General features: G+C 47.8%; 113 protein-coding genes, 1 tRNA gene, 1 pseudogene and 1 riboswitch (1 of these 116 running past the window's edge). Of the genes and pseudogenes, 58 read left to right on the forward strand and 57 right to left on the reverse strand.

Annotated features, from left to right (window positions below; all coding sequences use genetic code 11):
- The 3 genes from ACTHSX_RS04410 to rnc all read right to left on the reverse strand — a co-directional run.
- A partial coding sequence (locus tag ACTHSX_RS04410; RefSeq protein ID WP_143824106.1) for a transposase occupies nt 1-329 on the reverse strand: 329 nt, incomplete at its 3' end.
- An 88-nt stretch (nt 330-417) separates the two neighbouring features.
- The gene (era, locus tag ACTHSX_RS04415; protein WP_036493257.1) at nt 418-1347 is read right to left on the reverse strand and encodes a GTPase Era; all 930 of its coding nucleotides are present in this window, start codon (nt 1345-1347) and stop codon (nt 418-420) included.
- A 64-nt stretch (nt 1348-1411) separates the two neighbouring features.
- Entirely contained in the window at nt 1412-2131 is a 720-nt protein-coding gene (gene rnc, locus ACTHSX_RS04420) for a ribonuclease III (protein ID WP_440377033.1), read from the reverse strand.
- Nucleotides 2132-2384: 253 nt separating this feature from the next.
- Between rnc and ACTHSX_RS04425 the strand changes: the two genes are divergently transcribed.
- From ACTHSX_RS04425 to nusB, 3 genes are all read left to right on the forward strand, one after another.
- Entirely contained in the window at nt 2385-2708 is a 324-nt protein-coding gene (locus ACTHSX_RS04425; RefSeq protein WP_003748560.1) for a DUF2185 domain-containing protein, read from the forward strand.
- A 91-nt stretch (nt 2709-2799) separates the two neighbouring features.
- Complete coding sequence (gene ribH, locus ACTHSX_RS04430) at nt 2800-3279, forward strand: 6,7-dimethyl-8-ribityllumazine synthase (RefSeq protein WP_440377032.1); 480 nt, start codon at nt 2800-2802, stop codon at nt 3277-3279.
- A gap of 121 nt (nt 3280-3400) precedes the next feature.
- Nucleotides 3401-3835: a transcription antitermination factor NusB gene (gene nusB, locus ACTHSX_RS04435; RefSeq protein WP_440377031.1), complete on the forward strand. Its 435-nt coding sequence runs from the start codon at nt 3401-3403 to the stop codon at nt 3833-3835.
- A 111-nt stretch (nt 3836-3946) separates the two neighbouring features.
- Here the strand turns inward: nusB and ACTHSX_RS04440 are convergent, their stop codons facing one another.
- Nucleotides 3947-4369, reverse strand: a complete 423-nt coding sequence (locus tag ACTHSX_RS04440) for a type IV pilin protein (RefSeq protein ID WP_063075363.1) — start codon at nt 4367-4369, stop codon at nt 3947-3949.
- A gap of 289 nt (nt 4370-4658) precedes the next feature.
- Here ACTHSX_RS04440 and ACTHSX_RS04445 point away from each other — a divergent pair, with 289 nt between their 5' ends.
- The 10 genes from ACTHSX_RS04445 (at nt 4659) to nagZ (ending at nt 19011) form a co-directional block, all read left to right on the forward strand.
- Nucleotides 4659-5840 (forward strand): efflux RND transporter periplasmic adaptor subunit, encoded by a 1182-nt coding sequence (locus tag ACTHSX_RS04445; RefSeq protein ID WP_295864299.1) that lies wholly within the window; start codon nt 4659-4661, stop codon nt 5838-5840.
- Between the two features lie 81 nt (nt 5841-5921).
- The gene (locus tag ACTHSX_RS04450; RefSeq protein WP_440377030.1) at nt 5922-7859 is read left to right on the forward strand and encodes a MacB family efflux pump subunit; all 1938 of its coding nucleotides are present in this window, start codon (nt 5922-5924) and stop codon (nt 7857-7859) included.
- 63 nt (nt 7860-7922) lie between these two features.
- Nucleotides 7923-9305, forward strand: coding sequence for a TolC family protein (locus tag ACTHSX_RS04455; RefSeq protein ID WP_440377029.1), 1383 nt, complete (start codon nt 7923-7925; stop codon nt 9303-9305).
- Between the two features lie 111 nt (nt 9306-9416).
- Nucleotides 9417-10283, forward strand: coding sequence for a DUF808 domain-containing protein (locus ACTHSX_RS04460; protein ID WP_049344865.1), 867 nt, complete (start codon nt 9417-9419; stop codon nt 10281-10283).
- Nucleotides 10284-10338: 55 nt separating this feature from the next.
- Nucleotides 10339-11886 (forward strand): apolipoprotein N-acyltransferase, encoded by a 1548-nt coding sequence (lnt, locus tag ACTHSX_RS04465; RefSeq protein ID WP_004519692.1) that lies wholly within the window; start codon nt 10339-10341, stop codon nt 11884-11886.
- 279 nt (nt 11887-12165) lie between these two features.
- Nucleotides 12166-13029, forward strand: coding sequence for an RNA polymerase sigma factor RpoH (gene rpoH, locus ACTHSX_RS04470; protein WP_004519690.1), 864 nt, complete (start codon nt 12166-12168; stop codon nt 13027-13029).
- A gap of 147 nt (nt 13030-13176) precedes the next feature.
- Entirely contained in the window at nt 13177-14430 is a 1254-nt protein-coding gene (gene hemA / locus ACTHSX_RS04475) for a glutamyl-tRNA reductase (RefSeq protein ID WP_003684306.1), read from the forward strand.
- A gap of 245 nt (nt 14431-14675) precedes the next feature.
- Nucleotides 14676-16175, forward strand: coding sequence for a DegQ family serine endoprotease (locus ACTHSX_RS04480; RefSeq protein WP_004519688.1), 1500 nt, complete (start codon nt 14676-14678; stop codon nt 16173-16175).
- Between the two features lie 132 nt (nt 16176-16307).
- Nucleotides 16308-17828 (forward strand): Na+/H+ antiporter NhaC family protein, encoded by a 1521-nt coding sequence (locus ACTHSX_RS04485; protein ID WP_440377028.1) that lies wholly within the window; start codon nt 16308-16310, stop codon nt 17826-17828.
- A 97-nt stretch (nt 17829-17925) separates the two neighbouring features.
- Entirely contained in the window at nt 17926-19011 is a 1086-nt protein-coding gene (nagZ, locus tag ACTHSX_RS04490) for a beta-N-acetylhexosaminidase (protein WP_440377027.1), read from the forward strand.
- A gap of 77 nt (nt 19012-19088) precedes the next feature.
- Here nagZ and ACTHSX_RS04495 read toward each other — a convergent pair whose 3' ends face one another.
- Complete coding sequence (locus ACTHSX_RS04495; RefSeq protein ID WP_003684370.1) at nt 19089-19835, reverse strand: amino acid ABC transporter permease; 747 nt, start codon at nt 19833-19835, stop codon at nt 19089-19091.
- Between the two features lie 327 nt (nt 19836-20162).
- Between ACTHSX_RS04495 and trhP the strand changes: the two genes are divergently transcribed.
- Nucleotides 20163-21518, forward strand: a complete 1356-nt coding sequence (gene trhP / locus ACTHSX_RS04500; RefSeq protein WP_440377026.1) for a prephenate-dependent tRNA uridine(34) hydroxylase TrhP — start codon at nt 20163-20165, stop codon at nt 21516-21518.
- Nucleotides 21519-21580: 62 nt separating this feature from the next.
- Here the strand turns inward: trhP and hemC are convergent, their stop codons facing one another.
- The gene (gene hemC / locus ACTHSX_RS04505) at nt 21581-22516 is read right to left on the reverse strand and encodes a hydroxymethylbilane synthase (RefSeq protein WP_152332590.1); all 936 of its coding nucleotides are present in this window, start codon (nt 22514-22516) and stop codon (nt 21581-21583) included.
- A gap of 118 nt (nt 22517-22634) precedes the next feature.
- Between hemC and ybeY the strand changes: the two genes are divergently transcribed.
- The 5 genes from ybeY to ACTHSX_RS04530 all read left to right on the forward strand — a co-directional run bounded on the left by ybeY (nt 22635) and on the right by ACTHSX_RS04530 (nt 26517).
- Nucleotides 22635-23150 (forward strand): rRNA maturation RNase YbeY, encoded by a 516-nt coding sequence (ybeY, locus tag ACTHSX_RS04510; protein WP_440377025.1) that lies wholly within the window; start codon nt 22635-22637, stop codon nt 23148-23150.
- 1 nt (nt 23151) lies between these two features.
- Entirely contained in the window at nt 23152-23994 is an 843-nt protein-coding gene (locus ACTHSX_RS04515; protein ID WP_070589562.1) for an HlyC/CorC family transporter, read from the forward strand.
- Nucleotides 23991-24728 carry a methionine ABC transporter ATP-binding protein gene (locus ACTHSX_RS04520; RefSeq protein WP_003679393.1) on the forward strand — a complete coding sequence of 246 codons (738 nt, stop codon included), beginning with the start codon at nt 23991-23993 and terminating at the stop codon, nt 24726-24728. The genes ACTHSX_RS04515 and ACTHSX_RS04520 overlap by 4 nt, the downstream gene beginning before the upstream one ends.
- Nucleotide 24729: 1 nt before the next feature.
- Nucleotides 24730-25416: a methionine ABC transporter permease gene (locus ACTHSX_RS04525; RefSeq protein WP_070587440.1), complete on the forward strand. Its 687-nt coding sequence runs from the start codon at nt 24730-24732 to the stop codon at nt 25414-25416.
- Nucleotides 25417-25605: 189 nt separating this feature from the next.
- On the forward strand, nt 25606-26517 hold the full coding sequence (locus ACTHSX_RS04530) for a MetQ/NlpA family ABC transporter substrate-binding protein (protein WP_440377024.1): 912 nt from the start codon (nt 25606-25608) through the stop codon (nt 26515-26517).
- Nucleotides 26518-27117: 600 nt separating this feature from the next.
- Here ACTHSX_RS04530 and ACTHSX_RS04535 read toward each other — a convergent pair.
- The 10 genes from ACTHSX_RS04535 to ACTHSX_RS04580 all read right to left on the reverse strand — a co-directional run bounded on the left by ACTHSX_RS04535 (nt 27118) and on the right by ACTHSX_RS04580 (nt 41288).
- Nucleotides 27118-28143: an FAD:protein FMN transferase gene (locus tag ACTHSX_RS04535; RefSeq protein WP_440377023.1), complete on the reverse strand. Its 1026-nt coding sequence runs from the start codon at nt 28141-28143 to the stop codon at nt 27118-27120.
- Between the two features lie 119 nt (nt 28144-28262).
- Nucleotides 28263-28757, reverse strand: coding sequence for a nitrous oxide reductase accessory protein NosL (locus ACTHSX_RS04540; RefSeq protein WP_137040219.1), 495 nt, complete (start codon nt 28755-28757; stop codon nt 28263-28265).
- Nucleotides 28754-29584, reverse strand: a complete 831-nt coding sequence (locus tag ACTHSX_RS04545; RefSeq protein ID WP_308112215.1) for an ABC transporter permease — start codon at nt 29582-29584, stop codon at nt 28754-28756. The genes ACTHSX_RS04540 and ACTHSX_RS04545 overlap by 4 nt, the downstream gene beginning before the upstream one ends.
- Nucleotides 29581-30474, reverse strand: a complete 894-nt coding sequence (locus ACTHSX_RS04550; RefSeq protein WP_440377022.1) for an ABC transporter ATP-binding protein — start codon at nt 30472-30474, stop codon at nt 29581-29583. The genes ACTHSX_RS04545 and ACTHSX_RS04550 overlap by 4 nt, the downstream gene beginning before the upstream one ends.
- Before the next feature lie 59 nt (nt 30475-30533).
- A complete protein-coding gene (locus tag ACTHSX_RS04555) occupies nt 30534-31895 on the reverse strand; it encodes a nitrous oxide reductase family maturation protein NosD (RefSeq protein ID WP_432761065.1) in 1362 nt (453 codons plus the stop codon).
- A gap of 198 nt (nt 31896-32093) precedes the next feature.
- A complete protein-coding gene (gene nosZ, locus ACTHSX_RS04560; RefSeq protein WP_036493194.1) occupies nt 32094-34061 on the reverse strand; it encodes a TAT-dependent nitrous-oxide reductase in 1968 nt (655 codons plus the stop codon).
- A 105-nt stretch (nt 34062-34166) separates the two neighbouring features.
- Nucleotides 34167-36443, reverse strand: coding sequence for a 4Fe-4S binding protein (locus tag ACTHSX_RS04565; protein ID WP_440377021.1), 2277 nt, complete (start codon nt 36441-36443; stop codon nt 34167-34169).
- 485 nt (nt 36444-36928) lie between these two features.
- Nucleotides 36929-37990, reverse strand: coding sequence for a trimeric porin PorB (gene porB, locus ACTHSX_RS04570; RefSeq protein WP_101755923.1), 1062 nt, complete (start codon nt 37988-37990; stop codon nt 36929-36931).
- Between the two features lie 313 nt (nt 37991-38303).
- Nucleotides 38304-39149 (reverse strand): tRNA pseudouridine(38-40) synthase TruA, encoded by an 846-nt coding sequence (gene truA / locus ACTHSX_RS04575; protein ID WP_440377020.1) that lies wholly within the window; start codon nt 39147-39149, stop codon nt 38304-38306.
- 231 nt (nt 39150-39380) lie between these two features.
- Nucleotides 39381-41288, reverse strand: coding sequence for a FimV/HubP family polar landmark protein (locus ACTHSX_RS04580; RefSeq protein WP_440377019.1), 1908 nt, complete (start codon nt 41286-41288; stop codon nt 39381-39383).
- Between the two features lie 353 nt (nt 41289-41641).
- Here ACTHSX_RS04580 and ACTHSX_RS04585 point away from each other — a divergent pair, with 353 nt between their 5' ends.
- From ACTHSX_RS04585 to dtd, 6 genes are all read left to right on the forward strand, one after another.
- A complete protein-coding gene (locus ACTHSX_RS04585) occupies nt 41642-42175 on the forward strand; it encodes a septation protein A (protein ID WP_003679419.1) in 534 nt (177 codons plus the stop codon).
- The gene (locus ACTHSX_RS04590) at nt 42175-42465 is read left to right on the forward strand and encodes a YciI family protein (RefSeq protein ID WP_004519663.1); all 291 of its coding nucleotides are present in this window, start codon (nt 42175-42177) and stop codon (nt 42463-42465) included. The genes ACTHSX_RS04585 and ACTHSX_RS04590 overlap by 1 nt, the downstream gene beginning before the upstream one ends.
- Nucleotides 42462-42734, forward strand: a complete 273-nt coding sequence (locus tag ACTHSX_RS04595; RefSeq protein ID WP_250580680.1) for a BolA family protein — start codon at nt 42462-42464, stop codon at nt 42732-42734. The genes ACTHSX_RS04590 and ACTHSX_RS04595 overlap by 4 nt, the downstream gene beginning before the upstream one ends.
- 51 nt (nt 42735-42785) lie before the next feature.
- Nucleotides 42786-43658 (forward strand): peptidylprolyl isomerase, encoded by an 873-nt coding sequence (locus ACTHSX_RS04600; protein ID WP_250580681.1) that lies wholly within the window; start codon nt 42786-42788, stop codon nt 43656-43658.
- A 44-nt stretch (nt 43659-43702) separates the two neighbouring features.
- The gene (locus tag ACTHSX_RS04605; protein ID WP_440377018.1) at nt 43703-44467 is read left to right on the forward strand and encodes a peptidyl-prolyl cis-trans isomerase; all 765 of its coding nucleotides are present in this window, start codon (nt 43703-43705) and stop codon (nt 44465-44467) included.
- A 96-nt stretch (nt 44468-44563) separates the two neighbouring features.
- Nucleotides 44564-45025 (forward strand): D-aminoacyl-tRNA deacylase, encoded by a 462-nt coding sequence (gene dtd, locus ACTHSX_RS04610; protein ID WP_188209892.1) that lies wholly within the window; start codon nt 44564-44566, stop codon nt 45023-45025.
- Nucleotides 45026-45084: 59 nt separating this feature from the next.
- Here the strand turns inward: dtd and ACTHSX_RS04615 are convergent.
- The 13 genes and pseudogenes from ACTHSX_RS04615 to hisC all read right to left on the reverse strand — a co-directional run.
- A pseudogene (locus ACTHSX_RS04615) lies at nt 45085-45426 on the reverse strand (gluconokinase, GntK/IdnK-type); the annotation flags it as partial.
- A 195-nt stretch (nt 45427-45621) separates the two neighbouring features.
- Nucleotides 45622-46398 (reverse strand): twin-arginine translocase subunit TatC, encoded by a 777-nt coding sequence (gene tatC, locus ACTHSX_RS04620; protein ID WP_314590231.1) that lies wholly within the window; start codon nt 46396-46398, stop codon nt 45622-45624.
- 15 nt (nt 46399-46413) lie between these two features.
- A complete protein-coding gene (gene tatB, locus ACTHSX_RS04625) occupies nt 46414-47076 on the reverse strand; it encodes a Sec-independent protein translocase protein TatB (protein WP_440377017.1) in 663 nt (220 codons plus the stop codon).
- Nucleotides 47077-47079: 3 nt separating this feature from the next.
- Nucleotides 47080-47283: a Sec-independent protein translocase subunit TatA gene (gene tatA / locus ACTHSX_RS04630; RefSeq protein WP_003679438.1), complete on the reverse strand. Its 204-nt coding sequence runs from the start codon at nt 47281-47283 to the stop codon at nt 47080-47082.
- Nucleotides 47284-47318: 35 nt separating this feature from the next.
- On the reverse strand, nt 47319-47642 hold the full coding sequence (locus ACTHSX_RS04635) for a histidine triad nucleotide-binding protein (protein ID WP_049329536.1): 324 nt from the start codon (nt 47640-47642) through the stop codon (nt 47319-47321).
- 118 nt (nt 47643-47760) lie between these two features.
- The gene (locus ACTHSX_RS04640) at nt 47761-48084 is read right to left on the reverse strand and encodes a phosphoribosyl-ATP diphosphatase (RefSeq protein WP_003679440.1); all 324 of its coding nucleotides are present in this window, start codon (nt 48082-48084) and stop codon (nt 47761-47763) included.
- 31 nt (nt 48085-48115) lie between these two features.
- On the reverse strand, nt 48116-48514 hold the full coding sequence (hisI, locus tag ACTHSX_RS04645; RefSeq protein ID WP_094192905.1) for a phosphoribosyl-AMP cyclohydrolase: 399 nt from the start codon (nt 48512-48514) through the stop codon (nt 48116-48118).
- Nucleotides 48515-48566: 52 nt separating this feature from the next.
- Complete coding sequence (gene hisF / locus ACTHSX_RS04650; protein WP_440377016.1) at nt 48567-49334, reverse strand: imidazole glycerol phosphate synthase subunit HisF; 768 nt, start codon at nt 49332-49334, stop codon at nt 48567-48569.
- 40 nt (nt 49335-49374) lie between these two features.
- Nucleotides 49375-49692: a multidrug transporter MatE gene (locus ACTHSX_RS04655; RefSeq protein ID WP_440377015.1), complete on the reverse strand. Its 318-nt coding sequence runs from the start codon at nt 49690-49692 to the stop codon at nt 49375-49377.
- Nucleotides 49693-49869: 177 nt separating this feature from the next.
- A complete protein-coding gene (hisA, locus tag ACTHSX_RS04660) occupies nt 49870-50607 on the reverse strand; it encodes a 1-(5-phosphoribosyl)-5-[(5-phosphoribosylamino)methylideneamino]imidazole-4-carboxamide isomerase (protein WP_440377014.1) in 738 nt (245 codons plus the stop codon).
- Between the two features lie 73 nt (nt 50608-50680).
- Nucleotides 50681-51325, reverse strand: coding sequence for an imidazole glycerol phosphate synthase subunit HisH (hisH, locus tag ACTHSX_RS04665; RefSeq protein WP_440377013.1), 645 nt, complete (start codon nt 51323-51325; stop codon nt 50681-50683).
- A 168-nt stretch (nt 51326-51493) separates the two neighbouring features.
- A complete protein-coding gene (gene hisB, locus ACTHSX_RS04670) occupies nt 51494-52450 on the reverse strand; it encodes an imidazoleglycerol-phosphate dehydratase HisB (protein ID WP_440377012.1) in 957 nt (318 codons plus the stop codon).
- 19 nt (nt 52451-52469) lie between these two features.
- Nucleotides 52470-53555, reverse strand: a complete 1086-nt coding sequence (gene hisC / locus ACTHSX_RS04675; RefSeq protein ID WP_440377011.1) for a histidinol-phosphate transaminase — start codon at nt 53553-53555, stop codon at nt 52470-52472.
- 216 nt (nt 53556-53771) lie between these two features.
- On the opposite strand from hisC, the gene ACTHSX_RS04680 reads away from it, so the two are divergent.
- From ACTHSX_RS04680 to rplS, 9 genes are all read left to right on the forward strand, one after another.
- Nucleotides 53772-54128, forward strand: a complete 357-nt coding sequence (locus ACTHSX_RS04680) for a DUF2069 domain-containing protein (protein ID WP_039862096.1) — start codon at nt 53772-53774, stop codon at nt 54126-54128.
- Complete coding sequence (locus ACTHSX_RS04685; RefSeq protein WP_440377010.1) at nt 54125-55957, forward strand: Wzy polymerase domain-containing protein; 1833 nt, start codon at nt 54125-54127, stop codon at nt 55955-55957. Before ACTHSX_RS04680 ends, ACTHSX_RS04685 begins: the two co-directional genes overlap by 4 nt.
- A gap of 207 nt (nt 55958-56164) precedes the next feature.
- Complete coding sequence (gene misR, locus ACTHSX_RS04690; RefSeq protein ID WP_063075637.1) at nt 56165-56842, forward strand: two-component system response regulator MisR; 678 nt, start codon at nt 56165-56167, stop codon at nt 56840-56842.
- Nucleotides 56843-56857: 15 nt separating this feature from the next.
- Nucleotides 56858-58255: an ATP-binding protein gene (locus ACTHSX_RS04695; RefSeq protein ID WP_440377009.1), complete on the forward strand. Its 1398-nt coding sequence runs from the start codon at nt 56858-56860 to the stop codon at nt 58253-58255.
- Between the two features lie 55 nt (nt 58256-58310).
- Nucleotides 58311-60701, forward strand: coding sequence for a GNAT family N-acetyltransferase (locus tag ACTHSX_RS04700; protein WP_440377008.1), 2391 nt, complete (start codon nt 58311-58313; stop codon nt 60699-60701).
- A 75-nt stretch (nt 60702-60776) separates the two neighbouring features.
- A complete protein-coding gene (rpsP, locus tag ACTHSX_RS04705) occupies nt 60777-61025 on the forward strand; it encodes a 30S ribosomal protein S16 (RefSeq protein WP_440377007.1) in 249 nt (82 codons plus the stop codon).
- Between the two features lie 15 nt (nt 61026-61040).
- The gene (rimM, locus tag ACTHSX_RS04710) at nt 61041-61550 is read left to right on the forward strand and encodes a ribosome maturation factor RimM (protein WP_440377006.1); all 510 of its coding nucleotides are present in this window, start codon (nt 61041-61043) and stop codon (nt 61548-61550) included.
- The gene (gene trmD / locus ACTHSX_RS04715) at nt 61550-62299 is read left to right on the forward strand and encodes a tRNA (guanosine(37)-N1)-methyltransferase TrmD (RefSeq protein ID WP_440373275.1); all 750 of its coding nucleotides are present in this window, start codon (nt 61550-61552) and stop codon (nt 62297-62299) included. Before rimM ends, trmD begins: the two co-directional genes overlap by 1 nt.
- 14 nt (nt 62300-62313) lie before the next feature.
- Nucleotides 62314-62679, forward strand: a complete 366-nt coding sequence (gene rplS, locus ACTHSX_RS04720; protein ID WP_003679470.1) for a 50S ribosomal protein L19 — start codon at nt 62314-62316, stop codon at nt 62677-62679.
- Between the two features lie 210 nt (nt 62680-62889).
- Here the strand turns inward: rplS and ACTHSX_RS04725 are convergent, their stop codons facing one another.
- Nucleotides 62890-64299, reverse strand: coding sequence for a PepSY-associated TM helix domain-containing protein (locus ACTHSX_RS04725; protein ID WP_440377005.1), 1410 nt, complete (start codon nt 64297-64299; stop codon nt 62890-62892).
- Between the two features lie 344 nt (nt 64300-64643).
- On the opposite strand from ACTHSX_RS04725, the gene greA reads away from it, so the two are divergent.
- Complete coding sequence (gene greA / locus ACTHSX_RS04730; protein ID WP_003684304.1) at nt 64644-65120, forward strand: transcription elongation factor GreA; 477 nt, start codon at nt 64644-64646, stop codon at nt 65118-65120.
- 97 nt (nt 65121-65217) lie between these two features.
- Nucleotides 65218-65646, forward strand: coding sequence for a DUF4149 domain-containing protein (locus ACTHSX_RS04735; protein ID WP_440377004.1), 429 nt, complete (start codon nt 65218-65220; stop codon nt 65644-65646).
- Nucleotides 65647-65781: 135 nt separating this feature from the next.
- On the opposite strand, the gene ACTHSX_RS04740 is transcribed toward ACTHSX_RS04735, so the two are convergent.
- The gene (locus ACTHSX_RS04740; protein ID WP_440377003.1) at nt 65782-66543 is read right to left on the reverse strand and encodes an OmpA family protein; all 762 of its coding nucleotides are present in this window, start codon (nt 66541-66543) and stop codon (nt 65782-65784) included.
- A gap of 442 nt (nt 66544-66985) precedes the next feature.
- Here ACTHSX_RS04740 and ACTHSX_RS04745 point away from each other — a divergent pair, with 442 nt between their 5' ends.
- Complete coding sequence (locus tag ACTHSX_RS04745; RefSeq protein WP_070503716.1) at nt 66986-67936, forward strand: CysB family HTH-type transcriptional regulator; 951 nt, start codon at nt 66986-66988, stop codon at nt 67934-67936.
- An 86-nt stretch (nt 67937-68022) separates the two neighbouring features.
- Here the strand turns inward: ACTHSX_RS04745 and fnr are convergent, their stop codons facing one another.
- Nucleotides 68023-68757 (reverse strand): fumarate/nitrate reduction transcriptional regulator Fnr, encoded by a 735-nt coding sequence (fnr, locus tag ACTHSX_RS04750; RefSeq protein ID WP_039862092.1) that lies wholly within the window; start codon nt 68755-68757, stop codon nt 68023-68025.
- A 161-nt stretch (nt 68758-68918) separates the two neighbouring features.
- Here fnr and hemN point away from each other — a divergent pair, with 161 nt between their 5' ends.
- The 4 genes from hemN (at nt 68919) to ACTHSX_RS04770 (ending at nt 72375) form a co-directional block, all read left to right on the forward strand.
- Complete coding sequence (gene hemN / locus ACTHSX_RS04755; protein WP_440377002.1) at nt 68919-70340, forward strand: oxygen-independent coproporphyrinogen III oxidase; 1422 nt, start codon at nt 68919-68921, stop codon at nt 70338-70340.
- Between the two features lie 131 nt (nt 70341-70471).
- Nucleotides 70472-70804 (forward strand): hypothetical protein, encoded by a 333-nt coding sequence (locus tag ACTHSX_RS04760; RefSeq protein WP_049329518.1) that lies wholly within the window; start codon nt 70472-70474, stop codon nt 70802-70804.
- Nucleotides 70805-71104: 300 nt separating this feature from the next.
- A complete protein-coding gene (locus ACTHSX_RS04765) occupies nt 71105-71350 on the forward strand; it encodes a DUF1289 domain-containing protein (RefSeq protein ID WP_440377001.1) in 246 nt (81 codons plus the stop codon).
- Between the two features lie 38 nt (nt 71351-71388).
- On the forward strand, nt 71389-72375 hold the full coding sequence (locus ACTHSX_RS04770) for a TraB/GumN family protein (RefSeq protein ID WP_440377000.1): 987 nt from the start codon (nt 71389-71391) through the stop codon (nt 72373-72375).
- 99 nt (nt 72376-72474) lie between these two features.
- Here ACTHSX_RS04770 and argF read toward each other — a convergent pair whose 3' ends face one another.
- The 8 genes from argF to ACTHSX_RS04810 form a co-directional block, all read right to left on the reverse strand.
- Entirely contained in the window at nt 72475-73470 is a 996-nt protein-coding gene (argF, locus tag ACTHSX_RS04775) for an ornithine carbamoyltransferase (protein ID WP_440376999.1), read from the reverse strand.
- A gap of 140 nt (nt 73471-73610) precedes the next feature.
- Nucleotides 73611-74366, reverse strand: coding sequence for a methylated-DNA--[protein]-cysteine S-methyltransferase (locus ACTHSX_RS04780; protein WP_440377038.1), 756 nt, complete (start codon nt 74364-74366; stop codon nt 73611-73613).
- Between the two features lie 6 nt (nt 74367-74372).
- Nucleotides 74373-74720, reverse strand: a complete 348-nt coding sequence (locus tag ACTHSX_RS04785; protein ID WP_128581240.1) for a VOC family protein — start codon at nt 74718-74720, stop codon at nt 74373-74375.
- Nucleotides 74721-74816: 96 nt separating this feature from the next.
- Nucleotides 74817-75950 carry a succinyl-diaminopimelate desuccinylase gene (gene dapE, locus ACTHSX_RS04790; RefSeq protein WP_440376998.1) on the reverse strand — a complete coding sequence of 378 codons (1134 nt, stop codon included), beginning with the start codon at nt 75948-75950 and terminating at the stop codon, nt 74817-74819.
- 100 nt (nt 75951-76050) lie between these two features.
- Nucleotides 76051-76671 (reverse strand): glucose-6-phosphate 1-dehydrogenase family protein, encoded by a 621-nt coding sequence (locus ACTHSX_RS04795; RefSeq protein WP_107810697.1) that lies wholly within the window; start codon nt 76669-76671, stop codon nt 76051-76053.
- Between the two features lie 34 nt (nt 76672-76705).
- Nucleotides 76706-77215, reverse strand: a complete 510-nt coding sequence (locus tag ACTHSX_RS04800; protein ID WP_063075615.1) for a hemerythrin domain-containing protein — start codon at nt 77213-77215, stop codon at nt 76706-76708.
- A gap of 85 nt (nt 77216-77300) precedes the next feature.
- Nucleotides 77301-77879 carry an azurin gene (gene azu, locus ACTHSX_RS04805; protein WP_440376997.1) on the reverse strand — a complete coding sequence of 193 codons (579 nt, stop codon included), beginning with the start codon at nt 77877-77879 and terminating at the stop codon, nt 77301-77303.
- A gap of 290 nt (nt 77880-78169) precedes the next feature.
- Nucleotides 78170-78592 (reverse strand): DciA family protein, encoded by a 423-nt coding sequence (locus tag ACTHSX_RS04810; RefSeq protein ID WP_440376996.1) that lies wholly within the window; start codon nt 78590-78592, stop codon nt 78170-78172.
- Nucleotides 78593-78745: 153 nt separating this feature from the next.
- Here ACTHSX_RS04810 and secA point away from each other — a divergent pair, with 153 nt between their 5' ends.
- The 3 genes from secA (at nt 78746) to ACTHSX_RS04825 (ending at nt 83287) form a co-directional block, all read left to right on the forward strand.
- Nucleotides 78746-81499: a preprotein translocase subunit SecA gene (secA, locus tag ACTHSX_RS04815; protein WP_440376995.1), complete on the forward strand. Its 2754-nt coding sequence runs from the start codon at nt 78746-78748 to the stop codon at nt 81497-81499.
- A 132-nt stretch (nt 81500-81631) separates the two neighbouring features.
- Entirely contained in the window at nt 81632-82732 is a 1101-nt protein-coding gene (gene aroC, locus ACTHSX_RS04820; protein ID WP_440376994.1) for a chorismate synthase, read from the forward strand.
- 117 nt (nt 82733-82849) lie between these two features.
- Nucleotides 82850-83287 (forward strand): ProQ/FINO family protein, encoded by a 438-nt coding sequence (locus tag ACTHSX_RS04825; RefSeq protein WP_063075611.1) that lies wholly within the window; start codon nt 82850-82852, stop codon nt 83285-83287.
- A gap of 344 nt (nt 83288-83631) precedes the next feature.
- Here the strand turns inward: ACTHSX_RS04825 and ACTHSX_RS04830 are convergent, their stop codons facing one another.
- Nucleotides 83632-85206, reverse strand: a complete 1575-nt coding sequence (locus ACTHSX_RS04830; protein ID WP_070584891.1) for an inorganic phosphate transporter — start codon at nt 85204-85206, stop codon at nt 83632-83634.
- Nucleotides 85207-85359: 153 nt separating this feature from the next.
- Here ACTHSX_RS04830 and ACTHSX_RS04835 point away from each other — a divergent pair, with 153 nt between their 5' ends.
- Nucleotides 85360-86463, forward strand: a complete 1104-nt coding sequence (locus tag ACTHSX_RS04835; protein WP_440376993.1) for an anhydro-N-acetylmuramic acid kinase — start codon at nt 85360-85362, stop codon at nt 86461-86463.
- Nucleotides 86464-86526: 63 nt separating this feature from the next.
- On the opposite strand, the gene ACTHSX_RS04840 is transcribed toward ACTHSX_RS04835, so the two are convergent.
- The 9 genes from ACTHSX_RS04840 to rlmD all read right to left on the reverse strand — a co-directional run bounded on the left by ACTHSX_RS04840 (nt 86527) and on the right by rlmD (nt 95003).
- The gene (locus ACTHSX_RS04840) at nt 86527-88086 is read right to left on the reverse strand and encodes a TerC family protein (RefSeq protein ID WP_440376992.1); all 1560 of its coding nucleotides are present in this window, start codon (nt 88084-88086) and stop codon (nt 86527-86529) included.
- A 460-nt stretch (nt 88087-88546) separates the two neighbouring features.
- The gene (locus tag ACTHSX_RS04845; RefSeq protein ID WP_188209919.1) at nt 88547-88942 is read right to left on the reverse strand and encodes a hypothetical protein; all 396 of its coding nucleotides are present in this window, start codon (nt 88940-88942) and stop codon (nt 88547-88549) included.
- Nucleotides 88943-89187: 245 nt separating this feature from the next.
- Nucleotides 89188-89263 (reverse strand) — tRNA-Asn (locus ACTHSX_RS04850).
- 98 nt (nt 89264-89361) lie between these two features.
- Nucleotides 89362-89721, reverse strand: coding sequence for a roadblock/LC7 domain-containing protein (locus ACTHSX_RS04855; protein ID WP_003679682.1), 360 nt, complete (start codon nt 89719-89721; stop codon nt 89362-89364).
- A gap of 39 nt (nt 89722-89760) precedes the next feature.
- Nucleotides 89761-90402, reverse strand: coding sequence for a hypothetical protein (locus tag ACTHSX_RS04860; RefSeq protein WP_003679679.1), 642 nt, complete (start codon nt 90400-90402; stop codon nt 89761-89763).
- 1 nt (nt 90403) lies between these two features.
- Nucleotides 90404-90940 carry a GTP-binding protein gene (locus tag ACTHSX_RS04865; protein ID WP_003748733.1) on the reverse strand — a complete coding sequence of 179 codons (537 nt, stop codon included), beginning with the start codon at nt 90938-90940 and terminating at the stop codon, nt 90404-90406.
- A gap of 10 nt (nt 90941-90950) precedes the next feature.
- Nucleotides 90951-92054: a response regulator gene (locus ACTHSX_RS04870; protein WP_440376991.1), complete on the reverse strand. Its 1104-nt coding sequence runs from the start codon at nt 92052-92054 to the stop codon at nt 90951-90953.
- A gap of 23 nt (nt 92055-92077) precedes the next feature.
- A complete protein-coding gene (locus tag ACTHSX_RS04875) occupies nt 92078-93553 on the reverse strand; it encodes a 23S rRNA methyltransferase (protein WP_440376990.1) in 1476 nt (491 codons plus the stop codon).
- Between the two features lie 124 nt (nt 93554-93677).
- Nucleotides 93678-95003, reverse strand: a complete 1326-nt coding sequence (rlmD, locus tag ACTHSX_RS04880; protein ID WP_440376989.1) for a 23S rRNA (uracil(1939)-C(5))-methyltransferase RlmD — start codon at nt 95001-95003, stop codon at nt 93678-93680.
- A gap of 139 nt (nt 95004-95142) precedes the next feature.
- Here rlmD and ACTHSX_RS04885 point away from each other — a divergent pair, with 139 nt between their 5' ends.
- Nucleotides 95143-96204: a L,D-transpeptidase gene (locus ACTHSX_RS04885; RefSeq protein WP_440376988.1), complete on the forward strand. Its 1062-nt coding sequence runs from the start codon at nt 95143-95145 to the stop codon at nt 96202-96204.
- Between the two features lie 95 nt (nt 96205-96299).
- Here the strand turns inward: ACTHSX_RS04885 and queC are convergent, their stop codons facing one another.
- A complete protein-coding gene (gene queC / locus ACTHSX_RS04890; RefSeq protein ID WP_101755882.1) occupies nt 96300-96959 on the reverse strand; it encodes a 7-cyano-7-deazaguanine synthase QueC in 660 nt (219 codons plus the stop codon).
- 3 nt (nt 96960-96962) lie between these two features.
- Nucleotides 96963-97008: riboswitch (PreQ1 riboswitch) on the reverse strand.
- Between the two features lie 71 nt (nt 97009-97079).
- On the opposite strand from queC, the gene ACTHSX_RS04895 reads away from it, so the two are divergent.
- The gene (locus ACTHSX_RS04895; RefSeq protein ID WP_440376987.1) at nt 97080-97679 is read left to right on the forward strand and encodes a CDP-alcohol phosphatidyltransferase family protein; all 600 of its coding nucleotides are present in this window, start codon (nt 97080-97082) and stop codon (nt 97677-97679) included.
- A gap of 137 nt (nt 97680-97816) precedes the next feature.
- Here the strand turns inward: ACTHSX_RS04895 and ACTHSX_RS04900 are convergent, their stop codons facing one another.
- Nucleotides 97817-99463, reverse strand: a complete 1647-nt coding sequence (locus tag ACTHSX_RS04900; RefSeq protein WP_440377037.1) for a Pycsar system effector family protein — start codon at nt 99461-99463, stop codon at nt 97817-97819.
- Between the two features lie 382 nt (nt 99464-99845).
- Nucleotides 99846-100130, reverse strand: a complete 285-nt coding sequence (locus ACTHSX_RS04905) for a PepSY domain-containing protein (protein ID WP_440376986.1) — start codon at nt 100128-100130, stop codon at nt 99846-99848.
- Nucleotides 100131-100361: 231 nt separating this feature from the next.
- On the opposite strand from ACTHSX_RS04905, the gene ACTHSX_RS04910 reads away from it, so the two are divergent.
- The 10 genes from ACTHSX_RS04910 (at nt 100362) to ubiT (ending at nt 109948) form a co-directional block, all read left to right on the forward strand.
- Entirely contained in the window at nt 100362-101132 is a 771-nt protein-coding gene (locus tag ACTHSX_RS04910) for a PP2C family protein-serine/threonine phosphatase (RefSeq protein WP_440376985.1), read from the forward strand.
- Between the two features lie 156 nt (nt 101133-101288).
- The gene (locus ACTHSX_RS04915; RefSeq protein ID WP_440376984.1) at nt 101289-103031 is read left to right on the forward strand and encodes a bifunctional alpha/beta hydrolase/class I SAM-dependent methyltransferase; all 1743 of its coding nucleotides are present in this window, start codon (nt 101289-101291) and stop codon (nt 103029-103031) included.
- Nucleotides 103032-103096: 65 nt separating this feature from the next.
- A complete protein-coding gene (locus ACTHSX_RS04920; protein ID WP_440376983.1) occupies nt 103097-104383 on the forward strand; it encodes a phosphatase PAP2/dual specificity phosphatase family protein in 1287 nt (428 codons plus the stop codon).
- Nucleotides 104384-104385: 2 nt separating this feature from the next.
- Entirely contained in the window at nt 104386-104760 is a 375-nt protein-coding gene (locus tag ACTHSX_RS04925) for a hypothetical protein (protein ID WP_440377036.1), read from the forward strand.
- A 63-nt stretch (nt 104761-104823) separates the two neighbouring features.
- A complete protein-coding gene (locus ACTHSX_RS04930; RefSeq protein WP_188209930.1) occupies nt 104824-105531 on the forward strand; it encodes a lysophospholipid acyltransferase family protein in 708 nt (235 codons plus the stop codon).
- Nucleotides 105528-106517 (forward strand): phosphatidate cytidylyltransferase, encoded by a 990-nt coding sequence (locus ACTHSX_RS04935; protein WP_440376982.1) that lies wholly within the window; start codon nt 105528-105530, stop codon nt 106515-106517. Before ACTHSX_RS04930 ends, ACTHSX_RS04935 begins: the two co-directional genes overlap by 4 nt.
- Nucleotides 106518-106624: 107 nt before the next feature.
- Entirely contained in the window at nt 106625-107245 is a 621-nt protein-coding gene (locus ACTHSX_RS04940) for a DUF2238 domain-containing protein (RefSeq protein ID WP_440376981.1), read from the forward strand.
- A 334-nt stretch (nt 107246-107579) separates the two neighbouring features.
- Nucleotides 107580-108587 carry a ubiquinone anaerobic biosynthesis protein UbiU gene (gene ubiU, locus ACTHSX_RS04945; protein ID WP_003748766.1) on the forward strand — a complete coding sequence of 336 codons (1008 nt, stop codon included), beginning with the start codon at nt 107580-107582 and terminating at the stop codon, nt 108585-108587.
- Between the two features lie 10 nt (nt 108588-108597).
- Complete coding sequence (locus tag ACTHSX_RS04950; protein WP_440376980.1) at nt 108598-109515, forward strand: U32 family peptidase; 918 nt, start codon at nt 108598-108600, stop codon at nt 109513-109515.
- Nucleotides 109502-109948, forward strand: a complete 447-nt coding sequence (gene ubiT, locus ACTHSX_RS04955; protein WP_440376979.1) for a ubiquinone anaerobic biosynthesis accessory factor UbiT — start codon at nt 109502-109504, stop codon at nt 109946-109948. Before ACTHSX_RS04950 ends, ubiT begins: the two co-directional genes overlap by 14 nt.
- A 150-nt stretch (nt 109949-110098) precedes the next feature.
- Here ubiT and ccoP read toward each other — a convergent pair whose 3' ends face one another.
- The 4 genes from ccoP to ccoN are packed head-to-tail and all read right to left on the reverse strand — an operon-like array spanning nt 110099 to nt 113716.
- Entirely contained in the window at nt 110099-111445 is a 1347-nt protein-coding gene (gene ccoP, locus ACTHSX_RS04960) for a cytochrome-c oxidase, cbb3-type subunit III (protein WP_440376978.1), read from the reverse strand.
- The gene (locus ACTHSX_RS04965; RefSeq protein ID WP_440376977.1) at nt 111445-111642 is read right to left on the reverse strand and encodes a cbb3-type cytochrome oxidase subunit 3; all 198 of its coding nucleotides are present in this window, start codon (nt 111640-111642) and stop codon (nt 111445-111447) included. The genes ccoP and ACTHSX_RS04965 overlap by 1 nt, the downstream gene beginning before the upstream one ends.
- A gap of 4 nt (nt 111643-111646) precedes the next feature.
- Nucleotides 111647-112258, reverse strand: coding sequence for a cytochrome-c oxidase, cbb3-type subunit II (ccoO, locus tag ACTHSX_RS04970; protein ID WP_063075589.1), 612 nt, complete (start codon nt 112256-112258; stop codon nt 111647-111649).
- A 24-nt stretch (nt 112259-112282) separates the two neighbouring features.
- Complete coding sequence (ccoN, locus tag ACTHSX_RS04975; protein ID WP_188209933.1) at nt 112283-113716, reverse strand: cytochrome-c oxidase, cbb3-type subunit I; 1434 nt, start codon at nt 113714-113716, stop codon at nt 112283-112285.
- A gap of 332 nt (nt 113717-114048) precedes the next feature.
- Between ccoN and ACTHSX_RS04980 the strand changes: the two genes are divergently transcribed.
- Nucleotides 114049-114962, forward strand: partial view of a M61 family metallopeptidase gene (locus ACTHSX_RS04980; RefSeq protein WP_440376976.1) — the 5' portion only. The gene runs 838 nt beyond the window's last position; the window shows 914 of its 1752 coding nt (coding positions 1-914); its start codon is at nt 114049-114051; its stop codon lies beyond the right edge, outside the window.

A 114962-nucleotide genomic window follows, 5' to 3' on the forward strand; every position in this document is an offset into this window, starting at 1 on the left:
CAGTTGCGGTAGCGGCATAAGGTGCTGTAATCGGGGATGCTCAGTTCGTCAAAACGGCAAAACAGGTTGAAATCGATGCGGGTAATGAGGCTGTGTTCGAGCTCGGGATCGGAGAGGCTGTGCCATTGTCCGAGCAGGACGGCTTTGAACATGGATAACAGGGGATAGGCGGGACGGCCGCGGTGGTCTCGAAGGTAACGGGTTCTTTGACGATTCAGGTATTGTTCGATCGGTTGCCAATCAATCACCTGATCCAACTTCAATAGTGGGAAACGGTCGATGTGTTTGGCAATCATGGCTTGGGCGGTTTGCTGAAAGAAGGTGCTCATGAGAAATCCCCTAAATGTCTTGGTGGGAATTTAGGGGATTTTGGGGAATTTTGCAAAGGTCTCGGCCTTTGTTCAAACACACATTACATTACAGTCCCAATTCGCGCAGAAAACGAATATCGTCTGCCCAACCGGATTTCACTTTCACCCAAATCTTCAAGAAGACTTTGGTATCAAATAATTTTTCCATATCAAGACGTGCTTCAGTAGAAATTTTCTTCAATTTCTCCCCACCCTTGCCAATCAAAATCGCCTTTTGGCTGTCTTTATCGACCAACACTGCGATATAAATGCGGAACAGTCCGCTTTCCTCTTCCTCAAACTGCTCCACTTCAACATTCATCGCATACGGCAACTCTTCGCCCAAATAGCGGAACAGTTTTTCGCGCACAATTTCCATCGCCAGGAATCGGCTGGATTTGTCCGTGACCATATCTTCCGGATACATCGGGATACTTTCCGGCAGATACGGCTTGAGTAATTCCAGCAAATTGGCGATACGTAGACCATGTTTCGCGCTGACTGCCTCGCTGGCGGCAAACTCAAACTCTTGGCGCACTTCATTGATAAACGCCTCAAGCGCAAATTTGTCTTTGGCTTTGTCTTTATCGATTTTATTGACCACCAATACCACAGGCGTATGCTTAGGCAACTGCTTCAACACCACGCGGTCGGCATCGGTAAAACGCATGGCTTCCACCACAAAAACCACCACATCCACGCCGCTCAACGCTTCGGTTACGTTTTGATTAAGACGGTCATTCAAGGCATTGCGGTGATTGGTTTGGAAACCCGGGGTATCGACAAACACAAATTGCGCCGTGTCGTCGGTGTAAATACCGGTTACACGGTTGCGCGTGGTTTGTGCTTTTTTACTGGTAATACTGATTTTCTGACCGATTAAATGGTTCATCAGCGTGGATTTGCCGACATTCGGGCGACCCACGATGGCAACAAAGCCGCAACGATAATCTGTCGGGTGTTGCGACTCGTTTTGTAAAAAGGTTTCTATATCCATTTATATATGACTTTCTTGATTGTTTCAGACGGCCTTTGCATTTGCTCAAAGGCCGTCTGAAATATTATTTTTTAGATTTTTTTAAAGGGAACTTCTGTTCCAACCATTCCAAGGCTTCACATGCCGCTTTTTGCTCGGCCACTTTCCGACTGCTGCCGCGTGCATTGCAGATAAAGCCGAGTTCGCCCAAATCGCAGGAAATCACAAACATCGCATCGGCCGTCTGCTCCGCCTGCTCTTCGATTCGATATTTCGGCAGGGCAAAGCGGCGTGCCTGCAAGGCTTCCTGCAAAGCGGTTTTACTGTCTTTTTTGCCGATGTTCAAATCCGCACGTTTCACGCGTTCCGCAAACAAATGGCGAACCACTTTTTCCGCCGCAGAAAAATCCGCGTCAAAGCTGACCGCCGCAAACATCGCCTCCATCGCGTCGGCCAAAATCGAAGGCCGTCTGAAACCGCCGCTCTTCAACTCGCCGGCACCCAAATACAAACCGTCGCCGACATTCATTTCCAACGCGATTTCAGCCAACACGCCTTCATTCACCAAAGCCGCGCGCATCCGCGACAACTCGCCTTCCGACAATTTCGGAAACGCGTCAAACAACATCCGCGCCACAGAATAGTTCAAAATCGAATCGCCGACAAATTCAAAACGCTCATTGTGTTTGACATTGTAGCTGCGGTGGGTCAAAGCCTGCTGAAGCAGCTCCATATTGCGGAACTCATAGCCCAGGCGCTTTTGAATCGCTCGATGCGCCTGCTGTTTGAGCAAATCAGGTTTCATTCCATACTTTCAAAAAACAGCCTGAAATACGCCTCATCCGCAGTGAAACAAAATAAAAAGGCTACACCGGCAACTTTTTTATTTTGGCTCATTGTTTCTTGCGTCCCTCAAGCCGATAAACAATCAAAAGCCGTCATGTTCAAACCTGACGGCACTCGACCGACATTGTACCATCAAACCGCCCCTGCACACATCCGTGCGGAAAAGCGGCGAATCGTGTAAAATCATGCCAAATCATCTCTTTGCCAACTCCATGAACAAATTTGCCCAAGCATTGGCTGCGGCGCTCGACCGCTGCATCGTCACCAACACCGTCGCCGAACAAGGCGAGCCCGTCGGCTTCCTCTACCGCGAAGCCCCCGTATTTGAAAACGACAGCGGCTGGCGTATTTTCAGCGGCGACGAAACCGACGAATACACCGACAATCCCGACAACTTCAGCATTGTCAGCCTCTCCGCCATTACCGCAGACAATCCCGACATCGCGCCCCTGCTGACTCAGGCAGAAGGCAGCGCGTGGGAATTGAACGAAGACGGCGAGTTCCAAGCCGTTGCCGATTGGCAGCCGCAAGAATAATCCACCCATTTCGTTTCAGACAGCCTTCTTTATAACAAGGCCGTCTGAAACCGAGCCGAATCCCTATTTCACCAATATTGAAGGAATCATCATGAACATTATCGAACCACGCCTCGATGGCACCAACCTGCGCATCGGCATCGTTCAAGCCCGCTTTACCAACGAAATCGGCAGCAAAATGGTCAAAGTTTGCTGCCGTACCTTAAAAGAATTGGGCGTATCCGAAGACAACATCACGCTTGCCACCGTTCCTGGTGCGCTTGAAGTGCCTATCGCACTGATGAACCTCGCTTCATCCGAACAATTCGATGCCTTGATTGCCATCGGCGTTGTCATTCGTGGCGAAACCTACCACTTTGAATTGGTATCCAATGAGTCCGGCGCAGGTGTCAGCCGCGTTGCCCTTGACTACAACATCCCTATCGCCAACGCCATCCTAACGACTGAAAACGACGAACAAGCCGTTGCACGCATCGAAGAAAAAGCCTCCGATGCCGCCAAAGTTGCCGTAGAATGTGCCAACTTGGTCAACCATCTTTTGTCAGAACAATACGAAGACGACGAAGAATAAGCTTCTCCCCGTATTGAATACCGCATATTTTCAGACGGCCTCTCAATCATGACATTGAGGCCGTCTGAATCATTCAATATTCAGCCGACAACCATCGGCACTCTCTTCACAAGGAATACCCATGAAAAGCCCACGCCGCCGCGCACGCGAGCTTGCCGTACAAGCTATTTATCAAGCAGGCATCAACAAAACCGCCGCTCCCGAAATTGCCAAAAACATCCACGAACTGTCCCAAACATCCAATATGGATGAAGAACTGTTCAACAACCTGTTTTTCGGCGCACAAACCCATGCCGAAGAATACATGGAAAAAATCAGCCCCCTGCTCGACCGCGACGAGAAAGACCTCAGCCCCATCGAACGCGCCGTTTTGCTGGTTGCCTGCCATGAGCTGAGCACCATGCCTGAAACCCCCTACCCTGTCATCATCAACGAAGCCATCGAAGTCACCAAAACTTTCGGCGGCACCGATGGCCATAAATTCGTCAACGGCATTCTCGACCAACTGGCTTCACGCATCCGCCCTGACGAACCGCACCGCAAAGGCGAAAATTGATTTCACATCGGATCGAGATTACCGATCTTTGCTCTGTTTAAGCTAATGTGCTTATACAGCCAAACCATCAAAAAGGCCGTCTGAAATTCAGACGGCCTTTTATATCTCGATTTATTCTGATTTTGGCATTTCATAACCGGGACAGTTTTGCTTGTCGCTGTTTGCCCAGATGATACCGCTGTCGTTGTAATAAACGGTACAGGTTTCATTAGCGTTGGTTTCTTTATTGGGTTCAGCCTTCAAAATATAACCTGAATCGGAAGGATTAGGCATAGAAGCTGTACCTTCGGAAAAACTAATATTGAAATATTGATTCTGCTGTAAATTTTCAGCAGGAAATCCTACAAATGTACTTTTTTGAGTGTAGTAGCGTTCCAGCTGTTGAGCGTTATGAAGCATCTGCGTGCGGACGGCGGCAAGGCGCGTTTGGCGGATGTAGTTTTGATAAGACGGATATGCGATGGTAGCAAGAATGGCTGCAATCACAACGACTATCAGCAGCTCGATAAGCGTGAAGCCTTGTTGGTGTTTCATTGTATTTATGTCGTGAATAATTAGAATAAGACGTGAATATTATAGTAGTTTTCTTGCGGCTTAAATGTTCAGATTCGGAGGGGGTTTGGGAATTTATGTAAATGAGGTGCAAGTTCTGAAAAATGTTTACTGCCCTTTATTTTTTATTTCAATACGTTAAACTTCAATTTAAGCCGACCGTCTCTTGGTTGGACTTGGTCTTTACAGTAAAATCCAGTTGTTTTTTTGTTTCTATCAATACATTTGTTGCTTGTCTGCGACGTTATTTTATTGAATTGGTTTCTTTTATATGTCTAAAGTTTTCAAGTGGGCGGCCGGTACGGCTGTTGTAGTAGCAGCGGCTTTCGGCGGCTGGTCTTTGATGAAGCCTGAGCCTCAGTCTTCTTTTATTACAGAAGTAGTCAAACGCGGCGATATCCGTCAAACCGTGTCGGCAACCGGCGAAATCTCACCTTCCAATTTGGTATCCGTAGGCGCGGAAGCTTCAGGTCAGATTAAAAAACTGTATGTAAAACTGGGCCAACAAGTGAAAAAAGGCGATCTGATTGCAGAAATCGACTCAACCAATCAGATCAATACCTTAAATACCGAAAAATCCAAACTGGAAACCTATCAGGCAAAATTGGTTTCTGCCGAAATCGCACTTTCCAGTGCGGAGAAAAAATATAAACGCGAACTTGCCTTATGGAAAGAACAGGCAACTTCCAAAGAAGACTTGGAATCTGCACAAGACTCTTTAGCCGCAGCCAAAGCCAATGTTGCCGAACTGAAAGCCTCCATCAAACAATCCAAAATCTCCATCAATACGGCCGAATCCGAACTGGGCCACACGCGGATCACCGCTACCATGGACGGCACTGTGGTCGCCATTCCTGTTGAAGAAGGCCAATCCGTCAATGCGGCGCAATCTACGCCGACCATCATCCAACTGGCTAACTTGGAAACCATGTTAAACAAAATGCAGATTGCCGAAGGCGACATCACGAAAGTCAAAGCCGGTCAGGATATTTCGTTCACCATTTTGTCTGAACCGGACACCCCGATTAAAGCAAAATTAGACAGCGTCGACCCCGGCCTGACTACCATGTCTTTGGGCAGCTACACCAGCAGCACGGACACAACTTCAAATGCGATTTACTACTATGCCCGCGCTCTAGTACCGAATCAGGACGGCAAACTTTCTATCGGCATGACCACTCAAAACACGATCGAAATCAACGGCGTGAAGAATGTCTTGCTGGTACCGACACTGACCGTGAAAAAGCATAACGGCAAATCATTTGTCAGCGTTTTGGGTGCAGACAATAAAGCGGTAGAACGCGAAGTGACCGTCGGCCTGAAAGACAGCATGAATACCGAAATCAAAAGCGGCTTGAAGGAAGGCGAAAAAGTAATCATTTCTGAAATGAGCGCAGATGAAAAGAATAAGAGCAGCGAACGCGCGATGATGGGTGGCGGCCCTCCTCGCTGATTGATTAAGGCCGTCTGAAAGATTTGGCTGTGTTTCAGACGGCCTTAGTTCCTGTATTTCTATTTTTCGCCCGGAAAGATTATGAGTTTAATCGAATGTAAGAATATCAACCGTTTTTTTGGTAGCGGTGAAAACCGTGTGCACGTATTGAAAGATGTCAGCCTTTCTATTGAGAAAGGCGACTTTGTGGCGATTATCGGCCAGTCCGGTTCAGGCAAATCGACGCTGATGAATATTTTGGGCTGTCTGGATACCGCTACTTCCGGCTCTTATCAAATCGATGGCATCGAAACATCGCAAATGCAGCCGGATGAGCTGGCGGCTTTGCGCCGTGAGCGTTTCGGCTTTATTTTCCAGCGTTACAACCTGTTAAGCTCGCTGACCGCCCGAGACAACGTCGCCCTACCTGCCGTGTATATGGGCATGGACAGTAAAGAGCGCGCGGAACGTGCGGAAAAACTGTTGGGCGATTTGGGTTTGCAAAATAAAGAAAGCAACAAACCCAGCGAACTTTCCGGCGGTCAGCAACAACGCGTTTCGATTGCCCGCGCGTTGATGAACGGCGGCGAAATCATCTTCGCCGACGAGCCGACCGGCGCATTGGATACCGCCAGCGGTAAAAACGTGATGGAAATCATCCACAAGCTGCACGAAGACGGGCATACCGTGATTATGGTCACCCACGATCCGGGCATTGCGGCAAATGCAAACCGCGTCATCGAAATCCGCGACGGTCAGATTATTTCGGATACGTCTAAAAATCCCGATATTCCGCCAAGCAAAGTAGAACGGATTAAAGAAAAAGCTTCTTGGTCGTTTTATTACGATCAATTTATGGAAGCATTCAAAATGTCGGTACAGGCGATTATGGCGCACAAAATGCGTTCGCTGCTGACCATGCTGGGGATTATCATCGGTATCGCTTCGGTGGTATCAGTAGTGGCATTGGGTAATGGCTCGCAACAAAAAATCTTGGAAGACATCAACTCGATGGGCACAAACACCATCAGCATCTTCCCCGGCCGTGGTTTTGGCGACCGCCGCAGCGGACGAATCAAAACACTGACGATTAATGATGCAAAAGCCATCAGCCAACAAAGCTATGTCGCCTCTGCCACTCCTCAAACCAACTCCGGTGGCACCTTGACCTACCGCAACACCGACCTGACCGCCTCGCTTTACGGCGTAGGCGAACAATATTTCGACGTGCGCGGTTTGAAATTGGAAGAAGGCCGTCTGTTTGATGATGACGATGTAAAAACTGATGCCCAAGTCGTCGTTATCGACCAAAACACCAAAACCAAACTCTTCGGCGAAGGCGTCAATCCTTTAGGCAAAACCATCCTCTTCAAAAAACGCCCGCTCACCGTCATCGGCATTATGAAAAAGGATGACAACTCATTTGGCAATTCCGACTCGCTGATGCTTTGGTCGCCTTATACAACGGTCATGCACCAAATTACCGGCGAAAGCTATACCAACTCCATCGTTGTCAAAATCAAAGACGATGCCAACACACAGGTTGCCGAAAAAAGCCTGACCGAGCTGCTGAAAGCACGCCACGGTACAGAAGACTTCTTTATGAACAACAGCGACAGCATCAAAGAAATGGTGGAAAGCACAACCGGCACCATGACGCTGCTGATTTCTTCCATCGCGGTCATCTCTTTGGTGGTCGGCGGTATCGGCGTGATGAACATCATGCTGGTCTCCGTTACCGAGCGCACCAAAGAAATCGGCGTTCGCATGGCAATCGGCGCACGCCGCAACAATATTTTGCAACAGTTCCTGATTGAGGCCGTCTTAATCTGTATCATCGGCGGCCTGTCCGGCGTATTGCTGTCCGCAAGCATCAGCCTGGTGTTCAACTATTTTGTTACCGACTTCCCAATGAGCATTTCCATGACTTCCGTCATCGGCGCAGTCGTCTGCTCCACCGCCATCGGCGTCGCGTTCGGCTTTATGCCTGCCAACAAGGCTTCCAAGCTCAACCCGATTGATGCGCTGGCTCAGGATTGATTATGTTTCAGACGGCCTATTATTTTAGGGCCGTCTGAAATGCTGTTACCCGAAAGATTTTTTATGAAGACGAAACCTTTTTCCCAAGCAGCCTTATCATTGGCTGTTGCCCTTGCCCTAAGTGCGTGCGCCGCGCCTAAAGCCAATCCGAACCTGACGCTGGAAGCGACCGGCCAAGTCATGAGCGCGGCGGAAACTGCCGAACGCTACGATGTAAACGGCAACTGGTGGGAAATCTACCAAAGCCAGCAGCTCAATGCGCTGATGGAGCAGGCGCTGGCGAACAATGTCGATTTGAAACAGGCCGCCATCAGCGTCAACAAAGCTTTGTATCAAGCCAATATTTTGGGCGCGGATTTGGTGCCTTCGTTCAGCGGATCGTTGGGCGCGAACGCTTCTAAAAACCTGAAAACCGGCAGCCATGGCAATACCTTCAGCAGCCAGCTTGGTTTGAGCTACGAATTGGATTTGTGGCGCAAACTCAGTGCCACTGCCGATGCGCAGGTATGGGAATACCAAGCCACGCATGAAGACATGGCCAATACACGCCTGACTTTGATTAATAATGTCGCCGATGCGTATTTCAATATCTCCTACCTGAACGAAGCCATCGAGTTGGCGAAAAAATCGCTGAAGCAATACCAGGAAATCAACCGCATTGCGAATGCCAAGTTCCGCTATGGCCGGGCCGATTCAAGCCAGCCGACCCAAGCCAAACAGTCATTGCTGAGCGCAGAAAACAGCCTGTTGTCTTTGCAAAACAATTTGGATACGCAAAAACAGGTTTTGCGTAATTTATTGAATTTAAGGCCGTCTGAAAACATGGCCGCCGATCCGGCACAATTCCGCCTGCTGCCGGTCAAAGGCGTGAACTTGGACGTACCGATTACCGTTTTAGCCAACCGCCCCGACCTGCGCGCCGCCGAATACCGCCTGCAGGCGTCGCAGCAATCGGTCAACGCGCAAAAACGCAGTTGGTATCCGTCGATTACTTTGGGCGCAAGTTTGAGTACGTCTTCCGATAAAGCGAAAAGCACGTTCAATATCCCTATGTTAGGCGGATCGGCCACCATCAATCTGCCTTTCCTTAATTGGCAGATCATGAAATGGAAAGACAAAACCGTACAAGCGGAGATGGACAGTGCCAAGCTGAATTTTGAAAAAGCCCTGACTACCGCGCTCAACGAGGTCAACACCAATTACCTTGCCTACAAAAACGCGCAGGCCAGCCTTGCCAATCAAGAACAGCGTTATCAGTTGGACAAGAAAAACAGCCATTACTATCAAGTACGCTACCAACACGGTAAAAACGAGCTGAAAGACTGGCTGGAGGCTTTGAATTCGGAATACAGCTCGGCGCAAAACCTACTGAACCAACGCTATGAAGCCTTGAAATACGAAAATATGGTGTATAAAGCCATGGCTGGACGTTATACGCCGAAATAGCATTTTCAGACGGCCTTTGGTTAATTTCCGTCAAAGGCCGTCTGAAACCATTCAAGCAACTGAATTTTCATATATAATCGCGCGTTTATTTGATTTTATCCGGACAACATTATGGCCTTCGCCTCTCTCTTTACGCTTTTGGACGACATTACCGCCGTTTTGGACGACGTAGCGATGATGACCAAAGTCGCCGCAAAAAAAACCGCCGGCGTGGTCGGTGACGATTTGGCGCTCAACGCCAATCAGGTAACCGGCGTATCCGCCGAGCGCGAATTGCCGATTATTTGGGCGGTAGCAAAAGGCTCTCTGGTCAATAAGCTGATTCTGGTGCCGCTTGCACTGTTGCTTTCCGCTTTCCTGCCAGCGCTGATTACGCCCTTGTTGATGATCGGCGGTGTTTATTTGTGTTTTGAAGGCGTGGAAAAACTGTTGCACAAATTCTTGCACCGCAATGAACACGAAGACGGACACGATGCCGAGCCTGAAGTCACAGACGAAAAAACAAAAGTGAAAGGCGCGGTCCGCACAGATTTCATCCTCTCCGCCGAAATTATTATTATCGCGCTGGGCGTTGTTGAAAAATATGACCTGATGACGCGTTCTTTGGTTATGGCCGCCATCGGTGTCGGCATGACGGCATTGGTCTATGGTTTGGTCGGCATTATCGTCAAACTTGACGACCTCGGCATGATGTTGATGCGCCAAAAAAGCGTTGCTGTGCAAGGTATCGGACGCAGTTTGATTTCATTTATGCCTTGGTTTATGCGTGGCTTGAGCATTGTCGGCACGCTGGCGATGTTCTTGGTTGGCGGCGGACTGATCACCCACAACCTTGGCTTTTTGCACGATTTCCTCCACGCACAGCATTGGGACAGCGGCATGATGGAACATATCGCCAACTTGGTGGTCGGAGTAGCCGCCGGTGCATTGGCTTGCGCAATCGTCCTGCCTGCAATGAAATTGTTTCAAAAAGACTGATTTTGTTTCCCTGCCGTCTGAAAACTTTTCAGACGGCCTCAATACCATTTAAAGCATGAATATTTTCCGTAAACTCGAACAATATTGGCAACATCCGCTGCTTTACTGGCCGCTGGTCATCTTGATTGCCGCCGCGACACCGTTCACTTTCGCCCCGTATTATCATTTCTGGCTGATGCCGCTGTTGTTTGGCGCGCTGATACGCCTGATTGAATTGCGTCCACGCTTTGCCGTCATGACTGCCTATCTGTTCGGATTAATCGGTTATACGGCGCAGTTTTATTGGATACACACTGCCTTGCATGATGTTTCGGGTTTGCCGGATTCATACGCCATCCCCCTCACCTTCCTGCTGCCGGCATTTCTTGCGCTTTATCCGGCCATCTGTTTTTGGGTGTGGAGAAAATGCAACCTGTCGCGCTGGGCCAAAACCGGCCTCCTGCTGCCGATTTTGTGGACGCTGGCAGAATTTGCCCGCGAACGTTTCCTGACTGGATTCGGCTGGGGTGCAATCGGCTATTCCCAAATCATCAAAGACAGCCCGTTGGCAGGCTTCGCGCCTTTGGGCGGCATTCATATGGTCACGCTGGCAACCGCTTTTCTCAGCGCATGGCTGGTGTTGCTGATTGACAACCACGGCCGTCTGAAACACCGCCTCCTGCCCTTATTCCTTATCGTTGCACTCTGCTCCGTCGGCTACATTTCCCAACAAACCGAATACACCCGCCCTGACGGCAGCACCAGCACGGTTGCCCTGATTCAAGGCAATATCGAGCAAAATCTGAAATGGAAAGAAGAGCAAATCATCCCAACCATTCAGAAATACTACGAACAAATCAGCAAAACCAGTGCTGACATCGTCATCCTGCCCGAGACCGCCCTGCCACTGATGCGCCAAGACCTGCCCGAAGGCATCTTGGAACAATTCGCCGAGCAAGCGCAAAGCAACGGCAGCGCGTTGGCCATCGGTATCAGCCAATATACGCCCGACGGCAACGGCTACGAAAATGCAGTCATCAATTTGAGCGACTATCACAACAGCACTTCCGATACCATCCCCTACTACGCCAAGAACCACCTCGTTCCATTTGGCGAATACAAGCCCTTGCCCACCATTACCGAGCGCCTCTATAAAATGATGGATATGCCTTTGGCCGACTTTCAAAAAGGCGGCGACAACCAAGCGCCTTTGGTGATGAAAGATCAAAAAGTCGCCTTCAATATCTGCTATGAAGACGGTTTCGGCGACGAACTCATTGCAACGGCGAAACGCTCCACCTTGCTTGCCAACATCAGCAATATGGCGTGGTATGGCAAGTCCAATGCCATGTACCAGCAGCTTCAACAGTCCCAAGCGCGTGCAATGGAACTGGGCCGCTACATGGTTCGCGCCACCAATACCGGCGCGACCGCCATTATTTCCCCTAAAGGTACGATTGTTGCCGAAGCCCAACCGGATACAGAAACCGTCCTCGAAGGCCACGTTAAAGGCTATATCGGCGAAACGCCTTATATGAAAGCAGGCGGCTCAACATGGCTTATCAGCATTTTGGCCGTTATCGGCGTATTCCTTATCCTGATTGGCCGGAAAAAACCAGAATAAAAAATTTTTAAGACCTTGTTATACAAGGTCTTTTTTATCACCAAAACTATTTACATACAGAAATGTTTGTAATATACTTAGCCAAAACCTAGCAAATCACTCAAATTTTCTAAGACAATCAACCCTTGCGATTCAAGCAGTAAAAACTATTGGATCTATCGTTAATTTACAGAAAAAATCCAACCCATAACAAAACAAACCACAGGCAGTGTTATACTGCTTGTCACACAATAAACAAAAAGCCGTTTTCAGACGGCCCAATCAAGGAGAGTATCCTTTATGAATAAAGCTTTTGCATTACCCGTTATCCACAGCGGCAACGGTAGCCTCGAGCAATACATTCATACTGTCAACAGCATTCCCATGCTGACTGCCGAAGAAGAAACACAACTGGCCGAACGTCAACAAAAAGGCGATCTCAACGCCGCCAAACAGCTTATTCTGTCTCATCTTCGCGTCGTCGTATCCATTGCACGCGGTTACGACGGCTACGGCCTCAACCAAGCCGACCTGATTCAAGAAGGTAATATCGGCCTGATGAAAGCCGTCAAACGCTACGAACCGAGCCGCGGCGCGCGCCTGTTTTCGTTTGCCGTGCATTGGATTAAAGCCGAAATCCATGAATTCATTTTGCGCAACTGGCGTTTGGTCCGCGTTGCCACAACCAAACCGCAACGCAAACTGTTCTTCAATCTGCGCAGCATGCGTAAAAACCTGAATGCCTTGTCTCCAAAAGAAGCGCAAGAAATCGCCGACGATTTGGGCGTCAAATTGTCCGAAGTCTTGGAAATGGAACAACGCATGACCGGTCACGATATCGGCATCATGGCAGAAAACAACGATGACGAAGACAACTTCGCCCCTATCGACTGGTTGGCCGATCACGATGCAGAGCCTAGCCGCCAGTTGTCCAAACAAGCCCACTACGCCCTGCAAACCGAAGGTCTGCAAAACGCCTTGGCACAACTGGACGACCGCAGCCGCCGTATCGTTGAAAGCCGCTGGTTGCAAGACGATGGCGGTTTGACCCTGCACGAATTGGCTGCCGAATACGGCGTATCTGCCGAACGCATCCGCCAAATCGAAGCCAAAGCTATGCAAAAACTGCGCGGTTTCTTGGCAGAAGAAGCTGAAGCCGTTTAAGCCTTTCTTGATAAAAGGCCGTCTGAATCTTTTCAGACGGCCTTTTCGATGGCAAACCTCATTGCATCTTCTCCCCCAACACATTCATTTTAAAGCCCACTTAAGCTATAATACCCACCACACACACTACCCAGTCATACCATAACCATGCAACTTACCGTCGTCGGACTCAATCACCAAACCGCGCCCTTGAGCATACGCGAAAAACTGGCATTTGCAGCTGCAAATCTGCCGGATGCCGTGTCCAACCTCGCGCGTAGTGAGGCGGCGGAAGAAGCAGTCATTCTTTCTACCTGCAACCGCACCGAGCTTTACTGCGTCGGCGAAACCGAAAAAATCATCGACTGGTTGGCACAATATCACGACCTGCCTGCCGAAGAAATCCGCCCTTACCTCTATACCTTAGATAATAATGAAACCGTCCGCCACGCCTTCCGCGTCGCCTGCGGTTTAGATTCCATGGTCTTGGGCGAACCGCAAATTCTCGGTCAAATCAAAGATGCCGTCCGCGTTGCGCAAGAACAGGAAAGCATCAACACCCACTTAAACGCCCTGTTTCAAAAAACCTTTGCCGTTGCCAAAGAAGTGCGTACCGACACTGCTGTCGGCGAAAACTCCGTCTCCATGGCTTCTGCATCGGTCAAAATGGCAGAGCAAATCTTCCCTTCCATTTCTGATCTGAACGTCCTTTTTATCGGCGCAGGCGAAATGATTGAGCTGGTGGCTACTTATTTTGCCGCCAAAAATCCCAAGCTCATTACCGTTGCCAACCGCACACACCAGCGCGCGCAGGAATTGTGCGACAAACTCGGTGTCAACGCCGAAGCTTGCCTGCTGAACGAATTGCCCGATATTCTTCACGATTACGACGTGGTTGTTTCTTCCACTGCCAGCCAACTCCCACTCGTCGGCAAAGGCATGGTCGAACGCGCATTGAAAAAACGCCACAACATGCCTGTTTTCCTGCTGGATTTGGCTGTTCCGCGCGATATCGAAGCCGAAGTCGGCGAATTGGAAGACGCATATCTCTATACCGTAGACGACATGATGGACATTGTCCAAAGCGGTAAAGATGCGCGCAAAAAAGCAGCTGCGGCGGCTGAAAGCATGGTGGAAGAAAAAGTCAGCGAATTTATCCGCCTACAGAAAAACCGCCAAAGCGTTCCGCTTATCCGCGCCTTGCGCGACGAAGGTGAACGTGCACGCCGCCAAGTATTGGAAAATGCCATGAAGCAACTGGCAAAAGGCGTATCCGCCGAGGATGTCCTCGAACGCCTCTCCATTCAGTTGACCAACAAACTGCTCCACTCTCCGACACGCACGCTCAATAAAGCTGGCTCGGACAACAGCGAATTAATCGATGCCGTGGCACAGATCTACCATTTGGATCAACACGACTGACCACAATTTAAAGGCCGTCTGAAAAAAGCGAACCGACCGACAGGTCATATTCAAAAGTTTTCAGACGGCCTTAAAACAATAAAATCCCAATTATCATTTTTTCATTTAAAATGAAATGCTTGAAAAAAAACCGTTAAAGTGTAAAAATCCTACCTTATACATTTAAACAGCATTCAAACAATAAAACTGCCTGCCGATTCAAACGCATGCCGACAATACGATAGGCACCGGCAAAAGGAACTTTCGTGCATATTAAAACAAACACATATCTGGCCCTTGCTGTCCTCTCAGCTTCCCTTCTTTCAGGTTGCGACAAAGTCAGCACCTTTTTCGACAAAGACGAAAACAAAGAACTCGTTCAACGTATTGAAACCAATACCGATGACGGAAAAGTCGGTATGTTGTTGCCCGACTTCGCCCAACTGGTGCAAAACGAAGGACAGGCCGTCGTCAATATTCAAGCGACACCGGCAAAACGCTCTGCGACACCGGATGACGACCACAGCATGGACCTGAGCCAATTTCCCGACAACGATCCGTTTTACGAGTTCTTCAAACGCCTTGTTCCCAATATGCCAGACATGCCGCAAGAAGATACCGAAAGCGACGATCTGAATTTCGGCTCCGGCTTCATCATCAGCAAAGACGGCTATATCCTGACCAATACCCACGTGGTTGCTGGCATGGGCAATATCAAAGTCCTGCTCAACGACAAACGCGAATACACGGCCAAACTGGTCGGCTCAGACGCCCAATCCGACGTTGCCCTCTTAAAAATTGAGCCGCAAGAAGACTTGCCGGTTGTCAAAATCGGCAATCCGAAAGATTTGAAACCGGGCGAATGGGTAGCCGCCATCGGCGCACCTTTCGGCTTTGACAACAGCGTAACTTCAGGCATCGTCTCCGCTAAAGGCCGCAGCCTGCCGAATGAAAACTACACGCCGTTCATCCAAACCGACGTTGCCATCAACCCCGGCAACTCAGGCGGCCCGTTATTCAACCTCCGCGGCCAAGTAGTCGGCATCAACTCGCAAATTTACAGCCGAAGCGGCGGTTTCATGGGTATTTCGTTTGCCATTCCGATTGATGTTGCCATGAATGTGGCCGATCAATTAAAAGCCAACGGCAAAGTCCAACGCGGTCAATTAGGCGTGGTTATCCAAGAAGTTTCTTACGATTTGGCCAAATCTTTCGGTTTGGACAAAGCAAGCGGCGCGCTGATTGCCAAAATCATGCCGAACAGCGCAGCGCAACAAGCCGGGTTGCAAGTCGGCGATATTGTCCGCAGCGTAAACGGAGAAGAAGTCCGTGCCTCCAGCGACTTGCCGGTCATGGTCGGCTCGATGATGCCGGGCAAAGAAGTGACTTTGAGCATTTGGCGCGGCGGCAAACAAACCGATGTCAAAGTCAAACTTGGCAGCGCAGCCGAACAAACGGAAACTTCTGCAAAAGAAGCCGAACACCCGCAACACGAAGGCGGCCATGACGGATTTACCGTTGAAAATGCAGGCCTAACTTTGCAGGTTGAAAACGCAGACGGCAAACAACGCTTAATCGTTCTGCGCGTTAGCGGTGCGGCCGAACGTGCCGGCCTCAAACGCGGCGACGAAATTATTGCCGTCAGCCAAATCAGCGTCAATGACGAATCCACTTTCCGTAGCGCATTGGAAAGCGCAGGCAAAAACGTACCGCTTTTGGTACAACGCGAAGGCAATACTTTGTTCCTCGCGCTAAATCTGCAATAGCAAGATTTTCAGACGGCATGATGATGTGTTAAATGATAAAATACCCATCTGTCAGAGGCGGTGGGTATTTTGTTATCCGCCTTCCAATTTAGGCCGTCTGAAAATATTTCACCGCTTATACACAATATAATTATGCAACTTATTAATTATTCGAATTCTATTTTATCTATCGTCCCGGCAGCCATTGCGCTCGCCTTGGCTATTGCCACGCGCCGTGTATTGCTGTCCCTGGGTGTCGGCATTATCGTCGGCTCATTCCTGCTGGTAGGCGGTCATCCACTCGATGCCTTGGTTCACTTAAAAGACATGGCGGTCAGCCTAACTTGGGCAGACGGCGATTGGTCTTTGGGCAAACCCAAAATCCTGCTCTTTTTGGTGCTTTTGGGGATTTTCACTTCCCTGCTGACGCATTCCGGCAGTAATCAGGCATTTGCCGATTGGGCAAAACAGCACATCAAAGGCCGTCGCGGTGCGAAGCTGCTGACTGCCTGTCTGGTATTCGTCACCTTTATTGACGACTATTTCCACAGCCTTGCCGTCGGTGCGATTGCCCGCCCTGTAACCGACAAATTCAAAGTTTCCCGCGCCAAACTGGCTTATATCCTTGACTCCACTGCCGCACCGATGTGCGTTTTGATGCCGGTATCCAGCTGGGGGGCATCGATTATCGCTACTTTGGCCGGCCTTTTGGTGACTTACAACATCACAGACTACACACCAATGGGCGCATTCGTGGCCATGAGTCTGATGAATTACTACGCCGTCTTCGCATTGATTATGGTGTTTATTGTTGCCTGGTTCTCATTCGACATCGGCTCTATGGCTCGTTTGGAACGCGCCGCTTTGAATGAAATTCATGATGAAACCGTTGAAACAGGTCATCCCAACGGCCGTGTATTCGCGCTGATTGTGCCGGTTTTGGTACTGATCATTACCACTGTTTCCGCCATGATTTACACTGGCGCACAAGCTTCTGAAACTTTCTCTTTGCTCAGCGCATTTGAAAATACCGACGTGAACACTTCCCTTGTGTTCGGCGGTACTTGCGGCGTATTGGCCGTCATCCTCTGCACCATCGGCACCATCAAAACCAGCGACTACCCTAAAGCCATTTGGCAGGGCATCATCTCTATGCGCGGTGCCATTACCATCTTGATTTTGGCATGGATTATCAGCACCGTTGTCAGCGAAATGCACACCGGCGAATACCTCTCCACTTTGGTAGCAGGCAATATCCACGCAGGCTTCCTGCCCGTGATTTTGTTTATGCTCGCAGGCGTGATGGCCTTCGCTACCGGCACAAGCTGGGGTACATTCGGCATCATGTTGCCGATTGCCGCCGCCATGGCCGTCAAAGTCGAACCATCGCTGATTATCCCTTGCATGTCTGCCGTAATGGCCGGTGCCGTATTTGGCGACCACTGTTCGCCAATTTCCGACACCACCATCCTCTCTTCTACCGGCGCACACTGTAACCACATCGACCACGTTACCTCGCAATTCCCTTACGCGCTGACCGTAGCCGCGTCTGCTGCCACAGGCTACCTCGCACTGGGCATGACCGGCTCTGCACCTTTGGGTTTTGTGGTAACCGGCATCGTGATGGTTGTGTTGATTTTGATCTTAAAAGATAAGAAAAAAGCAACTGCCTAATTCAAAACCAATATTCAGACGGCCTGAGATATTTCCACACTCTCAGGCCGTCTGAACATAACGATTATCCAATAGATACATTATTCAGGACAAAACAATGAATACGCCTCATCTTCCACGTGGCCCAGTCATGGCCGACGTCGCCGCCTATCATCTGACCGAAGAAGAAAAACAACGCCTGCTCGACCCTGCCGTCGGTGGCGTTATTTTGTTCCGTCGCAACTTTGAAAACGTTTCCCAACTCAAAGCTTTGGTTCAAGAAATCAAAGCCGTCCGTACACCTGAACTCATCATCGCCGTCGACCACGAAGGCGGACGGGTTCAACGTTTTATTGACGGCTTCACCCGCCTGCCGGCCATGAACGTATTGGGCGAAATTTGGGACAACGAAGGCAAAGAAGCCGCCTGCGCCCAAGCAGAACAAGTCGGCTGGGTTTTGGCAACCGAACTCTCCGCCTGCGGTATCGACCTATCCTTCACACCTGTTTTGGATTTAGACTGGGGTCAATGCGCCGTCATCGGCAACCGCAGTTTCCACCGCGACGCCAACATCGTCACCCAGCTTGCCCTTGCCCTGCAAAAAGGCCTGAACAAAGGCGGCATGAAATCTTGCGGCAAACACTTCCCTGGCCACGGCTTTGTCGAAGGCGACAGCCATCACGTCCTGCCTTGCGATGAACGCAGCCGCGAAGAGCTGGAAGCTGCCGACCTTATCCCCTTCCGCGCACTGAGCCAAGCAGGCATGGCCGCTGTCATGCCTGCCCACGTCGTCTATCCTCAAATAGACAGCCAACCTGCAGGCTTCTCCGAAAAATGGCTGAAACAAATCCTGCGCCAAGAAATCGGATTTAACGGCGTTATCTTTTCAGACGACCTGACCATGGAAGGCGCATGCGGTGTCGGCGGTATTAAAGAACGAGCCCGCCTTTCTTTTGAAGCAGGCTGCGATATTGTACTGGTATGTAACCGCCCTGACTTGGTCGATGAATTGCGAGACGGCTTCCACGCACCGGCAAACACCGACTTGGCAGCACGTTGGCAATACATGACCAACACATTGACCGTACAAGAAGCTGCCGACATCATGGCAACCGAAGAATTCCAAGCCGCCCAACAGGCTACTGCCAAACTGGCAACGCCAAAAGACATCGCAGGCGGTGTCAAAGTCGGTGAAGCATTCTGATTCAAGGCCGTCTGAAACATTGACGGCAAATAAAAAAGGAAGACTTGAAAAAGTCTTCCTTTTTTGATTCAAACCGATTAGCGGTGTTGCGGATTGTAACGGCTTTCCAATCGCAGGAATACCCAACCCAAAAAGCTTGTCAGCACCAAATAAATCAGCGCGATTGTATAAAGCGGCTCTTCATAGACAGAATAGCGGCCGGTAATCGTGCTTTGTACATAAGCTAACTCTGCCACGCCGATGACGGAAAGCAATGAGCTGTCTTTCAACAGCGTAATAAACTCACTGGCCAATGGCGGCAACATACGGCGAAGAGCCTGAGGCAAAATCACATAACGCATCGCCTGAGTATAGGTCAGACCCAAAGAACGCGCAGCTTCCATTTGGCCTTTATCAATCGACTGGATACCGGCACGGAAAATCTCACAAATATACGCACCCGAGTTTGCAATCAAAGCCAAAGAACCGGCAATCAACGCACCATAAGAACGGCGCAAATCAATGGCTGCTTCGCCACTAATCAACACACCGTCGGCCGGATGAACAAAAAATGGGAACCAAACATAAGCCCAAATCACAATTTGTACAAACAATGGCGTACCGCGGAACAGCGTAACATACCAAAAAGAAATCTTACGCAACACCCAAGCCAAGGCACGCATCGGCACACCGGCTTTTTCCGGATTGATCAAACGCGCCAATGCCAGCAGCAAACCCAAAATTGAGCCGCCTGCCGTTGCAACCACCGTCAGCCCCAGCGTCGTCAATACGCCGTATAAAAACATCCAGCGGTATTCATAAATAATGTCAAAACGAAAATCCATAACCCTTCCGTCGGTCAAAATCGGTAACTAATCCGAATATTTTTTAAAATGAAGCTTGATATTTTACAAGAAAATACATTGTTTGAACGGTTTTTTGTTAAATTATTCCGCCCAACCCTGCTTTTTTTACATTTCCAATGAATTGCAGCCCCTTTTCACCTTTGCCCATATAGGACATTTTCCGTATAAAAAACAAAGCGCAAACCCGACACAAAATTGACCGAAACACAAAAACAGCGGATAATCCGCCCATTCTTCAAACATCTTTCAGACGGCCTTCCCTCTTCCCTTAAAGGCCGTCTGAAAACATTTTAAAAAGCATAAAACATGAAAGCACCCGAACTCTTATTGCCTGCAGGCGGCCTCGAACGTATGCGCGCCGCCTACGATTACGGCGCAGATGCCGTTTACGCCGGCAGCCCACGTTACTCCCTGCGCGCCCGCAACAACGAATTTGCCAAACTCGACGTTCTCGAGCAAGGCATTAAAGAAGCGCACGAGCGCAACAAAAAATTCTTTTTGACCGTCAATACGCTGCCGCACAACTCCAAACTCAAAACCTTTGTTTCCGATATGGAGCCCTTGATTGCCATGAAACCCGACGCGCTGATTATGGCGGATCCGGGTTTGATCATGACCGTGCGCGAAAAATGGCCTGAAATGCCGATTCATCTATCCGTACAGGCAAACACCACCAACTACTGGGGCGTGAAATTCTGGCAAAACATTGGTGTCGAACGCATTATTCTGTCGCGCGAATTGAGCATGGAAGAAATCGCCGAAATCCGCCAAGAATGTCCGGATATCGAACTCGAAGTCTTCATTCACGGCGCATTGTGTATCGCCTACTCCGGCCGCTGCCTGCTCTCCGGCTACTTCAACCACCGCGACCCCAACCAAGGCACCTGCACCAACTCCTGCCGTTGGGATTACAAAGTCCACAACGCCGTCGAAAGCGACGCAGGTGATGCCCAGCTTCTGCAAGGTTTCAACTTTGAAAAAGCCCAAGAAGAAGCCAACCAAAACTTTGAAGGCATCAACGGTCAAAAACGCCATCCCTACGCCGACAAAGTTTTCCTGATTGAAGAGTCCAACCGCCCGGGCGAAATGATGCCGATTATGGAAGACGAACACGGCACCTACATCATGAACTCCAAAGACCTTCGCGGCATTGAAGTGGTTGAGAAACTGGCCAAAATCGGCGTGGACAGCCTCAAAGTCGAAGGCCGCACAAAATCGCTTTATTATGTTGCACGCGTAGCCCAGTCCTACCGTAAAGCGATTGATGATGCCGTTGCAGGCCGTCCGTTTGATTACAGCCTGTTGAGCGAACTCGAAGGCCTGGCCAACCGCGGCTACACCAGCGGCTTCCTCGAGCGCCACCAAACTCAGGATTACCAAAACTACCTGACCGGCCACTCCATCGCCAAACAAAGCCAATATGTCGGCCACGTTACCGAAATCGACGCCGAAGGCTGGGCGACAATCGAAGTCAAAAACCGCTTTGCCATCGGCGATTCACTCGAAATCATCCATCCGAGCGGCAACCAAACCATCAAATTGGAACAAATGACCCGCAAAGGCCAGCCTGTCGATGTTGCCCCAGGCAACGGCATTCAGGTCAAAATCCCTAACATGCAGGGCAAAGAAAAAGCTTTGGTTGCGCGGATTATGAATCCTTAAGCATCAACAAATAAAGGCCGTCTGAAAGTTTCAGACGGCCTTTTTAAATTATCTATGCTGTTTTAAGTCTGTTCTTGCAATACGGCGGCAATCAATTCTTCCGCACCATCATCTGCCAATTTTTTAGCGACTGCACGACCCAAGGCATCGGCGTATTCGGCAGGGGCTTGCGCGTCCGCCTGCAAAATGACCGAACCGTCAGGATGGCCGACCAAGCCGCGCAAGGTCAGCAAGCCGTTTTCTTCAGTGCAATATGCGGCCAGCGGCACTTGGCAGCTTCCGCCCAAAGCGCGCGCCAACGCGCGTTCGGCCGTCACGCAAGCATGTGTGGTATCGTGGTTCAATGGCTTCAAGACTTCATACAAATCTTCGCGATGCGCTGCAATTTCAATACCCAATGCGCCTTGTCCGGCGGCAGGCAGGCTGTCGGATTCCGACAAAATCATGCGGATGCGTTCGTCCAATTCCAGACGCTGTAAACCGGCGGCAGCCAAGATAATCGCGTCGTATTCGCCGTTATCGAGTTTGGACAAACGGGTTTGCACATTGCCGCGCAAAGGTTTGATAACCAAATGCGGATAGCGCGCACGCAACTGGGCTTCGCGGCGCAGGCTGGATGTACCGACGATGGCACCTTTAGGCATTTCTTCCAAACGCGCGTATTGGTTGGACACAAACGCGTCAAACGGATTGGCGCGTTCGCCGATGGCTGCAAGCGCGAAACCTTCAGGCAAATCCATCGGTACGTCTTTAATCGAATGCACGGCCAAGTCGGCCCTGCCGTCATACAAAGCCTGTTCCAACTCTTTGACAAACAAGCCTTTACCGCCAACTTTTGACAAAGTTCTGTCCAAAATCTGGTCGCCACGCGTAGTCATGCCCAAAATCTCGACTTCGCAATCGGGATACAGGGCTTTCAGACGGCCTTGGATATGTTTTGCCTGCCACATGGCAAGCAGGCTTTCGCGACTGGCGATAACGAGTTTTTTCGGGTTCATAATGGTTGCCTGAAAGATGGAAAACGGCATGAAGTCTATCATATTTTGGGCGGTTTTTCAGACGGCATGGGGGTGAATATGTTATATTTACGCCTAAAAACCCAATTTTCCGGACAACATGAAACGCGCCAAACAATATCCTTTTTTATCCTTACAGCGGCAACGTTTTCATCTGAACTTTGAAAACGCCTCTTCCACCGCCAACCTTCCGAGCGAACGCGATTTTTACCGCTGGGCGTGGTCTGCCTTGAAAAACGAATACCGCCGCGCAGACATCAGCCTGATTCTTCTGGACGAAGAAGAAGCCCGCGCTTACAACCGCGACTACCGCGGCAAAGATTACGCCACCAATGTATTGAGTTTCGCGCTCAACGAAGGCGAAATTCTGCCCGACCAGTTTTCAGACGGCCTGTATGGCGATTTGGTGATTTGTCCGCAAGTGGTTTTGAAAGAAGCCGCCGAACAAGGCAAAACACTCGAGCAGCATTTTGCCCACCTGACCATACACGGTACTTTACACCTGATGGGCTACGACCACATCGAAGACGATGAAGCCGAAATAATGGAAGCCGAAGAAATCCGCCTGATGCTGGCGGCAGGCTTCCCCAACCCCTACCAAGAGGACGAATATTAAAATGGACGGTACGCAGTCGAAACCCAAATTTTTCGAACGCCTAATCTCCCGACTTGCCGGCGAGCCCGACTCCGCCGAAGACGTATTGACCCTGCTGCGCCAAGCGCACGAGCAGGAAGTTTTTGACGCCGACACACTGACCCGGCTAGAAAAAGTATTGGACTTTGCCGAGCTGGAAGTGCGCGACGCCATGATTACGCGCAGCCGCATGAACGTATTGAAAGAGAACGACAGCATCGAGCGCATCACGGCCTACGTCATCGAAACCGCCCATTCGCGTTTCCCCGTCATCGGCGAAGACAAAGACGAAGTTTTGGGTATTTTGCACGCCAAAGACCTGCTCAAATATATGTTCAACCCCGAGCAGTTCCACCTGAAATCCGTCTTGCGCCCCGCCGTTTTCGTTCCCGAAGGCAAATCTTTGACCGCCCTTTTAAAAGAGTTCCGCGAACAGCGCAACCACATGGCGATTGTCATCGACGAATACGGCGGCACATCCGGTTTGGTCACCTTTGAAGACATCATCGAGCAAATCGTCGGCGAAATCGAAGACGAGTTTGACGAAGACGACAGCGCCGACAATATCCACGCCGTTTCTTCCGAACGCTGGCGCATCCACGCGGCTACTGAAATCGAAGACATCAACACCTTCTTTGGTACGGAATACAGCAGCGAAGAAGCCGACACCATCGGCGGCCTGGTCATTCAAGAGTTGGGACATCTGCCCGTACGCGGCGAAAAAGTCATCATCGGCAGCCTGCAATTTACCGTCGCACGCGCCGACAACCGCCGTCTGCACACCCTGATGGCCACACGAATTAAAGAAAACACGGATAAACCATGATTATTCTGGATCACGTCTCCAAACACTATCAAACACGCGACAAAAAAGACTTTGTCGCTGTCGAGCCGACCAGCCTCGAAATCAAACAGGGGGAAATCTTTGGCCTGATGGGCTACTCCGGTGCAGGCAAATCCACCCTGCTGCGCCTGATTAACTTATTGGAACGTCCGGATACAGGTACCGTCAGCGTATGCGGTCAAGAACTGACCGCACTCAACGCCACACAACTGCGCCACGCCCGACAAAACATCGGCATGGTGTTCCAACAGTTCAACCTATTGAGCAACCGTACCGTTGCCGAAAATGTCGCTTTTCCTTTAGAAATTGCCAAATGGCCGTCTAAAAAAATCCAAGCGCGTGTTGAAGAATGTTTGGAAATCGTCGACTTGCAAGACCGTGCCAACCATTACCCGTCCCAACTTTCCGGCGGTCAAAAACAACGTGTCGGTATCGCCCGTGCGCTGGCGCCGCAACCTCAAGTCATCCTTGCCGACGAACCCACTTCCGCCCTCGATCCTGCTACTACGCGCAGCGTTTTGAAGTGTTTGGAAGACATCAACCGACGCTTCAACGTAACCATTGTCATCGTTACCCACGAAATGAGCGTTATCCGCCGCCTGTGTGACCGTGCCGCCCTCTTGGACAAAGGCCGTCTGCTGGAAATCGTTGAAGTACACGGCAACCAAATCCATGCCCAATCCGAAATCGGGCAAGAGCTGATTCGGGAGGACTAATATGGCAGATTTAACATTTGAAAGTGCTGTTGAAACCATCGTCAGCATGAAGGGCGAAATTATCCAAGCCTTGGGCGAAACCTTTATTATGGTCGGCCTATCGACTACTTTCGCCGTTATCTTCGGTACGATTTTGGGCGTATTGCTGTTTGTGACGTCAAGTCATCAGTTGCACTACAACAAACAACTGAATTTATTTTTGGACAACCTGGTCAACCTGATGCGCGCGTTTCCTTTCGTCATCCTGATGATTGCCATGATTCCCGTTACACGCGCCATCATCGGTACGACCATCGGCCCGGTTGCCGCCTCATTGGTATTGAGCGTATCCGGCCTGTTCTACTTCGCCCGTCTGGTCGAGCAAAATCTGCGCGAAGTACCCAGAGGCGTAATTGAAGCGGCCTCCGCAATGGGTGCCTCACCCATGAGCATCATCTGCAAAGTGCTTTTGAATGAAGCGCGCGCAGGTATGGTTTCCAGCATTACCGTATTGGCTATCGGCCTTCTGTCGTACAGCGCGGCGGCAGGCATGATTGGCGGCGGCGGCTTGGGCGACCTTGCCATCCGTTACGGCTACTACCGCTATCAAATGGAAGTCATCATCTTCATTGTTGCCATCCTGGTTTTACTCGTTATCCTGATTCAAGGTATTGGTAACAGATTGGCACGCAAACTGGACAAACGTTAATTAAACCGGGCCGTCTGAAATGGGCTTACTATTTTTCAGACGGCCTGTTCTCTATTTAGGACATATATTCCCATTAAGTTTACAAAAAACATCCTCATCTTTCCAAAATAGATTTACAATCCCTCTTTTTTTAACAGCGGCAGCTTGAGGCCGTCTGAAACCGTTTTATCATCCATCTGGAGCAAAATTATGCGAATCAACCCATTCTTCAAAACCCTTTCTGCCGCTGCGCTGGCCATCGTATTGGCTGCCTGCGGCGGTCAAAAAGACAGCGCACCTGCTGCTTCTGCCGCTTCTTCTGCCGATAACGGCGCAGAGAAAAAAGAAATCGTCTTCGGTACAACCGTCGGCGACTTCGGCGATATGGTAAAAGACCAAATCCAACCGGCTTTGGAGAAAAAAGGCTATAAAATCAAACTGATTGAGTTCACCGACTATGTGCGCCCCAACCTTGCTTTGGCAGAAGGCGAATTGGACATCAACATCTTCCAACACAAACCTTATCTGGACGACTTCAAAAAAGAACACAAACTGGACATCACCGAAGCCTTCCAAGTACCGACTGCTCCTTTGGGCCTCTATCCTGGCAAACTGAAATCTTTGGACGAATTGAAAGACGGCGTCAGCGTTTCCGCACCTAACGACCCATCCAACTTTGCCCGTGCATTGGTTATGTTGAACGAATTGGGCTGGATTAAACTGAAAGCCAACGTTGATCCGCTGACCGCATCTAAAGCAGATATTGCCGAAAACCCTAAAAACATCCAAATCGTAGAACTTGAAGCCGCCCAACTGCCGCGCAGCCGTGCCGACGTTGACTTTGCCATCGTTAACGGCAACTACGCCATGAGCAGCGGCATGAAACTGACCGAAGCCCTGTTCCAAGAGCCGAGCTTCGCCTACGTTAACTGGTCTGCCGTCCGCACTGCCGACAAAGACAGCCAATGGTTGAAAGATGTAACCGAAGCCTACAACTCTGACGAGTTCAAAGCCTACTCACAAAAACGCTTTGCCGGTTACAAATACCCTGCGGCATGGGGTGAAAACGCAGCAGCAGGTGCTCAAGCCGAAGCCGCCTCTACTGCTTCTGCAACCAAATAAATCGCTCTTTGAAAAAAGGCCGTCTGAACGTTCAGACGGCCTTTTTCTATTTTTCTATTGCTTATCTCTTCTCAAAGCTCAAAACACGTTTTTTGATTAACACCAAATACTTACACAATTCCCTTTTTAAACCAAATCAATATGTTGTAAAAAAGTTCAATAAAAAACCATGTTTTTATTCAATATAATCAATCACTAAATGAATTATTCTACTTTTTTATAATATTCACTAGTAATGTTCCGCTTATCCTGATATTATACCGTTCATCTAAAGACATCCGGTTATCTGAATTACAGACCGTTCATCTGAATTGCTTCAAACCACTTTGTCGGATTTTCCCATGTATGTTGTGTTTCTCCGTATCGAAGGGGTTTGAGCGGTCGAAATACCGTATTGCTTAGATATTAAAGCTTCGTGCTTTGAAATGAGTGAATTTTTGTTTTAAGTGTCGTAATCTCTTGCTAATTACTCCCAGCTGCAAGAGTTTCAGGGTTGCCCCTTGGGCAGCCCTTCTTTTTTATCTTCCATTTTTTCAGCAATCAAGCCTTCCCTGCACTAGACACATAGTCAAAACCGCAATCAAGGCCCCCCCCTTCCCCTCAGCCTCCAATCTTCTTCAATTCATTATTCGGCATCACCAGCCAAACCTGTGCCTTTTTAACTTGAGCCGCAGTACGGATGGCTGCCTCATCCATAATGGAGAATGCAGTGGAAAAAGCATCGGCAACCGCCGCACTCTCCGCCATAACGCTCATGCTTTTATAGCGCGGCTGGCTTCCGCCTGTGCGCGGGTCAAACAGATGGGTAAATTTGCCTGCCTCGTCCATTACAGTGCCATAGCCGCCCGATGTGGCAAACGCTTGATTTTTCATGGCAATGGTGGTCAGGATTTGGTCTTCTTGGTCAGGATTGCGGATGCTGACATTCCACTCGCGCTGGTTGGCATTATCAAAGCCGTAAATCTCCCCCATATCAATCAATGCCTGAGAAACGCCTTGCTGCTTCAACAATTCAGCTACTTTGTCGGTGATATAGCCTTGGGCAATGCCGTTAAGCGACAAGCCCATGCCTTTTTGGGCAAAACGGATTTCTTTGGTATCAAAATCGACTTTGTTGAAATCCACTAATTTGAGCGTGTCTTTGATACTGCGCTCAGATGGTGGCGTTTCGGTTTTCGGATTTCTTCTGAAATGGTCGGCATACAGATTCCACAAAGGCTGAATGCTGGGATCAAATGCACCCCGCGTCAGCTGATGGATATCTCGACTAATGCTGAGCAGCTGCAAAAAATCGGATGGCGGATTTTTCAGACGGCCTTCTCGGTTTAAGCGGCTAATCAGGCTGTCGTCCCGATACAGGCTGAAGATTTTTTCCAACCGTGAAACTTCCGCCAATACTTTGTTAACCAGTATTTCCGCCTGTTTGCGCTCAACGCCGAACAAACGCAATTCCGCACCCGAACCCAACGCAATGCCTCTCCAAATAACTGGCTGCTCTTCTTGATTTGGGCTGGCCGGACGAGTCGGCTGATTGGTTTTGCGGCTGATGGCAAAAGGAATGCCGACACCGGCGGCAAGGGTGGCAGCTATGGCAAGGAAACGGCGGCGCGTTAAAGGGGTGGACATAAAGTATTCCTTAGATTTTTTATCTTTATATTGAAAGCCGCATTCATTAAATCAGCAATCGACAGCTTCCAACACAAAGGCCGTCTGAAACTATTTCAGACGGCCTTTTATTGATTGTTTTATTTGAAAATGTATTCGTCGGGCATCTCTGCAAAACCGACTACTCTGCCGCCTTTTTCTTTGGCGAATTTTTCAGCCTGAGCCTTGTCGGCAAACGGAAGCGCGTCTTCCGCACCCATGCCGCCGATAAAGCTGCTTTCAATAACGTAATAGGCTTTTTTCGCATCTATCCATTCGGCATCGGCATTGGGTTTTTCCCAATCTTTGACTTTGCCCATATCGGTAACATAGATGGCATGAATGCCTTTAGGCTCTTCGGGCAGTTTGGTGTAGCCAAACATCTGCTTGATGGTGGAAAACCAAACCGGTTTGTCAGGTTTGCCGTTCAAGAAGATTTGCGCTTTAGGGCCGTTGTGTTCAGTCAAATTCATGCTGCAGTAATGACCGACTGCGCTGTCGCTGATTTGTTGGGGCGTAGGCGGAGGAGTATTTTCCTCTTTGCTACAAGCAGATAAAGCAATGATGGTGAATGCTGTAAATAATATTTTTCTCATATTTGTCTCTTTCCGAAAATCCAGGCGGCTAAGACCAAGGGAATGATAACCCATAATACCTGCGCCGTCAGCAAAACCGGCATAGTCAGGCTGATTTGATCGCTCAAACCGGCCATACCTGCGTACATCGCGGTGTTTTCATAACCGGTCAAGTTGAGCAGACGGTAAATGTCGGAAGGATTGAACAAAAGAATGGTTTCTACAACAGGCGCAGTAATGACTTGTTCGGTATCGGCAACCAAAATACCCAAAAGCGCCATATCGAAAATCACCACAAAAAACAGCCATACGCCGATGGCGATACCGGCGGCAGTACCGCGTTCTTTGACTTTCGCGCTAATCAAATAACCCATAGACAAAAAGGCTGCACCAAGAATCACGCTGGCAACAATCAGGAGGGCAAAAGGTTTCCATGCGGCAAGGTCAAAGCTGCCGTTTGCAAGCTGGAGGGTAATACCCGCCAATCCGTAGCCTGCCGTGGTGGCAAGGGCAAGGATGATGAGATGGCCGATAAATTTACCGGCGAGGATTTGGTTGCGCGAAATCGGATAGCTCAACAACAGCGCCATCGTGCCGCGTTCGATTTCGCCAATCAGCGCATCATAAGAGAGCAACATCGCAATCAGCGGAATCAGGAAAATCGACAGACTGGAGAGGCTGACAACGGTAACGGTCAACGGATCGACTTTGACTGTGCCGGTGGGCGAGCTGCCCAGGAAACCCAATGACAGGGCAAGCGCGGCAAGCAGGAGTGCGGCGGCGAGTACCCAACGGTTGCGCAGGCTGTCGCGGACTTCTTTGCCGGTAATAATCCAAACGGGGTTCATACGTCTTCCCTTTTTAAGAATTGTGCGTACATATCGTCAAGTGTCGGGGTATGGATATCGATATAGGCAAGGTTGCCCAAATCACCCAATTCGCTCAAAAGTCCCATACGCTCTTCGGCTTTACATTGCGCTTTATACGACAGGCCGTCTGAAAGCGGCTGCCAACGCTCGCTCAACGGACGCGCTTCTTTCAAACGGACATTGACGGTCAACGGCAAACCACTTTGGACATGCAGCTCATCCATGCTGCCATCGGCAACTTTCACGCCGTTTTTCATGACGATAATGCGGTCGGCGTGTCCATCGAGTTCGGCAAGCGCGTGCGTGCTGAGCAATACGGTCGCACCGCGGCCATTCAGTTCGCGCACGACTTCATAAAACATTTGGCGTGAAGCCGGGTCAAGGCCTGTGGTCGGTTCGTCAAACAATAAGACTTTAGGCTTGCCCAACAGGGCTTGTGCCAAAGCGAGACGCTGGCGCATACCTTTGGAGTAAGTGCCGACACGACGGCGTGCCGCTTGAGAAATACCGACACGTTCCAACAACTCACGGTTTTTACTCAAGGGCTGTTTTTTCAGCTTGGCATAGAAATCCATGGTTTCAATGCCGGTCAATGAAGGATGAAGCGCGACGGTTTCAGGCAGGTAGCCAATTTGGCTGCGAAGCAGTGCGCCTGCCTTGCTGCCGGTACGCTCGCCCAGCAACATGACTTCGCCTTCGGTCGGTGTAATCAGGCCGAGTATCAGCTTCATGATGGTGGATTTGCCTGCACCGTTATGCCCTGCCATGCCGACGCTTTCGCCTGCTTTGAGGACTAAATCGACTTGGTTGACAGCTTTTTGACTGCCGAATTGTTTGGTCACGTTTCTTAATTCGACGTGGTTGGTCATGAATAATTCCTTTGTGCCGTTTCAGACGGCCTCATTTAAAAGGCCGTCTGAAAACATGTTTAATTCAAAGATCCGTTTTCGGCATCGCTCCAATCGGATTGGCGCGTATTGGCTTCGTGCAACAGCTCATCCTTCATGGCTTCGTATTTGGTGCTTGTTTTGTTGCTGATTGGTTTCATCAATGGCTTACTGTCGATGACGCCACCCGGCAAAATAGCGGGGAACTGAGATTGCGCCCATTTGACAATGCTGACAGCAGGACTGTTCATCAGCAGACGGGACACGGGGGCGCGCCAAATGATTTGGTCGATGATGCCGTTCGGTCGATAGGCGTTGTCGCCAAAACCATCGCCATCAAGGTCGAATGTGCTGTTGTCGCTCCAATAATTGCCTCGGCCGCCCTCTCCCCAATCAAGGAAACGGGTGCTGACGTATTTAACTTGGCTTTCATTATTGATAAACGAATTATTGAACAGGCTTGTGCCTTCAATGGCTGCGGTAAAGTGGATGCCGATTTGACAGTTTTCAAAATGATTGTCAAAAATTTTATTGAAGTTGGCATTATAGGCGAATACGCATTTACCGGCTTTGTTGATAATGTTGTCGTTAATATCGGAATAGTTGACATAGTTGAGCATGATGCCTTGGTCACGGCTGCCCACGGCGATATTGCCATACACTTTAAGACGCTCTGAGAACATCAACACATAGCCCATATTGTTGCCGACGGAGATGTTGTTGCTGATCTCGCTGTCGTTGGTGTACATATAATGCACTGCAAAACGCAAGTCACTGAAACGATTGCCTTTATAAGTATTATTTGTACTGGTATTGGAAAAAATACCGTCACGGCCTTTGGAAATATCGTTGTCGACTACTTGCGCACCCGGCGCATTCCAAACCGTTACGCCATTACCGCGCTCATTCACGCGCAATGTGGCTTCCCCGACAATCTTATTTTCGCGCACCATCGATTCTGCCGCGCCATGGATGTACACGCCGACAGAGTTGTCCAAGACATTATTGTGTTCAACCAATGCACGCGGAGCCGTTTCCTCAAGATAAATCCCTGCATCCATGGCCGGCAGGCTCAAGCCTGAATTGGAAACTGTCAGATTACGCAGGGTCACATCAGGCGCATGAACGGCAATGGTACGCCCGCTCCTGTCGCCGACAATCTTGGCAGAGCGGTCGGCCGGACCTTCAATGGTAATCGGTTTGTCGATATAGAGTTTGGTCTTGTATGTACCGGAGGCAAGCTTGAGCGTATCGCCGGCTTGGGCGCGCGCCAAAGCATCATTGAGATTGTCTTGTGCGGATACGTTGATGACTGCGGCAAAGGCCGTCTGAACCATGCTGCCAAGCAGCAATACGAGTGCGGCACGTTGCCATTTGGAACGATGGATTTGTGTGTGCGTCATAATCATATCTCTGTTTCAGACGGCCTGCTTGCCGCATGATAAACCGATGCGGAAACAGGTATTTTGGTGTTATAGCAAAGCTGTCTGATGATGGCTTTCATTTTGTGGCCATATCGGCCAACAAACAACTTTGCTATAAAGGCCGTCTGAAAGAATGTTTTTTCAGACGGCCTGAAGAATTAAATCATCAAACCGAAATTATTTTGGTTTAACAATCATTTGGCCAGACATTTCCATGTGCAATGCGTGGCAGAACCATTGGCAGTAGTACCAGTGTACGCCTGGACGGACAGCTTTGAAGGTTACAGAAGATGTAGCTTGCGGGCCAATCTCCATAGCAATGCCATAACCTTCCAAAGTAAAGCCGTGAGTCAAGTCTTCAATGGTCTCAACGTTGGTTACATATACGGTAACTTCGTCGCCTTGGTTCACTTCAAATTGAGGAACGCTGTAAGCAGGCGCAACGGCAGTCATGTACACGCGTACTTTGTTGCCTTCGCGTACGACTTTGGCAGCTTTTTCCAGCTCAACACCGTCTTTTTGAGCTTGTTCCAAAGCTTCTTGCCAGAACCATGGGTCTTTGCGGTCCCAAGTTTTGCTTGGGTTCACTTTAGACGCAGCAACCAAGCACAAGTCGTGCGGTTCGGCAAAAGTCGGATTGTCATGCACCAGACGCATTTCGTCGCCGGAGATGTCGATCAATTGGTCACACTCAGGTTTCAAAGGACCGGCATTCAAGAAGCGGTCTTTAGAGAACTTGTTCAAAGATACCAACCATTTACCGTCGGCTTCTTTGGTTTCGCCCATGGTAGTGTGGTTGTGGCCAGGTTGATAGTGAACGTCGAGTTTTTGTTTGATCGGATCGATTTTCTCGCCTTTATAGGCTTTAATCGCATCGTCGATGTTCCATTTCACCATTTGGCTGTCGATAAACAATGTAGTATAGGCATTGCCGCGACCGTCAAATGCAGTGTGTAATGGGCCAAGACCCAGTTGAGGCTCGGCTACGACAACATCGCGCTCTTTGATTTTACCTGCAAACAAGTCATCCAGTTTGCTGACATCCAATACGGTAACGGTTGGAGACAGTTTACCGTTGAGCATGATGTATTTGCCGTCAGGGCTTGCATTACAGCCGTGAGGAGAGTTAGGAACAGGGATGTAACGAGTGTATGGAGAGTTGGCTTCCGCACGACCGTCCAACATTTTCACGCCGTTAACTTCTTTAAAGTCGCCTTTTTTGATGCCTTCTTCGATGGCGGCCAGGTTAAATACCACACACCAGTCTTGCTCGTTGGAAGATGCACCTTGTACAGTCAGAGCGCGTTCAGAGTTATAGCAGGTAGAGAAAGAGTATTTACCTTGGTAGTCGGCATCACCATTATCCAAGTTACCGTCTACCAATACTTGCCATGCGATGTCCATGGTTTCGCCGTCAACTGCAGTATAAACGGCATTCCAAGTTTTAGGATCATCCCATTTGCCTACGCCGTCAACAGGAACGATATGCTCGCCGTTGGCAAATACGTAGCCGGTTTTCGGATAGCGTTGAGGACGCAGACCGTGAACACCTGAAACGTTTGGAATTTCAACGATTTTATCGGTTTTCATTACATCCAAGCGGATACGGCAAACGCGGTTGTTTGCTTTATCGTTGGCATATGCATAGCGGCCGTCGTAAGTTTGATCGGTAAAAGACAAGTGCGGGTGGTGCAAGTCGCCGTTAGGGTAGCAGCGCAGACCGCTGTCTTGCAGGAATTTACGGGTTTCCGGCGTAATTTTTTCATTCAAAATACGCAAGCTCTCGTTGGTACGACCCCAACCGGTAGCGCTGTCCATATTGAATACAGGGATACGCATCAACTCACGCATAGAAGGTACGCCGATCAAGCGCATTTCGCCTGATTGACCGCCTGACAGGAAACCGTAGTATTGGTCAAGCTCGCCTGGACCTACTTCGGAAGTTTGTTTGCCCGGTTCGGCAGAATGAGCTGCTGCTTTCTCAGCAGGAGCTGCGCCAGAAGCGGCAGCTTTATCACCCTCACCGTTAGAGCAACCGGCCAAGCCCAACAAACCGGCACCGGCAATACCTGCACCGGAAGCAGCGGCAGTACCTAAGAATGAACGACGGCTTAAGCCGTTTTGTTCTAATTTTTCGTCTGACATACGACACTCCTTGGATAAAATCCGGCGGCCGATTTTTTTCAGACGGCCTGCCGATGAAAAATTTCTAAGTTGGGCTGCCGATACAGCCCTATTTTTTATAAATAACTACTTATCAACACTAATTGCCGATTCTTTTTTAACAAACTGAACAACTTGTTCTTGAGCATTTTGCGTTGCTGCCACATCATGCTGTTCAGCTTTTGCCGCCGCTTGTTTTTGTTTTTTCTTATTCGTTGCCACTACTTGAGGACAACGCGTATCGTGGTGATACATTACCTGGCAATGCAGACATTGGATACATTCGTTCGGATGAATGTCGCCTTCAGGTGCGATTGCCTGAACCGGACATTCGTGTGTACAAATTTGGCATGGGTTGCCACACATTTTATAGCGGCGCAGCCAGTCAAACACACGGAAGCGACCCGGCAATGCGATACCCGCACCCAAAGGACACAGATAACGGCAGAAGAAACGTTCGATAAACAAACCGGCAATCAGCAAAGCTGCAGCAAACAATACAAACCACCATTCGCGCATAAACTTCAGAATAATTGCGGTTTTGAAAGGCTCAATTTCAGCAAATTTTTCAGCCGTACCCAAATCGTACAGGGAAATTGCCAACAAGGCGAAGAAAATTACATATTTAATCGCACTCAGACGGGTATGCAACAAGTGTGGCACTGTAATTTGTTTCAGACCCAATTTTTTGGCGATACGGTTGGTTAACTCTTGCAATGCACCGAAAGGACACAGCCATCCACAGAACGTACCCCTGTTCCACAACAGCATGGTCGCCGCTGTAAAGAGCCACAGAATGAATACCAGCGGATCCATCAGGAAGAATTCCCAGTGGAACTCAGTCAAAATGGCTGAGAACAACGTCAAAGTATTCACTACTGATAATTGTGCCTGAGCATACCAGCCGATATAAAACAGCGTAAAGATCAGGAAACAGAGGCGGAAACGGTCATACCATTTTTCGTAACGTACAATCCAGTCTTGGAACAGGAATACCAACAGGAGAATTGTCAAAGCAATACCGACAACCACGATTTGACCTTGTTTGGCTTTCCAAACCTGTTTCCAAAGTTGGTTGGAAACACCATCATCACCGGCAGTCGCATCTTCGGCAATACCCGTACTTTCAGGGGCTGAAGCTGCAGCCGCAACTTGCTCAACCGGCGCGCTGATTTCAACCGGCGGTGCTTTAGGATCGTCAACGTAGTAGCCTTTTGGCAATTCGTAATCCAAATCCGCCGTTACAAAAGCTTTATCATTTACGCTCAATACGCGTTGAATCATCAATTGCAAACGCCATGGTTCGGCACCATCAAATTCCACACCTTCAGGGATAGTAAACCAAGAAACCTCTTTGAATGCAGGTGCACCTTCCGCTGCCAAAGCAACCACACGCTCATGCTGTGCATCAGTAAAACGGAAGCTGGTATCGCCCTGAATCATTTCGATACGGTCAAAGATACCGCCGCGAACATAACCCGAACCTTTCCAAGAATAGCGACCCTCGCCGGCTACCATCACGGCTTCTTGGCCAGGTTTCAAACGTTTTTGCAGGTTGTTCCAGCCGGCTTCGCCTAAAAGACTTTTACCGATAGAAGGTTGGCTGACCAAGGCAACATACAGATCAATAAATGTATCATTACCATCACCCTGCTCCGCATGATCTACCACACCTGCTTTACCGCTTTTCTCAAACAGTTTATTGATTTCATCGATAGAAATATGCAAATGACCGACGGCTTTTTGTTCCAAAAGCGCATTCCATGACAAGATATCTTGTTTGTCTTGACTGGCAACGCGACGCGGACGGGTTTGAACGGCAGGCTCATTTGCAGCCTGCTCACCAGAAGCGGCAGCAGCACCGGCTTGAGTCGCTTTATCCGTACCCAAATGATATTGATGAATAACCGATTTGACAGAACGCTGAATACTGTCATTAATCACCATCAACGTTACAGTCGCACCGCTGATGATATCAGCAGGAGCCACACCTGGCTGAGGAGGATTTTTAATAAAATTTAAGCCAATATATTTATCAATGAATTTATCGACACGGGATTGCGGAATACCAATCAGCATAATTGGTTCATGGTGTTCAACCAATTTTGCTCCCGCAATAGTGCCATCATTGGCCAATGCGACCATCGTATCAATCGGCTTACTCGAATAACCACGCGTATTGACCACATCAGTCGTGATATAAACCAAGCCAAGCTGCTCTTCGCCTTTATATACACGAGCAACCAAAGGCTTACCTTCAGGTTTGCCGTAACGATCAGCACCAGGAAAAATTTCAGAAGGCTGAATTTTTGCCAAGAAATCAGGCAAGCGCTCTGCGTAAGCAGGTAGGCTTACTATCATCATAGAAAATACAGCAAACAGCACAAGGATTCGTTTCCAAATGCCACTTAAGCACTTCATTTCAAGACAGGACATGGCTATTCCCGATATATCGATACTCTAAACACTTATATTATATGAATCATCTATCGGCAATAATTTGATTAAAATCAAATTTACAAATCTTAAAACCAAATTCTACATGCTAATAATACTTTAGAACTATAAAAATAAATCTTTTATTAGTAGACATGAAATATAGGAAAATCAACTTAATTCAATAACCATCTTTATATTGTTAACTTATTTATAATAATACTCAAAACAATTTCCAAAATTTTGTTTGGCATATATTTAATAGAATATAACCCGGTTTAGATTCCCATAGGCCGTCTGAAAAAATATCGAAAATACTTTAATCTGCTCCTGCAATAACAAAATACACTCCCTACGAAAACAAAAAGAGCCTGTATAAAACAGGCTCTTTTTCAGACTAATCTTAAATCAGATTAGAATTTGTGACGCAGGCCAACAGTACCAGCAGTTTTCTCGTATTTAGCATCGCCTTTGCCTTCTTTCAACCAGCCGGCAGACAACAGGGCAGAAGTGCGTTTAGAGAAGTCGTAGTCAGCACCAACGATAACTTGGTTGTACGCGCTGTTCTCTTGTTTCACGCCTTCTTCTTTAGCTTTGAAGCCGTGAGCGTAAGAAACACGAGGAGTTACGTTGCCGAAGCGGTAAGCAGCAGTTGCACCAACTTCAGTACGTTCGTTTTTCTTAGCACCAGCTACGTCAGCTTTAAAGCCTTCGTATTGGCCTACAACAGCAACCATCAGGTTGTTAGCATCGTAACCAGCAGTCAGACGGTGAGCTTGGTGATCTTTGTAAGTACCGGCAGCCAAAGTAGTGTTGTGGTTGAATGCATCCAGGTAACCAGAAGTCAAGTCAGCACGTTTAGCATAAGAACCAGCGTAGCGACCGAAGAAACCAGAATTTTCGTAGTTCAAGCCCAAGTCGTAAGATTCACGGCTTTTCACAGCGTGATCGTATTTGTCGCTAGGGTTAGCATTGTCGCGAGGTTGGTATTGTACGCTTGCACTGAAACCACCAAACACAGGAGTGTCGTAACGTACAGATACTTTACGAGTATCTACACGTTTGATTTTACCCAATTGCAGAGCGTCTGCGTTAGCATTACTAGATTCCCAAGGGTCGAAGCTGTCGCTGCTGTTTTTCAGAGAAGTATCCAATTTACCAGCACGAACTTTACCGAAACCGCCTTCCAAGCCCAAGAAAGATTCACGGGTCGCGAAACCAGAATCACCACCGGCGATAGAAGTGTTTTGTTCAACTTGCCAAATAGCATTCAAGTTGCTACCCAAGTGTTCGTGGCCTTTGAAGCCGATGCGAGAACCGTAGTCAGCAATCTCAGTAGCAGTTTTAGAAGTAGTCTTACCTTCTTTTACTTTAGAAATTTCAACGCCGGCTTTAACTTGACCGTACAGAGTCACATCAGCCATAGCTGCAACAGGCAGAGCTGCCAAAGTCAGAGCAATCAGAGATTTTTTCATTGCTGTATTCCTTTTCTATTGTGAAGAAATAACTTAAGCAGACCGGACAATCCGCTTAGGCTTACTTTATCGCTGGAATCAGCGATTCCATGACTGTTACTATAATTGCTCCTCTCTAAAAAAACAAACTTTATTCGACCAACCTCCGCTACCGCAGAAACCAAATAAAGGTGGAGATAACCCAAATAATGGAAATTTATTATTTAAAATCAATGATAAATTTCTTTAAAACCAAGATTTGCATTTTTACAACACTTTATCAATTTACACATCAATCACGCTATTTTGTTGCTTTTATACCAACAGTCCGCAGTCAGGTCGTCTGAAAACCATTACCCAAAACACTCATCCACTCAGGCAGAGGCAGTCTTACCACCCCAAACTCATCAGGATAATCAACGCCTGTCAAATATAAACCGTCAGACATAAAGGTCGGAGGCGCTTTCAATCTGCTTCTTGCATGAAAGATTGACTGAAATTCATCCACACTTATTCTGCCACTTCCTACATATACCAATGCGCCCATAATATTGCGCACCATATGATGCAAGAATGCATTTCCATGCAAATCAAGGCACAGATAGCGAGAAGTTCCACTAATACTTGACCTATACAGCGTTTTTATAGGCGATTTTGCCTGGCACTCTGCCGCACGAAAGCTGGAGAAGTCATGTTCACCCTCCAATAAGGCAGCAGCCTGCTTCATTAGATTTAAATCTAATTTCAAATGCGTCCACCCCACCCTGCCGACCAACAACGGAGAGCGAACTGGAGATGACTCCAGCAAGTAACGGTAATGCCGGCCATAAGCATCAAATCGGGCATTGAAATGCGGTGCAACTTTTTGCGCAAGTAATACAGCCACACCGTCAGGCAAATGCGCATTGACTCCACGCACCCACGCCTGCTCCGGACGGCCTACAGATGTATCAAAGTGTACGACCTGAGCTGTCGCATGCACACCCGTATCCGTCCTTCCTGCAACAATCGTATTAATCTGCTCTCCTGCTATTGAAGTTAATGCCTGCTCTAAGGCCGTCTGAACAGTCGGCAGGTCTCCGGCCTGTTTTTGCCAACCATAAAAACGGCTCCCGTCATAAGAGAGGGTTAAAGCCCAACGCTGAATGGAACTTCCTGTTGTATTCGTTTGTTCGGTCATTTCTTATACTTCTTATAAATGGATATTGTTGTCCACGCTCAAATAACAAATATTAAAAGGCGTGATCATCACACGCCTCTCATCATATATTTCAGACGGCCTTTATCTTCGTCCACCATAGAACTGCCATGCAATACTGTCATATCTAAAAATGGATTCGGCCCAAATCTCATCTTTTAATTTACCATAAAAAAGATGCCGTCTGAAACGGCATCTTCATTTGACTGACACTTATGCGCCAAGTTCTTTCATCAGTTTTTGGGCTTTATATAGAATATCGCCTTCAGCTTCTTCAATCAGCCCTTGCAATGTTTCGCGAGCTGCCTCAGGATCACCGATCTCGATATACATCTTGGCCAAATCATATTTAGCCTCGAGCGGAGCAGTCATACCGACTGATTCTGAAACAAAGCCTCTTTCGCTATTGCTTTTATCGGCAGCTACTGAAACATCTTCAGCTTCCCATTCCAATGCACCTTCTTCAATCACAAACTCTGAAGCAGCTTCTTCTTTCTCTGCTTCTTCTTTGGTTTCTTGAATTTGCACGTCCTGATCTTGCTTGACATCGAATGGCGGCACATGGTCGTCTGAATTTTCAGGCGTTTCTACTGTAAACTCTAGCGGCTCTTCATTTCGCTCAGGCATAACAACAGATACCGGCTGATACGGATTCTCCGGCTCAGGCTCGTACACGCTTTCTGTTGATTCGATATTGTCCCAATCCGCATGACGACGTTGCTCTGTTTCTGCATCATGCGTTACCGCACTGGAAAGAATGCCTGCCTGACTATGGTCAATCTTGCCTAAGTCAAGTTTGACATCGTCAACATTGGAAGATTCTTCTACTTCATTGATAACGACATCATCTTCAAAATCATCTTCGACAAGCAAACCTTCTTGAGTTTTTTCAGACGGCGTTACTTTGCTTGCGGCAACCGCAGCGGTGGCTGAAGCAGCAACACTTTTCTGTACAGGCTTTTCTTCATCCTTACGGCTTGCAGACGCGGCTTTCGGCTCGTCTTTACGTTTACCGGCAGCTCTCAACAACAACCAAGCAGCAATAAGGGCTGCGCCGCCTGCCAACAACCATTTCCACAAATTACCATCTGATTCACTCTCTGACGGCTCTGCAGCAGAATCAGTCGTAGCAACAGGTTCCGAAGCCAATACATTCTCTTGATTATCGGAAGCCATAACATCTTGAACATCGGAAGCAGGAGCTGCTGATGCCGCATTTTCATTGACAGCCGCAGATGCTGCTTGCTCTGTTTGCGCAGCTGAAGCTTGTTTCACTTCTTCCTGTTGCGGAGGGTTTGCGCCGGCATCTTTAACCTGAGTTTCAGGCTGAGTAACAGGTTTTTCTGTTTTAGCTTCTGTTGTATTGGTGGCTTCATTGCCTTTTTCCGGCGCCGTATCGGCTTTAACAGGCGAAGAAGCGGCCAAGCGTTGCAACTCGCTACGGCTCGGGATATTCAGCACTTTACCTGCCAACATACGGTTGGCATTGTTATCAATAAACACATCCGGATTGGCATTAACCAACGCTTGAATGGTTTGATCCAAGGTCATACCTTGCGGACGGATGCTCGACGCAATGGCAATCAGGGTTTCACCCGTACGCACCAAATGCTGTCTGCCTGAACGTACGGCCGTATCGTTTTTAGCGGAGGCCGTCTGAACTTGTTTTTTCTCAGCCTTGCGCTGCACATCCTTGCGCGCTTGAGCTGCCTGATTGCCTGCTGCTTTATTGTTTTTTGTTGCAGACTGTTGGGCATTGCGCGTCGGCTCGAAGGATTGAGATTCGGCAGCCTGACGGGTGCGGACGGATGCCGCATCTTTAGCGTCGTATCCGGCCGGATCGATGATGGCAGTGTATTCACGCGATTGCGCACCGACACCTACTTGGAAAACCAAAACAGGATCTTTAATGGCTTTGGAAGAACGAATCGTAACGACTGCCTTATCGCCTGATTTGCGTACTGCCGCGCGCAAATTGCCATTTGAAATAGTAGCCTTGCCGCCGTTAAGCAGAGCCTGGGCTTCCTCGCCTGTTACGGTAATACTGCCTGTAAAAGGCTCACCCAAATGAGATTGAACGTTCAAGCCGCCCAAACCTGCAGAGGCGCTGAGCGATGTCATTAAAGCGATAGAAGCTGTAATTAATTTAATATTGTGATGTTTTTTCAAAACTGATCCCCTGTTCGGAAATTATGGTACTAACCAATGTGCGCGCATTTAACCATATATTTACTAGATATTACGTCATGATATATTTTTAACCCATTCCTGCCAAGCAATAGAGGCTGTTCAGCCTAAAATTCCTTAGCAAATCTATTACTTTTGCATGCTTGTGTTTCTTTTTTACAAATTTCGCCAACCCAAAACAAATATTTCATATAAATATATGTGGTATTGAAGTCATGGGGAAAGGTGCAAAAAAACACATCTCCCTGTATGATTAGCATTTACTCAATTAGTTTCATCATTAACATATGAAGATTTTGAGCGACTTATTCGCTGTATTCTTATTTTTCATCACATACATCATCACCAAAGACATGATTGCCGCAACGACTGTTGCGGTTATCGTCGGCATTGCCCAAGCTGCGCTGACCTTTTGGAAACACCGCAAACTGGACACCATGCAATGGATCAGTCTGATTTTGATTGTCTTTTTTGGCGGTGCAACGATTCTGCTGAAAGACAACCGCTTTATCATGTGGAAACCGACCGTTCTGTTTTGGATCGGAGCGATCGTCATGCTGTTCAGTCACCTTGCCGGTAAAAACGGGCTTAAAGCCGTCATGGGCAAAGAAATGCAGCTCCCTGATTTTGTATGGACACGCCTGACTTATGCATGGATTGGCTTCCTAATTTTTATGGGTGCGGCCAACCTCTTTGTCTTTACGTATTTCCCAGACCAATGGGTCAATTACAAACTGTTCGGCACATTGGGTTTCACAATCATTTTTTCCATCGCACAGGGTATGTATCTGATGCGTTTCCAGCCTAAGGAGGATCAATAATGGAATATTTCATGCTTTTGGCTACTGATGCCGAAGATGTCCACGAAGCACGCATGGCAGCTCGCCCTGCTCATTTAGCACGCTTGGAAGAATTGAAAGCGCAAGGCCGTCTGCTGACTGCCGGCCCCAATCCTCTACCAGACAATCCGGAACGCGTTTCCGGCAGCCTAATCGTGGCTCAATTTGAATCTTTGGACGCTGCACAAGAATGGGCTGAACAAGACCCTTACGTCGATGCCGGCGTATACGCAGAAGTATTGATTAAACCCTTTAAAGCCGTGTTCAAATGAGCAATATGCGTCAAATTATCGAGGAACACCTGCGAACGCTTGAGCCTGAGTTCTTCGATTTTGAAGATGAAAGCCATCTGCACGCCGGCCATGCCGGCAATAAAGGCGGTGGGCATTACGCCATAGTGGTGGTCAGCAACGCATTTGAAAACATTGGCCGCCTCCAGCGGCAACGTATGATTAAGCAGCTTTTGCAGGACTTGTTTTCAGACGGCCTGATTCATGCACTCAGTATTAAAGCGGCCACGCCGGACGAATACTTCCATTAAGATTACTACCCAAACTTTGATTTCTAATCATTAATTTAAAAGAGAAATACGATGAAAAAAACCTACTTTGCTTCAGCCTTGATGCTTGCTCTGACTTCCGGCACCCTGTTTGCCCAAACTTTGGTTACCGTCAACGGTCAAGCCATCGACAGCAGCGTTATCGATGACCAAGTTGCTTCCGTGCGCGCCAGCAACCCGAACGTTCAAGACACGCCTGAATTGCGTCAAATTCTGACTGAACGCCAAGTTATCAGCACTGTGGTTACCCAAGAAGCCAAAAAATTAAAACTGGATCAAAGCGCTGAATTCAAAGCTGCATTGGAGCAAGCGCGTGCCGATGCCGCCAAGCAAGGCGCAGATAAAAAAGCCACATTCAAAACCGAATGGGCAGTTTTCGAAAATGATTTGTTAGGCCAAGCTTTCGCGGCGCATATCGTCCGTCAATATCCTGTTCAAGAAAAAGATGTCAAAGCCGCTTACAACGACTTCAGCAACTTCTATAAAGGTACTCAGGAAGTCCAACTGGGCGAAATCGTAACCGACAGCAGCAGCAATGCCCAAAAAGCCATTGCCGATCTGGATGCGAAAAAAAGCTTTGTTTCGGTATTGAACCAATACTCAATTGACGAAGCGGCCAAAAAAGCCGGCGGTATCCCTAAAGCTTATGTTCCGCTTAAAGATTTGCAAGAATCAGCGCCTCCGCTTTACGCCGCTGTCAAAGACCTGAAAAAAGGTGCGCACACTAAAACGCCACTGCAAAACGGTAATTTGTACGCCGTTTTCTACGTCAATGACCGCCGTAACGTTACCGTACCTTCTTACGAAGCCTCTAAAAACGAGATTGGCAACGACTTACAGGCAGCCCGTGTTGATGCGGCCATTCAATCATTACTGAAAAAAGCCAGCATTAAAGTCAACAAATAATATAACGTGCCCGCCGTGATGGCGGCGGGTAATAAGGAACTCACATGAACATCAAGCCCAAAACTGCCGTTTTGGCTATCCTCGCCCTATCAACCGTCGGCTTGGCAACTGCCAAAGCACCTGAAATCGATCCCGCCCGTATCGACAGCATGGTCGCCGAAGTATTGAGACAAGCCGATCAACATCCCAACCAGACTGCCAAACCCGATGGCCAGGCAATCCGCAAAGATGTGGTTACACGTTTGCAGACTTTGGAAGTTTTGAAAAATGAAGCCATCAAGGCTGGTTTGGACAAAGATGCGGAAGTGCAAAATCAGTTAAAAAACGTCGAAGCTGAATTCTATGCCAACCAATACGCTGCTTATCTAGAACGCCAAACCGCGGTTAACGATGCCGAGTTGCGCCGTTTCTACGACCAGCAAACACGCATTATCAAGCTGCAACAAGTCAGCTTTGCTTCAGCCGACGAAGTACGCGCCGCACAAGAACTGCTGCTCAAAGGCTTATCATTTGAAGAGCTGATGAAACGCTATCCCAACCCCGAACAGGAGTTCGACGGTTTCATCTCTCCGCAGCAGCTCTCTCCTCAACTGACTACCGCTTTTGCCGACATGAACCGAGGCGATGTAACGCATGAGCCGATTCAAATAGAAAACCGTTTTTATCTGTTTAAACTCAGTGCAGTAGAACGCGATCCCAATGCCGAACCTTTCGAGTTGGTGCGCAATCAGCTTGCCCAAGCCGTTAAACGACAAAAAGTCGAAAATCAGATCGAACGTATCTTGAAAGAAAACGGCATTAATCCGTAAATTGATTCAATGGTTTCAGGCCGTCTGAAACTATATTTAAACCCAGAGGGCGTATCTTACGCCCTTTTTTACAACTCCTTTTATTCACACAAGATTATGCGCGCTGTTATCCAAAAAGTTACCCAAGCCAAAGTTGACGTTTTGTCCGAAGATTCCCACGAAACCTGCGGCGAAATCAACAACGGATTTATGATATTGCTCGGCGTTACCCACACCGATACAGAAGCGGACGCCAAATACATTGCGGATAAAACCGCCAACCTACGCATCTTTGAAGACGAAAACGGCAAATTAAATTTATCGCTCAAAGATGTTGGCGGCTCGATATTACTGGTTTCCCAGTTTACCCTTTACGCCGATGCGCGCAGCGGCCGCCGCCCATCTTTCTCCAATGCCGCACCCGCAGAACAAGCGGATAAACTTTATCAATACACCGCACAACTTCTACGCGAACATGGATTGACAGTCGAAACCGGCAGATTCCAAACCCATATGCAGGTTTCCCTTTGCAATGACGGGCCGGTTACCTTATTGCTTGATTCGCAAAAAACATTCTAAATCCCATCAAAAAAGGCCGTCTGAAATCTTTCAGACGGCCTTTCCATTTCTGATCATGACTAAATCAAGCCTTGCGCTTTCACCCAGTTCACAATATCTGCCTCAACGGCTTCAGGCGAACCCGGATTGTCGATTTTGACACCGTACTCATCAGCACTCAGCTCTTCCAAAATCTCCAGCTGAGAATCCAGCATTCCGGCTTTCATATAATGCCCCTGACGCGACAGCATACGCTCAAGATTGATTGCTTGAGGCGGAGTCAGATGGATAAAAGCCACCTTCCCTTCTGCGCCACGCAGAATATCGCGGTATTGGCGTTTGAGTGCAGAACAAGTAACAATGGAATATTTTTCCCCATTTTTTGCCCGCGCCGTCATCCAGTCACGTAAATTGCCCAGCCAGACGCATGAGAAACTGTTACGCATTACTGCTTCGATTTCGGCAAAATTCTCGATCGAAATTTTTAGTCACATCAAAAGAATCTGGGGCGGTAATGTTTTACGATTCCCCGAACATTCATCATACTTTTTCTTAAAAACTCTGAAAGTGCCATGATACAAAGGCCGTCTGAAAAATTCTTCAGACGGCCTTGATTCTTAAACTTCTGCCGGTGGTTGCGGTGTATCTTCATCTTCCTGCTGCGTTTTCACTTTAGCAAAGCGGCTGAACCAAATACCTGCTTCGTAGAGCAGAATCAGCGGAACGGCAAGCAGGGTTTGAGAAATTACGTCAGGCGGCGTGATGATTGCGGCCACGATAAACGCACCCACGATAACATACGGACGGGCGTTCTTAAGCTGAGCAGTCGAAACAATGCCCATTTTGGCAAGCAACACCACAACAACAGGCACTTCAAACGTCGTACCGAATGCGACAAACATGCCCAAAATAAAGGACAGGTATTTGTCGATGTCGGTCGCCATATTGACGCCGACAGGGGTTACACCGGCCAAGAATTTGAAAATAACGGGAAACACCAGAAAATAAGCAAACGCCATACCGACGAAGAAAAGCGTTACGCTGGATAACACCAGCGGCGTAATCAAACGCTTTTCGTTTTGGTATAAGGCCGGGGCGACAAACGCCCAGACTTGATACAGCGTGTGCGGCAAGGACAGCAGAAACGCCGCCATCAAGGTAACCTTCACCGGCACAAAAAACGGCGCGATCACATCGGTCGCAATCATGCTGGTATCTTTAGGCAGATTGGCCATCAATGGTTCGGCAACAAAAGTATAGAGCTGCTGGGCAAACGGCATCATGCCCAAGAAGCAGACGACGATGCCGATGACGATCCACATCATGCGGCGGCGCAGCTCGAGAAGATGCTCGATAAGCGGTTGGACGGGTTGTTCGTGTTGAGGTTCGGACACCGGTTGACTCACTTTTTACTTACGGACGCGCAGTTTGGGTTTGGCGTGGAATTTCGGACGCATATCGCGCTTGCGGCTCATCGCCTGCTTACGCAGAGATGTCGTATGCAGTGGAGGAACATCGGCGGCAGGAGCTTCGACATAGCTGACTTCGACCGCCGGAGCGGGGGAAACCGATGTGGTCAAATACTCACGCCAAGCGCGGTCTTGCTCGGACTCGGCATTTTCAGCCCCGACAGGCTCTTGAGTTTGCGCTGCCCCACCCTCTTCAGGAACTTGGGCCGCACTTTCATTTTCAGTGCTGCTTGAAGCCAAATCAGGCAGAGGATTGCCAAACTCGTCCACGCCAAAATCAGCTGGCGTTTTTTGTTCGGGCAGGCGCTCCCAAGGCTTGAGGCCGTCTGAAATATCATTCAGATTTTTTTGTGCATCGTTGCCCAAGTCTTTGATACCGTCGCGAAACTCAGATGCGGCGGTTTCAAATTCCTGCTTTACCTTGCGCAATTCGTCCAACTCAGCCTGAGTGTTAAGCTCCTGCTTGACGTTATTGACGAATCCTTGCAATTTGCCGACCAAACGACCGGCCGTGCGCGCGGCTTGCGGCAGACGTTCGGGGCCAAGCACTATCAGGGCGACAACGCCGACCAGCAGCAATTCGCCCAAACCGAAATCAAACATGGATTATGCTTTGTCTTCGTCTTTTTTGTGTTCGATGACTTCGTCTTTTTTAGCATCTTTGCCGTCTGTACCTTCGTTCAGGCCTTGTTTGAAGTCATGCACCGCACCGCCGAGGTCTTTGCCGACGTTGCGCAATTTTTTGGTACCGAATACCAAAACGACGATAATCAGTACGATAATCCAGTGCCAGAGAGAGAAGCTACCCATGATAAATCCTTGAATTTGTTAAAAATAGATAATAGTTATGCAGGCGTGCCCATGATATGGATATGCAGGTGGAAGACTTCTTGTCCACCGCCTTTGCCTGTGTTGATCAGGGTTTTGAAACCGTCGGTCAAACCTGCCTCATGGGCGATTTGAGGAACTTTCAACATCATTTTGCCCAACAGGGTTTGATGTTCGGCGGTTGCGTGTGCCAGTGAATCGAAGTGCACTTTCGGAATCAGCAGCAGATGCACCGGCGCGGCAGGACGGATGTCTTTGAAACAAAGCATCTCATCATCTTCGTAAACGGTTTGTGCCGGAATATCTTTGGTTGCGATTTTGCAGAAAATACAATTATCCATAATGGCTCCAATGGCCGTCTGAAAACGGGCGTAACGGGTTTCGGCCAAAAAAGGGAAATCGTTTTTGCCCCAAGAGACGGATTCTGAAACAGGTCAAATACGGGATTGTAATATAAATTCAAGATTCTTTGCGAGAAGCTTTTTCCACTAATCCCGACAAACCTTGACGGCGCGCAAGCTCGTTGACCACATCTTCGGCGCGCAATCCGTGATGCGCCAATAAAACCATGGTATGAAACCACAAATCCGCCACTTCGTAAACCAAATGTTCGCCACCGCCATCTTTAGAGGCCATCAAGGTTTCACCCGCTTCCTCGATGACTTTTTTCAAAATCTTGTCTTCGCCTTTGTGCAAAAGTTGGGCAACGTAAGAAGCATCGGGATCGCCGCCTTTGCGCGAATCGATGACGTTTTGGATTTGGGTAAGGATGGTATCGGTCATGGTCGGTTTCTCTTATTTCTTTCAGACGGCCTTAAGGATGTTTATGTCCGTAAATTGCTTCTTCGTTTTTCAACACGGCATCCACTGTCTGCCATGCGCCGTCTTGCCAAACTTTGTAAAAACAGCTTTCGCGCCCAGTATGACAGGCAATGCCGCCGTTTTGTTCAATCAGCATGACCACTGCGTCGCCATCGCAATCTAGGCGCAATTCGTGTACTTTTTGCGTATGTCCGGACTCTTCGCCCTTCATCCATTGTTTTTGGCGGGAACGGCTGTAATAGTGGGCAAAACCGGTTTCTACGGTTTTTTGCAGGGCCTCGGCGTTCATCCAGGCAACCATCAGCACACGGTGTGTCTGCCAATCTTGAGCAATCGCGCAAACCAAACCTTTTTCATCAAATTTTACGGCATTCAGCAGCGTTTTGTTTATGTTCGACATTCGCGTCTTTCTCCCATATTTTCAGACGGCCTTTGGATAGCAATCACAAACGCACTTCAATTCCTGCTTCACGCATGGCCAGTTTCGCTTCGCGGATACTCGCTTCGCCAAAGTGGAAAATACTGGCGGCCAATACCGCATCTGCTTTTCCTTCTTTAATACCGTCCACCAAATGCTGAACCGAACCGACGCCGCCGGAAGCAATGACCGGAATATCCACCGCCTCGCTGACCGCGCGCGTTAAAGGCAGGTTAAAACCTTGCTTGGTGCCGTCCCGATCCATACTGGTCAGCAAAATCTCGCCCGCACCGCGCCGCTGCATTTCGACAGCCCATTCCACCGCGTCCAAACCGGTCGGATTACGTCCGCCGTGGGTAAAGATTTCCCAACGGGTGTTTCCGGGGTTGACCGCTTTGGCATCCACGGCAACAACAATCGCTTGCGAACCAAAAAAACCGGCCGCTTCGTTTACCAGATCAGGATTGGTTACAGCGGCCGTATTGATGCTGGCCTTATCGGCACCGGCATTAAGCAGACGACGGATATCGGCAACCGTACGCACGCCGCCGCCGACGGTTAATGGAATAAAAACCTGTGATGCGACTGCCTCAATGACGTGCAAAATAGTATCGCGATTATCACTGGAAGCGGTGATGTCCAAAAAGGTCAACTCATCCGCGCCTTCATCGTTATAGCGTTTGGCAACGTCAACCGGATTGCCTGCATCGCGCAAACCCAAAAAGTTGACACCTTTTACCACGCGGCCGTCTTTTACATCCAGACAGGGAATAATTCGTTTTGCCAATGCCATACCCAATACCTCTTATCCGCTCTCAGGCCGTCTGAAACCGTCAGGCCAAAAATTTGCTCAACCAATCCGGCAAATGTTGCAACAGCTGAAAATAACCAATCCCCGCTATCATCGCCAAAACACAGGAAATAATGAAATTGCTGTCGATGCGGCCGACTATGGAAAAAATCAAACCGGCAAATGCCCACACTATCCCATTGAAAATCATCCAATAGGTATCGATAATCGGCAAATCAAACACCGTCAGCTGTCGCAGTATCACTGCAATCAGTGTAAACCACAAACTTTCGCTTAGCGGATACACTTCGCGATCGGATGACCAGATAATCCAAAAACCCAAAACAAACGCTTCAAGCATACCAATCCCTTAATAAAATAAGATATTGAGTGAGTTGTTTTTTATAATTATTTCAGACAGATTTTAAGTCTAAGGACTTTGCAAAATGCCGCTTTTGAAGGTATTTTCAGCTATACGCCAACTCCTGCGCTGTTACCCCTTGCAAAGCCCTAATCTGCATAATTAAACGCACTTAGATCAAGCCAAAGAATCGGCCAGTTTTTGCGCCTGTGCGAAATCAATACTTCCCTCATAAATTGCACGGCCGGTAATTGCACCGCTCACGCCTTCGTTTTCAACGGCACACAATGCACGGATATCATCCAAATTCGTCAAACCGCCGGAAGCGATAATCGGAATATTCACGGATTGAGCCAATTTGACGGTAGCTTCGATATTCACCCCGCTCATCATGCCGTCGCGACCAATATCGGTATAAATAATGCTGTTGACACCATCGTCTTCAAAACGCTTGGCCAAATCGACGACATGGTGCTCCGTTACCGTTGCCCAACCGTCTATCGCCACCATCCCGTCTTTGGCATCCAAGCCGACGATAATCTGACCCGGAAATGCCTTACATGCTTCGCGCACAAATTCAGGATTTTTTACCGCGGCCGTACCGATAATCACATCGGTCAGCCCCAAATCCAAATATTTTTCGATGATTCCCAAATCACGGATACCGCCGCCAAGCTGTACCGGAATATCTTTAGCCACGGCGGCCAAAATTTCTTTAATTGCCGGAAAATTTTGAGGAACGCCTGCAAATGCACCGTCCAAATCAACCAAATGCAAACGGCGTGCGCCTTGATTGCGCCAATGCAAAGCCATCTCGGCCGGCGAATCGGAAAACACCGTCGCCTGCTCCATCAAACCTTGTTTTAAGCGGACACAACGTCCTTCTTTTAAATCAATGGCAGGTATCAACAGCATTTTTTTCTCCTCTATTCAGTTTCAGTATATTTTACACAAATTAGCGATTTTTAGCAGATTTATGTTAAAAACCTCAAATCTGCCAATTTAAAAAATTCCGCAGCAGCAATAATCCTGCCTGATGGCTTTTTTCCGTGTGAAACTGTGTGGCAAACACATTGTCTTGACCGACAATGCAGGCAAATTCATTCGGGTATTCGCTGACGCCTAAAACAATCTCTTCATTTTTCGGCGCAAAATAATAGCTGTGAACAAAATAAAAATACTCGTTCTGCCCAATGTCTTGAAATAAAGGATGCGGGCGGGTTTGACGTACCGTATTCCAGCCCATATGCGGCACTTTCAGACGGCCTCCTTGCGCATCGGTCTGATTGGGCAAAAACCGTTTTACTTGGCCTTCAAACCAACCCAAACCATCTGTATCGCCTTCTTCGCTGTGTTCAAACAATAATTGCGCACCTACGCAAATTCCAAAAAACGGCTTGTTTTTCAGGCCGTCTGAAACCGCCTCGCCCAAACCGCTGGCCTTCAGCGCAGACATACAGTCCGGCATGGCGCCCTGCCCCGGAAAGATAACCTTATCCGCCGCCATCACTTCTTCGGGTTGCGAAGTCAGATAAACCTCGGCATTTTGCTTGGATAAGACCTGCGCCGCCTGAACGGATTTCAACACTGAATGCAGGTTTCCCATTCCATAATCGACAATCGCTACTTTCATTGCTTCTCCTCAGGCCGTCTGAACCATTTAATGATTAATATAATAATAAGAATGATTGTAGCAAAAGATGGTTTAAAACAAAATATTGCCACTATACAAAACGAATAATAAAAGGCCGTCTGAAATCCCAATCGATTTCAGACGGCCTTTATCCATTCAAACGCTGCCTTATTCTTCTGATGCGGCTTCTGCTTCTTCTTGAACAGATTCTTCGCTCAGCGTGCCTTTGGTAGAAGGCGTTTGACCAATCATGCGCGGATCGTATTCCACTGCCATGCGCAGGGCGCGGCCGAAGGCTTTGAAAACGGTCTCGGCTTGATGGTGCGCATTACGGCCGCTCAAGTTATCGATGTGCAAGGTCATCATGCTGTGGTTCACAAGGCCGTGGAAAAATTCTTCAAACAAATCGACGTCAAAACGGCCGATCAGGGCGCGGGTAAAGTCGATGTTGTATACCAAACCGGGGCGGCCGGAAAGGTCGATGACCACACGGCTCAATGCTTCATCCAGCGGAACATAGGCATGGCCGTAACGGGTAATGCCGGCTTTGTTGCCAAGCACTTGTTTCAGGGCTTGACCCAATACGATACCGATGTCTTCAACGGTGTGATGGTCGTCAATGTGCAAATCGCCTTTGCAGGTAATATCCAAGTCAATCAAACCGTGACGTGCTACTTGGGCAAGCATATGCTCAAGGAAAGGGACACCGATGTCAAAGCGGTATTTGCCAGTACCGTCAAGATTGAGGCTGACGGTGATTTGGGTTTCGCTGGTATTGCGGGTAACGGTAACAAAACGGCCCTCGGTCGAAACACCGGCATCTGCCGCTTCGGCGGTTTGTTTTTCCAAACGCGCCACTTCAACCGCTGCTGCTTTTTCTTGGTCTTTGCTGTGATCACGGTTCAGCCAGCCTTTGCGTTTGTGCATGCCGGACTCCAACTTCGCAGCCAGGCTCGGACGGATGCCGCGCGCAGACTCGTCGCCTGCTTGTTGTTCCAAACGGCGTTTGAGCTGAGACAGGGAGGCGGAGTTTTCATAACCGCATGCGCGTGCAAGCTTGGTTAATGAGCCGGCTTCTTCAACCAGTAACAGAAAGTTGGTCAAATGCAGTTGAGCTTTGTTCATAATGGTAGTTTCCTTGAAATCAAAGATTGGGGTAAAGGTTTTTAATAACGGCCAAGACGGCATCATTTTGCGCTGCCGAGCCTATGGTTATGCGGACACACTGATCCAAAAGCGGATGGCTTCCATGCAGTTTTTTAATCAGTATGCGGTTTTGCTTCAATGTTTCAAACAGCCCGTCCGCATCAGGAACGCGAACGGTGATAAAGTTGGCTTCGCTTGGGAAAACTTGCAAACGGTTTAATTTCAACAATTCATTCATTACGCGCGAACGCTCATTTTTCAATGTATCAATGTTTTGCTGAATAATTGGATGATGTTTCAATGAGAATTTCGCCGCCGCCAAGCTTAATTGATTCATATTGTAAGGAGGTAGGATTTTGGCCAGCTCTCCAATAATGCCCGGGCTTGCCGCCGCATACCCCATCCGCAATCCGGCAAAGCCGATTTTGCTGATGGTACGCATTACGACCAGATTTTCAACTTCTCCCGCCCACGGAAGGAAACTGTCATGATGAAACGCGCCATATGCCTCATCAACAACCACAATGCCGGTTGCCGCGCGAACAACCGCCTCTACTTCTTCTCGTTTAAAGCACACACCGGTAGGGTTATTAGGATAGGCAATAAAAATTAATGACGGCTGATGTTGCTCAATCGCGGACAAAACGGCAGGAAGATTTAAAGTGAAGTCCGGATTTAAGGGAACGCCGACATATTCCATGCCATAAAGCGCGGCATTATGACGATACATAACAAAACTTGGCTCGATACCCAATACACACGCATTAGGTTTGGCAACCAGCATGGTCAAAAACTGGATAAGCTCGTCGGAGCCGTTGCCCAATGCGATTTCCGCCTTGCCGGGAATACCGAAGACTTCCCTTAATTCTTCATAAATCCCGCTCTTGGCTGTATGAGGATACAAATGAATCGGGGCTTCTTTTACTATATCCGCCCATTCTGACAACAAAGATTCATATCCGGCGAAAGGATGATGCGGACACTCCATGGCGTCCAACTTAATAAAACCTTCCGGCAAATCGGCAACCTGATAGGCTGTCATTACTTTAATATCATCACGGATAATATCAGCAACGCGATTCATGGTTTTCTATCCTCCTGAGATAAAGCGTCTATAATAATAGCACAATCTTTATTTGATAAATATATTAATAAGACTATAAAACAGGATAAAGTTTCATTAATTTAAAGAAAAACAATAAATTCTTTCTTAAATATCCTTAAGCAATATTCTTGGCTCCCCCTGCATTTTTAGCGGTATAATTTCAAGTTTCCCAGTACGGCTTACGCCCTTTATATTGTGAACAATACTCGCTCCCCGTTACCTTACCTTGCAACTTCCATAAGCCTTATCCTTTTGATTTTGCTTTCCTTATCATGGGAATTATGGATCGCGCCATTGCGCGAAGGCGGCTCATGGTTGGCACTGAAAGCCCTGCCTTTGTGCTTGCCGTTGACCGGCATTTTGAAAAAACGCATCTACACTTACCAATACAGCTCCATGCTGATTCTGATTTACTTTGCCGAAGCCTGTATGCGCCTGGCAGACACGGCTCTCGCCAGCCGGATTTGCGCCGCCGTTTCCGTATTATTGTGCATTGCTTTTTTCCTCGGCTGCCTTGCATTTATCAAACAACAAAAACACACATCAAAATGACCTACCACACATTTTCAGACTGCCTGGCCAAATCTTCAGTAAAAACCTTTTGGCCTTTATGGCTCAGTTTTCTTTGGATTTGCGCCATCCCTTTTCTTTCACTCTACCGAGTCGGCCCACTGCCCAGCTTTTATTTAGAAGCCATCTCATTGAGCGGCTCATTGGTACTGACATTGATTAGCGCACACAAAGGCCTGCTGAATACCCGCCTTCCCGCACTCAGTATCGGTTTGTTTGCCATGGCCGCATTTTGGTCACTCCAAGCGCGCTTCATGCATTCCACCTACCCCGGTATGAGCGACATCACTGCCTGGACCTTTGTCATTTTGGCACTGGGCGCATGGTCGGTTCGCGGCTGGGTAGCAGCTTACGGGAAAGAACGCGTCGTCAGCATCTTTGCTTGGTCTTTATTGATAGGGGCAACCATACAGGCCGCCATCGTCTGGCTGCAATTTAAAGGCTGGTCCAACGTAGAATGGTTGAACGGCATTATTGCCCGAAGCAACGGCACCGTAAACGGCCAACTCGGCCAGCGCAACCACTTGGGACATTATTTAATGTGGGGCATTTTGGCGGCGTCCTATTTATGGACGGCACGTAAAATGTCCAATGCAGCAGGTTTTCTGTTCGTATTGGCTTTGACTGCAACCCTCGGCCTGGTCAACTCGCGCACCATCTTAGGCTACATCGCCGCCCTATTCCTGATTACGCCGTTATGGTTTTGGCGTACCCGTTTCCAACACAAACGCGCACTGTGCATTTTTCTCCTAACTGCTACCCTGGCCGCCGCTTTCCAATTCGGCATGGGCAGCCTGCTGGATTTATTTGGCAACATTAAATACGAAACCGCTGTCGAACGCGCAGGCACCAGCGGTTTTGAAGGTTCCATGCGCCAAATCGAATGGAGTAAGGCATGGATTGCCTTTCAATCCGCACCTTGGTTCGGCCATGGCTGGAACAGCTTTGCCCAGCAAACCTTCCTAATCAATGCCCAACAACAATACTTCCCCAACAACATCCTCGGCGTACTGTTTACCCATTCGCACAACATCGTCATGCAGTTATTGTCCGAAATGGGCATTGCCGGCACCTCGCTCGCAGCCTTAACCCTGCTTGCAGCCGTATGGCGACTGTTGGGCAAAAACCAAACGCCGGCCTCGCTGTTTTTACTGACTGCCGCCGCCGTCAGCCTTTGCCACAGCATGCTTGAATATCCACTTTGGTATATCTACTTCCTCACCGTATTCAACCTGATTCTGTCGTTGACACCCTCTTATCCGAAAGATGTTTCAGACGGCCCTTTATCTACCCGAATCAGACAATGGGCAGGCGGTATAGCTGCTTTATCGATTTTAATCGGCATGGCAAACCTCAGCTGGGAATATCAAAATCTGACCCAATATAGCCGTGTAGGGAAAACCGATAACCCGCAAACGGTTAAAAACAAAATCGACGGCTTGCAACGACTTTCCAAAGAAAGCCCCATGCTTGCCTATTACGCCGATTTAAGTTTGAGCAAACGTGCAGACCCGACCGACGCCTACATCCGCCCGTGGGCAGAAGAAGCCGCACTCAAAGCCCTGACCTACCGCCCCTACTCCAGCGCCTATCAAGTCGGCCTCTACCTCTACCGACAAGGCAAGAAAGAAGAAGGTGCGCAATGGATGCAGGCAGTGCAATATTATTACCCCTATATGATGTATTTCTACGCCGACAAAATACGCAGCCATCCGGTATTCGCCCCTCTGCTGCCCAAACTTTTGTCCGATTGCAAAGATTTCATCAATGCACCGAAACACCAAACTGCCAAATCATGTGACAAACCCTAAACAAAACACGCCCAATTGTCAGTTTGTCCTTACAGGCCGTCTGAAAATGTAAAGAGCGACAAGTTTCTATGCAAAAAAGCGCAAAAGCACAGAAAATTACGCTATCAACAAAAGCAGATTGCATGTTAAGATTGAACACAACTCTATTTTAATCGCCGCACCGCCTATTTAGTGCCACGGCGCATACAATCACGAAAAGGAAATTCCATGAGTCGCGTATTACTCGTAGATGACGATGCCCTCTTGACCGAATTACTGACCGAATACCTGACTGCCGAAGGCCTTAACGTCCACAGCGTTTCTGACGGCGAAGCCGGCGTTCAAGAAATTCTGACCGGACAATACGATGTCGTCGTATTAGACTCCATGATGCCTAAAATGAACGGTTTGGACGTTTTGAAAAACGTACGCACCCAAAGCACTGTACCCATCATCATGCTGACTGCAAAAGGTGACGACATCGACCGCATTATCGGTTTGGAAATGGGTGCGGACGATTACGTACCGAAACCATGCACACCACGCGAACTCTTGGCGCGTATCAACGCCATCTTGCGCCGTGCGCAACACAGCAACGAACAAAACAACGCGCCTAACAGCATTTCTGTCAGCGACGTTGTCCTCTACCCTGCCAAACGCCAAGCCAGCATCAAAGACATTCCGCTTGAATTAACCAGCACCGAGTTCAATCTGCTCGAAGTTTTGATGCGCCATGCCGGACAAGTTGTCAGCAAAGAGACCCTGTCTATCGAGGCACTCGACCGCAAACTGGCTAAATTTGACCGCAGCATCGACGTACACATCTCCAGCATCCGCCACAAATTGGGCGATGCTTCCCTGATTCAAACTGTACGCGGCTTAGGCTACCTGTTTGTTAAAAATTAAAGATTAAACAGATCAATGAAACTGTTTCAACGCATCTTCGCCACATTTTGCGCAGTCATCGTCTGCGCAATCTTTGTGGCGAGTTTTTCATTTTGGCTGGTACAAAACACCCTTGCCGAAAACCAATTCAACCAACGCCGCACCATCGAAACCACATTGATGAGCAGCATCATTTCCGCCTTCAACTCACGCGGAGACAGCGGTGCGCGCGAAATTCTTTCCGAATGGAAAAACAATCCGGTTTCCAATGCAGTTTATGTCATTGCCGGCGACGATAAAAAAGATATTTTAGGCCGCGATATTGACAGCCTCTCCATCGAACGCGCCCGTATCTTTGCCATCAACAACCCCGAATCTGATTTGGCACACATCGAATATGACCGCTTCGGCGAAGAATACCTCTTCTTCATTAAAGGCTGGGACAATCATCAAGCCCAACGCCTCCCTAGCCCACTCTTCATTCCCGGCTTGCCGCTTTCGCCCATTTGGCACGAATTTATCATTCTGTCTTTTATCATCGTTGTGGGGCTCTTGATGGCATACATCCTTGCCAATAATATCACCAAGCCTATTAAAATTTTGGGTGGCGGCATGGACAGAGTGGCCAACGGTGAACTTGAAACCCGTATTTCCCAACAAGTTGATGACCGTGACGACGAATTGTCCCACCTTGCCGTACAGTTCGACAAAATGGCCGAGAAACTGGAAAAACTTGTGGCTAAAGAGCGCCACCTGCTCCACCACGTTTCTCATGAAATGCGCTCGCCGCTGGCGCGTATGCAGGCGATTGTCGGCCTGATTCAATCTCAGCCGCAAAAACAAGAGCAATACCTCAAGCGACTCGAAGGCGAACTGGTGCGCATGGATACTTTGGTCGGAGAATTGTTGACCCTCTCCCGCTTGGAAACTTCCAATATTCCTTTGGAAAAAGAAAACCTCAAACTCGTTCCTTTCCTGACCAACTTGATTGAGGACAACCAAAGCATCGCCCACCAAAACAACCAAAGCGTTACCCTGAGCATTGACCCAAAAATCCCTGAAAATGCCGTAGTCAGCGCCAACGAAGGCTATCTATACCGCGCCTTTGACAACGTTATCCGCAATGCCATCAATTACAGTCCGGAAGGCAGCACCATTCAAACCCATATCGGACAAGACGGCAAAAACTGGATTATCGATGTTACCGACAACGGGCCTGGCGTGGACGAAATGCAGCTTCCGCATATTTTCACTGCCTTTTATCGCGCCGACTCCAGCGCGCACAAACCCGGTACAGGTTTAGGGCTTGCATTGACACAGCACATTATGGAACAGCACTGCGGTAAAATCATTGCTGAAAATGTCAAACCCAACGGCCTGAGGATGCGTTTTATCCTTCCCAAAAAGAAAGCCGGAGACAAAAAAGAAGTCTAAAAATAAGGCCGTCTGAAACTTTTCAGACGGCCAAAAACACAAATAAGGAACCATCATGAGTGCAACCGTCCAAACCGGCTACTTCTTCATGCCTGAACACATCATCCTCGTCGGCGCCAGCGAACGTCCGCACAGCCTTGGCGAACGCATTTTCAGCCACCTGCTCGGTTCCTCATATCAAGGCAAAATCACCCCCGTCAATCTTCGACACAGCAGTGTCGCAGGTATTCCCTCCTACTCCAGCCTCAGCAAAATCCCGGGCCAAGCTGACCTGGTTGTTGCCGTTATCCCGCCCGACCATTACGACTCGCTGTTCAAAGCCTGCCGTAAAAAAGACCTGCGCCACATTATCCTGATTCAAGATTGGGAAAACCTGCCTCCAGAATCCTGTAAAAACGCCCGCTCCATCATTCAAAAATATCACGGCAACGAATTGAACATCACCGTGTGTAACAGCGCAGGCATCCAACTCCCCTCACTCAACCTCAACATCGGCACCCAAACCGACTATCCGGCCGGCCATATCGCGTTACTGACCGGCCACAGCACCGTCAGCCGCAACATCAACCACCTGCTGAACACGCTACACCAAGGCGTATCACGCCACATCAGCCTCAACTATGACCTAAGCCCTACTACGTCTGCCGACTGGCTCAACCGTTTCGGCCACAACCGCCATACCAAAGTTGCCGTGATCCACTACAATCCGGCCGAAAACCAACGCGAGCTGTTCAGTGCCATCCGCCACTTTACACGCCACACTCCGCTTATCCTGTTGTCCACACACTACACCGACGACACCGACAAAGCCATCCTGCGCAGCCTCAGCCGCCATTGCAATTTCCAACCAGTATTCAATACCTCCGAACTGGAAGCAGCCCTAAAAGCCCACCTATCCGGCATTCCCGTCATTACCAACCCTACCATTCTGTCCGACACGCCGATAGAATGGCTGCGCACGACCGCCGATGCCTGCGAATTGACCCTTGACCTCCCAACTGATGTACCATCCGTCCGACAAGGCTGCATCGGCAGCAACCCCACGCCTGCACGCATCCACCGCTTGGCACTCGAACAATTACAAAATCCGCATACTCAAGCCCTGCTTGGCATTATTTCGCCAGATACGCCGGATGCGTACAGCATTCATCAAACTCTGGATAATTTGGCACAAAAAACCAGCAAGCCCATTCTCGTCAGCTATCGTTTTTCAGACGGCCTGACTCGGTTTAACACGCCGGAAGAAGCCTTGCTGACACTTTATTTCCGCAATCAAACAGCCTATTTACGACAAGTGCAAAATACCCCTGCTCCAGCCAAAACAGGCCGTCTGAAAACACCTAAAAGCAAAAGTATCGATAAAGCCATTGCATCCGGCCAAACCGAACTGATGGCAGAAGCCCTATACCTGCCTCCGTGCCAAACCCCAAAACACAATGCCATCCAGTTCCGGTTCAGCCGTCATGCCATTTACGGCACCATCCTTACCGCCCATTACAACGGCAAAACCGAAGCCGCATTACCTCCCTTTACCACGCTCGATATCCAGCATTTAAGCCAGTTTGCAGAACTCGACAATACTTCTGTTCTCAATCAATTCCTGCATTCCCTAAACACGCTTATCCACAATAACCAGCATATCGGCGACATTATCCTCAACTACAACGGCAGCCAGTACAGCAGTACCATCATTCCCGAAATCGTGGAAAAACCAGCCGCACCAACAACCAAAATCCCCAAAAAAGCCGTCCAAACCTTGGAACAGGCCGCAGCCAAAATGCAAAGTGCCGCCGCCTACCTCCAACAAAAAAATCCGGCCACAGCCGAATTCCTACGCAACACTGGCGAAGCCGCTTCCGAACTGCTTCACCCTAAAACCGAAACGCCTAAGATACAAAATGTACTCACACCCTATCCGAGCCAAACCGATACCTTTACCCTGCCCGACGGCAGCACACTGCACATCCGCGCACTAGAGCCTGAAGATGCCGAAGCCAAACAAAAATTTGTCCGCCAATTACCGGTGGCCGACCGCTATACGCGCTTCATGACCCATACCAACGAATTGCCGCTGCCCACACTCGCACGGCTGACCCGTCCCGATTTTCATACCGAATGCGCATGGGCAGCCTTCGCTTCAGACGGCCGTATCGTCGCAGTCAGCCGCTACAGCCGCATCAATCGCAATGAGTGCGAGTTCGGCATTACTTTAGCGCCTGAAGCACGCAAAACCGGCCTGGCCGGCAAAATGATGAGCCTCATTATCCAAACTGCCACACAGCAAGGTTACCAAACCATGAATGCGGAAATCCTCAAAGAAAACACACCGATGCTCAAACTCGCTGAAAAATCAGGATTTACCGTCACCCCATCGGAAACCGAGCGCGGCCTGTATCAAGCCAGCCTCGATTTGAACGAATGGCAAAACAGCAACAAAAACAAATAAAAACTTGCATAACCCGTGTGAAATATCCTAAAATTAGCGGTTTCTATATATCCGCATTTTTCAAAAGGACTCAAAATGGTAGTTATCCGTTTGGCTCGCGGCGGCTCAAAACACCGCCCTTTCTTCAACGTAGTCGTAACTGACTCTCGCAACCGTCGTGACGGCCGCTTTATCGAGCGCGTAGGTTTCTACAACCCCGTTGCCAACGAAAAACAAGAACGCCTACGTTTCGACGCAGACCGCATCAACCACTGGGTTGCTCAAGGCGCGAAAGTTAGCGACGCAGTTGCCAAACTGATTAAAGAGCAAAAAATCGCTGCTTAATCAGCCGAAACGACCATGACAGACACTCAAAAACGGGTAGCCATGGGCTACATCAAAGGCGTATTCGGCATTAAAGGCTGGCTTAAAATTGCCACCAATACCGAATATACCGACAGCCTGCTGGACTACCCCGAGTGGCAGTTGTGCAAGGATGGCAAAACCCTGAATGTTGTGCTTGAGGCAGGTAAAATTGTCAATGGCGAACTTCAGGTCAAATTTGAAGGTATAGACGATCGCGACCAAGCATTTGCCTTGCGCGGCTATACCATCGAAATCCCCAGAGAGTCATTCGCCCCTACCGAGGAAGACGAATACTACTGGGCAGATTTAGTCGGCATGACCGTCATCAACAAAGAAAACATCGTCCTCGGCAAAGTCAGCAACCTGATGGAAACCGGTGCAAATGATGTTTTGATGATTAAAGGCGAACACGGACAAATCCTGATTCCCTTTGTCTCCAACTATATCGAATCTGTCGATACCGACAACAAAACCATTATCGCCGACTGGGGTTTGGACTACTGATGCTGATTCAAGCCATCACCATTTTCCCAGAGATGTTCGACAGCATTGTCGAATATGGCGTTACAGGCAGAGCAAGAAAACAAAATCTTTGGCAGTTTCAAGCCATCAATCCCCGAAAATTTGCCGATAACAAACTTGGCTATATCGATGATCGCCCCTTCGGAGGTGGTCCGGGAATGATTATGATGGCGCCGCCGCTTCAAGCGGCAATCGAAGAAGCCAAAGCAAACTCGCAAAAACCTGCCAAAGTAATTTATCTCAGTCCGCAAGGTCAGCCGCTGACACATAAAAAAGCTGCAGAACTTGCCGAACTGTCCCATCTTATTCTTCTATGCGGACGCTATGAAGGCATAGATGAAAGACTGCTGCAAAGCAGTGTGGACGAAGAAATCAGCATTGGCGACTTTGTCGTCTCGGGCGGTGAATTACCCGCCATGATGTTGATGGATGCCGTCTTAAGATTGGTTCCGGGTGTATTGGGCGATATACAGTCAGCCGAACAAGACTCGTTTTCAGACGGCCTTTTAGACTGTCCTCATTACACCAAACCCGTAGAATTCCAAGGCATGATGGTTCCTGAGGTCTTACGCTCAGGAAATCATGGCTTGATTGCCGAGTGGCGATTGAAGCAATCGCTGCGACGCACTTTAGAGCGCCGACCTGATTTATTGGAAAAGCGCAGTTTAATCCCAAAGGAATCCCGCCTCTTGAAAGAAATCTTGCAAGAGCAACAGGAAATCCAATCATAACTTAGGAAAAACAAATGAACTTGATTCAACAATTAGAGCAAGAAGAAATCGCTCGCCTGAACAAAGAAATCCCTGAATTCGCTCCAGGCGACACCGTTGTCGTATCTGTACGCGTAGTTGAGGGTTCTCGCAGCCGTCTGCAAGCATACGAAGGTGTTGTTATCGCTCGCCGCAACCGTGGCCTGAACAGCAACTTCATCGTTCGCAAAATCTCTAGCGGCGAAGGTGTAGAACGTACTTTCCAACTGTACTCTCCTACCGTAGAAAAAATCGAAGTTAAACGCCGTGGTGACGTACGTCGCGCCAAACTGTACTACTTGCGCGGCCTGACCGGTAAAGCAGCTCGCATTAAAGAAAAATTGCCTGCTCGCAAAGGTTAATAGCTTTCATCAAAAACCCACTTCAATGAAGTGGGTTTTTTGTTTTTATACAAAAACTCCTTATCTTTCTTACACAATCCTGTAAACCAACCACAATTCCCATCTCATGCATAAACTGAAATAGAATCATAACCCCCTGCTTCTTTAAACCTTTATACAAAAGGCCGTCTGAAACAAAAAATTCAGACGGCCTTTAATCACATCGGGCGGTTATTTAAACCATCTTGCCAATGCCGGGATACGCGACAACAACAGTGTATCCAAAATCCAAATAACAGCGATTGCAGCAATGGCTGTTGGGAAAATCACAGCCAAAATCAAAAGCGGCACAGCCATTGCCCACCATACCGGCAATTTGATTTTCTGCGCCGGAGGAACCAAACCATGTGCTTCCGAAGGACGGCGTTTCCACCACATTACACAGCCGCTGACACAGATAAAGATAATCGCCAGACAGAATAAGACATTTGCCAATACGCTCCACCAGCCCAATGTACCCATATGCAAAGCAATGCTTGCCGCCATGAATTTACCAAACCAGTTGTAATCGTCGAAATGAATATCAGCCAGGATTTTACCGCTGTATTGATCAATATGTACCGTGCGGTCAGCGGTCGGACTAATCATATCGTAACTCATTGAGTCTTGTGACAGCGTCCATACACCGGTCTCACCCTTAGGCAAATTAAGCTGATAACGGCCTTTAAAGCCAATTTCACGTGCAAAGCGGTCAACCGTCTCCAAAGTCATCGGCTCACTTGGATTAATACCGTTTTCACCCATTGTCGTACCGGAAACCGGCATAGGCGTCAACTCCAAAATCCATGGCACTTCTTTAGATTTACCGTCATTCAGCACATCACCATGGGTTGGCACGGAAGATACCGGATTAGGCTCCACACCCCATTTACCCGCAGGAAATTGACTCCACGCCTGAACCACTTTACCGCCCCAAATTCCCGCCCAAGCAATACCTGACAGACAGAACAGCAACAAAATCAAAGAAACCCAAGAACCAAATGCTCCGTGCATGCTACGCCACCATGTGCGTCCTTTGCCTGCTTTCGGCACAAGCATGGATTTCAGGCTGCGCTGTTTCGCCCACCACAAATAAATCCCCGTGATTATCATCAGGATGGTCAGCGACGCGGCAGTTTCCAGCAGATAGTCGCCCACCGGGCCGATCATCATATCGCCGTGGATTTCGTCCATCGTGTGATACCAGCCTTGACCGCGCGGCATCGTATTCACAACTTTTGCCGTATAGGGATCAACGGCAACCATAGTGGCTTTATCGTCATTGTTCACACGGAATACGGCAACCATATCATCTGCGCGTGGCGCAATATACTGCACTACAGAAGCAGTTTCCGGATTCACAAACTGTCTGGCGGCCTCAGCCTGAGCCGACAAAGGCTGCACCACTGCCTGCGGCGTAATATGTATGCGTTCGCCTTCTTTACCGGTAATATTGGCGAATAGCAGCATTCCCAACCCTGTAACAGCCAGCAGGGTTAAAAACGGCGCAACCAAAAGTCCGGCATAAAAATGCCATCGCCAAACAGTCAAATAACGGCGGTTAGCCCGTTGTTCATTTTGGGAAGTTGGTTTTGTTTCCATATTTTCTCTTCATATAGTTAAAGCAGACTAATTACTACGAATTAGCAACAGGTATTTTAATCAAAAACATTCATTTAAGAAACCGTTTTTCCAATGCAGCTTTGAAATACTTCAATATTTAGTTTTTAGGCCGTCTGAAAAAACAAAATAGACAGAAAACAACACTTTACTGAAAATCCGTTTTAATCATTGCGGTTTCGGCAGAATTTGGTAGAATACAGACATTACTTATTTATTCATCAAGCCGCCAAGCTTTGGCGGCTTGTATTTTTATTTCCAATCCGGCTACCGCGCGTGGCCGGATAAAATTTTAAAAGCATTATCATGCTTTCATGGAGAACTCAATGCAAAAAATCCCTTTGACCGTCCGTGGTGCAGAATTGTTGAAACAAGAACTTCAACACCTTAAAAGCGTAGCACGCCCAGAAGTCATCGAAGCCATCGCCGAAGCACGTTCGCACGGCGACTTGTCTGAAAACGCAGAATACGAAGCCGCCAAAGAGCGTCAAGGCTTTATCGAAGGCCGTATCGCCGAGTTGGAACACAAACTCTCTATGGCGCACATCATCAACCCTGCCGAAATCCATGCAGAAGGCAAAATCGTGTTCGGCACAACTGTGACACTGGAAGATTTGGAAACTGAAGAACAAGTTACCTACCAAATCGTCGGTGAAGATGAGGCAGACATCAAAGAACGCAAAATCTACGTTGGCTCCCCCATTGCCCGCGCCCTAATCGGCAAAGAAGAAGGCGACGTTGCAGAAGTTCAAGCACCCGGCGGCGTACGTGAATATGACATCATTGCCGTGCAATATATTTAAATAAACAAAAGGCCGTCTGAAAACATTTTCAGACGGCCTTTTGTTGTACCTAAAAACATCATAATAGAAAAAATGAAATATTCCCAGGAGAAACATAATGAATCTACTGTACAAAATTACCCAAACCGCTGCCGCTATGTGGCTCGGTATGCAGTTGACAGCAGGCTATGTTACCGCCCCTATCCTGTTCCGCCTCCTGCCCAAAATGCAGGCGGGAGAAATTGCCGGCATTTTATTTGCCATCACAGCACTATGTGGCTTAGTTATTTTTGGCGCAGCCTATGCTTTTTTCAGACGGCAACTGGCCTCACTTTCTTGGTGGATCTTGGTACTTTGGCTACTCTTAGCCTGCAACCATCTTTTGGTTACGCCGGTTATCGAAGCACACAAGTACGGACTAGATAACTGGTTACTGTCCCTAGTAGGTGGAACATTCGGCGTTTGGCACGGCTTATCCAGTATCATCTTTTTGATTTGTACAATACTCGCCGCTGTTTGCGTATGGAAATGGCCCAAGTCAAACTAATCTGTCTTAATAAAAGGCCGTCTGAAAATAAGTCTTTCAGACGGCCTTTTATTTTGAATCATGAATTCCCCGACTCTTCAAATATAAACCATAAAAAAATGCCCTGCAATATGCAGGGCATTTTTCAAAAACCGATTAAGGTTTAGCGTAACCGTGAACGCCATTGTAAGGAGCTGGGATCCAACCTTCATCAGTAGCAGGCAATTCGCCTTGACCTTCGATAGTTTGACCTGGAGCAACTTGACGAGTAACCACGCTGCGGATTTTAACATCAACGCGGCGGTCAGGCTCGATACAAGCGATAAGAGCAGCACGTTTCTTAGCTTTAGAAACTTTTTTGCCCAGTTTAGCAACTTCAGCTTCACAAGTAGCAGTCATTTGAGCTTGAGATTCGCCCAGACCTACTGCAGAGATTTTGCTAGAAGCAACGCCATGACCTACCAAGTAGTTAGCAACTACGTTAGCACGACGCTCAGACAGAGCTTGGTTGTATTCTTCAGAACCCATGAAGTCAGTGTGACCTTCAACACGTACAGTTTGTACGCTGTCGTTGCTCAGGCGTTGAGCCAAAGCGTCCAGGTTTTCTTGAGCTTCAGGACGCAGGTTGTCTTTGTCGAAGCCGAACAGAGTTTTAGTAGACAGAGAAACAGTTTCATCAACATACTCAGGAGCTTGTTGTACAGGAGCAACTGCTTCACGATCACCACATTCAACACGGCCTTGGGTAGCTTTGTCGAAGTAGCTGTTTTTCCAGCATTCGCCGTAGTTGTTACGGACGATTTCTTGAGATTGGCTGCTTACGGTGTAACCGTGTTTGGTATGCGCTTCGCTGGCCATTGCGGTGCCAGAGGCAACCAAGGCAACGAACAATGCGCTTAATTTCAGCTGTTTGGTCATTTTATTCCCTCATCAAATTGTTATGCGGCGGACTAGGAAAGCAACCGCTGCAAAGTACCAATATACAGGCCGCAGTATCAAAACAGCGGCAAATCGGATATATCAGGTTGCACTATAAAGAAGCGCAAGGCAAACTGTCAATACTCGATGCCTTCAAACAATTATGAAGTGCCTGCTTCCTAGTAGTTAATCATGCCGAAAAATCAATCTTGTGTCATTAATTTAGGGCAAAATCAGCCAATTCACCCGCCCAAAGTTGTACAAAAACAACAAAACTTCATCCCCCTTTCATTCACAGATTTCCTGTTTTCATATCATTAAAAGATATTTTCATTAAAAACAACCATTTTCAAAACTCGGGGCAAAACTGGGCAAAATATGTTAAATTACATGCCGTTTGTCGCACAAAATCCACATTAACAACGTATCCGGTACTGCTACCATGAAACTGCAACAATTACGTTATGCCCTTGAGGTTTACCGACACAATCTGAATGTCTCCGAAGCCGCTGATGCGCTTTTCACATCCCAGCCCGGCATTTCCAAACAAATCCGCCTGCTTGAAGAAGAATTGGGTATCCAAATTTTTATCCGCAGCGGCAAACGTGTGGTTTCCGTTTCGCAACCGGGCAAAGCCGTATTAGAGATTTCGGAACGGATTTTGCGTGATGTACAAAACATTAAAAATATCGGCAGCGAGTTTACCGATCATGACAGCGGCTCCCTGACCATCGCGACAACGCATACCCAGGCGCGCTATGCTTTGCCCAAAATCGTTGCGGAATTTGTCAAAAACTACCCTAAAGTCAATTTGACCATCAAACAAGGTAGCCCTTCTGCCATTGCGCAAATGGTCAGCAGCGGCGAAGCTGATTTGGCAATTATTACTGAACGCATTGACGATCATCCTGAGTTGGGCAAACTGCCCTGCTATGAATGGAACCATGCCGTCATTGTTCCGCACGACCACCCTCTTTTGGACTGCCGCAATCCTTTAAGCCTTGAAGATTTAGCTTCTTTTCCGCTGGTCACTTACGAATTTGCTTTTAATTCCGGCAGCAGTATCGCGCGTACATTTAATAAAGCGCATATTGAGCAACCTGATGTTGCCTTATCGGCTGCCGATACGGATGTATTGAAGACGTATGTCCGCTTAGGCTTGGGCGTTGGTTTGATGGCTAAAATGGCGTACGATCCCGTTGTCGATCAAGATTTACAGCTGATTGATGCGGCACACTTATTTGAACCGTCGCCCACTTGGATAGCCTTACGCACTGATACCTACCTGCGTGGTTACGCGTATGACTTTATCCAGATGTTTGCACCGAAACTGACCAGAGAAGTGGTCGACCGCATTCTGTACACGCCGGTTGTTGAAGATTTTTCAATTTAATATCTGACTATCACTTTCGTAACTTAACAATTATTCTTTAATTCTTGTTAAAAAGGCCGTCTGAAATATTTCAGACGGCCTAAGATTCAGATAGCGTGCGAACAACCGGAAACCATTTTCTTCAAGGTTGTCGCATCTAAGATTTTGATGTGCTTGTGTTCAACCGAAATCAAGCCTTCATGATGGAATTTAGACAAGGTGCGGCTGACTGTTTCCAGCTTTAGCCCCAAATAGCTGCCGATTTCCTCACGTGACATCCTCAAGATAAAATCATTGGCGGCGAAGCCTCGTGAATAGAGGCGCTGAGACAAGTTTAGCAAGAATGCTGCCAATCGCTCTTCAGCGCGCATATTGCCCAAAAGCAGCATAACGCCCTGATCTCGAACAATTTCACGACTCATTAAGCGGAAAAAGTGAGAGCGGAGGCTGGGAATATCCTGACCGAGTTCTTCAATGTGTGTAAACGGAAGCTCGCATACCTCGCTGTCTTCCAAAGCCACAGCATCACAGCTGTGAATATGGGAACAAATCCCATCCATACCGATCAGCTCGCCCGACATAAAAAAGCCGGTTACCTGGTCTCGTCCATCTTGGCTGGCGACTGTTGTCTTAAAGAAGCCCGCACGGATGGCAAACAAAGAGGTAAACGGCTCGCCGGCACGGAACAGGTATTCACCTTTTTTCAGACGGCGGCTTTGACGAATAACCGCGTCCAATTGTGAAAATTCGTTAGGCATCAGTCCGACAGGCAAACACAGCTCGCGTAAAGAACATGTGGAACACAAGGTTTTCATTTGATGTGTTGCATTGTGTGTGGCCATAACGCACCCTTAATCTGCATAGTTCTATAAATCCCTGATTAAGCCGAATAACTATTGACCCAAGTCAAAGTCGGCATATCATTATCAGGCATTCTACCAAACTATCGAAATTTTGACTAAAATTTTCCCTAATTTCCCTACTTTATACTACAAGCCCAACCATGAAAATCATCCCCATCTCAAATAACACCAACACAAACAACGAATTACCGGAATTCGATCGTGAATTAATTGCCAGTTTGCCATCAAGCGGTCCCCGTTATACATCCTATCCGACTGCCGACCGCTTCCATGAAGGCTTTAAAGAAGCCGAATATATCCAAGCTTTAAGCCTGCGCAACATGGGCGCGCTCAACAAACCCCTTTCGCTCTACATCCACATTCCCTTCTGCAATACCATCTGCTACTACTGCGGCTGCAACAAAATCATTACCAAAGACAAAAGCCGTGCCGATGCCTATATCCAGTATCTGGAAAAAGAAATGGAATTGCTGGCACCGCATTTGGGTGGAAGACACCAGCTCGCGCAGCTGCACTTCGGTGGCGGCACGCCCACATTCCTGAGCGACGACCAACTCGAACGCGTCTTCGACATGATCCGTAAATACTTCCAGCTGATTCCCAACGGCGAATACTCCATCGAAATCGACCCGCGCAAAGTCAGCCGCGAAACCGTCCTCAAATTGGGCAAACTCGGTTTCAACCGCATGAGTGTCGGTATTCAAGACTTTGACCCTAAAGTGCAGGAAGCCGTCAACCGCATCCAAAGCTACGAAGAAACCAAAGAAGTGATTGATGCCGCGCGTGAAGCCGGATTTAAATCGGTCAGCGTCGATTTGATTTACGGCCTGCCGCACCAAAACACCGAAAGCATCAAGACTACCATCGATACAGTCTTGTCCCTTGATCCCGACCGTCTTGCCCTCTACCACTACGCCCACCTGCCGCATATCTTCAAACCACAACGCCGTATCGACACCAATGTCGTACCCGGCAGCGAAGAAAAACTCGATATGCTGCAATATTGCGTTCAAACCCTGACCGAGCGCGGCTATGTTTTCATCGGTATGGACCACTTTGCAAAACCTGACGACGAACTCTCCACCGCCCTCAAAGAAGGCTTCCTGCAACGCAACTTCCAAGGCTATTCAACCTATGCCGACTGCGATTTGGTAGCGATCGGCGTGTCCTCTATCGGCAAAATCGGCAGCACCTACTCCCAAAACGAGCGTGACATCGATGCCTATTACGCCGCACTCGATGCCGGACATCTACCGATTATGCGCGGCTACCAGCTCAATCAAGACGATATTCTGCGCCGCAACATCATTCAGGATTTAATGTGCCGTTTCTCACTTGATTATCAAATTTACGAAAGCGTGTTCGGTATTCCGTTTAGCCGCTATTTTGCAGCCGAACTGGAAGATATGAAGCAACTGGAAACCCTCGGCTTGGTTCGTCTCAAACCGCACAGCCTGACTGTTACGCCGAAGGGCCGTTTCCTGATCCGCAACATCGCCATGGTATTCGACTACCATCTGCGCCATAAAGAAACCAAAGCCAAATACTCGCAAACTGTGTAAACAGGAATGGAAAAGGTCGTCTGAAAATTTTCAGACGACCTTTGTTTTTATTTTCAATACTTTCGGGTAACATAAAACCATATTTCCCGCTTTATCAGGATTCAAAGTTAATTTGTATAGGCGCGCACCCTATGATTACCGAACAGCAAAACGATATCCTCAGCATCAATCAAGTGCAGCTTCTCCTTGCTGAAAAACGCACGGCACTTGCTATCATGCGTACGGGCATTGCCGTTTTCGCACTCCCTTTGTCTATTTTCAGTGCGCTGATTGCGACATCAAAATGGTACGAGGCCGTTGATGTTTGGCCTTTGCTCGCACTGGTCAGCCTGATGAACATCAGTTTGATTATTTTCTCGGTCTATCTGATTACCCGCTCACTCCGTAGAATGCATCAATACGACCGAATGATTGCCGATATCAAATACAACAATCAGTCTTTGCGTAAACTGATTAAGTCATAAAGTGCAAATAGTTGGAGCTGGGCATAAGGTCGTCTGAAAATCAAAATATAGAGGAACTCCAGATATGTATTAAAACATGATTCTGCCAAACATACCGTAATTGATCTTGGAGACCTTACCGTACACTTTGCTCCCCCATTTGAATCGATACGATACCATTGCAGTAATTGGGTTTAAAATGAACAACTCAATTGAATATTGGTAGGAATCCTACCGGATACACTTGTCGTGTTTAGACGAAAGCGAAAGCAGTCTGCAATTTTACTTTGTCCGGTCCCTTATCTCAAACGCTTTTAAAATATGGAACAACCCGATTTTTTCCCCATCCCCAGTCCCTGTATAGGTGTCTGCGAAGCCAATGCCAAAGGCTATTGCAAAGGCTGCCTGCGCAGCCGAGAAGAGCGCTTGTACTGGCTCCAGATGACCGACAGCCAAAAGCACCAAGTCATGCACCTTCTGTCCCTCAGAAAAGCCAAAATCCGCAACCGCAAAATGGAAAAATCCGAAACGGGCGAACATCCGGTTCAAAACCTGCTCGATTTCTAAATCGCTCTTGCCTACCGCACACCACAATAAGGAAAAACATGAAAAAACTGCTTGCCTGCCTGCTTGTGCCATTGACCGCCCTTGCCTTGGGTGCCTGCAAACCCGCCGCAACTTCACCCGAAAGCAAACCTGCCGAACTTAACTGGCAGCAGCCTAAACTGACCAGCAATGTTTGGAAAATCAGCAAAGAAGGCCAACCCGATTCCTACCTGCTCGGCACCATCCACATGGGACGAACCAATCAAACCTTGTCTTCCGATGCAGTCAAACTATTACAATCCACCGACCAACTGACGACAGAAGTTGACCCACTACCGGAGAGCAGTCCAGAAACGAAAAAAATGTATCAAAAATACTTCAAAGAAGTCATGAGTACCGAACCGCTCAGCCGCAAGCTTGGCAAAACAGATTTCCGTCTTTTACAAGAAATCTATTCGCAAAATGAAGAAAGCCAACCCATCGCCCAAATGGCCGACAAACTCCATCCGTGGGCAGCATTCATTTTTGCCGGCAGTACATTTCCCAAAGGGTATAGCTCAGAAACCGGTGCAGATATGTTGCTGACTAACGCGGCAGTCGGTATCAATAAACCGCGTGGTTCATTGGAAAGCTTAGACGATGTTACCGCGATCTTCAAAGCACAGCCTGAAGAAACCATGCTCAACTTTCTGAAAGCCAGTATTAAAACCAATAAAGAAGAAACCGAAGATGTCAAAAAACTCCATCAAGCCTATTCAGACGGCCGCTTTGAAGAACTCATCCCACTTTTGGAAGAAACCGAACAACGCACCCTCAAACTTGTTGATACCAAATACGCCAAAGCCATGTCCGATTGGCTGAAAAACGACCTCCTGATCCGCCGCAACTTGGCATGGCTGCCTGAAATCCGCAAGCAATCCGCCAAACAAAGCACCCTCTTTGCCGTCGGTATTGCCCATTTACCCAGCGAAAAAGGCTTAATCGAACTATTGCGTCAAGAAGGCTATCAAGTAACGCCCGAACCCAAAGTCCTGATTTGGCAATAAACCCCAATCAAACGACAAGGCCGTCTGAAAGTCTTTCTTTCAGACGGCCCTTATTTAATCTCTATTAAACAAAGCAGTAAGTAATGTTGAGCGTAACAATCAATCGCCCAATGCCGCCACCATCACCGCTTTAATCGTGTGCATCCGGTTTTCTGCCTGATCAAACACGATGCTGGCTTCGCTTTCAAAAACTTCTTCCGTTACTTCCACACCATTCAGGCCGAATGTCTCATAAATCCACTCGCCAACTTTAGTTTCGCGATTATGGAAAGCAGGCAGACAATGCATAAACTTGACTTGCGGATTTTCCGCCGCCGCCATCAGCTCAGGCGTAACGCGGTAATCTTTCAACAAATCAATACGTTCCTGCCAAGCTTCTTTAGGCTCGCCCATGCTGACCCACACATCGGTATGGATAAAATCTACGCCTTTTACGGCTTCCTGCACATTCTCCGTCAACAAAATCCGTCCGCCGGTCTCTTTGGCAACAGCCTGCACCGTCTCGATAATGTTTTCAGACGGCCACAAACTTTTCGGCGCACCGATACGCACGTCCATACCCAGTTTCGCAGCCAACACCAGCAACGAATTAGCCATGTTGTAACGCGCATCGCCTACATAGGCAAACGCAATTTGGTTCAAAGGTTTGTTGCTATGCTCGCGCATCGTCAGCGCATCGGCGAGCATTTGGGTCGGGTGGAACTCGTTGGTCAAACCATTGAACACAGGCACGCCTGCATACTTGGCCAGCTCTTCCACCACATCCTGTCCAAAACCACGATATTCGATACCGTCAAACATCCGCCCTAAAACACGCGCCGTATCCTTAATGCTTTCCTTATGCCCGATTTGACTGGCAGAAGGCTCCAGATAAGTTACCCCTGCCCCTTGGTCGCGTGCGGCCACTTCAAACGCGCAACGGGTGCGGGTTGATGTTTTCTCGAAAATCAGGGCAATGTTTTTCCCCTGCATCCGCTGCACCTCGCACCCTGCTTTTTTAGCGGCTTTCAATTCGGCGGCAAGGTCGAGATAGGTGGTAATTTCTTCCGGCGTAAAATCCAAAAGTTTTAGAAAATGGCGGTTTTTCAGGCTCATGTCTTATTTCTCTTTTTCTAGCGTGGGCATTGCCCAACATTTTTCTCCATGCAGATTTTTCTGGGCTTCCCCGACCTTCTGCTACTCAATTTTTCAACGTGCGAAGCCTGCAAGCACGGCCCCTTATCCTCTATCAAAACTCAAAACAAGGCCGTCTGAACCTCGCCTCGTTCCAAGGCAAGCAACGATTGTTTGCGGTTCAAACCGCCTGCGTAGCCGGTCAGCTTGCCGTCGCTACCGATAACGCGGTGGCAGGGAATCAAGATAGACACCTTATTCTGTCCGTTTGCAGCGGCAACGGCGCGAATGGCTTTAGGATTACCCAACTGCTGCGCCTGCTCCTTGTAGCTGCGCGTTTCGCCGTAAGGAATAGTCAGCAGCGCATTCCACACCTGCTGCTGAAAAGCTGTACCTATCGTTTCCAAAGGTGTCGCAAAAACTTTCAGACGGCCTTGAAAGTATAAATCCAATTCTTGGCATAAAAGTTGCGTTTGCTCATTTTCTTGGAAAATAAACTGCCCGCGCAAAGCTTTTTGGACAGCCATGATTTCTTGTTCCATATGTTTCTGCCCGACAAATTCCAGCAGACACAAACCCTTGCTGCCGAACACCGCCAACATCTCGCCCAACGGCGTGGCAACCGCGGCGGTAGTCAGTTCGTGCGGGCTATCCGGATAACGCGTTTCCAACAGTCGGACAGCTCGGCGGATATGGACATATTCTTCAGGCGTACAACCGATACAATCAATAAAATCCTGCTCAAGCTGCTTGGCTTCGTGTTCCGTCAACCGCTCGTGCAGTAGGGCTTCGAGGTCGGTAGAAAAGTCGGTTTCCAACTGCTCTCGGATTTCATTCCACTTTGATGGAAGCGCATTTAAAGAAGGCAGAGTAATCATCTGCATTTACTCCCGATAATCAACAAACCCCAAACGATTACCCGACGGATCAAAAAATTCTACAGCCCATCCGGTACGAATACGGAAAGGTTCACTTAGAAAACGGATATTTCTACCCTGTAACGCCGCATACTTCGCCCGCACATCATCCACTTCAATCCACACGGCAGGCGTCATATTGGGAAATTTTTTCCGCTCTTTAAGAATGATGGCAGCTTCTTCTTCGCCCACCCGAAAAGCAACCATACCGCTTTCGGAAAAGTCGAATTTAACGGGCAAATCCAGTACATCTTGATAAAAACGGCAACTAGTAGCCAGATCATCTGCAGGAAAGAAAAAATTATCGTACTTCAATTTTTCTCCTTATCAACTAATTGTTATCGCAGTATTACTTAAGAAAAATATACACCATTTTATCAGGCTAATATCCTACTTTTTCAGACGGCCTTTTCACTTCAACAGGCGTTTCAACATACCTTCATACACTGCCGACAGCTTCGGAATATCTTCCAAACGTACGTTTTCGTTGATTTGGTGGATGGTCGCGTTGGATGGGCCTAACTCGATGAGTTCTTTGGCAATGGCTTTGATGAAGCGTCCGTCCGAAGTACCGCCGGTGGTGGACAATTCAGCCTCAACACCACAAATCTCGGCAATGGCTTCGCGCGCCACATCGGTCAGTTTTCCGGCCTGAGTCAGGAAAGGTTGGCCTGAGCAAGACCATTGCAAATCGTATTGCACGCCGTGTTTGTCCAAAATGGCGTGGACGCGTTGTTTCAGCCCTTCTTCGGTGGACTCGGTAGAGAAACGGAAATTGAATTTGACGTTCAGCTCGCCCGGAATAACGTTGGTCGCGCCTGTGCCGCCGTTGATATTGGAAATTTGGAAACTGGTCGGGGGAAAGTATTCGTTGCCCTCGTCCCAGACTTCTTGTGTCAGCTCTAACAAGGCCGGGGCAAAAGTATGCACGGGATTGATTGCCAAATGCGGATAGGCAATATGGCCTTGCTTGCCTTTGACGGTCAGGTTGCCCGACAGCGAGCCGCGGCGGCCGTTTTTCAACATATCGCCCAATTTATCCACGGCAGTCGGTTCGCCGACGATACAGTAATCAATCAACTCTCCGCGCGCTTTCAACACATCGACAACTTTAGTCGTGCCGTCCAGCGCATCGCCCTCTTCGTCCGAAGTAATCAGGAGCGCAATGCTGCCCTGATGATCGGGATTTTCGGCAACGAAACGCTCGCAGGCGGTAACAAAACAGGCAATGCTGGTTTTCATATCCGCCGCGCCGCGACCATACAGACGGCCTTCACGCTCGGTCGGTTCAAACGGATGCGAATCCCATTTTTCAACAGGGCCTGTCGGCACGACGTCGGTATGTCCGGCAAAGCAGAACACCGGAGCCTGCGTACCGCGGCGGAACCAAACATTTTTGGTGTCACCAAAATGAAGCTCTTCTACGGCAAAACCGATTTTTTGCAGGCGTTCGGCCAGCAGTTGTTGGCAGTTTTGGTCATCCGGCGTAACGGATGGGCGGGAAATCAGCTCTTTGGCAAGCTCTAGGGATTGAGTTTCGGTCATATTTGTTCACTTTGAGAAACAGGCCGTCTGAAACGTTCTGAATGTGATTTTCAGACGGCCTTGAGTTTATTATGGGCAATTTGTCTTTCTACGTCCTGAGTTATTTTCCATGACAAGCTTCATAAAGCGGCAGTAATTCTTCCACTGTTTCCACTATCCATTTCACGACATCCTGCTTGCCTAAATCATCGCGTTCGATGTGTTTCCCGATGCAGAAAAAATCTTTGTCGTCTCGAAGCTTTCTATCGCCGTCGCTTTGTTGGGCAACGGTACGATAATCGTCATATTCGCTTTCCGCACCGTGCCACATATCGAATGAGGCGTATTTTTCAGTATCAAAATTATCCAGCCAGCGGTTGTAATCAGGCAGCGCAATGGGGGAAACATCGGCTTTATAGCAATGCCAGTCCAAGCTGACGCTCAAACGGCGGCGATTCAACAAAATCGACAAAATCGCTGCAGAATTTTTATATTGTTCGTATTTGAAATACGCAAAGAAATGAGCGCGTACCTGCCAGCCGTTACACCAGCGTTCGATATGCGGCGGCGCAAACGGCGCACCCAATTCGGCGGCAACCTGCTGGATCAGCTGCTGCCATACCTGCCAGTTTTCTTTATAGTCTGCCTTGATTTGCGGAATGCTTTCAGGCTGGTATTTTTTAAGCTGGGAAAACTGGAAAAAAGGGATATTGAACAAATCGCAACTTTTTGGGGTCAGCATAGTGTATTCCTTGAGACGATTGTTTCAGACGGCCTTATTTGCGGCGGCGTGCGGCCATAATTTCGCCGATTTCGGTCAGTTTTTCTTTTGGGATAAAGGTTTTGCCCATATCAAACAAAGGCTCTTCAATTGCTAGATGAACATCATATCCTGCGACAAAACGTTTGAATGCTTCGGCATCAGGGATATAGGCGTTGTCCGCTTCAAGCTTGGCAAATTCAGCCGCTACGCCGTCCCAGTTGCCATGCAGGCTGACATGTTGGCGCAACAGCTCGTCAACGCTTTCTTGTGCTTGCGGCGCATATTGCAACAAAAGCGGAAAGAAGTTTTCTTCTTCATCTTCATGGTGCAACGGCGCGGCAACGTTGAAATACTGGGCAATTTGGCGGATGGTTTGCAAAACAACCTGATTGCAGCCATTTTCGGCAATATAGTCCGACAACATGGCAACCTGATTGCAGAAACGGCGCACTTTGCCGTGGCAGGCGTACAGCATTTCAATGGGTTCGGCAAAAGTAACGCTTTTGGTTTCAAACGGATTCATAGGATTTATTCTTAAATTAATGTTTCCAGATTATAACAAAACAGCCTGCGCAAGGCAGGCTGTCTGTTTTCGAGCTTTAGGCGGATTAGTCAACCAAAGTAACTTTACCGTTCATCAAAGCGCCGTGACCTGGGAAGGTACAAGCAAATTTATATTCGCCGCCGGCCAATTTAGCAGGATCCAGAGTCAGGGAAGCTTCTTCGCCACCACCGATCAGTTTGGTGTGGGCAACAACGCGTGCATCATCAGGTTTAACGTAGTCAGTGTCAGCAGCACCGGCACCGTCTTTGAAAATACCGTCCATGTCTTCAGCTTTACCGATGACGATGTTGTGACCCATGCTGGTTTTAGGTTGGGTACCGGTGTGTTTCAGGGTGATGGTGAATTCTTTACAAGCTTTGCTTACTTGGATTTCTTTAGTGTTGAACTGCATAGCGTCGTTGGCCTCAACAGTAGTCGCGCAGTTGCCGGCAGCAGGAGCGGCGGCAGCGTCGGTCGGAGCGGCTTCAGAAGCAGGGGCTGCATCAGCAGGTGCAGTAGTTTCTGCAGGGGCAGCTTCGGAAGCGGCAGAAGCAGCAGGGGCTTCAGCAGGTTTTGCAGCTTCTTGAGAGCATGCAGCCAAGCCGATAACGGCAGCGGAAATCAGAGCCAGATAAGCTTTCATTGATGTATCTCCTAATGATGAGAGTCTTGTTAAGTTCTATTAACAGCACTACACGAATATATTAATAAAAGCAAACGCCAAACTAAAATTTATCCGCATAGCGTGATGTGAAATTCAGGCGTTATTTTGCTACAAACTTCACACGAAATCAAAGTTTCAAGCCAAGTTTACATCAGTTTACCTAAAAGAAAACGGATACTTTTTAGGTCGTATTTCTTTAGTATTAGATGCTATCAGCCGAACGATATAAGTTTTAACATTTATTAACTGTAATCTCATCCGACATAATTTTACCGGCTATGCTTGCGTACCAATTCTGCCAATGCCGCCGCCAATTCGGGATGTTTGTCTTCCAATTTGGCTGCCGCCTCATCGAAACTGTCTAAAGCTGCCTCGCTCAATCGCAAACTATTGGTTTTCAGCTGAACCGGAGGCTTGGGGACTACCCTGACCACCACTTCCCTTACTCCTGCATGTAATGTTTGCAACTTGGACAACATGGCAGGCAGGATCATTTTCAAACGCGAAGCAGCCATATTATTGGCGGCAAGCAAGACCAATCTTCCGTCTTCTACGCAGGCCGTCTGAAAATGCGGATGCAGGTTGGCCGGCAAAACCGTTTTGATTTTTGCATCCAATTTCCGCCATTGTTGCGATTGTTGCAACAAGCCCGCCAATAAATGATCGCGCTTGCCTAATTGTGTTAAATCCATAGTTTCAGACGGCCTCTCAGTAAATTAACCAAACAATTACAATTGAAATACAGCAAAACCGCCTTTATTTCAAACAGCATTACCGCGTTATACAAGCGCTTGTGTTAAAATCCCAATTTCGCCCACTATTATATCAAGGCGCAGGAATTATTCATGCTGACAAACATTGCTAAGAAAATCTTCGGCAGCCGCAACGACCGCCTGCTGAAACAATATCGTAAATCCGTTGCCAAAATCAACGCGCTTGAGAAACAAATGCAGGCATTGAGCGATGCAGAACTGCAAGCTAAAACAGCCGAATTCAAACAACGTCTCGCCGACGGACAAAGCTTGGACGACATTTTGGTCGAAGCCTTTGCCGTCTGCCGCGAAGCATCGAGCCGTGTATTGGGCATGCGCCACTTCGATGTACAACTGATCGGCGGTATGGTCCTGCACAATGGCAAAATCGCCGAAATGCGTACCGGTGAAGGTAAAACTCTAGTGGCCACCCTTGCCGTTTACCTGAATGCATTGTCAGGGAAAGGCGTACACGTCGTTACCGTCAACGACTACCTCGCCTCCCGTGACGCGGGCATTATGGAGCCGTTGTACAATTTCTTAGGCTTGAGCGTCGGCGTGATCGTCGCCGATTTGCAACCTTTTGAACGCCAAACTGCTTACGGTGCCGACATCACTTATGGTACAAACAACGAATTCGGTTTCGACTACCTGCGCGACAATATGGTGACCGACCAATACGACAAAGTTCAGCGCGAATTGAACTTTGCCGTTGTCGACGAAGTGGACTCTATTCTGATTGACGAAGCGCGTACGCCGCTGATTATTTCCGGCCAGGCGGATGACAACATCCAGCTCTACCGCGTGATGAACGCTGTTCCTGCCCACCTTATCCGCCAAGAAACCGAAGAAGGCGAAGGTGATTACTGGGTAGATGAAAAAGCACACCAAGTTATCCTGAGCGAAGCCGGTCACGAACACGCCGAACAAATCCTGACCCAAATGGGCTTATTGCAGGAAAACGATTCGCTCTACTCTGCCGCCAATATTTCCCTGATGCACCACCTCATGGCTGCATTGCGCGCGCACACCCTGTTCCACAAAGACCAACATTACGTCATTCAAGACGGCGAAATCGTGATTGTGGACGAATTCACAGGCCGTCTTATGGCCGGCCGCCGCTGGTCAGAAGGCTTGCACCAAGCCGTTGAAGCCAAAGAAGGTGTAGAAATCAAACGCGAAAACCAAACGCTCGCGTCCATTACCTTCCAAAACTACTTCCGCCTGTACAGCAAACTGTCCGGCATGACCGGTACGGCCGACACCGAAGCCTTCGAGTTCCAAAGCATTTACAACCTCGAAACCGTCATCATCCCGACCAACCGTCCTGTACAACGTAAAGACTTCAACGACCAAATCTTCCGTTCAGCCGAAGAAAAATTTGAAGCCGTCGTCAAAGACATCGCCGAATGCCACAAAAACGGTCAACCGGTTTTGGTCGGTACAACCAGCATCGAAAACTCCGAACTGGTTTCCCGCTTATTACACGAAGCAGGTCTGCCGCATAACGTTCTGAACGCCAAAGAACACGAGCGCGAGGCATTAATTGTCGCTCAAGCCGGTAAAGTCGGCGCGATTACCGTTGCCACCAACATGGCAGGCCGCGGTACCGACATTGTCTTGGGCGGCAACCTCAAACATCAAATCGAAGCCATCCATGCCGATGAAACCTTGAGCGAACAGCAAAAACAAGCGCAAATTTCCGCCCTTGAAAGCGGTTGGCAAGCCGAACACGACCAAGTTGTCGCCGCTGGCGGTTTGCACATTATCGGTACAGAACGCCATGAAAGCCGCCGTATCGACAACCAGTTGCGCGGTCGCGCGGGCCGTCAGGGCGACCCCGGCTCCAGCCGTTTCTATCTGTCGTTTGAAGACCCATTGTTGCGCCTGTTTGCACTCGACCGTGCCGCCGCCATCCTCAACCGCCTGGCACCTGAACGCGGCGTCGCCATCGAACACGGCCTTCTGACCCGTCAAATCGAAGGCGCACAACGTAAAGTCGAAGGCCGCAACTTCGATATGCGCAAACAAGTTTTGGAATACGATGACGTAGCCAACGACCAACGTAAAGTGATTTACCATCAACGCAACGAAATCCTGACCAGCAAAGACGTCAGCGATTTGACCCGCGAAATCCGTGCCGACGTTATCAGCGACTTGGTTGATTACCACATCCCGCCTGACAGCATGGAAGAGCAATGGGACATTCCGGCACTGGAGCACCAACTTGCCGCCGATTTCCGCCTGCATGTCGATATTAAAGGCTGGCTGAAAGAAGACAGCACTTTGGACAACCAAGACATTAAAGAACGCCTCATCAAGCGCATCGAAGACGAGTATGCCGAAAAAGTTGAATTGGTCGGCAAACAGGCTATGTCAGACTTCGAACGCAATGTTATGCTGCAAGTTATCGACAACCAATGGCGCGAACACCTCGCCGCCATGGACTACTTGCGCCAAGGTATCCATCTGCGCAGCTATGCTCAGAAAAATCCGAAACAGGAATACAAACGCGAAGCTTTCGCCATGTTTGAAAACCTGTGGCGCGGCATCAAACAAAACATTGCCGCTTTGCTGACCGCCGTTCAAATCGAGCGCAACAGCGAATACGACCACACTGCCGCACAAAGCGTCAGCGATGTTCAAACCGTCCACTCCGATGCGCCTGATATGGAAGAATTGCTCGGTCAATCGCAAACCGATTTGGTTACCGAAGCATTCGACCCAGACGGCACAGACTTCAGCCCCGAAGCGCTTGCACAAAACGGCCTGATTGTTCACCGCAACGATCCTTGCCCTTGCGGCAGCGGCCTGAAATACAAACAGTGCCACGGTAAATTGAACTAAGCAGTCATCTCAAAAGGCCGTCTGAACAAGTGTAAAAACGAAATCAAAGATTCTCGTTTTACCGTTCAGACGGCCTGAGAATTATCCAAACAAGTAAAAAATTTCCAAACCCAATTTCAAAAGAGTATCCCTATGGCAGGCAATACCTTCGGACAAATCTTTACCGTTACCACTTTCGGCGAAAGCCACGGCGCAGGCTTGGGCTGCATCATTGACGGCTGCCCGCCCGGATTAGAATTGAGCGAAGCAGATATCCAGCTTGATCTTGACCGCCGCAAACCCGGCACCAGCCGCCACGTTACCCAACGCCGCGAAGCCGACCAAGTCGAAATCCTCTCCGGCATATTCGAAGGTAAAACCACCGGTACACCTATCGCCCTCCTAATCCGCAACACCGACCAACGCAGCAAAGACTATGGCAATATCGCCACCAGTTTCCGCCCCGGACATGCCGATTACACCTACTGGCACAAATACGGTACACGCGACTATCGCGGCGGCGGTAGAAGTTCCGCCCGCGAAACTGCTGCCCGCGTTGCTGCCGGAGCAGTCGCTAAAAAATGGCTGAAAGAAAAATTCGGCACGGAAATCACCGCCTACGTTACCCAAGTCGGCGAAAAAGAAATCCAATTTGAAGGTTACGAATATATTTCCCAAAATCCTTTTTTTGCAGCAAACCAAAGCCAAATTGAGGACTTGGAAAACTATATGGACAGCGTGCGCAAATCATTGGATTCTGTCGGCGCAAAACTTCATATCGAAGCAGCCAACGTCCCTGTCGGCTTGGGCGAACCGGTTTTTGACCGCCTCGATGCAGAAATTGCCTATGCCATGATGGGCATTAATGCCGTCAAAGGCGTTGAAATCGGTGCAGGTTTTGATAGCGTAACGCAACGCGGCAGCGAGCATGGCGACGAGCTCACGCCTCAAGGTTTTCTATCCAACCACTCAGGCGGCATCTTGGGCGGCATCAGCACCGGACAAGACATTCATGTGAATATTGCCATCAAACCGACCAGTTCCATCGCTACACCGCGTCGCAGCATTGATATAGAGGGCAACCCTGTCGAGCTTGCCACACACGGCCGACACGACCCCTGCGTCGGCCTACGCGCCGCTCCGATTGCAGAAGCCATGCTGGCCTTGGTATTGATTGACCACGCCTTACGCCATCGTGCGCAAAATGCCGATGTTCGGGTTAATACACCGGACATTGCCAAACTGGAAAAATAACCGTTTACTTCTGAATATTCTCAGAAAAATTTAGCCAAATCACAGTCTTTATACTACAATAGCACCTTATTGCCGTATGACGAAAATACGGATTTATATTAGAGGAATACAACCGCAATGGCACAAGAAACCGCTTTGGGCGCTGCGCTGAAATCTGCCGTCCAAACCATGAGCAAGAAAAAACAGACAGACATGATTGCCGACCACATCTACGGCAAATATGATGTATTCAAACGATTCAAACCGTTGGCCGTCGGTATCGACCAAGACTTGGTTGCCGCCCTGCCCCAATACGACCCTGCACTGATTGCACGCGTACTGGCCAACCACTGCCGCCGTCCACGTTATCTGAAAGCCCTGGCTCGCGGCGGCAAACGTTTTGACTTGAACAACCGCTTCAAAGGCGAAGTCAGCGCAGAAGAACAAACCATCGCCCAACAACACCCAGCCGTTCAACAGGCATTGGCTGCACAAGCCGAACGTCAAGCCGCTAAGGCTACCGCTGAAGCAGAAACGGCTCCTGTGCAAGCTGAGACCAACGAAGCTGCTGAATAATGTTCAGACGGCCTGATAAGGCTCATGCTAAATAGAAAAAACCCTGGTTCAATACGACACTTAAACGTCGATGAATTGGGGCTTTTTTATTGCCTTACCCTTATAGTGGACTGATTAAAAATAGTTTTGTTTGCCTCACTACTCCAAGTTTTGAAACCAAAAATTTTTTCTAAGATATTCCCAATAAGGTATTTCTCTATTACCTTGATTATTCTTGTATCAGTTCAAATATTGAACAACATTATTTGTTCGACATTAAAGCAAACTAAAATCTCCTTTTAATGAACATAAATAAAGGCCGTCTGAAATATCTTTCAGACGGCCTTTTTAAATCAAATAATCAATTAAAACACTGCTTGCAAAACCAAATAGCTGACAACAGACAAAACGGCAGCGGCAGGCAAGGTAATAACCCAAGCAAGGCCGATCGGTTTCATCAATTTCCAGTTGGCATTGCGGTTAACCAAGCCGATACCCAAAACTGCACCCACCAAGATATGGGTACTGGAAACAGGCAAGCCCATAAATGATGCGGCCATCACGACGGCGGCAGCAGAAAGCTCGGCTGAGAAGCCTGACGCGGGGTGCATTTCTGCCAAGCTGGTACCTACGGTTTTAATCACTTCTTTACCGACAAACCATAAGCCGACGATCAAAGCGATACCGAAAGTCAACATGGCGATCGGCGGTACGGCGTTTTGAGCAGTAATGCTGTTGGTACGCAACACATCCATAATCGCGGCAAACGGACCAATCGCATTGGCAATATCGTTCGCACCATGGCTGAATGCGAAACCGCAAGCGGTAAATACCTGCATCCATGAGAACATTTGGAAGGTCGATTTATCCAAATCTTTGCGTTTCAAACTTTTGGCAAATACAAACGTACCCATCCAAATAGCCGCGCCGATCATGAAAATGGTCAGGAAGCTGTTGACATTGCTCATGCCCAAATGCAGATTTTTCAGACCTTTGAAAATCAACATGGCCGCAATCATCATACCGCCGACAGAAGCGATAAACGGCACCCAGGAATGCAGGGCTTTATAAGAATCTACTTCGCCCTTACGGCTGTCAAAGCGGTGCAGACCGCGATAATACTCAGACTGCAATTCTTCAGGATCAAAGTCCGGCTCATCATAAATTTGGGCATCGTGCGCCATTTTGGTGGCGTATTCGACTTTTTCAGATTCACTCAAGGCTTCAAAAAACAGGCGGTGTTCTTCTTTATAGGCTTTCTTCTCCAACTTGATGCCTTTGAGCGTATTATCGGCCCAAGAGTTGTAGTCCAAAACGTTTTTCTTAATTCGTGAAAACAACAGATAAGAAACGATGCCGCCCAATACCGGAGACAAAATCCAAGACAAGGCAATTTCGCCCAACTTGTCCCATTGAATCAGCGCAACGGAATCCACACCGTTCAATGCCGCCATACACAAGGCACTACCGACGATACCGCCGATAATGGCATGTGTCGTGGAAACCGGCAGGCCTTTGCGTGATGCGAAAAGCAGCCACAATGCCGCAGCCAAAAGCGCAGACATCATAATAAAGACAAACTGCATCGGATCCAGATGCATGCCATTCAAATCGACAATACCCTTACGGATGGTATCTGTTACCTCGCCGCCGGCAATCACTGCGCCACTGACTTCAAATACTGCCGCAATCAGCAAAGCTTGCGGAATAGTCAATGTGCCGGAGCCGACACTTGTACCGAAAGAGTTGGCAATATCGTTACCACCCACATTAAACGCCATGAAGACGCCGAAAAAGGTAGCAAGGATAAACAGGCCGGAGTGGTTGTAGTGGGTATAACCCAGGCCCCAATAAATAAAATAGCCGACCATGCTCACAAGCATAGCGGCAAAAACCGTATTAATCAGCTTCAAGTTCGCACTCGACTGAGTTTGAGCCATGGAAAGTTTCCTTTTGGAAAACATGTTGAGTCGCGTTATTTTAACCTTTTTGTAATCTTTCTTGCACCAACTATTTACATTAAATGCCGAAATTCCCGTAAAAACGTCAAAAGGCGTTAAAATGTCGTTTTACCTTCTCTTTCTGTAACCGAAATGCAACCCCAATACTATATCGGCATCATGTCAGGAACCAGCATGGACGGTGCCGATGCCGTACTGATTCAAATGCAGGGCAAGCAATGGCAACGAGCCGTTGCCCACAGCTTTCTACCCTATTCAGACGGCCTGCGCCAAGAATTATTGGCACTGCAAGACATAGGCGAAAATGAATTGCACAGAAGCAATATCCTGGCGCAAACACTCAGCCACCTATACGCCCAAACCGTTCAACGACTATTGGCAGAACAAAACCTATCAGCCAAAGACATTGCCGCGATCGGCTGCCACGGACAAACCATCCGCCATGCGCCTGAACACGGTTACAGCATTCAACTGGTCAACCTCCCCCTATTAGCCGAACTAACCGGCATTTTCACGGTCGGCGACTTCCGCAGTCGCGACCTTGCCTGCAACGGTCAAGGTGCGCCCCTCGTCCCCGCTTTTCATGAAGCGTTGTTTCAAGATGCAAATGAAACTCGCGCCGTACTCAACATTGGCGGCATTTCCAATATCAGCATTCTTCCGCCCGACAGCCCTTCTTTCGGCTTCGATACCGGCCCCGGCAATATGCTGATGGATGCATGGATGCAACATATTTGGCGACAGCCTTACGACAAAAACGGGGAAAAAGCCGCACAAGGCAAAGTCCTCCCAGACCTGCTCGCTTCCCTACTCGACCATCCTTACTTCAGCCGCCCTCATCCGAAAAGTACAGGCCGAGAATTGTTTTCCCTAAGCTGGCTTCAAGGCCGTCTGAAAGGTAATGAAAAGCCGGAAGATGTGATACGCACATTGGTCTTTTATACTGCACAAACCATTTTTGATGCGACCAAACAAGCTGCTCCGGCAATTCATCATCTTTATATCTGCGGCGGCGGCATCCGCAATCCGGTTTTGATGCAAGACTTGGAAACCCTGTTTTCTCCCGACACCAAATTGCACAGCACAGCCAAGCTCCATCTTGACCCACAATGGGTCGAAGCCGCCGCTTTCGCCTGGCTTGCAGCCTGTTGGTGCAATCAAGTTCCGAGCAATCCCCACCATGCAACCGGCGCACATTCACACCGAATCTTAGGTTCGGGACATTACGGCAACTAAAGTTGAATAAATAAAAAGGCCGTCTGAACATTTTCAGACGGCCTTTACTATATTAGCCTTTACTTATTCTTCTTCCGGCAAACGATTGATTTTTACACGGGCAATCCGTTGTCCGTCCTTCTCAACCACTTCAAAACGCCAACCATGATAATCGATGAAGTCGCCCACATCAGGAATACTTTGCAATTCTTCCATAATCAAGCCGGCAACGGTATGGAAGTCCGCATCTTCCTCTTGAGCAGGCAGATTTAATTGAGAAGCCAATTCTACATACTCCAATGCACCATCCACAGACAGTGTTTCATCCTGACTGGCCGGAACAGCTTCTTCTTCCTCACGCTCAAACTCTTCGGGGAACTCACCGGCAATGGTTTCCAACAAATCTTTCATGGTCACCATACCCAACACCGCGCCAAATTCATCCACCACCAACGCATAATCCGCGCTACTTTGACGGAACAATTCAATCGCATTCAACGCCGTCGTACTGTCCGGCAAAATCAATGGCTGGCGCAAGGCCGTCTGAATATTGATTTCTCCCGATTCAAGCAGCTGGTTTAGCAAATCTTTTTTACTGATATAGCCCAAAGGCTCATCTACACCCGCCTTACCGACAACCAACAACCGGCTATACGGCGTATTTTTCAACTGCGTATTTTGTTCTTCCCGACTTTGGGAAATATCCAATTTCTCAATTTCCCGACGCGGAATCATCACGCCCATAATCGGACGCTCCGCCAAAGTCAGCACGCTGCGAATCATGGATTTTTCGTTTTCTTCAAAATGCTCGTCATCGCCGCCATTATCGCCTGCTTTTGCCAAAATGCTTTCGCGGACACCCATCATACCCAACACATTTTCAGCAGTGCGCTTACGCCAAGAAGTGCTGATGTAGTCATTTTTGCGGGCATTCTTTTGAGAAACCTGATTAAACAGTTCGATCAAAATCGAGAAGCCGATCGCCGCATACAAATAGCCTTTCGGAATATGGAAATGGAAGGCTTCCGCGATCAGACTGAAACCGATCATCAACAAGAAACCCAGACACAACATCACAACGGTCGGATGCTTATCCACAAAGGCAGTCAACAGTTTGCTGGCAGAAATCATCACAGTCATCGCAACAACAACCGCACCCATTGCCACCACAATATGATCCACCATCGCCACTGCCGTAATGACAGAATCGATAGAGAAAACCGCATCCAAAATCAAGATTTGCGCCACAACGCCCCAAAAAGCGGAATGCTTCTTCTGCCCTTCAGCAACAGCAAATTGATTGTGGCCTTCAAGGCGTTCGTGCAGCTCGGTAGTCGCTTTATAAAGCAGGAAAATACCGCCGGCAAACATAATCATATCTTTACCGGAAATCTCCAAGCCGCCCAGCTCAAACAAAGGACGCGTCAGCGTCATGATGTGCGCCATAAAACCCAGCATGAAAATCCGAATAACCACGGCCAAACCCAAGCCCGTTATCCGCGCCCTATCACGTTGCGACGGTCTAACCTTGTTTGCCAAAATCGCTACGAAAACAAGGTTATCAATACCTAAAACAACTTCCAAAACCAGAAGCGTGGCAAAGCCTATCCAAGTATGCGGCTCTGCCAACCAACTGAAATCCATAATGATTGTGTTCCTTTAAAATACAAAAAGGCAGCCGTTCCGCTTAAAACGGACAGACTGCCAAAGTTCGGACATAAATAAAGGGAAAGAAGCGGTATAACAACTACTCTGCTCTGCGTCTTTCATGAAAAATTTATGCCTCGGTCAAAAATAATGGCAAACAGTTTATCAGTTTGACGAAAGAAAGGCAAAGTCTGACAGCATATTTTCTTTTAAAAACAGACTACGGCTGTCAATCAATCACTTTCTTCAGATTTAACAAAGGGAATCGGTCGATGTATTTGGTGATCATGGCTTGTTCGGTTTACTGAAAGAAGATTCTCATAAGCCCCCCTAAATACCTGGGTAGAAATTTAGGGGATTTTGCCAAGGTCTCAAGCTGTCTGAAAAATTGGGATTCTTTTCAGACGGCACGATTTATATAGGCAATAATTTTCTTAGAAAATATAAGTTTTCCCGATTATACACTTTCAGAAATTACAGATATATTTAATCTCCATACAGTTAAAGTAATTAATCTGCCATCTAAATAAGAATATTTTAATTGAAGAGCATCATCTACAAAGCAAATATTTCCAGCTGTAAATGTATTGCCATCTAGCCTACCTGTTATCTTATATTGTGTACTATCACCTATTCTTTCAAAAGGAATAATAACAGATTCATCTGTATTAACCTCTTCCAATATAAACTTATCAACAATGAAATAGTCAAGTTCCACATTGTAAACTTTATTTACTTCAATAGCCATTGGACAATAATCGAGGAAACAATATAGATCGTTATTTTCTATAGAAAAATATGCAAATTCCTCAATTATTTCATCCATTTTTTTTAGCTTTGCTGAGTAAATCATTTTTAACCTTTCATAAATTATTTTACTTCATAAATTGTTTTATCTTTTGGATTGCTACGATTTATAGTTCTCCAAAACTCTTTTCCACTTTTCACATGGATGGTTGTGATGGCACTTTAATAATTTGTTCCTATAAAGGCTGATGAATTAAGTATAATCATTTAATCAATCATCATCAAAATATCTTAAAATATTAACCAATAGATAAAATAAAAACCACCATGTAACATGGTGGTTTTAAAATTTGGCTCCCCGACCTGGGCTCGAACCAGGGACCTGCGGATTAACAGTCCGTCGCTCTACCGACTGAGCTATCGGGGAATTAAAAATGGAATTATATAGAAAATATCAGAAACTTGTCAAGCAACAATCTATATAAAAACAAAAATATTTTTATATCCTTTTAATTTATAAAACTTTTATAAGATTTCAGCAATTTGTTTGGCCGCACGTTTCGCATCCAACAAAATCAAGCCTAATTTACCGCTTTCTTTTGCCATCAATGCCAACACTGCATTTTCACCTGCTTGACTCAACAGAATATAGCCATTTTTACCTTTAACCATTACCTGATCCAACTCACCGCAAGCCAACTCATGTACGGAACGATTGCCCAATGCCAAAAGCGTTGCCGACATCGCACCTACACGGTCTGCATTCAGGTGTGAAGGCAGCATGGTTGCGATCGGCAGGCCGTCTGTAGAAATAACTGCAGAAGCAGTGATATCAGCCGAGGTATTGTTCAAATCGCTTAATACAGAGATTAATAGTTGTTGCATAGTCGCTCCATTCTAAAATAAATATCGGTCAGGCAAAAATCAACGGCTGCCGTATCGGTGGTACAGCACTTTAACCAAAGTAACAAAAGCCTCTTTATTTAAGTCAGGCATTCCGCCAATTACCAAAATCAGCTTGGTCATGCCAATATACAGAGGGAAAAAGGTCAATTCACTTTGGCCTGAAGGATCACAAATACCCCATGCACTATTATTGATATGCAGGTTATTGCGAATCAAAAGACGGTGATTGTCTTCCATTTTGGCCACTTCACTCGCCAAAAGACCCAACTCTTCCGCAGCCTCGTGATGGAAATTGGCATTGGCAAAATACAAACCGTTTTCATCAGCCAATAATGCTTTGCCAGAATTGGACAACTGTTCCAACAATGTAGGCAATTGCTCGTCAGTCAAATGGATATCGTCTGTGCTGATTTCTTCATCACCATACAAAAATTCCAAGCGTTGGAGGCGGTACAGTAGGTTCAAAGCGGTATTGATGTCGCTGGTATCCGCCCACGCCAAGATTTTTTCACTGCTGATGGTTTCAGACGGCTCTGCACGCAACAGACCATACAATAAAGTTCTGCTGGCACTGGGCGTATCACTTGAAACAGCATAATACGCACCTGCCGGTGTAATCTTAGGATATAAATTTGCTTGTAAAGAGAGTGTCGCTTCCATCTTATACCTCTAATCCGGGGTCAATTGAGAACAACATGGCAGTAACCAATTGTTTTACATCGTCTTCTCGACGCGCATCAATCTCAAAAACCGGTACATTAAAATTATTCTGTGCTAAATATTTTTGATAAACATCCACGCTTGGTAAGGATCGAATATCCATCTTCGTTACCCCTACAACCAAAGGCGCTTTTTTCAGCAACTCCCGGAATGCATCCAAGAAGAATTGCAAGTCTTTCAATGGATTGCTTCTTGTATTATCCAAAAGAAGCACCAAGCCCATACTGCCTTGGCTTAGAATTTCCCACATGAAATTAAAACGCTCCTGACCAGGCGTGCCATACAGGTGAACCTTGGTTTCTTCATCCAAATGAATGACACCGTAGTCCATTGCCACAGTCGTGTACCCCTTGCGGACAAGTGTCATATCAGATGCGGATGCATCAGTTTGAACCGGTGGTTCATCAGATAAAGCTGAAATTGCAGTGGTTTTACCTACGCCAACAGGACCGGTAAAGATAATTTTATTTTCTTTCATGACGTGTCCTTTACGATTTACCCAGCAACTTACGCATCAGGCGTTGCAACAGGCCGCGAGGTTGTTCTTTCGACGGACCGGCAATTTTTTGAGCCTCTTTACTCATTGCTGTTTCAGGTACGTCTTTGCTATTCACATCAATCTGTTCGTTCAACGAAGGCGTATTGTTCGCATCAGTTGCAAACTCTGTATCTGTCGCCAAAAAGCCTGTCATATATGTTGCCGATAAATAGTTCAAAATATCAGGCATTTCTAAAGGCATGACTTTATAGAGGATGTTCAGATTAACAGACGTTTTTGTCAGAAATGCCGACAAACGCATAGATTCCGGAACATGTGCCAAACGGGTTAAGTTTGGCCACCGCTTGAGTGTAAAGACAGTTTGCGGTGTCATCGGATAAATCAGACGGCCTGATGCAGTCCAAATAGCCATTTGCCACAAGCATGACATAATGGTGACTTTGGCTTTTTCTTTCCATTGAGGATTATCAGGGACAGCCTTACACACGACAGCCAAGTTATCGTTCTTACACAATTTCTCCAACTCGTTGGCACTGACTGTCAACAGTACTCGCTGGATGCTAGGAAACACGATTAATATCGGCTTACCTTCATGCAAGACAGCAATATCTTGGTGTCCTTGACTGGCAAATTTCAGCGCACCCAACAAGCCTTTATTTGGATTAAATCGGCGAATGGTTGCTTTTCTTGTGCCATCGGAATTTGATTGTCTTTTATTCTCTTCAGCCGCTTGTTGTTCAGACGGCTCAAAAACATTGCCGCCTTGAGCCAGGCTGCGCAAAACAGGAAACAAGGTATCGAATTTGACCGGCTTAGCCAAATAAGGAGTCGTTACTGTCGGCAACTCGGAAGAAAACATAGCCACAGGTACTTCCGGATAAGTTTTCTTCGACTCTTTCCAAACTTCTATACCTGCCGGAGTATCGGTATCAACCAATATCAAGTCCGGTTTTTCATCAGAATCAGAGGAAACGATGACGTAATTCGTCGTATTGTGCATTTTAAATGCCATACGGAATACCGCCTGCTGTTGCTCACCCATCTCCTGTAGCATAACCCGTATGGTTTTAATTTTTGGTAAATGATTATTCATCACTCGTACTTTCTACGATTATCTTATTTTTTTGAATATTGGTTCATTCGTTGCAAGAGACGGCTCATTGCCAAGACAACCTCTTCAGGCAGACTGACAACACGTTCACGCAACAAGCGCAGAAATTGTTCCAAACGTCCCCAATCTTCAACGCGTTCGTACAAATCAAACAAGATAATGTACAACTGCGATTCTTGAGGATACTGCAAAACAGCCTGTTCTAAAGTACCGATGGCCAAATCCAACTGACCGTAGGCCAACAAAGATTCCACTTCTTTCAGGGCTTCATCTGCAGGTGAAGAGCTGGCACTGATGACTGAAGAGTCTTTCTGAACCAACTCTCGATATTTGGCTTTCATCTGCAAAGAACTTGGCTGAATATAACCGCGTTTCAAGCCAATCTCTTTAATTTGCTGTTCAGACGGCCCTTTTTCCAAATCATCAAAAATTTCGTGATAACCAAGGCTATAACCCCAACCAAGCATACGTTCTTTTACTTGACGACCATATTGACCCAAAGAGTGGTAAAGCTTCCACAGATGCTTGGCAAACTGCCCTACTTCTTCGTTCTGATAATCCAGACGCAAGGCATCGATAATGAGACCAGCAGGCTTCGCAGAAGTTTGGATTGCTTTGTTGTATTGATGCAAAGCAGTCTCGTAGCTGATCTTGTCTTTCAGGATTTTTGCACTACGCTCCGGTTTGGCAAAACCAATAACCGCACCCATCTCTTCAGGGCTGATTTCACCAAAATCTTTCTTGCCTAATACGATAGGCGCACGTTTGCCCATACCTGGGACGACCATGCGTTCAACCGAATCGCTCTCAAAGGCAATATGCTCGTCGGAAGCAACTTCCAAACCATTTTGGTCGCCAATTTGACGGTCCACTTCCTGCATATTCCAACCGAGATAACGCTCGGCAAAAACACGCAGGCGCAGGTTAGTAGAATCCAAAGCCAGACCGGCTTTCAGGTATTCGGCTACGCTGTCTTCAGAAAGGGAAGCACTATGACGCTCAAGCGTATCCGCCAGCATGTCGATATTGCCGACACGCAGATTCAAACCGATTAATTCATGAACCAGCTTTTCCGGCGCACCGTCTTCCAAAGTATTGAGGTAACCGGCCAAAGACTCCGCTGCTTTGCTCTCATAGCCAAACTGTTTATAAACCTGATATTCGGTCAACGGATCGACTTCTTGTGCGGAAACAGAAGCTGTTGCATCGTTTGAGCCGCTTCCACCCCATTCCCAGTCTTGATTATCCGCATTGGAAACTGTCTGGTTGACTTTCTCAATCCAGTCGTTTCCATCCTCAGAGGAGGCTGTATGAGCAGCAGATGTACGGCTGCTTTTTGATGCATGTGCGCTTTGTTTGTCTGAATTGTTACTTTGTTTATGACGAACAAAAACCAACACCAGCAAAAAAAGCACCAGCAAAAAAATAGTTAAAAATTGATAGTTCAAGAACACCTCCCGGTCTTGTGCTGCAAACTGCATTTATTAACATCTGTTGCTTTACACGCAACTTCAACGTTATTCATTCCCCAAACGAATGATGATAACATGAATGCACTCATTTTTACATTAAAAACCCTACTTACATAAAGGACTTGATACCAATTTACAACTCAAACACACCAATGGATTCAACATGCGAGGTTTGTGCAAACATATTCATGATTCCCACCGCCTTAAACTTATAGCCCTTATCAACCAAGACACCGGCATCTCGTGCAAATGTTGATGGATTACACGAAACATACACTATCTTCTGAGGCAAAAACGGTTTGTGTAGTGATTTGACAACAGCATAAGCTCCGTTTCTCGGTGGATCCAGCAACATCTTGTCAAATTGTCCCCACGACTCAACAGTCTTTTCATCGGTATCGAATAAATCTGCAACAGAAAACGTCATATTCTCGGTACAACGATTCAGGCGTGCATTTTCCCTTGCCCTATCGACCAAATAATCGACGCCTTCGATACCGACAACCGATGCGCCACTTTTTGCCAGCGGCAAACTGAAATTACCCAAACCGCAAAACAGATCGGCAATCCGCTCCCCTTTTTGAGGGTTTAAAAGCCTGACGGCCCTTGCCACCATCACTTCGTTCAGCTGAGCATTAATCTGCGTAAAATCACCAGGCTTATAAGGCATTTCCACATCAAATTGAGCAAAAGTATAGTTCAGGTCAGGCGCATTCTCAGGGTAAAACGGCAAGGACTCGGCATGATACTGCAGCCATATTTGCCATGCCTTTTCAGCACCCGACAATATCTTATCAAACCAATTACGCAATTCGCTTAATATTTGTCCAAACGGTTGATTTACGAAACGAATGTTGAGCACCGTCACATTTTTTCCGCAATAAAACTCAACAAATTTTACTTTTACACCGTCATCATGCAGCTTTTGCAGCAAATGACGGACATCAGGCAATCTATCGGACACATGTTTAGGCAAAATCTGGCAATGGCGGATATTGACGACATCATGGCTTTTTTTGGCCTGAAAACCGAGTTTCAGACGGCCTTGCTTATCCATCGAAACACTTAAACGCGCTCTATCGCGATAATACCAGGAGTAACCATATGAAGGGGGTAAAATTAGCTCCGGCTTGACCTTACCTATCCGTTCCAACTGCTCTTCCAAAATCCGTTGCTTTAATGCAACTTGCGCTCCAAAAGAAACATGTTGAAGCGAACAGCCGCCACATGTATCAAAATAGCAACACTCTGGCTCGACACGTTCGGAAGAAGCCTTCAAAACCTTTTCAACTTGAGCCTCTGCAAACTGTTTTTTCTCTTTATGTATGGTAAACGTTACACGCTCCCCAGGCAGCGCACCGCCGATAAATACAGTCTTCCCATCGACTCTGGCAACACCCCTGCCCTCATAATCCAAAGAAAAAACTTCCGTCTTTTGATACTGTTCTTTCACACCCATACCGTTTCCGCCACGCAGCCGCTACTCGACCGTTTGACTGTCTTCCAATACCGAAAGCGCATATTTTCTCACAAAAACACAGAGTTTCAGGTATCATGCGCCAAAAACTTTCATTTCAAACCCTATAAAAAAAGACGACATGAAAAAAATACTGTTCGGCCTGACCGTCGCCCTTTTAACTTCAGCCGCTGCTGCAAACACACTTATTCCAGACGTCTCTCCTGCTTCTTCCGGACAACACGTCGTTATCAATATTACGCAACAGCGTTTGTTCCTCTACGACAACGGCAAACTAAGTAAAATTTATCCTGTTGCCGTCGGCAAAGCCATGACCCAAACCAACCTGGGCGAACATAAAATCGGCGCAAAAGCCTACAACCCGGTTTGGCATATCCCTAAATCCATCCAAAAAGAACGCAATGACGGAGTAAAAAGCGTACCGGCCGGCCCAAATAACCCGCTTGGCCCCGTATTTGTCCGTCTTGGCGACCCTAAATTAAGCCTTGGTATCCACGGCACCAATGCCCCTGCCAGCGTACCCGGCGTCCGCAGCCATGGTTGCGTGCGCATGAAATCGCCTGATGCATTGGAATTCGCCAAAACCATTGCAACAGGTTCTCCTGCCTCCGTTATCTACCAGATGGCAAGCCTGAACGAAGATGCCAACCAAAACTTGTGGCTGGCTGCCTATCGTGACCCTTATGACAAGAAAAACCTTGATACGGCTGCCCTGAAAAAAAGCATTGCCGCCTGGGCAAAAGCGCACGGTAAAACCATCCCTGCCGCTCGTGTGGATGCAATCCTGAAAGGACGCACCGGCGCAGCAAACTGTCTGACCTGCGCCAAAGGCGTAAAACTCAAATCGCCTTTGAAGTCTTTGGCATGGACCAGCGGCACGGATGCTTACAGCAAACCTAAAGTCATGCCGAAACCGGCTCCTGCTAAAGATGTGGTATTGCCTCAAGGCACTGAAATCGAAGTCGATGCTACCGATGATACAAACAAGGCAGCATCCGAACCGAAACAAAGCGTTCGCCCAACTCCGGTGAAACAGGCAAAACCTGCCGCCAAACCGGCAACCACCCTGGCCGATGCTCCTGCTTCTGCACCTAAAGCCGCTTCTGAACCGGCTACTGCCCCAGCTTCTTCTCCTGTGAAAGATACTCCGGCAAGCAGCGAACCGGCAGATTTGCTGTTCTAAGCAGAACAAAATACATAGCCAAAGGCCGTCTGAAATGAATTTTTCAGACGGCCTTTTCGTACAACTGGATATTGGAAATAGATGCCCCTCTTAATTCAGACGGCCTTTTTACTTTCCAAATATTCTGATAAACCGCGCTCGCGCAAAATACAGCTTGGGCATTCATGACAACCACCGACCACGCCGTTATAACAGGTATGCGTATGCTCGCAAATGTAATCCAACACACCCATTTCATCTGCCAGCGCCCATGTTTGCGCTTTGGTTAAATACATCAAGGGCGTGTGGATTTGAAAAGCGTAATCCATGGCCAGATTCAGCGTGACATTCATAGACTTAACGAACACATCGCGACAGTCGGGATAACCCGAAAAATCGGTTTCACACACGCCGGCAATGATATGGCGTATTCCCTGCCCTTTGGCGTAAATAGCGGCGTAAAGCAAAAACAAAGCATTACGTCCATCTACAAATGTATTGGGCAGGCCGTCTGAAGCTGTTTCAATGGATGCCGTATCATCCATCAAGGCATTGTGTGTAATCTGTTGCATCAAGCTCAAATCGAGTACTGTCTGCTTCACGCCTAAATCTTGGGCAATCCAACGCGCGCGCTCCAATTCGATGGCGTGGCGTTGCCCATATTGAAAAGTGATGGCCTGCACATTTTCACGGCCATATGTTTGAATTGCCTGAATCAGGCAGGTTGTTGAATCCTGCCCGCCCGAAAAAATAACGAGTGCCTGCTGTTTTTCCATAGTAAATTCCTAGTTTTGTTAACGCGGGAGGTTTACGAACCGCGTGATTCGAAGATTGACGGATTATAACGGATTTCGTCTATAATCACGGCACTTCGTTTTCTTTTATATAGCATAATTATGAGCATCTACGCCCTGAAACCAAAATTTCAAAACCTGTTGCGTCCAATGGTTAAGCAACTGTATCAAAAAGGTATTACTGCCAATCAAGTCACTCTGTTTGCCTGCACCGTTTCCATTTTGATCGGTTTGCTTTTAGCATTGTTTGCAGGTGTATCCACACTATTCTGGCTTTTACCGATCTGGTTGTTTGTCCGTATGGCACTGAATGCAATGGACGGCATGTTAGCACGGGAGTTCGGTCAACAATCGGCATTAGGCGGCTATTTGAATGAAATCACCGATATTGTCGCCGATGCTGCTTTGTATCTGCCTTTTGCCTTTATCGCGCCCTTCGGCGGCGTACAAATTGCCCTGTTTATTTGGCTGGCGGCAATGACTGAGTTTTGCGGCGTTTTGGGACAAGTTCACGGCAACGGACGTCGTTATGACGGGCCATTCGGCAAAAGCGACCGCGCATTCTTTATCGGCGCATTAGCCGTATGGTATGCAATCGCCGGCAGCTTCCATTCGACTTTCTATATCCTTATGTGGCTGGCCTGCACGGCATTGGTTTATACCTGCTACAAACGTGTCATCAATGGTTTGAAGGCCGTCTGAAACTTGTCCACTTTTTGGGTTAATCATCATTGATTAGAGTATTTAAACCCATCCCTTGTTTTACTGAAAACAAAAAGGCCGTCTGAAACCGATAGTTTATGGTTTCAGACGGCCTTTTATTCAGTAGCCAAGATAACTTACTGTTTACCCAATTGACTGTAATCTACCAACATATACTTGGCAGTAATTTTCTGCGAAGCATTGCCTTCATCGCCCATCAGAATCATTTGAGGCTTGCCGTTAACGGTAATCGAATCAACGGCTTCAACATTGGTGATGTGTTGCAGATTAGGCAGAGAGATTTTTTGCGGTTCATCGGTCGGATTACCGCTCCAAGTCCACAGTTGTGAGAATTTCTGTCCATTCTCATCCTTCACTTCATTGGCAATCACGTAGGTTTTCAACACAGGATCATAGTTGAGGGAGCGGATACCGCCGCCATCAATATCAATTACGGCCACTTCATCAAACTCAGGCTTGGCATTTCGCTCAAACACATCTTTCGGATTGCTGATAAATGCAACTAAAGCCATATTGTTGAACTCAGGATCACGGAATCCCAAAACAAGACGTTTTTTCACCGGATCAAACGCCATGCCCTCAATATTGATTTCTTCAAAAGAAACCTCTGCCTTGGTTCGCTCGCGAATCAAATCATGCAGCTTGTGATCGGTTTCCAAAACCTGCGTCAGATTGTCGTAGCTGGTCAGCCCCAATACATTGCCGTCTTGGATTTTAAAGCGCATCAGGTGTTCACGGTCAGGCGAGCGGTTGCCTTTACGGGTGCGCGAATGTGAAGTCAGCGCGTAGATAAAGCCTTCATCATCGCGCGCCAAAGCCTCCAAGTCGCTGAGACGGCGTTTGAAACCGGTAATCACGCGCGTATCCAATGCCTCGTCTTCCACAAACCTGCCGGTTTTATCAATGCTGATGATACTGAACGCATGGTTTGGTTCGTCTTCCGCGATCAGCAGCTTACCATCCGGAAGCTGTTGTACAGCAGAAGGCTCAAATACGCCGTTAAACATATTGATACCCAGCGAACGCAGCTCTGCCGCGTCGTTGGCCGTAGGCGTCAGTAATGACGGCAATGTTTTCACGCCGATAAATGCCGCCAACGAAGCCAGCAAACCCCAGCGGAATACCGCATAAGATAAGTTAATGTATTTAAACTGTTTATCCGCCAACAAACCGAGCCAGTAAAGATGGTCGCTCATCTTTTCATAGATTTGTTTACGGTCGCCCATAATTTCCTGCATCATTTCCCAATATTGATCTTTTTGCAGTTTCACACGATCTTCATAAATCAAAATATTGGGTTGGCTGCCGCCAAAAAAACGCGTTTCAGTACTGCTGAGGCGGGTTTTCAAATCCCGCAACTTAGAACGGCCGCGGACAAAATCCTTAAGCCATGTACGCGCCGCCTGCATTTTGCCGATACGTTCCGGCGAAGCAGAAAGCAATGCAAACACGATAGACGCGGCGGCAGTAATCATAAACGTGCTGGCCGGAATCAAAAATTCGGGCGACGATGAAAAAATAAACGCGCCCGAAATCATCAGAGCAGAAACAATAAAACCATTCAGCGAAATCATAATGTTCGCTTTGGTTGCCGCCAGCGCCAACAATTCCATCTCCGAGCGTACGGCATTGCGGAACATGGTTTCCACGCCCTTATTCGTACCCAACAAATCAGGCGCATTCAAATCCCCGGCTTTATTTTTTTTCTTTTTCGCCTTGTCTTTTTTACGTTTGGCTTTCTTCTCACTTTTTTCAGACGGCATCTCAGGATGTTCAACCACTTCCTGACCTTCTACTGCTTCCTGAATTTCTACCTCGTCAGCCACTGCTTCAACTTCGTTTTCAACAACGCCGTTTTGCTTGCGTTCCCAAAAATCAACATCCTGTTGGGATTCGGCAGCTGTGCCGTCGTTTAAAGGCTTTTCTTGGTCGCCCACCAGCCTCGACTGACCATCTTCCTTCCAATCATTCAAACTCATATCATGACTCCCAACATCAAACACTTTGAATTAAATGGAAAATAAAAAGCATATTTAGTTCATTTATTTTAGGTAATTTACATGCTGTTTTACATTCTTTAAATGCCTAAATAGCAAACTGTCGCAGAACTAAAAGCCCTGCGACAATCCACTTTATATCGAAATATTAATAATCGATGCGCTCTTTGATAATTTTCAAATCAGGGTAAGACAAAACAATGTCGTACTCATGGCCATCTTTAAAAGCCTCAACCTCCAACACAGGCTGACCTCGACGGCTATCGGCATCAACATCGTGAACTTGATAGCCGCGTTTTTCCAACATTCTTACGGCTTTAGCACGGTTTTGCTCGAAGTTTTTGTCGCTGTAGATTTTGTTTTCGATGTAATCGCTGGCACCGGCAGTAGCAGCTGACAAAGCAACGATGACGGTCAATAAGAATTTTTTCATGTTTGATTTCCTTTTAAAATGTGTATTCGGGTTTCGATGGATGTATTAAAACATGACAAAATTAGCAGTTAATTAGTGCTTGGTTAAACACAGTAAAGGCCGTCTGAAAACTGTTCAAACGGCCTTGATCCTTAATCATCAAATTTCAAACGTATTGCCCAAGTGTAAATCCGGAGGGTTAGAAACGATGAAACGCCTGCAGCGAATCTCCACCCAACAAATGGACAAATCATGAACAAATTTTGCGAAATCACCTTTTGCCAACAAATCGGCAGCAATAAACAGCACAACCAAGATGCCCTTTTTAATGGCGAACAAGTGTTTCAATATAAACTCAAAACCGCTGAAACACGTCTTGAAACCCGTCCACGCTTTATCATCGGGATAGCCGACGGTATTTCCAATAGCAACCGTCCCGAAAAAGCCAGCAAATCAGCCATGCACCTATTAAGCCGTACAGCCCAACTCAGCCGTCAAACCATCAATCATGTACAAGCCGCTTTATCTCAAGAGTTGGCAGAGGATTATTTTGGTTCATCAACCACTTTTGTTGCCGCAGAAATCAACCAAACCACCGGAAAAACCAAAATCATCAGTGTAGGTGACAGTCGTGCCTATTTGATTGATACACAAGGAAAATGGAAGCAGCTGACGCAAGATCACTCGATACTCTCCGAATTGCTGGATGGTTTGTCGGATAAAAAAGAAGAAGGGTTCGCAACCATATATGGCGGCGTTTCTTCTTATCTAGTAGCAGATTATTCCGAATTCCAAGACAAAATATGCCATATCGAACTTACACTTAAAACAGGAGAAAGCCTGCTGCTTTGTTCAGACGGCCTAAGTGACGCCCTTTCAGAAGAAATAAGAGAAAAAATTTGGCAACAATATGATAACGATAAGTCCCGTCTGACTGTGTTTCGTAAATTAATTGCGAAACAAAGAGTTTATGATGATATGTCGGTAATAGTTTGTAAGGTTGTCCAAACACCCTCTATCTAACCTTTTAACAATCACTGTCATCCGTTTTAAGTGAAATTTGAAACCATCTTTTACCATTTCTCTCCATCATTACATTTGTCCGTCTATCGGATAGTCATTGCATTTATCCGATATGTCATGATACTGTTCAAAAAATATGACTATTAGGAGTTTCTCATGTCCGAACAGCAAAAATACTTTTCTACCCAAGACGGTACTTCGCTTTTCTACCGCTATCGCCCTGCTGCCGATGGTTCTTCCGACAAAGCCATTGTGCTGTTCCATCGCGGACATGAGCATTCCGGCCGGATGATGTTTGTTGCCGATGAGCTGGGTTTTGATGATTTTGCCTATTTTGCTTGGGACGCGCGTGGTCATGGTTACAGCCCTGGAGAACGCGGCGATAGTCCGAGTATCGGCACTTCGGTTGCAGACGTAGATGATTTTATCCGACACATCCAAAACGAATACGGCATCAAACCTGAAAACATTTGCGTGATTGCGCAAAGTGTCGGTGCGGTATTGGTTTCTACTTGGTTGCACGATTACGCGCCGAAAATCCGTTGCGCCGTATTGGCTTCGCCTGCGTTCAAAGTCAAACTCTATGTTCCGTTTGCCCGTACCGGTTTGAAAATTATGCAAAAATGGCGCGGCAATTTCTTTGTCAACAGCTATGTCAAAGCCCACTATCTGACCCACAATGTCGAACGTCAAAAAAGCTACGACAATGATCCGCTTATTGCCCGTGCTATTTCTGTGCGCATTCTGCTGGGTTTATATGAAGCGGCCGAACGCGTCGTTGCCGATGCACAAGCGATTACTACGCCTGTACAACTGTTGATTTCAGGCAGCGATTGGGTTGTTCATCACAAACCGCAACACGATTTTTACAACCGTTTGGGCAGCCATATTAAAGAGCGCCATATCCTGCCCGGTTTCTACCATGACACCTTAGGCGAGCAAAACCGTGAAATCGCGTTTGTTGAAATGCGCCGTTTTATCCGCGAGCGTTTCAATCAGCCTTTGCAACAAGTCGATCTGACTCAAGCGCACTTATTTGGAGACAGCCGTCGCGAAGCTGACGAACTGGCTACGCCTTTGCCTGTTTGCACGCCTCGCGGCGCATTTTGGGCGACATATCGCGCCTCGCTCAAACTGGGTTCGCGCTGGAGTGAAGGCTTGAGAATCGGTCAAGAAACAGGTTTTGATTCGGGCAGCACGCTGGATTACGTCTACCGAAATCAACCGCAAGGTAGCAATGCTTTCGGTGTATGGGTGGATAAATACTATCTCAACGCCATCGGCTGGCGCGGCATTCGCCAACGCAAAGTCAATATCGGCAAAGCCATTCAGACGGCCTCAACCAAACTGCGTGAAGCAGGCAAACCGGTACACGTTTTGGATATTGCGTCCGGTCATGGCCGCTATGTATTGGATGCTCTGACTGCCGATACTCTGCCCGACTCCGTACGCTTGCGCGATTACAGCCCGATTAATGTCGAAGCCGGCCGTAAGCTGATTGCCGAGCGCGGCTTGCAAGAGACAGTAACCTTCAATGAGGTCAATGCCTACGACCGCGCCAATTATCACGATTTACAGCCGCGCCCAACGCTGGGCATCGTCTCCGGCCTGCACGAATTGTTTGCCGACAACGATTTGATTTTGAACTCGATCTACGGCTTCGGCGAAGCCATTGAAACGGGCGGCTACCTGATCTACACAGGCCAGCCGTGGCATCCGCAACTGGAAATGATTGCCCGCGCCCTAACCAGCCACAAAGCAGGCAGCCCAAACTGGGTAATGCGCCGCCGCAGCCAGCAGGAAATGGATCAGTTGGTTGAAAAAGCCGGTTTTGAAAAAATCCATCAATGGATAGACGAAGACGGTATTTTCACCGTGAGCTTGGCAGTGAAGAAATAAAAATCAAGGCCGTCTGAACAATTTTTTAACTTTCAGACGGCCTTATTTAAACCATGTACCTATCCATGAAACCCTCCCTCAAAAACTCCCTGCTCAAGCTGATTTTAGTCGGTATCCTGTTTTACACCAGCTACGGCCTCTCCAACCATTACGCGGCATCGCTGGACTATGTGCCTGAAATCGCTTTTGCATGGGAGAGCAATATTCCGTTTTGGGCATGGACGATTGTGCCTTATTGGTCGCTGAACCTGATGTATGCCGCGGCATTTTTTCTTTACCGTGATATACATGAACAAAACCGATATGTAGTGCACATTGTAGCCGCCCAACTGATTGCGACTGCTTGCTTTGTGCTGTTTCCGCTACGTTTCGGGTGGCCTAAACCGCCTGCCGATGGGCTGTCAGGCTGGCTGTTTGATTCATTGGCTGCATTTGATTTGCCGTACAACCAAGCGCCATCTTTGCATATCGCGCTGGCGATTATCGTGGGTGTATTTTATTGGACGCGCTTTCCTAAAATCCGCCTGCCGCTTTTCTTATGGCAAAGCCTGATTGCCCTGTCGGTACTGACGACTTATCAACATCATTTTATTGACGTGCCGACCGGAGCATTGCTTGGCTGGCTGGTGTTGTGGGCTTTCCCGCGTCAGATGACTTCGCCGTTAAGACTGAGCTCAAGTGATGTACACTCAAAAAAGATTGCGCTGCTGTATTTGCTTGGCGCGTGTTTGATGGCTTTGCCTGCGCTGCTGGGTGGTGTGTGGCTGTGGTTTATATGGATTAGCATGTCTTTGCTGATGGTGGCCTTTGCCTATTTGACTGGAAATGCAAACATATTCCAAAAACAGGCTAACGGTAAATTATCGGCGGCAGTGACGGTTTTGCTATTACCTTATCTGGTGGGCGTACGGCTAAACATGGCGTATTGGTTACGCGGTAAGGCGAAAACGGCACAAGCCCGCCATGATGTATGGATTGGCAGCGTTTTGGGAATTTCAAACCATCTGCCTGCCGTATTGGATGTATGCGCCGAATATCCCTGCCGTAGCTATCAAGGCGAATATCGCTCCCTGCCTTTACTGGATATGGTAACGCCGTCTGAAAACGATTTGGTTCAGACGGCCTTGATATTGGAAACCTTGCGCCAAAAACACGGCAAAGTGCTGGTATGCTGCGCTTTGGGTTATGGAAGAAGTGCCGCAGTGGTGCTGACGTGGCTGCTGGTCTATGGTGGCTGCAAAGACTTGGCGCAAGCGAAGGCCGAACTCAAACAGGCTCGACCGCAAATGGTATTATCGCCGGCCACGGCCCAAGCAGTCGAAGCTGCGGCTAACCGTTTAAAACAAGGATAATGATGAACAACGCAACCGACAGCCGTATTACTGCCCACCTGCTCTCTACCGCACATTATGTTGCCGCCTGCAACGCCTTGCTGCTCGCCTTGTCGGCAAAATATGGTGGTGCATGGTTTGCGGTGCAACTTGTCTTGGCAGCGGTTTTGTTGTACTGCCATATCCGCATTCACTTCGACCACCGCGTGTTCCAAGACTTTGCCGACAACCACTACGCTCCTGAAGACTTCGACCACGCCTTACAACAAAACGGTTTGCGTCAAATTTCAGGCAGCCGTACTTTGACCCAACGAGTAAACGGTGCACTTTCCCTATGGCGCAAAAGCTTATGCCTGACCGCCGCCCAATTTTTAATTTTACTTATCCAAAGCATTTGATTATTTTTGCTGATTTACCCAAACCAAATCCTTAGCGGTATCTCACTCCCAAAGGCAGAAACAATGAAAAACTTCCTCAAAAAACAACTTGCCTGGCTGACCGACCAAGCCTTGTGTCTATCGGTCTCTTTTCTTACGGGCGTGCGCCCCAAAAGTCCGCGCGAGCTGACATTCAATCAGCACCAAAAGGTCTATTACGCCAATCACGGCAGCCATGGCGATTTTGTGTTGGTGTGGATTTCCCTGCCCCGCCGCTGGCGTTTATCCACGCGCCCAGTCGCCGGTTCGGATTACTGGCTGACGAGCAAACTCAAACGCTTCATCATTCAAAATGTTTTCAACGCCTTACTGATTCCGCGTCATAGCGATAATCCGCAAGCAATTACCGAACAGATGAAAGACGCGCTAAACGCAGGCGACTCCTTGATTATTTTCCCTGAAGGCACGCGTAACACTGACGACAACACTATCCTGCTGCCGTTCAAGTCCGGCATTTATCATCTGGCAAAAAGCAAACCCGATACTGAATTTGTGCCGATTTGGATCGACAACATCAGCCGCGTACTGCCCAAAGGCAAAATCCTGCCTATACCGCTTTTGTGTGAAGTCCATATCGGACAGCCGCTTACCTTGCAGGAAAACGAAGACAAAGACAGCTTTTTGACACGCAGCCGTGAAGCGCTGCTGGCACTTAGGCCGTCTGAAAACGACCGCAGCGAGCTTCGCCAAAATGAATCTGAAGTCCATCAAAACAAAGGAGGACAAGCATGAGCCTTTCTACGACTTCCCAACAAATCATTGTCGAACAAGCTGCCGCTCATCTGACTCCGCAAGCCAGCTATATTTTTGTCGGCGTATTTGCCGTATTGTGTTTTGCCAGCATCATCGGACAATGGCTCAAGCGCAAAAACGGCGCAGATAATGCCACCATAGCCAACCTCAACGCCCGTATTTACGCATGGTGGCTGATGACGTTGGTGTTGCTGGGTGCGTTTTGGTTCGGCAAAATTGGGACAGTTGTACTGTTTTTCCTGATTTCATTTGCCACACTACGCGAATTTATGACCCTCGTCTATCGCCGCCGCAGCGACTATTACAGCATGGTGGTCTGCTTTTACCTGCTGTTGCCGGTGCAATACTATTTCGTCTATGACGGCTGGTACGGCATGTTCAGCATTTTTATTCCGGTTTACGGCTTTTTGATACTGCCGATTATTGCCAGCCTCAGCGGCCAAACCGCGCATTTTTTGGAACGCGCCGCCAAAACGCAATGGATGGCGATGATTTGCATCTTCTGTCTGTCTCATGTTCCGGCGCTGATGTTTCTGGACTTGGACGGCTTCGATAACAGCAATAATATCTTGTTGCTGATCTTCCTGATTGGCGTGGTGCAAATATCGGATGTGTTGCAATACGTTTGGGGTAAACTGATTGGTGGGGCAAAAATCATGCCTTCGCTTTCCCCATCCAAAACTATTTCCGGCACAGTCGGCGGTATTTTGTCGGCCACAGCCATTGCCGCGTTGATGGCGCCGATTACACCGTTCTCGCACGGCCAAGCGGCCGTTATCGGCTTTATCGTCTGCCTGATGGGCTTCTTTGGCGGCCTGGTTATGTCTGCCATCAAACGCGATTACGGTGTCAAAGACTGGGGTAATATGATACGTGGCCACGGCGGCATGCTTGACCGCGTGGATTCGATTTGTTTTGCCGCACCCGTGTTTTTCCACATCACCCGTTATTTCTGGAACGGCTAAACTTCAGGCCGTCTGAAAGCTGTTTTCAGACAGCCTTGAATACTCGAAACTTCCAGCCTGCCAATTCGTTATACAATACGCAACCATTATTACTACATACACACAACATGAACAAACCCCCTCCAATCTTTCCCATTTTTCTTGCTGCGATTATCTTTGCCCTCATTGTTTGGTCAGGCATCAATCCCCATGACCGCGCTGTCTGGTACGCCGAAATCATCCCCGTCGCATCCGTATTCTTCCTTCTGGTTGTCACCTACCGCATTTTCCGCTTCAGCAACCTGGCCTACTTATTCATGAGTTTCTGGCTCATCATGCATTCCATCGGTGCATACTACACTTTTGCCGATGTGCCATTTGAATCCATCAACCGCTTTTTTGAACCGATTTTGGGCGAAAACCGCAATCATTACGACCGTATTGCCCATTACATCATCGGCTTCTACGCCTATCCAATGGCTGAGTGGCTGCTGCGCCGCAAGCTGTGCAATTTGCCGTTGGCCTTATTTTTCTCCCTGTTCTTCATTATGAGCGTGGCTGCTGCCTATGAAATCATCGAATGGCAATATGCCGTCATCGACGGCGGAGAAGCCGGACTGGAATTTTTGGGTTCTCAAGGCGATATTTGGGACGCGCAAAAAGACATGCTTGCCGATACTTTGGGCGCATTAACCTCGCTGTTTATTTTTGTGTTTACCCGCCCCGATAAACGTTTGGGTTCCTCTTAAATATATCTCTTTAAAATAAAAGGCCGTCTGAAAAAGATTTTCAGACGGCCTTTTTTTCATTTTTCTATCGCCATTATTGTAAAAATTAATAAATGCGATAGTTAAAAACATAAGCCGATTTTGAAACAAAATCCGTCATCAAAATTTTTAAGCACATGAAATATATAAAAAACAACGTCTGTAAAGATTTTGTAAACAATATGTCTACGTCAACCTGAATTTTTCGATTTGATTTAAGTCAGCATATCTTGTGTCATTAATCCATAAAATATCCGGAATTCTACAAAATATTGATTAACCCGATAGAGGTTATCATCAAGACGAGGAACACAAAATGCAGAAAATTCCAGAATTAGTCTGCCCCGCCGGCAACCTGCCTGCACTGAAAACCGCTGTGGACAACGGTGCGGACACGGTTTACATGGGTTTGAAAGATGCAACCAATGCACGAAACTTTCCGGGACTGAATTTCGATATGAAATCTGCGCGAGAAGGCGTAGCTTACGCCCATGCGCGCGGACGCAATGTACTGATGGCCATCAATACATTCGCACAAGCCGGCCAAGTGGAGCGTTGGCACGCTGCTGTGGATACAGCGGCGGATTTGGGTGCCGATGCGATTATTGTTGCCGACCCCGCCATCATGGCGTATGCGGCAGACAAACATCCGAATTTACGCCTGCATATGTCGGTACAAGGTTCGGCCACCAATTACGAAGCCATCAATATGATGAAAGAGCTGTTCGGCATCCGTCGTGCCGTTTTGCCGCGCGTGCTGACCATCGATCAGGTCAAACATGTGATTGACAATACTGATGTGGAAATTGAAGTCTTTGGTTTCGGCAGTTTGTGTGTGATGGTGGAAGGCCGTTGCATCTTGTCGAGCTATGCAACAGGCGAATCGCCCAATATGCAAGGTGTCTGCTCTCCGGCAAAATCCGTCCGCTGGGAACAACTGCCCGACCGCATGAACGTACGTCTAAACCAGGTATTGATAGACCAATACAAACCCAATGAACCGGCAGGTTATCCAACCTTGTGCAAAGGCCGCTTTGAAGTCAATGATGAAACCTACTATGCCTTGGAAGAACCGACCAGCCTGAATGTTTTGGAAATGTTGCCCGAACTCATCAAAATCGGTGTGTCCGCCATCAAAATCGAGGGACGCCAACGCAGTCCGATGTATACGGCGCAAGTAACCAAATCCCTGCGCCAAGCACTGGATGCAGCCGCAGCCGACCCGTCGCATTTCAAAGTCAATCCATCCTGGAACAATGCCTTGAGCAAAGTTTCGGAAGGTCATCAGACAACTTTGGGCGCATACAACCGCCCATGGAAATAAGGGGAAAAAAATGAATTCATTGAAATTGTCGCTGGGCCCTATTTTATTTTTCTGGCAAAAAGAAGCCCTGCTGGAATTTTACGTTTCCATGCTGGATACGCCGTTGGACACTGTTTATTTGGGTGAGGTAGTCTGCTCACGCCGTCAGAAAATGCGCTTTGCTGACTGGTTCGGACTGGCTGAAGACTTGGCGGAAAGCGGTAAGGAGATTATTCTTTCTTCACAAGTCCTGCTCGAAAGCGAATCCGATCTGAAACGCCTGCGCAAAATCACGGAGCAGGGAAAGTTTAAAGTTGAAGCCAACGACATGGGTGCGGTCAAATTGGCACGCGAACATGGCATCCCGTTTGTTGCCGGTGCAAGCCTGAATGTCTACAACGAAACCACTTTGGACGTATTCCGAACATTAGGGGCATTCCGCTGGATTGCACCGTCCGAGCTGAGCCGCGATAAGGTTGCCGAAATCATCAAGGCTTCAGACGGCATTGAAACCGAACTCTTCGCTTGGGGTAAAATGCCGCTCGCCTATTCATCACGTTGCTTTACCGCCCGCCATTACAATTTGAATAAAGACAGTTGCGAGTTCCGCTGCCTCGACCACGAGCACGGTATGGCCATGAATACGCGCGAAGGCCAGCCGTTTCTTACCATCAACGGCATCCAAACCATGTCTTACGGCTGCCAAAACCTACTGCCCCACCATGAAGACTTAAATAAAATCGGCATGAATATGCTCAGACTGTCGCCACAAATGCACAGCATGGCTGAAATTATCCAAATTCACCGTGATGTATTGGACGGAAAAGCCACATGGGAAGATGTTCGCCCCGAGTTGGAACGGCTGACTACCGGAACACTGGTTGACGGCTATTGGCGCGGTCAGCCCGGTATTGAAACTGTAAAGGAGGCATATTATGGAGCTGCCTGAAATCATATTACCCAAATGGATGGCGAAAATCGGTACCAAACTTCCCGGCAAACCTCCGCGCTTTGTTTTAGTCTCCGTGTTGAATACCATGCTGAAAAAAGGTTTACTGCCTGCCGATATGGAACTTTTTGCCGGAAGAAAATTCGAAATCGAAGTTTTGGATGCCGGTATTAAAGTGCGGTTTAGTGCCAATACGGAAAAATTCCTGGATGACAACTTCAGCGGTACCCCCGATCTGAGGCTGGCCGCCAACGGTATAGACTTCATGCGCATGATGATGCGCGAGGAAGATCCCGATACCTTATTTTTCAACCGTAAATTGCAAATTGAAGGCGATACGGAATTGGGATTAATTACCAAAAACTTACTCGACAGTGTCGAGTGGCCTTTCAGCGAATGGTTCCTGAAACGCAGTACATCCACTTTGGATTGATTAATTTTGGTTGAAACAAGAACAAAGGCCGTCTGAATGTTTCAGACGGCCTTATATATTTCGTCTCTTTAATATGTCTTTTCTTATCGGCTTTATCAAATATAAAAAAGCGTACCTTGTTAGGTACGCTTTTTTCAATCCGACTCAAAATTAGAATTTTGCACCGGACTCATTTGCCATAAAGTCTACAGCCGCTTTAACTTCATCGTCACTCAAGCTGCTGTTACCACCTTTGGCAGGCATTGAATTAAAACCTTCAAGCGCGTGTTTGTGCAAAGTGTCTTTACCTTGTTTGATACGGGGAGCCCAGTCTTCTTTTTTACCTACGACAGGAGCGCCTGGAATCATACCGCCATGACATGTTTTACAGTTGGCTTCAAAAACAGCTTTGCCATCTACCTTAACCGGAGCCGCTTCTGCTTTTTCAGCAGGTTTGGCTTCAGTAGCCGGAGCAGCTTTAGCATCTGAAGCTGCTTTATCGGCAGCAGGAGCTGAAGCAGCCGCCGGAGCTGATGCTTCGGCTACTGGAGCAGCTTGAGCAGGCTCGGCTTTTTTAGCAGGAGTTTTTTTACCGTCTTTGTTGGACAAACCCCAAACATAGGCGGTCATGATGTGCAGCTTGTCTTTGTCGAGGAAGTGACCCCAAGCAGGCATTTGGCTGCTGCGGCCGTTGGTAATGGTTTCGGTAATCGCTTTTTGAGTACCGCCCCACAACCATACATCATCGGTCAGATTCGGGCCGAGGCCTTGGATACCTTGACCTTTGTCGCCGTGACAAGTGAAACAGTTGGCAGGTGGGCCACTAAACAGGGCTTTACCGCGTTCTGCACGTTCTTCGTCGTATTGACCTTTAGGTTTAGAAAGAGACATAACATACTGTGTTACGTTTTTCACGCCTTCTTCACCCAAAGCAGGACCCCATGCAGGCATGGCGGCAGTACGGCCTTTTTCAATGGTTTCCTGAATCTTTTCAGGTTCACCGCCCCACAACCAGTCGTCGTCAGTCAGATTTGGGAAGCCTTTAGAGCCTTTGGCATCTGAGCCGTGACATTGGATACAGTAGGTATTGAACAGGTTTTGTGCAATAGCACGGGCTTCAGGATCTTTAGCCACTTTTTCAATCGGCATATTGGAAAATTTAGCATACACTTTACCGTATTGCTGATTGGCTTTGGCAACTTCTTCTTCATATTGGCCATGGCTGCTCCAGCCCCACAGGCCTTTGTAATCGCCGATACCGGGATACATAATCAGGTAGCCGACGCCAAACAGCCATGTGCAGACATAAAGCCAAAACCACCAATGTGGCAGAGGGTTGTTGTACTCCGAAATACCGTCCCACTCATGACCCGTGGTTTTTACTTCTTCACCTTTTTTAGGGCGTTTCACAACATTTTGCGAAAGCAGAAGCCAAGCCAGGCCGATGAAGCTGAGCACGACGATAACGGCAATATATATATTCCAGAAACTACTGGTAAATTGGGATGTTGTGTTCATTATTTTGCTCCGTGATCACGGACTGACTGAGCTTGATCGTCCTTTTCAGACGGCCTTTGTTCGTCATTATCGAAAATACTGCTGGCTGCATCATCATAGTTTTTTTTATTGCGTCTATTAAACACAATATAGAGGACTAAAATAAAGCTGATGAATATCCAAACAGTAAAGAGCGAGCGAGCCCAGTTAGCGTCCATGATGTTACCTTACGTTTTTCAATGCCAAGCCCAAGCCTTGCAGGTAGGCGATAACAGCGTCCAGCTCTGATTTGTTGGCCAGCATTTCAGGTGCTTTGGCAATTTCTTCATCGCTGTAAGGTGTACCCACTTTACGCAGGGCTTTCATATGCGCCACAGTTGCCTCGGCATCGACTTTATTGCGTGCGAGCCATGGGAATGCAGGCATATTGGACTCCGGCACAACGTCGCGCGGGTTCAGCAGGTGGATGCGGTGCCATTCATCGGAATAACGGCCGCCGACACGAGCCAAATCCGGACCGGTACGTTTAGAACCCCATTGGAACGGATGGTCATAAACAGACTCACCGGCAACGGAGTAGTGACCGTAACGTTCAGTTTCTGCACGGAATGGACGAATCATTTGAGAGTGACAGTTGTAGCAACCTTCGCGTACGTAAATATCACGACCGGCCACTTGCAAGGCGTTGTATGGTTTCACGCCTGGCGCAGGTTCAGTAACTGCCTTGGAGAAGAACAGCGGGACGGCCTCGATCAGAAGTCCGACGCTGACTACAAGCAGGGTGAATACAATCAGTACACCGACTTTTTCTTCAGCTAATTGTTGTAATTTCATTTTGGTAGCCTATCTTTCTTATCATTAGTGGTGTTGAGTTTGAGAAACCGCAGGAATCTCAGCATCAACTGCTTTACCACTGATAGCAGTACGGTAAACGTTATATGCCATGATGCACATACCGCTCAGGTACAGAAGACCGCCGGTGAAACGAATCATGTAGTAAGGCATGGTACGTTTTACAGATTCGACAAAGGAATAAGTCAGTGTGCCGTCTTCGTTCAAAGAACCCCACATCAGGCCTTGCATCACACCGGCAATCCACATCGCTGCGATATACAAAACCACACCGATGGTTGCAATCCAGAAATGCGCTTCAACCAATTTGGTGCTGTACATTTCGTTTTTACCGAAGAGGCGGGGAATCATGTAGTAAACGGAGCCGATGGTTACGAAGCCTACCCAACCCAATGCACCGGCGTGAACGTGTGCAACAGTCCAGTCAGTGTAGTGGCTCAGAGCGTTAACAGTTTTGATAGACATCATCGGGCCTTCGAAGGTAGACATACCGTAGAAGGACAGAGATACGATCAAGAATTTCAAAATCGGGTCGGTACGCAGTTTGTCCCATGCACCAGACAGAGTCATGATACCGTTGATCATACCGCCCCAAGAAGGTGCGAACAGGATCAAAGACAATACCATACCCAAAGATTGAGTCCAGTCAGGCAATGCGGTGTAGTGCAAGTGGTGAGAACCTGCCCACATATAAGTGAAAATCAAAGCCCAGAAGTGAACGACGGACAAGCGGTAAGAGTAAATAGGACGGCCTGCTTGTTTTGGTACGAAGTAGTACATCATACCCAAGAAGCCGGCTGTCAGGAAAAAGCCCACCGCATTATGGCCGTACCACCATTGAACCATCGCATCAATCGCACCAGCGTAAACCGGGTAAGATTTCATCAAACCAGCAGGGATGCTGATATTATTGACGATGTGCAACAGCGCAACAGCCAAGATGAAGCCGCCGTAGAACCAGTTAGCAACGTAAATATGTTTGATTTTACGTTTGGCAATCGTACCGAAGAATACGATAGCGTAGGCAACCCACACCAGCGTAATCAAAATGTCGATAGGCCATTCCAACTCGGCGTATTCTTTACCTTGGGTGTAACCCATGGGCAAGCTGATAGCCGCAGCCACGATGACAGCCTGCCAACCCCAGAAGGTAAATGCAGGCAACCAACCGCCAAACAGACGGGTATTACATGTACGTTGAACAACGTAGTATGATGTACCGATCAAACCGCAACCACCGAATGCAAAAATAACCGCATTGGTATGCAGCGGACGCAGGCGGCCAAAGTGGAACCAAGGTCCAATTTCAGATAAATCAAGGGATGGAGCAAATAATTGGGCGGCTACAATTACACCGACCAACATGCCCACAATACCCCAAACTACAGTCATGATGGCGAACTGGCGCACCACTTTGTAGTTATAAGTTTGTGTGTCCATGGAAGTCTCCATAAATTATGGGTATAAAAAATTTTTATCTCACCCCAACCCTTACGTTTATGAAAAGCGCAATACGGCTAAGGCTCAAATTTTTCTAAATTTAACATAGACACCACAACATGCCAAGCAAAATTACATTCCATATTGCATAAAACCTTTAGTGAGACATAATCTCATTTCTTTTATAATCAATAAATTATTTAAACATATCCAATAAATAGGGCACAGCATTTTTTCAAGCCCCCTTTTTCGTACAGATTTATTGATATAGATTAAACCTAACCTTTTAAAACACTTATCCTTAATAAACTTTAGCAAACTATACGATAGTTATGATTAATTACAAAATTACCCCCAACTTCCTGTCTCACGAATGGCATATCACCTTATCATTCACTCAAGCCAATGATTCTGAAACAGAAATCAGCCTTCCAAACTGGGTTCCCGGCAGCTACCTCATCCGTGACTTTGCCCGCCACATCACACACATCAGCGCACGCTGCAACGGTAAAGCCCAGCCGCTGACACAAACCAGCAAAAACCATTGGCGAACCCCAGCCCTCAGTGGAGCGTGGGAAATTTACTACACCGTCTACGCATTCGACTTGTCTGTACGCGGCTCGTTCCTCAGTACCGAGCGCGGCTTTTTCGACGGCGCATGCCTCTTCTTAAAAGTACATGGACAAGAGGAACAACCGCACCAAGTCGAATTTCCCACCCTGCCACACACATGGCAGATAGCCACAACCCTGCCCAAAATTTCGACAACCACTTTTCAGACGGCCTCATATGCCGAGCTGATTGATCACCCCGTTGAAACAGGCATCATCGAATTCCTCGACTTTGCAGCACAAGGCATTCCCCACCGTATTGCATTAAGCGGTATCTACCCCGATTTCGACCGTGCCCGCTTCCTCGCCGATATTCAAAAAATCTGCGAAACCGAGTTGGCGATGTTCCCCTCCCCTGCCCCGTTTACCGAATACCTTTTCCTACTACATCTGGGCGACAACCTCTACGGCGGACTGGAACACATCAGCAGCACCGCCCTTCTTGCCGACCGCCACAGTCTGCCATCTTACGATATGGGCGAAGCCGACAAAGCCTATACCGAATTACTCGGACTTTTCTCACACGAATACTTCCATGCATGGAACGTCAAATCCATCAAACCGGCCGTCTTCGCACCTTACAATCTCGACCAAGAAAACTACACCGAGCAACTTTGGGCATTTGAAGGCATTAC

This window comes from Neisseria sp. P0014.S002, assembly GCF_051958295.1.
Lineage (GTDB): Bacteria > Pseudomonadota > Gammaproteobacteria > Burkholderiales > Neisseriaceae > Neisseria > Neisseria flavescens_B.

What these genes read in the sequence shown, in the direction of transcription:
- era (WP_036493257.1), bottom strand. Translation starts at nt 1,347, where the DNA reads ATGGATATAGAAACCTTTTTACAAAACGAGTCGCAACACCCGACAGAT.
- rnc (WP_440377033.1), bottom strand. Translation starts at nt 2,131, where the DNA reads ATGAAACCTGATTTGCTCAAACAGCAGGCGCATCGAGCGATTCAAAAG.
- ACTHSX_RS04425 (WP_003748560.1), top strand. Translation starts at nt 2,385, where the DNA reads ATGAACAAATTTGCCCAAGCATTGGCTGCGGCGCTCGACCGCTGCATC.
- ribH (WP_440377032.1), top strand. Translation starts at nt 2,800, where the DNA reads ATGAACATTATCGAACCACGCCTCGATGGCACCAACCTGCGCATCGGC.
- nusB (WP_440377031.1), top strand. Translation starts at nt 3,401, where the DNA reads ATGAAAAGCCCACGCCGCCGCGCACGCGAGCTTGCCGTACAAGCTATT.
- ACTHSX_RS04440 (WP_063075363.1), bottom strand. Translation starts at nt 4,369, where the DNA reads ATGAAACACCAACAAGGCTTCACGCTTATCGAGCTGCTGATAGTCGTT.
- ACTHSX_RS04445 (WP_295864299.1), top strand. Translation starts at nt 4,659, where the DNA reads ATGTCTAAAGTTTTCAAGTGGGCGGCCGGTACGGCTGTTGTAGTAGCA.
- ACTHSX_RS04450 (WP_440377030.1), top strand. Translation starts at nt 5,922, where the DNA reads ATGAGTTTAATCGAATGTAAGAATATCAACCGTTTTTTTGGTAGCGGT.
- ACTHSX_RS04455 (WP_440377029.1), top strand. Translation starts at nt 7,923, where the DNA reads ATGAAGACGAAACCTTTTTCCCAAGCAGCCTTATCATTGGCTGTTGCC.
- ACTHSX_RS04460 (WP_049344865.1), top strand. Translation starts at nt 9,417, where the DNA reads ATGGCCTTCGCCTCTCTCTTTACGCTTTTGGACGACATTACCGCCGTT.
- lnt (WP_004519692.1), top strand. Translation starts at nt 10,339, where the DNA reads ATGAATATTTTCCGTAAACTCGAACAATATTGGCAACATCCGCTGCTT.
- rpoH (WP_004519690.1), top strand. Translation starts at nt 12,166, where the DNA reads ATGAATAAAGCTTTTGCATTACCCGTTATCCACAGCGGCAACGGTAGC.
- hemA (WP_003684306.1), top strand. Translation starts at nt 13,177, where the DNA reads ATGCAACTTACCGTCGTCGGACTCAATCACCAAACCGCGCCCTTGAGC.
- ACTHSX_RS04485 (WP_440377028.1), top strand. Translation starts at nt 16,308, where the DNA reads ATGCAACTTATTAATTATTCGAATTCTATTTTATCTATCGTCCCGGCA.
- nagZ (WP_440377027.1), top strand. Translation starts at nt 17,926, where the DNA reads ATGAATACGCCTCATCTTCCACGTGGCCCAGTCATGGCCGACGTCGCC.
- ACTHSX_RS04495 (WP_003684370.1), bottom strand. Translation starts at nt 19,835, where the DNA reads ATGGATTTTCGTTTTGACATTATTTATGAATACCGCTGGATGTTTTTA.
- trhP (WP_440377026.1), top strand. Translation starts at nt 20,163, where the DNA reads ATGAAAGCACCCGAACTCTTATTGCCTGCAGGCGGCCTCGAACGTATG.
- hemC (WP_152332590.1), bottom strand. Translation starts at nt 22,516, where the DNA reads ATGAACCCGAAAAAACTCGTTATCGCCAGTCGCGAAAGCCTGCTTGCC.
- ybeY (WP_440377025.1), top strand. Translation starts at nt 22,635, where the DNA reads ATGAAACGCGCCAAACAATATCCTTTTTTATCCTTACAGCGGCAACGT.
- ACTHSX_RS04515 (WP_070589562.1), top strand. Translation starts at nt 23,152, where the DNA reads ATGGACGGTACGCAGTCGAAACCCAAATTTTTCGAACGCCTAATCTCC.
- ACTHSX_RS04520 (WP_003679393.1), top strand. Translation starts at nt 23,991, where the DNA reads ATGATTATTCTGGATCACGTCTCCAAACACTATCAAACACGCGACAAA.
- ACTHSX_RS04525 (WP_070587440.1), top strand. Translation starts at nt 24,730, where the DNA reads ATGGCAGATTTAACATTTGAAAGTGCTGTTGAAACCATCGTCAGCATG.
- ACTHSX_RS04530 (WP_440377024.1), top strand. Translation starts at nt 25,606, where the DNA reads ATGCGAATCAACCCATTCTTCAAAACCCTTTCTGCCGCTGCGCTGGCC.
- ACTHSX_RS04535 (WP_440377023.1), bottom strand. Translation starts at nt 28,143, where the DNA reads ATGTCCACCCCTTTAACGCGCCGCCGTTTCCTTGCCATAGCTGCCACC.
- ACTHSX_RS04540 (WP_137040219.1), bottom strand. Translation starts at nt 28,757, where the DNA reads ATGAGAAAAATATTATTTACAGCATTCACCATCATTGCTTTATCTGCT.
- ACTHSX_RS04545 (WP_308112215.1), bottom strand. Translation starts at nt 29,584, where the DNA reads ATGAACCCCGTTTGGATTATTACCGGCAAAGAAGTCCGCGACAGCCTG.
- ACTHSX_RS04550 (WP_440377022.1), bottom strand. Translation starts at nt 30,474, where the DNA reads ATGACCAACCACGTCGAATTAAGAAACGTGACCAAACAATTCGGCAGT.
- ACTHSX_RS04555 (WP_432761065.1), bottom strand. Translation starts at nt 31,895, where the DNA reads ATGACGCACACACAAATCCATCGTTCCAAATGGCAACGTGCCGCACTC.
- nosZ (WP_036493194.1), bottom strand. Translation starts at nt 34,061, where the DNA reads ATGTCAGACGAAAAATTAGAACAAAACGGCTTAAGCCGTCGTTCATTC.
- ACTHSX_RS04565 (WP_440377021.1), bottom strand. Translation starts at nt 36,443, where the DNA reads ATGATGATAGTAAGCCTACCTGCTTACGCAGAGCGCTTGCCTGATTTC.
- porB (WP_101755923.1), bottom strand. Translation starts at nt 37,990, where the DNA reads ATGAAAAAATCTCTGATTGCTCTGACTTTGGCAGCTCTGCCTGTTGCA.
- truA (WP_440377020.1), bottom strand. Translation starts at nt 39,149, where the DNA reads ATGACCGAACAAACGAATACAACAGGAAGTTCCATTCAGCGTTGGGCT.
- ACTHSX_RS04580 (WP_440377019.1), bottom strand. Translation starts at nt 41,288, where the DNA reads ATGACATCGCTCAGCGCCTCTGCAGGTTTGGGCGGCTTGAACGTTCAA.
- ACTHSX_RS04585 (WP_003679419.1), top strand. Translation starts at nt 41,642, where the DNA reads ATGAAGATTTTGAGCGACTTATTCGCTGTATTCTTATTTTTCATCACA.
- ACTHSX_RS04590 (WP_004519663.1), top strand. Translation starts at nt 42,175, where the DNA reads ATGGAATATTTCATGCTTTTGGCTACTGATGCCGAAGATGTCCACGAA.
- ACTHSX_RS04595 (WP_250580680.1), top strand. Translation starts at nt 42,462, where the DNA reads ATGAGCAATATGCGTCAAATTATCGAGGAACACCTGCGAACGCTTGAG.
- ACTHSX_RS04600 (WP_250580681.1), top strand. Translation starts at nt 42,786, where the DNA reads ATGAAAAAAACCTACTTTGCTTCAGCCTTGATGCTTGCTCTGACTTCC.
- ACTHSX_RS04605 (WP_440377018.1), top strand. Translation starts at nt 43,703, where the DNA reads ATGAACATCAAGCCCAAAACTGCCGTTTTGGCTATCCTCGCCCTATCA.
- dtd (WP_188209892.1), top strand. Translation starts at nt 44,564, where the DNA reads ATGCGCGCTGTTATCCAAAAAGTTACCCAAGCCAAAGTTGACGTTTTG.
- tatB (WP_440377017.1), bottom strand. Translation starts at nt 47,076, where the DNA reads ATGTTTGATTTCGGTTTGGGCGAATTGCTGCTGGTCGGCGTTGTCGCC.
- tatA (WP_003679438.1), bottom strand. Translation starts at nt 47,283, where the DNA reads ATGGGTAGCTTCTCTCTCTGGCACTGGATTATCGTACTGATTATCGTC.
- ACTHSX_RS04635 (WP_049329536.1), bottom strand. Translation starts at nt 47,642, where the DNA reads ATGGATAATTGTATTTTCTGCAAAATCGCAACCAAAGATATTCCGGCA.
- ACTHSX_RS04640 (WP_003679440.1), bottom strand. Translation starts at nt 48,084, where the DNA reads ATGACCGATACCATCCTTACCCAAATCCAAAACGTCATCGATTCGCGC.
- hisF (WP_440377016.1), bottom strand. Translation starts at nt 49,334, where the DNA reads ATGGCATTGGCAAAACGAATTATTCCCTGTCTGGATGTAAAAGACGGC.
- ACTHSX_RS04655 (WP_440377015.1), bottom strand. Translation starts at nt 49,692, where the DNA reads ATGCTTGAAGCGTTTGTTTTGGGTTTTTGGATTATCTGGTCATCCGAT.
- hisA (WP_440377014.1), bottom strand. Translation starts at nt 50,607, where the DNA reads ATGCTGTTGATACCTGCCATTGATTTAAAAGAAGGACGTTGTGTCCGC.
- hisH (WP_440377013.1), bottom strand. Translation starts at nt 51,325, where the DNA reads ATGAAAGTAGCGATTGTCGATTATGGAATGGGAAACCTGCATTCAGTG.
- hisB (WP_440377012.1), bottom strand. Translation starts at nt 52,450, where the DNA reads ATGAACAAAGCTCAACTGCATTTGACCAACTTTCTGTTACTGGTTGAA.
- hisC (WP_440377011.1), bottom strand. Translation starts at nt 53,555, where the DNA reads ATGAATCGCGTTGCTGATATTATCCGTGATGATATTAAAGTAATGACA.
- ACTHSX_RS04685 (WP_440377010.1), top strand. Translation starts at nt 54,125, where the DNA reads ATGACCTACCACACATTTTCAGACTGCCTGGCCAAATCTTCAGTAAAA.
- misR (WP_063075637.1), top strand. Translation starts at nt 56,165, where the DNA reads ATGAGTCGCGTATTACTCGTAGATGACGATGCCCTCTTGACCGAATTA.
- ACTHSX_RS04695 (WP_440377009.1), top strand. Translation starts at nt 56,858, where the DNA reads ATGAAACTGTTTCAACGCATCTTCGCCACATTTTGCGCAGTCATCGTC.
- ACTHSX_RS04700 (WP_440377008.1), top strand. Translation starts at nt 58,311, where the DNA reads ATGAGTGCAACCGTCCAAACCGGCTACTTCTTCATGCCTGAACACATC.
- rpsP (WP_440377007.1), top strand. Translation starts at nt 60,777, where the DNA reads ATGGTAGTTATCCGTTTGGCTCGCGGCGGCTCAAAACACCGCCCTTTC.
- rimM (WP_440377006.1), top strand. Translation starts at nt 61,041, where the DNA reads ATGACAGACACTCAAAAACGGGTAGCCATGGGCTACATCAAAGGCGTA.
- trmD (WP_440373275.1), top strand. Translation starts at nt 61,550, where the DNA reads ATGCTGATTCAAGCCATCACCATTTTCCCAGAGATGTTCGACAGCATT.
- rplS (WP_003679470.1), top strand. Translation starts at nt 62,314, where the DNA reads ATGAACTTGATTCAACAATTAGAGCAAGAAGAAATCGCTCGCCTGAAC.
- ACTHSX_RS04725 (WP_440377005.1), bottom strand. Translation starts at nt 64,299, where the DNA reads ATGGAAACAAAACCAACTTCCCAAAATGAACAACGGGCTAACCGCCGT.
- greA (WP_003684304.1), top strand. Translation starts at nt 64,644, where the DNA reads ATGCAAAAAATCCCTTTGACCGTCCGTGGTGCAGAATTGTTGAAACAA.
- ACTHSX_RS04735 (WP_440377004.1), top strand. Translation starts at nt 65,218, where the DNA reads ATGAATCTACTGTACAAAATTACCCAAACCGCTGCCGCTATGTGGCTC.
- ACTHSX_RS04740 (WP_440377003.1), bottom strand. Translation starts at nt 66,543, where the DNA reads ATGACCAAACAGCTGAAATTAAGCGCATTGTTCGTTGCCTTGGTTGCC.
- ACTHSX_RS04745 (WP_070503716.1), top strand. Translation starts at nt 66,986, where the DNA reads ATGAAACTGCAACAATTACGTTATGCCCTTGAGGTTTACCGACACAAT.
- fnr (WP_039862092.1), bottom strand. Translation starts at nt 68,757, where the DNA reads ATGGCCACACACAATGCAACACATCAAATGAAAACCTTGTGTTCCACA.
- hemN (WP_440377002.1), top strand. Translation starts at nt 68,919, where the DNA reads ATGAAAATCATCCCCATCTCAAATAACACCAACACAAACAACGAATTA.
- ACTHSX_RS04760 (WP_049329518.1), top strand. Translation starts at nt 70,472, where the DNA reads ATGATTACCGAACAGCAAAACGATATCCTCAGCATCAATCAAGTGCAG.
- ACTHSX_RS04765 (WP_440377001.1), top strand. Translation starts at nt 71,105, where the DNA reads ATGGAACAACCCGATTTTTTCCCCATCCCCAGTCCCTGTATAGGTGTC.
- ACTHSX_RS04770 (WP_440377000.1), top strand. Translation starts at nt 71,389, where the DNA reads ATGAAAAAACTGCTTGCCTGCCTGCTTGTGCCATTGACCGCCCTTGCC.
- argF (WP_440376999.1), bottom strand. Translation starts at nt 73,470, where the DNA reads ATGAGCCTGAAAAACCGCCATTTTCTAAAACTTTTGGATTTTACGCCG.
- ACTHSX_RS04780 (WP_440377038.1), bottom strand. Translation starts at nt 74,366, where the DNA reads ATGATTACTCTGCCTTCTTTAAATGCGCTTCCATCAAAGTGGAATGAA.
- dapE (WP_440376998.1), bottom strand. Translation starts at nt 75,950, where the DNA reads ATGACCGAAACTCAATCCCTAGAGCTTGCCAAAGAGCTGATTTCCCGC.
- ACTHSX_RS04795 (WP_107810697.1), bottom strand. Translation starts at nt 76,671, where the DNA reads ATGCTGACCCCAAAAAGTTGCGATTTGTTCAATATCCCTTTTTTCCAG.
- ACTHSX_RS04800 (WP_063075615.1), bottom strand. Translation starts at nt 77,215, where the DNA reads ATGAATCCGTTTGAAACCAAAAGCGTTACTTTTGCCGAACCCATTGAA.
- azu (WP_440376997.1), bottom strand. Translation starts at nt 77,879, where the DNA reads ATGAAAGCTTATCTGGCTCTGATTTCCGCTGCCGTTATCGGCTTGGCT.
- ACTHSX_RS04810 (WP_440376996.1), bottom strand. Translation starts at nt 78,592, where the DNA reads ATGGATTTAACACAATTAGGCAAGCGCGATCATTTATTGGCGGGCTTG.
- secA (WP_440376995.1), top strand. Translation starts at nt 78,746, where the DNA reads ATGCTGACAAACATTGCTAAGAAAATCTTCGGCAGCCGCAACGACCGC.
- aroC (WP_440376994.1), top strand. Translation starts at nt 81,632, where the DNA reads ATGGCAGGCAATACCTTCGGACAAATCTTTACCGTTACCACTTTCGGC.
- ACTHSX_RS04825 (WP_063075611.1), top strand. Translation starts at nt 82,850, where the DNA reads ATGGCACAAGAAACCGCTTTGGGCGCTGCGCTGAAATCTGCCGTCCAA.
- ACTHSX_RS04830 (WP_070584891.1), bottom strand. Translation starts at nt 85,206, where the DNA reads ATGGCTCAAACTCAGTCGAGTGCGAACTTGAAGCTGATTAATACGGTT.
- ACTHSX_RS04835 (WP_440376993.1), top strand. Translation starts at nt 85,360, where the DNA reads ATGCAACCCCAATACTATATCGGCATCATGTCAGGAACCAGCATGGAC.
- ACTHSX_RS04840 (WP_440376992.1), bottom strand. Translation starts at nt 88,086, where the DNA reads ATGGATTTCAGTTGGTTGGCAGAGCCGCATACTTGGATAGGCTTTGCC.
- ACTHSX_RS04845 (WP_188209919.1), bottom strand. Translation starts at nt 88,942, where the DNA reads ATGATTTACTCAGCAAAGCTAAAAAAAATGGATGAAATAATTGAGGAA.
- ACTHSX_RS04855 (WP_003679682.1), bottom strand. Translation starts at nt 89,721, where the DNA reads ATGCAACAACTATTAATCTCTGTATTAAGCGATTTGAACAATACCTCG.
- ACTHSX_RS04860 (WP_003679679.1), bottom strand. Translation starts at nt 90,402, where the DNA reads ATGGAAGCGACACTCTCTTTACAAGCAAATTTATATCCTAAGATTACA.
- ACTHSX_RS04865 (WP_003748733.1), bottom strand. Translation starts at nt 90,940, where the DNA reads ATGAAAGAAAATAAAATTATCTTTACCGGTCCTGTTGGCGTAGGTAAA.
- ACTHSX_RS04870 (WP_440376991.1), bottom strand. Translation starts at nt 92,054, where the DNA reads ATGAATAATCATTTACCAAAAATTAAAACCATACGGGTTATGCTACAG.
- ACTHSX_RS04875 (WP_440376990.1), bottom strand. Translation starts at nt 93,553, where the DNA reads ATGCAGTTTGCAGCACAAGACCGGGAGGTGTTCTTGAACTATCAATTT.
- rlmD (WP_440376989.1), bottom strand. Translation starts at nt 95,003, where the DNA reads ATGGGTGTGAAAGAACAGTATCAAAAGACGGAAGTTTTTTCTTTGGAT.
- ACTHSX_RS04885 (WP_440376988.1), top strand. Translation starts at nt 95,143, where the DNA reads ATGAAAAAAATACTGTTCGGCCTGACCGTCGCCCTTTTAACTTCAGCC.
- queC (WP_101755882.1), bottom strand. Translation starts at nt 96,959, where the DNA reads ATGGAAAAACAGCAGGCACTCGTTATTTTTTCGGGCGGGCAGGATTCA.
- ACTHSX_RS04895 (WP_440376987.1), top strand. Translation starts at nt 97,080, where the DNA reads ATGAGCATCTACGCCCTGAAACCAAAATTTCAAAACCTGTTGCGTCCA.
- ACTHSX_RS04900 (WP_440377037.1), bottom strand. Translation starts at nt 99,463, where the DNA reads ATGCCGTCTGAAAAAAGTGAGAAGAAAGCCAAACGTAAAAAAGACAAG.
- ACTHSX_RS04905 (WP_440376986.1), bottom strand. Translation starts at nt 100,130, where the DNA reads ATGAAAAAATTCTTATTGACCGTCATCGTTGCTTTGTCAGCTGCTACT.
- ACTHSX_RS04910 (WP_440376985.1), top strand. Translation starts at nt 100,362, where the DNA reads ATGAACAAATTTTGCGAAATCACCTTTTGCCAACAAATCGGCAGCAAT.
- ACTHSX_RS04915 (WP_440376984.1), top strand. Translation starts at nt 101,289, where the DNA reads ATGTCCGAACAGCAAAAATACTTTTCTACCCAAGACGGTACTTCGCTT.
- ACTHSX_RS04920 (WP_440376983.1), top strand. Translation starts at nt 103,097, where the DNA reads ATGAAACCCTCCCTCAAAAACTCCCTGCTCAAGCTGATTTTAGTCGGT.
- ACTHSX_RS04925 (WP_440377036.1), top strand. Translation starts at nt 104,386, where the DNA reads ATGAACAACGCAACCGACAGCCGTATTACTGCCCACCTGCTCTCTACC.
- ACTHSX_RS04930 (WP_188209930.1), top strand. Translation starts at nt 104,824, where the DNA reads ATGAAAAACTTCCTCAAAAAACAACTTGCCTGGCTGACCGACCAAGCC.
- ACTHSX_RS04935 (WP_440376982.1), top strand. Translation starts at nt 105,528, where the DNA reads ATGAGCCTTTCTACGACTTCCCAACAAATCATTGTCGAACAAGCTGCC.
- ACTHSX_RS04940 (WP_440376981.1), top strand. Translation starts at nt 106,625, where the DNA reads ATGAACAAACCCCCTCCAATCTTTCCCATTTTTCTTGCTGCGATTATC.
- ubiU (WP_003748766.1), top strand. Translation starts at nt 107,580, where the DNA reads ATGCAGAAAATTCCAGAATTAGTCTGCCCCGCCGGCAACCTGCCTGCA.
- ACTHSX_RS04950 (WP_440376980.1), top strand. Translation starts at nt 108,598, where the DNA reads ATGAATTCATTGAAATTGTCGCTGGGCCCTATTTTATTTTTCTGGCAA.
- ubiT (WP_440376979.1), top strand. Translation starts at nt 109,502, where the DNA reads ATGGAGCTGCCTGAAATCATATTACCCAAATGGATGGCGAAAATCGGT.
- ccoP (WP_440376978.1), bottom strand. Translation starts at nt 111,445, where the DNA reads ATGAACACAACATCCCAATTTACCAGTAGTTTCTGGAATATATATATT.
- ACTHSX_RS04965 (WP_440376977.1), bottom strand. Translation starts at nt 111,642, where the DNA reads ATGGACGCTAACTGGGCTCGCTCGCTCTTTACTGTTTGGATATTCATC.
- ccoO (WP_063075589.1), bottom strand. Translation starts at nt 112,258, where the DNA reads ATGAAATTACAACAATTAGCTGAAGAAAAAGTCGGTGTACTGATTGTA.
- ccoN (WP_188209933.1), bottom strand. Translation starts at nt 113,716, where the DNA reads ATGGACACACAAACTTATAACTACAAAGTGGTGCGCCAGTTCGCCATC.